This is a genomic window from Streptococcus sp. HMSC056C01 (assembly GCF_001811305.1).
GTDB lineage: Bacteria > Bacillota > Bacilli > Lactobacillales > Streptococcaceae > Streptococcus.
Window position 1 is genome coordinate 1 of sequence record NZ_KV804207.1, and the last position, 115343, is coordinate 115343.

General features: G+C 40.3%; 110 protein-coding genes, 1 other RNA gene and 2 riboswitches (1 of these 113 running past the window's edge). Of the genes, 36 read left to right on the forward strand and 75 right to left on the reverse strand.

The window, feature by feature from the left end:
• The 5 genes from HMPREF2795_RS05990 to HMPREF2795_RS06010 form a co-directional block, all read right to left on the reverse strand.
• On the reverse strand, nt 1-901 hold a 901-nt coding region (locus HMPREF2795_RS05990), incomplete at its 3' end, for a PspC-like choline-binding domain-containing protein (protein ID WP_075228444.1).
• 118 nt (nt 902-1019) lie between these two features.
• Entirely contained in the window at nt 1020-2627 is a 1608-nt protein-coding gene (locus tag HMPREF2795_RS05995) for a CTP synthase (RefSeq protein ID WP_075228445.1), read from the reverse strand.
• A 318-nt stretch (nt 2628-2945) separates the two neighbouring features.
• A complete protein-coding gene (rpoE, locus tag HMPREF2795_RS06000) occupies nt 2946-3521 on the reverse strand; it encodes a DNA-directed RNA polymerase subunit delta (protein WP_049502915.1) in 576 nt (191 codons plus the stop codon).
• Between the two features lie 292 nt (nt 3522-3813).
• Nucleotides 3814-5013, reverse strand: a complete 1200-nt coding sequence (locus HMPREF2795_RS06005; RefSeq protein WP_075228446.1) for an ABC transporter permease — start codon at nt 5011-5013, stop codon at nt 3814-3816.
• Nucleotides 5010-5903, reverse strand: coding sequence for an ABC transporter ATP-binding protein (locus tag HMPREF2795_RS06010; protein ID WP_075228528.1), 894 nt, complete (start codon nt 5901-5903; stop codon nt 5010-5012). Before HMPREF2795_RS06010 ends, HMPREF2795_RS06005 begins: the two co-directional genes overlap by 4 nt.
• A 327-nt stretch (nt 5904-6230) precedes the next feature.
• Here HMPREF2795_RS06010 and HMPREF2795_RS06015 point away from each other — a divergent pair, with 327 nt between their 5' ends.
• Nucleotides 6231-7136 carry an alpha/beta fold hydrolase gene (locus HMPREF2795_RS06015; protein ID WP_083303347.1) on the forward strand — a complete coding sequence of 302 codons (906 nt, stop codon included), beginning with the start codon at nt 6231-6233 and terminating at the stop codon, nt 7134-7136.
• A 115-nt stretch (nt 7137-7251) separates the two neighbouring features.
• Here the strand turns inward: HMPREF2795_RS06015 and pheT are convergent, their stop codons facing one another.
• The 5 genes from pheT to HMPREF2795_RS06040 form a co-directional block, all read right to left on the reverse strand.
• The gene (pheT, locus tag HMPREF2795_RS06020) at nt 7252-9657 is read right to left on the reverse strand and encodes a phenylalanine--tRNA ligase subunit beta (protein ID WP_075228447.1); all 2406 of its coding nucleotides are present in this window, start codon (nt 9655-9657) and stop codon (nt 7252-7254) included.
• Nucleotides 9658-9787: 130 nt separating this feature from the next.
• Nucleotides 9788-10834, reverse strand: a complete 1047-nt coding sequence (gene pheS / locus HMPREF2795_RS06025) for a phenylalanine--tRNA ligase subunit alpha (protein WP_000103748.1) — start codon at nt 10832-10834, stop codon at nt 9788-9790.
• A gap of 276 nt (nt 10835-11110) precedes the next feature.
• Complete coding sequence (ldcB, locus tag HMPREF2795_RS06030; protein ID WP_000747750.1) at nt 11111-11827, reverse strand: LD-carboxypeptidase LdcB/DacB; 717 nt, start codon at nt 11825-11827, stop codon at nt 11111-11113.
• Nucleotides 11828-11838: 11 nt separating this feature from the next.
• Nucleotides 11839-12300: an HIT family protein gene (locus tag HMPREF2795_RS06035; protein WP_000335582.1), complete on the reverse strand. Its 462-nt coding sequence runs from the start codon at nt 12298-12300 to the stop codon at nt 11839-11841.
• 1 nt (nt 12301) lies between these two features.
• On the reverse strand, nt 12302-13339 hold the full coding sequence (locus tag HMPREF2795_RS06040; protein ID WP_001077253.1) for a M42 family metallopeptidase: 1038 nt from the start codon (nt 13337-13339) through the stop codon (nt 12302-12304).
• Nucleotides 13340-13473: 134 nt separating this feature from the next.
• On the opposite strand from HMPREF2795_RS06040, the gene HMPREF2795_RS06045 reads away from it, so the two are divergent.
• The gene (locus HMPREF2795_RS06045; protein WP_001045999.1) at nt 13474-14010 is read left to right on the forward strand and encodes a DUF1307 domain-containing protein; all 537 of its coding nucleotides are present in this window, start codon (nt 13474-13476) and stop codon (nt 14008-14010) included.
• Between the two features lie 46 nt (nt 14011-14056).
• On the opposite strand, the gene brnQ is transcribed toward HMPREF2795_RS06045, so the two are convergent.
• From brnQ to HMPREF2795_RS06070, 5 genes are all read right to left on the reverse strand, one after another.
• Nucleotides 14057-15382 carry a branched-chain amino acid transport system II carrier protein gene (gene brnQ, locus HMPREF2795_RS06050; protein WP_001074604.1) on the reverse strand — a complete coding sequence of 442 codons (1326 nt, stop codon included), beginning with the start codon at nt 15380-15382 and terminating at the stop codon, nt 14057-14059.
• 164 nt (nt 15383-15546) lie between these two features.
• On the reverse strand, nt 15547-15828 hold the full coding sequence (locus HMPREF2795_RS06055; protein WP_000659171.1) for a rhodanese-like domain-containing protein: 282 nt from the start codon (nt 15826-15828) through the stop codon (nt 15547-15549).
• Complete coding sequence (locus HMPREF2795_RS06060) at nt 15825-16415, reverse strand: uracil-DNA glycosylase family protein (protein WP_000078102.1); 591 nt, start codon at nt 16413-16415, stop codon at nt 15825-15827. Before HMPREF2795_RS06060 ends, HMPREF2795_RS06055 begins: the two co-directional genes overlap by 4 nt.
• A 52-nt stretch (nt 16416-16467) precedes the next feature.
• A complete protein-coding gene (pepV, locus tag HMPREF2795_RS06065; RefSeq protein ID WP_075228448.1) occupies nt 16468-17868 on the reverse strand; it encodes a dipeptidase PepV in 1401 nt (466 codons plus the stop codon).
• Nucleotides 17869-17877: 9 nt separating this feature from the next.
• Entirely contained in the window at nt 17878-18483 is a 606-nt protein-coding gene (locus HMPREF2795_RS06070; protein ID WP_000670142.1) for a nitroreductase family protein, read from the reverse strand.
• A 230-nt stretch (nt 18484-18713) separates the two neighbouring features.
• Between HMPREF2795_RS06070 and HMPREF2795_RS06075 the strand changes: the two genes are divergently transcribed.
• Entirely contained in the window at nt 18714-19523 is an 810-nt protein-coding gene (locus HMPREF2795_RS06075) for an amino acid ABC transporter substrate-binding protein (protein ID WP_075228449.1), read from the forward strand.
• Between the two features lie 64 nt (nt 19524-19587).
• On the opposite strand, the gene HMPREF2795_RS06080 is transcribed toward HMPREF2795_RS06075, so the two are convergent.
• Nucleotides 19588-20421, reverse strand: a complete 834-nt coding sequence (locus tag HMPREF2795_RS06080; protein WP_075228450.1) for a metallophosphoesterase family protein — start codon at nt 20419-20421, stop codon at nt 19588-19590.
• 208 nt (nt 20422-20629) lie between these two features.
• On the opposite strand from HMPREF2795_RS06080, the gene HMPREF2795_RS06085 reads away from it, so the two are divergent.
• The 4 genes from HMPREF2795_RS06085 to HMPREF2795_RS06100 are packed head-to-tail and all read left to right on the forward strand — an operon-like array spanning nt 20630 to nt 22285.
• Complete coding sequence (locus HMPREF2795_RS06085; RefSeq protein WP_001082470.1) at nt 20630-20824, forward strand: helix-turn-helix transcriptional regulator; 195 nt, start codon at nt 20630-20632, stop codon at nt 20822-20824.
• A 14-nt stretch (nt 20825-20838) separates the two neighbouring features.
• On the forward strand, nt 20839-21381 hold the full coding sequence (locus tag HMPREF2795_RS06090; protein ID WP_075228451.1) for a DUF3278 domain-containing protein: 543 nt from the start codon (nt 20839-20841) through the stop codon (nt 21379-21381).
• A 10-nt stretch (nt 21382-21391) separates the two neighbouring features.
• Entirely contained in the window at nt 21392-21733 is a 342-nt protein-coding gene (locus tag HMPREF2795_RS06095) for a hypothetical protein (RefSeq protein ID WP_075228452.1), read from the forward strand.
• A gap of 12 nt (nt 21734-21745) precedes the next feature.
• Complete coding sequence (locus tag HMPREF2795_RS06100) at nt 21746-22285, forward strand: DUF3278 domain-containing protein (RefSeq protein ID WP_075228453.1); 540 nt, start codon at nt 21746-21748, stop codon at nt 22283-22285.
• Between the two features lie 84 nt (nt 22286-22369).
• On the opposite strand, the gene HMPREF2795_RS06105 is transcribed toward HMPREF2795_RS06100, so the two are convergent.
• The 7 genes from HMPREF2795_RS06105 to zapA form a co-directional block, all read right to left on the reverse strand.
• Nucleotides 22370-23266 carry a TDT family transporter gene (locus HMPREF2795_RS06105; RefSeq protein ID WP_075228454.1) on the reverse strand — a complete coding sequence of 299 codons (897 nt, stop codon included), beginning with the start codon at nt 23264-23266 and terminating at the stop codon, nt 22370-22372.
• A 108-nt stretch (nt 23267-23374) separates the two neighbouring features.
• Nucleotides 23375-24439, reverse strand: a complete 1065-nt coding sequence (locus tag HMPREF2795_RS06110; protein WP_075228455.1) for an acyl-CoA dehydrogenase family protein — start codon at nt 24437-24439, stop codon at nt 23375-23377.
• Nucleotides 24440-24453: 14 nt separating this feature from the next.
• Entirely contained in the window at nt 24454-25002 is a 549-nt protein-coding gene (locus tag HMPREF2795_RS06115; RefSeq protein ID WP_045763587.1) for a carboxymuconolactone decarboxylase family protein, read from the reverse strand.
• A 221-nt stretch (nt 25003-25223) separates the two neighbouring features.
• Nucleotides 25224-26546: an alanine/glycine:cation symporter family protein gene (locus HMPREF2795_RS06120; protein ID WP_075228456.1), complete on the reverse strand. Its 1323-nt coding sequence runs from the start codon at nt 26544-26546 to the stop codon at nt 25224-25226.
• A gap of 90 nt (nt 26547-26636) precedes the next feature.
• A riboswitch (glycine riboswitch) is annotated at nt 26637-26725 on the reverse strand.
• Between the two features lie 146 nt (nt 26726-26871).
• Complete coding sequence (locus HMPREF2795_RS06125; RefSeq protein ID WP_075228457.1) at nt 26872-29208, reverse strand: endonuclease MutS2; 2337 nt, start codon at nt 29206-29208, stop codon at nt 26872-26874.
• Nucleotides 29209-29424: 216 nt separating this feature from the next.
• The gene (locus tag HMPREF2795_RS06130) at nt 29425-29973 is read right to left on the reverse strand and encodes a CvpA family protein (RefSeq protein ID WP_075228458.1); all 549 of its coding nucleotides are present in this window, start codon (nt 29971-29973) and stop codon (nt 29425-29427) included.
• Nucleotides 29970-30272 carry a cell division protein ZapA gene (zapA, locus tag HMPREF2795_RS06135; RefSeq protein WP_049503020.1) on the reverse strand — a complete coding sequence of 101 codons (303 nt, stop codon included), beginning with the start codon at nt 30270-30272 and terminating at the stop codon, nt 29970-29972. Before zapA ends, HMPREF2795_RS06130 begins: the two co-directional genes overlap by 4 nt.
• 86 nt (nt 30273-30358) lie before the next feature.
• Between zapA and rnhC the strand changes: the two genes are divergently transcribed.
• The 3 genes from rnhC to HMPREF2795_RS06150 all read left to right on the forward strand — a co-directional run bounded on the left by rnhC (nt 30359) and on the right by HMPREF2795_RS06150 (nt 34325).
• Complete coding sequence (gene rnhC / locus HMPREF2795_RS06140; protein WP_075228459.1) at nt 30359-31240, forward strand: ribonuclease HIII; 882 nt, start codon at nt 30359-30361, stop codon at nt 31238-31240.
• A gap of 3 nt (nt 31241-31243) precedes the next feature.
• Nucleotides 31244-31858 carry a signal peptidase I gene (gene lepB / locus HMPREF2795_RS06145; RefSeq protein ID WP_000876252.1) on the forward strand — a complete coding sequence of 205 codons (615 nt, stop codon included), beginning with the start codon at nt 31244-31246 and terminating at the stop codon, nt 31856-31858.
• Nucleotides 31859-31958: 100 nt separating this feature from the next.
• Nucleotides 31959-34325, forward strand: coding sequence for an SF1B family DNA helicase RecD2 (locus HMPREF2795_RS06150; protein ID WP_075228460.1), 2367 nt, complete (start codon nt 31959-31961; stop codon nt 34323-34325).
• A gap of 47 nt (nt 34326-34372) precedes the next feature.
• Here the strand turns inward: HMPREF2795_RS06150 and tig are convergent, their stop codons facing one another.
• The 16 genes from tig to HMPREF2795_RS06230 form a co-directional block, all read right to left on the reverse strand.
• On the reverse strand, nt 34373-35656 hold the full coding sequence (tig, locus tag HMPREF2795_RS06155; protein WP_060955375.1) for a trigger factor: 1284 nt from the start codon (nt 35654-35656) through the stop codon (nt 34373-34375).
• Between the two features lie 230 nt (nt 35657-35886).
• Nucleotides 35887-36519, reverse strand: a complete 633-nt coding sequence (locus HMPREF2795_RS06160; protein WP_049531079.1) for a response regulator transcription factor — start codon at nt 36517-36519, stop codon at nt 35887-35889.
• An 18-nt stretch (nt 36520-36537) separates the two neighbouring features.
• On the reverse strand, nt 36538-37527 hold the full coding sequence (locus tag HMPREF2795_RS06165; RefSeq protein WP_075228461.1) for an envelope stress sensor histidine kinase LiaS: 990 nt from the start codon (nt 37525-37527) through the stop codon (nt 36538-36540).
• Nucleotides 37524-38222, reverse strand: coding sequence for a cell wall-active antibiotics response protein LiaF (gene liaF, locus HMPREF2795_RS06170; RefSeq protein WP_075228462.1), 699 nt, complete (start codon nt 38220-38222; stop codon nt 37524-37526). Before liaF ends, HMPREF2795_RS06165 begins: the two co-directional genes overlap by 4 nt.
• 94 nt (nt 38223-38316) lie before the next feature.
• Nucleotides 38317-39318 (reverse strand): type 2 isopentenyl-diphosphate Delta-isomerase, encoded by a 1002-nt coding sequence (gene fni / locus HMPREF2795_RS06175; protein ID WP_075228463.1) that lies wholly within the window; start codon nt 39316-39318, stop codon nt 38317-38319.
• Nucleotides 39296-40309 carry a phosphomevalonate kinase gene (locus tag HMPREF2795_RS06180; protein ID WP_000156998.1) on the reverse strand — a complete coding sequence of 338 codons (1014 nt, stop codon included), beginning with the start codon at nt 40307-40309 and terminating at the stop codon, nt 39296-39298. The genes fni and HMPREF2795_RS06180 overlap by 23 nt, the downstream gene beginning before the upstream one ends.
• Complete coding sequence (mvaD, locus tag HMPREF2795_RS06185; protein ID WP_000375362.1) at nt 40296-41249, reverse strand: diphosphomevalonate decarboxylase; 954 nt, start codon at nt 41247-41249, stop codon at nt 40296-40298. Before mvaD ends, HMPREF2795_RS06180 begins: the two co-directional genes overlap by 14 nt.
• Nucleotides 41231-42109 carry a mevalonate kinase gene (gene mvk, locus HMPREF2795_RS06190; RefSeq protein WP_000159876.1) on the reverse strand — a complete coding sequence of 293 codons (879 nt, stop codon included), beginning with the start codon at nt 42107-42109 and terminating at the stop codon, nt 41231-41233. Before mvk ends, mvaD begins: the two co-directional genes overlap by 19 nt.
• Nucleotides 42110-42232: 123 nt before the next feature.
• The gene (locus HMPREF2795_RS06195; RefSeq protein WP_000670355.1) at nt 42233-43150 is read right to left on the reverse strand and encodes a PspC-like choline-binding domain-containing protein; all 918 of its coding nucleotides are present in this window, start codon (nt 43148-43150) and stop codon (nt 42233-42235) included.
• A gap of 228 nt (nt 43151-43378) precedes the next feature.
• Entirely contained in the window at nt 43379-44068 is a 690-nt protein-coding gene (locus HMPREF2795_RS06200; protein ID WP_000518023.1) for a response regulator transcription factor, read from the reverse strand.
• Between the two features lie 11 nt (nt 44069-44079).
• A complete protein-coding gene (gene gndA / locus HMPREF2795_RS06205) occupies nt 44080-45504 on the reverse strand; it encodes an NADP-dependent phosphogluconate dehydrogenase (RefSeq protein ID WP_000158757.1) in 1425 nt (474 codons plus the stop codon).
• A gap of 76 nt (nt 45505-45580) precedes the next feature.
• Nucleotides 45581-47044: a cell division site-positioning protein MapZ gene (locus HMPREF2795_RS06210; protein WP_000372146.1), complete on the reverse strand. Its 1464-nt coding sequence runs from the start codon at nt 47042-47044 to the stop codon at nt 45581-45583.
• Nucleotides 47045-47056: 12 nt separating this feature from the next.
• On the reverse strand, nt 47057-48214 hold the full coding sequence (locus HMPREF2795_RS06215) for a THUMP domain-containing class I SAM-dependent RNA methyltransferase (RefSeq protein WP_075228464.1): 1158 nt from the start codon (nt 48212-48214) through the stop codon (nt 47057-47059).
• A gap of 81 nt (nt 48215-48295) precedes the next feature.
• Nucleotides 48296-48676, reverse strand: an RNA gene (gene rnpB, locus HMPREF2795_RS06220) — RNase P RNA component class B.
• Between the two features lie 18 nt (nt 48677-48694).
• Nucleotides 48695-49024, reverse strand: a complete 330-nt coding sequence (gene gpsB, locus HMPREF2795_RS06225) for a cell division regulator GpsB (RefSeq protein ID WP_000146538.1) — start codon at nt 49022-49024, stop codon at nt 48695-48697.
• A gap of 69 nt (nt 49025-49093) precedes the next feature.
• Nucleotides 49094-49621 carry an SLOG family protein gene (locus HMPREF2795_RS06230; protein ID WP_075228465.1) on the reverse strand — a complete coding sequence of 176 codons (528 nt, stop codon included), beginning with the start codon at nt 49619-49621 and terminating at the stop codon, nt 49094-49096.
• Between the two features lie 67 nt (nt 49622-49688).
• On the opposite strand from HMPREF2795_RS06230, the gene recU reads away from it, so the two are divergent.
• Nucleotides 49689-50285 (forward strand): Holliday junction resolvase RecU, encoded by a 597-nt coding sequence (recU, locus tag HMPREF2795_RS06235; protein WP_075228466.1) that lies wholly within the window; start codon nt 49689-49691, stop codon nt 50283-50285.
• Complete coding sequence (gene pbp1a / locus HMPREF2795_RS06240; RefSeq protein WP_075228467.1) at nt 50282-52444, forward strand: penicillin-binding protein PBP1A; 2163 nt, start codon at nt 50282-50284, stop codon at nt 52442-52444. The genes recU and pbp1a overlap by 4 nt, the downstream gene beginning before the upstream one ends.
• Before the next feature lie 352 nt (nt 52445-52796).
• Here the strand turns inward: pbp1a and HMPREF2795_RS06245 are convergent, their stop codons facing one another.
• The gene (locus HMPREF2795_RS06245) at nt 52797-54779 is read right to left on the reverse strand and encodes a peptide ABC transporter substrate-binding protein (RefSeq protein ID WP_075228468.1); all 1983 of its coding nucleotides are present in this window, start codon (nt 54777-54779) and stop codon (nt 52797-52799) included.
• A 223-nt stretch (nt 54780-55002) separates the two neighbouring features.
• Between HMPREF2795_RS06245 and HMPREF2795_RS06250 the strand changes: the two genes are divergently transcribed.
• Complete coding sequence (locus HMPREF2795_RS06250) at nt 55003-55485, forward strand: S-ribosylhomocysteine lyase (RefSeq protein WP_075228469.1); 483 nt, start codon at nt 55003-55005, stop codon at nt 55483-55485.
• Nucleotides 55486-55541: 56 nt separating this feature from the next.
• Here the strand turns inward: HMPREF2795_RS06250 and HMPREF2795_RS06255 are convergent, their stop codons facing one another.
• Nucleotides 55542-57644: an AAA family ATPase gene (locus tag HMPREF2795_RS06255; RefSeq protein WP_075228470.1), complete on the reverse strand. Its 2103-nt coding sequence runs from the start codon at nt 57642-57644 to the stop codon at nt 55542-55544.
• Nucleotides 57645-58046: 402 nt separating this feature from the next.
• Complete coding sequence (gene pflB, locus HMPREF2795_RS06260) at nt 58047-60362, reverse strand: formate C-acetyltransferase (RefSeq protein ID WP_000260625.1); 2316 nt, start codon at nt 60360-60362, stop codon at nt 58047-58049.
• 237 nt (nt 60363-60599) lie between these two features.
• Between pflB and dinB the strand changes: the two genes are divergently transcribed.
• Nucleotides 60600-61661, forward strand: coding sequence for a DNA polymerase IV (dinB, locus tag HMPREF2795_RS06265; protein WP_000904608.1), 1062 nt, complete (start codon nt 60600-60602; stop codon nt 61659-61661).
• A 34-nt stretch (nt 61662-61695) separates the two neighbouring features.
• Here dinB and HMPREF2795_RS06270 read toward each other — a convergent pair whose 3' ends face one another.
• Together HMPREF2795_RS06270 and HMPREF2795_RS06275 are read right to left on the reverse strand one after the other, a co-directional pair.
• Nucleotides 61696-62541: an undecaprenyl-diphosphate phosphatase gene (locus HMPREF2795_RS06270; protein ID WP_000273482.1), complete on the reverse strand. Its 846-nt coding sequence runs from the start codon at nt 62539-62541 to the stop codon at nt 61696-61698.
• 61 nt (nt 62542-62602) lie between these two features.
• Nucleotides 62603-64498: a DUF2207 domain-containing protein gene (locus tag HMPREF2795_RS06275; RefSeq protein ID WP_000747700.1), complete on the reverse strand. Its 1896-nt coding sequence runs from the start codon at nt 64496-64498 to the stop codon at nt 62603-62605.
• A 130-nt stretch (nt 64499-64628) separates the two neighbouring features.
• On the opposite strand from HMPREF2795_RS06275, the gene HMPREF2795_RS06280 reads away from it, so the two are divergent.
• Together HMPREF2795_RS06280 and HMPREF2795_RS06285 are read left to right on the forward strand one after the other, a co-directional pair.
• A complete protein-coding gene (locus HMPREF2795_RS06280) occupies nt 64629-66194 on the forward strand; it encodes an ABC transporter substrate-binding protein/permease (RefSeq protein WP_075228471.1) in 1566 nt (521 codons plus the stop codon).
• Complete coding sequence (locus HMPREF2795_RS06285; RefSeq protein WP_000081949.1) at nt 66194-66934, forward strand: amino acid ABC transporter ATP-binding protein; 741 nt, start codon at nt 66194-66196, stop codon at nt 66932-66934. The genes HMPREF2795_RS06280 and HMPREF2795_RS06285 overlap by 1 nt, the downstream gene beginning before the upstream one ends.
• 458 nt (nt 66935-67392) lie before the next feature.
• Here the strand turns inward: HMPREF2795_RS06285 and HMPREF2795_RS06290 are convergent, their stop codons facing one another.
• The 13 genes from HMPREF2795_RS06290 to HMPREF2795_RS06350 form a co-directional block, all read right to left on the reverse strand.
• Entirely contained in the window at nt 67393-67608 is a 216-nt protein-coding gene (locus HMPREF2795_RS06290) for a capsule biosynthesis transcriptional regulator (RefSeq protein ID WP_001140700.1), read from the reverse strand.
• Between the two features lie 105 nt (nt 67609-67713).
• On the reverse strand, nt 67714-68610 hold the full coding sequence (locus HMPREF2795_RS06295) for an SPFH domain-containing protein (protein WP_000243418.1): 897 nt from the start codon (nt 68608-68610) through the stop codon (nt 67714-67716).
• 82 nt (nt 68611-68692) lie between these two features.
• Nucleotides 68693-69943: a threonine ammonia-lyase IlvA gene (ilvA, locus tag HMPREF2795_RS06300; RefSeq protein WP_075228472.1), complete on the reverse strand. Its 1251-nt coding sequence runs from the start codon at nt 69941-69943 to the stop codon at nt 68693-68695.
• An 80-nt stretch (nt 69944-70023) separates the two neighbouring features.
• Nucleotides 70024-71046, reverse strand: a complete 1023-nt coding sequence (gene ilvC, locus HMPREF2795_RS06305) for a ketol-acid reductoisomerase (RefSeq protein ID WP_045763621.1) — start codon at nt 71044-71046, stop codon at nt 70024-70026.
• A 65-nt stretch (nt 71047-71111) separates the two neighbouring features.
• On the reverse strand, nt 71112-71588 hold the full coding sequence (ilvN, locus tag HMPREF2795_RS06310) for an acetolactate synthase small subunit (protein ID WP_001253809.1): 477 nt from the start codon (nt 71586-71588) through the stop codon (nt 71112-71114).
• Nucleotides 71581-73281 (reverse strand): acetolactate synthase large subunit, encoded by a 1701-nt coding sequence (locus HMPREF2795_RS06315; RefSeq protein ID WP_075228473.1) that lies wholly within the window; start codon nt 73279-73281, stop codon nt 71581-71583. The genes ilvN and HMPREF2795_RS06315 overlap by 8 nt, the downstream gene beginning before the upstream one ends.
• 213 nt (nt 73282-73494) lie before the next feature.
• A complete protein-coding gene (gene rplA / locus HMPREF2795_RS06320; RefSeq protein ID WP_001085672.1) occupies nt 73495-74184 on the reverse strand; it encodes a 50S ribosomal protein L1 in 690 nt (229 codons plus the stop codon).
• 96 nt (nt 74185-74280) lie between these two features.
• Nucleotides 74281-74706 (reverse strand): 50S ribosomal protein L11, encoded by a 426-nt coding sequence (gene rplK, locus HMPREF2795_RS06325; protein ID WP_001085808.1) that lies wholly within the window; start codon nt 74704-74706, stop codon nt 74281-74283.
• 194 nt (nt 74707-74900) lie between these two features.
• Nucleotides 74901-75383 carry a GNAT family N-acetyltransferase gene (locus tag HMPREF2795_RS06330; RefSeq protein ID WP_075228530.1) on the reverse strand — a complete coding sequence of 161 codons (483 nt, stop codon included), beginning with the start codon at nt 75381-75383 and terminating at the stop codon, nt 74901-74903.
• Entirely contained in the window at nt 75358-75777 is a 420-nt protein-coding gene (locus HMPREF2795_RS06335; RefSeq protein ID WP_075228474.1) for a ParB/RepB/Spo0J family partition protein, read from the reverse strand. Before HMPREF2795_RS06335 ends, HMPREF2795_RS06330 begins: the two co-directional genes overlap by 26 nt.
• Before the next feature lie 26 nt (nt 75778-75803).
• Nucleotides 75804-76454, reverse strand: a complete 651-nt coding sequence (locus tag HMPREF2795_RS06340) for a phosphatase PAP2 family protein (RefSeq protein ID WP_075228475.1) — start codon at nt 76452-76454, stop codon at nt 75804-75806.
• Nucleotides 76444-77007: an ECF transporter S component gene (locus HMPREF2795_RS06345; protein WP_075228476.1), complete on the reverse strand. Its 564-nt coding sequence runs from the start codon at nt 77005-77007 to the stop codon at nt 76444-76446. Before HMPREF2795_RS06345 ends, HMPREF2795_RS06340 begins: the two co-directional genes overlap by 11 nt.
• 157 nt (nt 77008-77164) lie before the next feature.
• Nucleotides 77165-77399, reverse strand: a riboswitch (FMN riboswitch).
• 48 nt (nt 77400-77447) lie between these two features.
• Nucleotides 77448-77951 (reverse strand): tRNA (cytidine(34)-2'-O)-methyltransferase, encoded by a 504-nt coding sequence (locus tag HMPREF2795_RS06350; protein ID WP_049549008.1) that lies wholly within the window; start codon nt 77949-77951, stop codon nt 77448-77450.
• Nucleotides 77952-78344: 393 nt separating this feature from the next.
• On the opposite strand from HMPREF2795_RS06350, the gene trkA reads away from it, so the two are divergent.
• The 9 genes from trkA (at nt 78345) to HMPREF2795_RS06395 (ending at nt 89506) form a co-directional block, all read left to right on the forward strand.
• Complete coding sequence (trkA, locus tag HMPREF2795_RS06355) at nt 78345-79694, forward strand: Trk system potassium transporter TrkA (protein ID WP_000691699.1); 1350 nt, start codon at nt 78345-78347, stop codon at nt 79692-79694.
• A 3-nt stretch (nt 79695-79697) separates the two neighbouring features.
• On the forward strand, nt 79698-81137 hold the full coding sequence (locus tag HMPREF2795_RS06360; protein WP_075228477.1) for a TrkH family potassium uptake protein: 1440 nt from the start codon (nt 79698-79700) through the stop codon (nt 81135-81137).
• A gap of 163 nt (nt 81138-81300) precedes the next feature.
• On the forward strand, nt 81301-81933 hold the full coding sequence (locus HMPREF2795_RS06365; protein ID WP_083303349.1) for a hypothetical protein: 633 nt from the start codon (nt 81301-81303) through the stop codon (nt 81931-81933).
• Between the two features lie 58 nt (nt 81934-81991).
• On the forward strand, nt 81992-82684 hold the full coding sequence (locus HMPREF2795_RS06370) for a CPBP family intramembrane glutamic endopeptidase (protein WP_075228478.1): 693 nt from the start codon (nt 81992-81994) through the stop codon (nt 82682-82684).
• A 357-nt stretch (nt 82685-83041) separates the two neighbouring features.
• A complete protein-coding gene (gene arcA, locus HMPREF2795_RS06375) occupies nt 83042-84271 on the forward strand; it encodes an arginine deiminase (protein WP_075228479.1) in 1230 nt (409 codons plus the stop codon).
• A 67-nt stretch (nt 84272-84338) separates the two neighbouring features.
• Nucleotides 84339-85352, forward strand: coding sequence for an ornithine carbamoyltransferase (gene argF / locus HMPREF2795_RS06380; RefSeq protein ID WP_186822903.1), 1014 nt, complete (start codon nt 84339-84341; stop codon nt 85350-85352).
• Nucleotides 85353-85609: 257 nt separating this feature from the next.
• Entirely contained in the window at nt 85610-86560 is a 951-nt protein-coding gene (gene arcC / locus HMPREF2795_RS06385; protein WP_075228481.1) for a carbamate kinase, read from the forward strand.
• Nucleotides 86561-86650: 90 nt separating this feature from the next.
• A complete protein-coding gene (locus HMPREF2795_RS06390; RefSeq protein ID WP_075228482.1) occupies nt 86651-88159 on the forward strand; it encodes a YfcC family protein in 1509 nt (502 codons plus the stop codon).
• Nucleotides 88160-88177: 18 nt separating this feature from the next.
• Nucleotides 88178-89506 carry a dipeptidase gene (locus tag HMPREF2795_RS06395; RefSeq protein WP_075228483.1) on the forward strand — a complete coding sequence of 443 codons (1329 nt, stop codon included), beginning with the start codon at nt 88178-88180 and terminating at the stop codon, nt 89504-89506.
• A gap of 596 nt (nt 89507-90102) precedes the next feature.
• On the opposite strand, the gene HMPREF2795_RS06400 is transcribed toward HMPREF2795_RS06395, so the two are convergent.
• From HMPREF2795_RS06400 to HMPREF2795_RS06410, 3 genes are all read right to left on the reverse strand, one after another.
• Nucleotides 90103-91647, reverse strand: coding sequence for a peptide chain release factor 3 (locus HMPREF2795_RS06400; protein WP_075228484.1), 1545 nt, complete (start codon nt 91645-91647; stop codon nt 90103-90105).
• A 209-nt stretch (nt 91648-91856) separates the two neighbouring features.
• A complete protein-coding gene (locus HMPREF2795_RS06405; protein ID WP_075228485.1) occupies nt 91857-92549 on the reverse strand; it encodes a YwaF family protein in 693 nt (230 codons plus the stop codon).
• Nucleotides 92550-92583: 34 nt separating this feature from the next.
• Nucleotides 92584-93258, reverse strand: coding sequence for a YwaF family protein (locus HMPREF2795_RS06410; RefSeq protein ID WP_075227588.1), 675 nt, complete (start codon nt 93256-93258; stop codon nt 92584-92586).
• A gap of 212 nt (nt 93259-93470) precedes the next feature.
• Here HMPREF2795_RS06410 and gatC point away from each other — a divergent pair, with 212 nt between their 5' ends.
• The 8 genes from gatC to nusB all read left to right on the forward strand — a co-directional run bounded on the left by gatC (nt 93471) and on the right by nusB (nt 100337).
• Nucleotides 93471-93773: an Asp-tRNA(Asn)/Glu-tRNA(Gln) amidotransferase subunit GatC gene (gatC, locus tag HMPREF2795_RS06415; RefSeq protein ID WP_060955336.1), complete on the forward strand. Its 303-nt coding sequence runs from the start codon at nt 93471-93473 to the stop codon at nt 93771-93773.
• Nucleotides 93773-95239, forward strand: coding sequence for an Asp-tRNA(Asn)/Glu-tRNA(Gln) amidotransferase subunit GatA (gatA, locus tag HMPREF2795_RS06420; RefSeq protein WP_075228486.1), 1467 nt, complete (start codon nt 93773-93775; stop codon nt 95237-95239). Before gatC ends, gatA begins: the two co-directional genes overlap by 1 nt.
• Nucleotides 95239-96684, forward strand: a complete 1446-nt coding sequence (gatB, locus tag HMPREF2795_RS06425) for an Asp-tRNA(Asn)/Glu-tRNA(Gln) amidotransferase subunit GatB (protein ID WP_075228487.1) — start codon at nt 95239-95241, stop codon at nt 96682-96684. The genes gatA and gatB overlap by 1 nt, the downstream gene beginning before the upstream one ends.
• 85 nt (nt 96685-96769) lie before the next feature.
• The gene (locus tag HMPREF2795_RS06430) at nt 96770-97726 is read left to right on the forward strand and encodes a zinc-ribbon domain-containing transport protein (RefSeq protein ID WP_075228488.1); all 957 of its coding nucleotides are present in this window, start codon (nt 96770-96772) and stop codon (nt 97724-97726) included.
• Between the two features lie 9 nt (nt 97727-97735).
• Nucleotides 97736-98863 carry an SPFH domain-containing protein gene (locus HMPREF2795_RS06435; protein WP_045763690.1) on the forward strand — a complete coding sequence of 376 codons (1128 nt, stop codon included), beginning with the start codon at nt 97736-97738 and terminating at the stop codon, nt 98861-98863.
• 80 nt (nt 98864-98943) lie between these two features.
• Nucleotides 98944-99504: an elongation factor P gene (gene efp / locus HMPREF2795_RS06440; RefSeq protein ID WP_000568646.1), complete on the forward strand. Its 561-nt coding sequence runs from the start codon at nt 98944-98946 to the stop codon at nt 99502-99504.
• A 28-nt stretch (nt 99505-99532) separates the two neighbouring features.
• The gene (locus HMPREF2795_RS06445; protein WP_049503061.1) at nt 99533-99922 is read left to right on the forward strand and encodes an Asp23/Gls24 family envelope stress response protein; all 390 of its coding nucleotides are present in this window, start codon (nt 99533-99535) and stop codon (nt 99920-99922) included.
• A complete protein-coding gene (gene nusB, locus HMPREF2795_RS06450) occupies nt 99915-100337 on the forward strand; it encodes a transcription antitermination factor NusB (protein WP_049503062.1) in 423 nt (140 codons plus the stop codon). The genes HMPREF2795_RS06445 and nusB overlap by 8 nt, the downstream gene beginning before the upstream one ends.
• A gap of 60 nt (nt 100338-100397) precedes the next feature.
• Here nusB and HMPREF2795_RS06455 read toward each other — a convergent pair whose 3' ends face one another.
• The 15 genes from HMPREF2795_RS06455 to HMPREF2795_RS06525 all read right to left on the reverse strand — a co-directional run bounded on the left by HMPREF2795_RS06455 (nt 100398) and on the right by HMPREF2795_RS06525 (nt 112758).
• On the reverse strand, nt 100398-101123 hold the full coding sequence (locus HMPREF2795_RS06455) for a CPBP family intramembrane glutamic endopeptidase (protein ID WP_075228489.1): 726 nt from the start codon (nt 101121-101123) through the stop codon (nt 100398-100400).
• A gap of 269 nt (nt 101124-101392) precedes the next feature.
• Nucleotides 101393-102160, reverse strand: a complete 768-nt coding sequence (locus HMPREF2795_RS06460) for an acetyl-CoA carboxylase carboxyl transferase subunit alpha (RefSeq protein WP_075228490.1) — start codon at nt 102158-102160, stop codon at nt 101393-101395.
• Nucleotides 102160-103023, reverse strand: coding sequence for an acetyl-CoA carboxylase, carboxyltransferase subunit beta (gene accD / locus HMPREF2795_RS06465; protein WP_049503080.1), 864 nt, complete (start codon nt 103021-103023; stop codon nt 102160-102162). The genes HMPREF2795_RS06460 and accD overlap by 1 nt, the downstream gene beginning before the upstream one ends.
• 185 nt (nt 103024-103208) lie before the next feature.
• Entirely contained in the window at nt 103209-104576 is a 1368-nt protein-coding gene (gene accC, locus HMPREF2795_RS06470; RefSeq protein WP_075228491.1) for an acetyl-CoA carboxylase biotin carboxylase subunit, read from the reverse strand.
• An 11-nt stretch (nt 104577-104587) separates the two neighbouring features.
• The gene (gene fabZ / locus HMPREF2795_RS06475) at nt 104588-105010 is read right to left on the reverse strand and encodes a 3-hydroxyacyl-ACP dehydratase FabZ (RefSeq protein ID WP_000565515.1); all 423 of its coding nucleotides are present in this window, start codon (nt 105008-105010) and stop codon (nt 104588-104590) included.
• The gene (accB, locus tag HMPREF2795_RS06480) at nt 105007-105489 is read right to left on the reverse strand and encodes an acetyl-CoA carboxylase biotin carboxyl carrier protein (protein ID WP_075228492.1); all 483 of its coding nucleotides are present in this window, start codon (nt 105487-105489) and stop codon (nt 105007-105009) included. Before accB ends, fabZ begins: the two co-directional genes overlap by 4 nt.
• 2 nt (nt 105490-105491) lie before the next feature.
• On the reverse strand, nt 105492-106727 hold the full coding sequence (gene fabF, locus HMPREF2795_RS06485; RefSeq protein ID WP_070460154.1) for a beta-ketoacyl-ACP synthase II: 1236 nt from the start codon (nt 106725-106727) through the stop codon (nt 105492-105494).
• Between the two features lie 22 nt (nt 106728-106749).
• Nucleotides 106750-107484: a 3-oxoacyl-[acyl-carrier-protein] reductase gene (gene fabG, locus HMPREF2795_RS06490; protein ID WP_049527070.1), complete on the reverse strand. Its 735-nt coding sequence runs from the start codon at nt 107482-107484 to the stop codon at nt 106750-106752.
• A 32-nt stretch (nt 107485-107516) separates the two neighbouring features.
• Nucleotides 107517-108437 (reverse strand): ACP S-malonyltransferase, encoded by a 921-nt coding sequence (gene fabD, locus HMPREF2795_RS06495; RefSeq protein WP_075228493.1) that lies wholly within the window; start codon nt 108435-108437, stop codon nt 107517-107519.
• Nucleotides 108430-109404: an enoyl-[acyl-carrier-protein] reductase FabK gene (fabK, locus tag HMPREF2795_RS06500; RefSeq protein ID WP_045763680.1), complete on the reverse strand. Its 975-nt coding sequence runs from the start codon at nt 109402-109404 to the stop codon at nt 108430-108432. Before fabK ends, fabD begins: the two co-directional genes overlap by 8 nt.
• Nucleotides 109405-109520: 116 nt before the next feature.
• Nucleotides 109521-109745: an acyl carrier protein gene (locus tag HMPREF2795_RS06505; protein WP_000257840.1), complete on the reverse strand. Its 225-nt coding sequence runs from the start codon at nt 109743-109745 to the stop codon at nt 109521-109523.
• A gap of 56 nt (nt 109746-109801) precedes the next feature.
• Nucleotides 109802-110776, reverse strand: a complete 975-nt coding sequence (locus HMPREF2795_RS06510) for a beta-ketoacyl-ACP synthase III (RefSeq protein ID WP_075228494.1) — start codon at nt 110774-110776, stop codon at nt 109802-109804.
• On the reverse strand, nt 110776-111210 hold the full coding sequence (locus HMPREF2795_RS06515; RefSeq protein ID WP_075228495.1) for a fatty acid biosynthesis transcriptional regulator FabT: 435 nt from the start codon (nt 111208-111210) through the stop codon (nt 110776-110778). The genes HMPREF2795_RS06510 and HMPREF2795_RS06515 overlap by 1 nt, the downstream gene beginning before the upstream one ends.
• A 91-nt stretch (nt 111211-111301) precedes the next feature.
• On the reverse strand, nt 111302-112087 hold the full coding sequence (locus HMPREF2795_RS06520) for an enoyl-CoA hydratase (RefSeq protein WP_075228496.1): 786 nt from the start codon (nt 112085-112087) through the stop codon (nt 111302-111304).
• Nucleotides 112088-112197: 110 nt separating this feature from the next.
• On the reverse strand, nt 112198-112758 hold the full coding sequence (locus tag HMPREF2795_RS06525; RefSeq protein ID WP_075228497.1) for a hypothetical protein: 561 nt from the start codon (nt 112756-112758) through the stop codon (nt 112198-112200).
• Nucleotides 112759-112917: 159 nt separating this feature from the next.
• Between HMPREF2795_RS06525 and HMPREF2795_RS06530 the strand changes: the two genes are divergently transcribed.
• From HMPREF2795_RS06530 to serS, 3 genes are all read left to right on the forward strand, one after another.
• Nucleotides 112918-114282 (forward strand): aspartate kinase, encoded by a 1365-nt coding sequence (locus HMPREF2795_RS06530; protein WP_075228498.1) that lies wholly within the window; start codon nt 112918-112920, stop codon nt 114280-114282.
• 2 nt (nt 114283-114284) lie between these two features.
• The gene (locus HMPREF2795_RS06535) at nt 114285-114656 is read left to right on the forward strand and encodes a DUF956 family protein (RefSeq protein WP_075228499.1); all 372 of its coding nucleotides are present in this window, start codon (nt 114285-114287) and stop codon (nt 114654-114656) included.
• 213 nt (nt 114657-114869) lie between these two features.
• Nucleotides 114870-115343 carry the 5' end (the start) of a serine--tRNA ligase gene (serS, locus tag HMPREF2795_RS06540; RefSeq protein WP_075228500.1) on the forward strand. 801 nt of this gene lie beyond the right edge of the window, so 474 of the gene's 1275 nt are visible here — the first part of the coding sequence; it begins with the start codon at nt 114870-114872; its stop codon lies off the right edge, out of view.

A 115343-nucleotide genomic window follows, 5' to 3' on the forward strand; every position in this document is an offset into this window, starting at 1 on the left:
GCCAGCCTGTCGCCATTGAACCTGAGTCTTTTAGGTAATACCAAGAGCCGTTATCATATAACCAATCAGCTGAAATCATAGCTCCTGATGATTTAAAGGCATACCAGCTACCACCTTGGTATAGCCATGTTTGATTAAACATAACCCCTTCATCATCCATAAAGTACCATGTTCCCTGATCCTTAATCCAAGCATCTTTAACTAGTTGTCCTTGTTTTTGATAGTACCAGTTTTGTTTAGATTTTAGCCAGCTTTCTGCTTTTACAATCGGATAAAGTATTTTGAAGGCTCCTGCTCCCCTGTAGGAATGACTAATAACTCCTGGTTTTTGAAGTTTCAATTCTTCATAGTCGTCTGCCCAAGCAAATACTTTTTGACCATTGACAGTCTCTGGTAAGGTAGCAGTGTAGGTCTTGGTTTGATAGTCCCATTTTGCATCAAGGTAGGTGTGTTGATCATTTGATTCGTCAATACGGAAGTAACCACTCTTTCCACCGTCATTATATACATCATCAACTACTTTAGTGGACCAGGTCTTTGTTTCATTTCCACTCTTGGCTTCTACTTTGATATCTCCTCTGTAGCCATAAGGTACGTAGAAATTCAGGTAACGCCCCTCTGTACCGACCATAGACTTGTCCTTTTCTTGACCTAGAAAATTGACAGTCTGATCTTGACCATTTAAAGTGACTTTCCATTCAATTTTTTCGTTTTTGGGCAAATCTAAGACTTTGATATCTACTTCATGTCCATTTTCAAATCGAAGAATTTTGCCATCTTGATATTGAACACCACCCTTAATGACCCACTCTTCTTCAAGCTCGAAGGCCTTTCCTGAATGAGGAAAAGCTAGTAAAGCTAAACCTGCTAAAGACAAACTAAATAGTGTGATTTTTTTCATGAGATTCCCTCCTGTTTTTATCCATGTTAATTATATCACTATGTTATTTTTTTGCAAGAGATATCCTAAATGTATATAGGAAGAACCTCTGAGATGACTCTCAAAGGTTTAATCATGACTATTTACTATTTTCGACAGCTGCTGTTACAAAAGCAGTGTAGAGTTCTTCTGGGCGGTTTGGACGACTTGAAAGCTCTGGGTGGTACTGACAAGCCACAAAGAATTTGTTTTCTGGAATTTCAACAATTTCGACCAAGCGATTGTCTGGTGAAACGCCTGAAAAGACAAAACCTGCTCCTTCAAACTGTTCACGGAAGGCATTGTTAAACTCATAACGGTGACGGTGACGGCGTTGCACCACCTCTTTGTTATGATAAGCTGCCGCTGCCTTAGAACCACGTTTTAGCTTAGAAGGATAAAGTCCCAAACGAAGGGTACCACCCATGTCCTCAACATCAATCTGATCACGCATGATATCGATGATAGGGTATTTGGTATCAGGATTTAGCTCTGCTGAATTAGCTCCTTCAAGACCTAAGACATTACGGGCAAATTCGATACAGGTCAACTGCATACCCAAGCAGACTCCCAGCATTGGTACATCATTTTCACGCGCATAGCGAATCGCTTCAATCTTGCCTTCTGTTCCACGTTGACCAAAACCACCTGGCACGATGATTCCGTCAGCATCAGATAGGAGTTCTGCCAGATTGTCAGCTGTCACATCGTTAGCATTGACCCAATCAATCTTGACTTCTGCATCATTGGCATAACCAGAGTGTTTCAAAGCTTCAACAACTGAGATGTAGGCATCTTGCAACTCAACATACTTACCAACAAGTGCAATCTTGACTTGTTTTTTGAGGTTCATAACCTTATCAACCATAGCTGACCACTCTGTCATATCTGCTGCAGGTGCATCTATTTTCAAATGGTCACAGACGATTTGATCCATGCCTTGAGCTTGCAGATTAAGTGGGATTTGGTAAAGATGATCCACATCCAAGGACTCAATAACTGCTTCTGGCGCCACATCACAGAACTGGGCTAATTTATTTTTAATCCCTTGTCCTGCTGGTTTTTCTGTACGAATGACCAACATATTTGGCTGGATTCCCAGACCACGTAATTCTTTGACAGAGTGTTGAGTTGGTTTGGTTTTCATTTCACCAGCTGCCTTGAGGTAAGGAAGCAAGGTCGTATGGATATACATGACATTATCTGCACCCACATCTGCCTTCATCTGACGAAGAGCTTCTAAGAATGGAAGGGACTCGATATCGCCGACTGTTCCACCAACCTCTGTAATAATAACGTCAGAGTCAGTCGTTAGGGCAGCACGCTTGATTTTTTCTTTCAAAGCATCTGTAATATGAGGAATAACTTGGACAGTTGCACCCAAATACTCTCCACGGCGTTCCTTACGAAGAACTTCGCTGTAGATTTTACCAGTTGTCACGTTTGAGTATTTGTTGAGGTTGATATCTATAAAACGTTCATAGTGACCCAAGTCCAAATCTGTCTCAGCCCCATCATCAGTTACAAAGACTTCCCCGTGCTGGTAAGGGCTCATGGTTCCTGGGTCGATATTGATATAAGGGTCAAATTTTTGAATGGTCACCTTCAAACCACGGTTTTTTAAAAGACGTCCAAGACTCGCTGCAACGATCCCTTTTCCAATAGACGACACCACACCACCAGTGACAAAAATATATTTCGTAGACATAGATTCCTCTTTCTAAAATGCTCAAGGTCTTGTTCACTAACAGGGGATTGAGAAAACAAGACCTTCATCAATAACTACACCCCAAGAAGCAAAGCTTCCTGGAAAAACAAAAATAGCTCCCTAATAACTAGGGAGCTCCGACCTCTAAAAGAGGTGCCCGAACAATATATTACCTCAAAATGAACCATTTGTCAAATAGAACAAATCGTTGACTTGGCGCATTCCAGCTTACAAAACTAACTCAGACTAATACAAAAAAAGCTGGACTAGGAAATCGAGACTTGATAGACCGATTCCAGCTCCAACTCCTTTTTATTTTTATTCTTCCTCTTCTTCAGAGTCTTCGTCGTCTTCTTCATTAAGATCGACTTCTTCATCTAGATCATCTGGGGCGATTTCATTGATTTCAGCATCGTAGGCTTCCACTTCATTCTTCTCATCATCTGGATTTTCATCATCATAAGAAAGAGCTGGATCTTCTTCGTAGGCGTCTTCATCCTCTGGATCATCTGCACTGTAATCAATAGCATCTGTATCACCATCCATAAAGGCGTTGACACGTTTTTTCTTAGCCTTAGGTGCTACTTCTTCATCATCACTTTCTTCAAGAGCAATGATTTCCTCATCGATTTCATCCACTCCATACCAGGAACGAAGGCCCCATTTGTTATCTCCAAGAGAGATAAAGCTACCGTCAAAGTTCAATTCTGTATAGAACAAAGGCAAAGCTTCACGAATATCGCTATTAGAGGTACCGAGATAGTTTTGGATTTCATTAACCAAATCACTAAAATGCATTTCGTGATCACGACCACGGAGTTCCAAGATGGCACGAGCCACCTCAATCATAGATAGTTCACTTTTTTCTTGCCCAGCAAATACTTCTAATTCCAAAGCGTTTCTCCTCATTTTTTACTACTAACGTCAGAGTGGATAAACTCTGATCTCATTTTATCATGTACTCTTTATTGTACGATAATTTTGCCTAATAGTCAAAGGTTTAGGAGAAATAAATGTGAAATATTTCAGCTAATTAATACTCAATGAAAATCAAAGAGCAAACTAGGAAACTAGCCGCAGGTTGCTCAAAACACTGTTTTGAGGTTGCAGATGGATGCTGACGTGGTTTGAAGAGATTTTCGAAGAGTATAAAAGACCTGGGAGATACACTCACAGGTCCGATACTTTATTTATAACTTAAAGCTCGTTTAAAGGTTTTCCAGATCCCCAAATCATCTGTTTGAAGGACCAAACTAGCATACATGCGTCCGATAAAGATGGTTGCAGTCACCGCAAAAGCAATCGTAATCATAAGTGAAATCCAAGCTTCCAAACCATTTGCATAGCCATTGATAGCTCTAAAAGGCATAAAGAAGGTCGAAATGAAAGGAATATAAGAACCGATTTTCAAAATCAAATTGTCTCCTGCAGCTCCTAGTGCAGTAACGCCAACAAAACCAGCTATTATTAAAATCATCAACGGAGACAAGGCCTTTCCTGCATCTTCGGGACGAGAAACCATGGAACCTAAGAAGGCTGCCAAGACTACATACATGAAGAGACTGACTAAGATAAATAATAAGGTGTTAAGCGAGAAGGCCTCTCCCAAGTGATTTAGAATACCTGAATTAGCCAAGATAGGCATATCCTTAAAGAATAAGATAGCTCCAAGACCACCAACGACATAAATACCAATATGAGTCAAAATCACAAGAAGTAAGGCAATCATGCGTGCGTAGAAATAATGGCTAGCACGAATGCTTGAGAAGACCACTTCCATGATTTTGGTTCCTTTCTCGCTGGCTACTTCTTGAGCAGTGACACTAGCGTAAGTAATCAAAATCATATAGAGGAAGAAACCCAGTCCTGCAGCCGCAAAGGTTTGAACCAACTTTTTATTTTCCTTGGCTTCATCAATCTGTTCTGTAAATTGAACCGTTTGAGCCAAGCGTTTTTCCTGTTCCTGAGACAAATTTGCTTCTGAACGGTTGAGTTGGGATTGGAGTTCATTCAACTTAGCGGTCACTGCTAACTTAATGCCACTCTCTAGTGAAGTTTCACCATGATAGACTGCCTTGAGGACACTGTTCTCCTGGTCAATAGTTAGATAGCCTTTTATTTTTTCATCCTTGATGGCTTCTTGGGCACTCGCTTCATCCTTATAGTCAAAGTTAAGACCATTGGTCGATTTAAGTTCTTCTGTAACAAGAGGAACAGAACTAACTACTGCTACCTTACTATTTTGAGCCAAGGAAGAACCTTGGAGAACACCAATTCCTCCAGATAGACCTAAAAAGAGGAAAGGCGAAACCACCATAAAGAAGAAACTCCACGACTTGACATGTCTTAGATAGGTTTCTTTGATTACAACCCACATATTTCTCATACTTCCACCCCTGATTCTAATTTAAAGATTTCATCGATTGTTGGAGCTTGTTGATCAAAAGTCGCGATATATTGACCTTGAGTCAAGATTGGGAAGAGTTCTCTACCTGCACTTTCATCATCCAAGATCAACTTCCAGCTACCTTGCTTAGTCAAGCTAACCTGTTTAACATGAGGAAGATTTTCCAGTTCTTCCTTGCTTCGGTCACTTGAAACAAAAAGTCGTGTTTTGCCGTATTGATTGCGAACCTCTTGAACCGGTCCATGCAAGACCACACGCCCATCACGAATCATGAGGATATCATCACAAAGTTCTTCGACATTGGTCATGACATGGTCAGAAAAGATAATGGTTGCTCCACGCTCTTTTTCTTTCAAGATAACCTGCTTAAGAAGCTCGGTATTGACTGGATCCAAGCCACTAAAAGGTTCATCTAGGATAATCAAGTCGGGTTCATGAATCAGAGTAATAATCAATTGAATCTTCTGTTGATTTCCTTTTGAGAGACTCTTGATCTTATCCGTCAATTTTCCCTTGACTTCCAATTTTTCCATCCATTGAGGGAGTTTTTCTTTGATTTCCTTGGTGTCCATGCCTTTTAGGGTCGCCAAGTAACGAACTTGTTCAAGGACTGTCAATTTAGGCATAAGACTACGTTCTTCAGGGAGATAACCAATGCGAGCATAAGTCTCCTGACGAATATCTTGACCATCAAGCTCAATCTCCCCTTGATAGTCTAAAAATTTCAAAAGACTGTGAAAAATAGTTGTTTTCCCAGCTCCATTTTTCCCAACCAGCCCCAAAATACGCCCTGGTCGTGCTTGAAAGTCAACACCAAACAAAACTTGCTTAGGCCCAAAACTTTTCTCTAGATTTCTTACTTCGAGCATCATCCACCTCCGAAATTTATTGAACTCATTATACTCCTTTTTGATAGCCTTTACAATGATTTATGTACATTTTTAAATCTTGATTTCAAGAAGGATAGTTTCTGGATAGGAACTTTATTAGCTTATCACCAAGCATTTTAGTCCTCCAGGTTTTAAGTGATAAATTTATTATACTCATTTCTTGATAAATCCGTTGGCTATGTCCTCAAATGTTCATTTTCAGTCCTGAATTGTTACTAGCAATCTTCATCATTCTGCCTAGCTTATCGTGCTATTTTATGGTATATTTTTGATAGACTATAGATTATCATAAGCAAGGAATCTGATATGAAAAAAAGACTTAAACTCGAACCAAACAACAATAACTTAATCATTTGGGAAGCTGAACAACCAAAAGCCATTCTTCAGATTGTACATGGCATGGTAGAATACGTAGAACGATATGAAGAATTTGCTCTAGCCATGAATAACGAAGGCTTTACTGTTATCGGCCATGATCATCTCGGCCACGGTTATACTGCTCAAAATCCAAGTCAACTCGGAGTCTTTCCTGAATCTCCCGAGGAACTCATCGATGATATTGAAAGAGTGACCTCTTTAATTCAAGAAAGCTATCCAGAACTTCCAATCGTCCTTCTAGGGCATTCTATGGGTTCTCTTATGTGTCGCTATTATGTAGCTAAACGAAAACCACCTATCAATGCCTTGATTATCATGGCTACTGGTCAACAACCTCAGTTTCTAACTCGATTTGCTCTCATCCTAACAGAATGCATCCGACTTATAAAAGGGAATAAGCACCGTAGTAAAATCCTGACCTATCTATCAACTGATAGTTTTAATCGAAGTATTAAGAATTCGAAAACATCTGTAGATTGGCTCTCGAAAAATGAAGAATCTAACCAAGCTTATCTGAAGGATCCATTCTGTCAATTCATCCCTACTATTCCCATGTACAGATCCATTTTTTACTTCTCTAATCAAGTAGCTAGTAAGCAGGTAATCGATGAGATTCCAGCTCAACTCCCCATTCTCGTTATTTCAGGACAAGAAGACCCTCTGGGAGAAAATGGTAAAGGTATAGAAAGATTTGTAAAACTCCTAAAGGCTTCACATTCGAAAGTAAGCGTCCGAGTAGTTGAAGAGGCTCGTCACGAAATTCTGAACGAAATCAATCGACAAGATACTTACCACTTCTTAGCTGATTGGATGACCAAAAATATGGATGGCTAACCTAGATATAGCAGTATTACATAGAACTTATTCCCCAAGTTGATTACATCATCAGGCTAAAGCTTGATGATTTTTTGTACTAAAAAATCCATCCTTAGGGATGGATTATAGACTGTTAACGCACCTCTGCATTCACTTTTTCTTCAAGTGATGCTTGAATTTTTTCCATGTAGCGTGCGACTTCTTCATCAGTCAAGCTATCTTCTGGATTTTGGAAGGTCAAGCTATAAGCCATTGACTTCATACCAAGTCCTAGTTTTTCACCTGAGAAGACATCAAAGAGTTTGATAGCTGTCAAACGTTTCACGCCTGCAGATTTGATGGCATCAACCACATCTTGGTGAGTCACTTCTGCTTTGAGGAGAAGGGCGATATCACGGCTGACTGCTGGGAATTTAGTAATTTCCACAAATGGAGCTACTGGTTGAAGAGCTTTCTCGATAGCTGAAAGGTTGAGCTCTGCTACATAAGTTTCTGGAATATCGTAAGCCTTAGCTGTAACAGGATGTACTTGACCGAGGAAACCAAGGACTTGGTCACCGAGTGAAATCAAGGCTGTACGTCCTGGGTGAAGGCTAGCGATTTCAGAGGTTGCTGTATAAGTCACTTCAAGACCCAAGCGAGCAAAGAGGGCTTCCATAATTCCCTTGGCATAGAAGAAGTCAACAGGAACTGCTGCTGTTTGGAAGTCTTTTTCAGCAACCAAGCCTGTCAAGGCAAAGGCAAAGCTATTGATTTCATTTGGCAATTCTTCTTTTGGATTACCGATTTGCTCGAAAACTTTTCCAATCTCATAAAGAGCCAAGTTTTTATTCTTACGTGCTACGTTGTAGGCAACTGTATCCAAAATACCTGAAACCATATTTTGACGGAGAACTGAACGGTCCACAGTCATTGGCCACATCAATTCTGTCAAATGACTTGGCTGAATCGTAAACTCGACTGCTTTTTCAGGAGTTGTTAGAGCATAGGTGATAATTTCTGTCAAACCTGCTCCCTCAGCGATAGTACGAACTTGACGGCGGAGTTTTTGTGTCGCAGTCAATTCACCAGCTGTTCCATCATCTTTTGGAAGACTAGTTGGCAAGCGGTCATAACCATAGATACGAGCGATTTCTTCAAAAAGATCCGCTTCGATAGTGATGTCCCAGCGACGACGTGGTACGCTTACTGTGAAGCTATCTGCATTTCCAGAAAGGCCAAATCCAAGACGACGGAAGACATCTTCTACATCTGCGTAGGAAAGCTCTGTACCGAGGACACGGTTGACGTCTGCAAGAGTAGAAGAAACTTCTACATCAGATGTATCCAACTGCCCTGCTGAAACGATGCCCTTCCGCACTGTCGCACCAGCCAATTCCGCAATCATGCTTGCTGCCGCATCAAGGGCTTCATTAACGGTTGCCACGTTGATACCTTTTTCAAAACGTGAAGATGATTCTGAGCGAAGATTGAGGCGACCACTTGTCTTACGGATAGATTTGCCATTGAAAACAGCAGCTTCAAGAACGACACGACTAGACTTTTCAGAGATTTCTGTAGCTTGTCCACCCATGACACCTGCAAGAGCTACTGGCTTGTCTGCTACAGTGATGACTAAGTCATTTGTTTCCAACTCACGTTCTTCACCGTCCAAGGTTACCAATGTTTCACCAGCACGAGCCTCACGCACACGAATCTCGCTTCCATCAAAGGTATCCAAGTCAAATGCATGCATTGGTTGACCAAAATAAAGCAAGATATAGTTGGTCACGTCGACGACATTGTTAATCGGACGGATGCCTTCATTCATGAGGAGGTTTTGTAACCATTGTGGACTTGGTGCAATGGTCACATTGTCCAAGATACGTGCAGCATAGTAAGGCGCCTTGTCTGTATCAATGCTGACAGAAAGAGCGTCTGCTGCAACTTGGTCTGTTTCTGTTAAAGTAAATTCTTTAAAATTGACTGCCTTGTCATAGATAGCGGCTACTTCGTGCGCTACCCCACGCATAGAAAGAGCATCTGCACGGTTTGGCGTGATAGAAAGTTCGATGATTTCATCATCCAAGTCTAGATAGGAGAAGACTTCCTCACCTGGAATAGCATTTTCTGGCAAGATTTGGATGCCATCTGCAAATTCTTTCGGTACAACGGAGTCAGAAATGCCCAATTCACCAAGTGAACAGATCATCCCGAGTGACTCTAAGCCACGGATTTTCCCTTTTTTAATCTTGTAGTTATCAGCAATGCGAGCACCTGGAAGAGCCACCATAACCTTGATACCTGCACGCACATTTGGTGCTCCACAGACGATTTGACGGGCTTCTTCTTCACCCACATTGACTTGGCAGACATGCAAGTGTGTTTCTGGCACATCTTCGCAAGACAAGACTTCTCCGACGACAATTTTTGAGAGACCAGCAGCTGGAGATTCCACACCTTCTACTTCGATCCCTGTAGTTGACATTTTCTCAGCCAACTCTTGTGATGGCACATCAATGTCCACCAATTCTTTTAACCATTTGTATGATACTAACATAATTCTGATCGTAAGATCTCATCAATCGAGACCTTTTCAATTCCTTTCTTTTTCTTCGAGTAAGCTCTTGCCATTTCTCACCGAGAGGAAATGACTAGAACTGTATAGGATTGTGTTTCATGTTTCAATCTTATTTAAACTGTTCTGAGAAGCGGACATCGCCTTGGTAGAATCCACGGATATCGTTGATTCCGTAGCGAAGCATGGCTACACGCTCTTGACCAAGACCAAAGGCAAAGCCAGAGTAAACAGTCGCATCGATACCACTCATCTCAAGGACACGTGGGTGAACCATACCGGCACCCATAATCTCGATCCAACCAGTTTTCTTACATACGTTACAGCCGTCTCCGCCGCACTTGAAGCATGAAACGTCAACCTCAACAGAAGGCTCTGTGAATGGGAAGTAAGATGGGCGCAAACGGATTTGGCGCTCTTCACCAAACATTTTTTGCACAATCAACTGAAGAGTTCCTTGAAGGTCAGCCATAGAGATGTTTTTCCCAACAACCAAGCCTTCGATTTGATGGAATTGGTGACTGTGGGTCGCATCGTCAGTATCACGACGGAATACACGTCCTGGTGAGATCATCTTCAAAGGACCTTTAGAAAAATCATGGGCATCCATCGCACGCGCCTGAACTGGAGACGTGTGGGTACGGAGCAAGATTTCTTCTGTGATGTAGAAAGTGTCCTGCATATCACGGGCTGGGTGGTCTTTTGGAAGGTTCATACGTTCGAAGTTGTAGTAGTCTTGCTCAACTTCAAATCCATCCACAACTTGGTAACCCATACCAATGAAAATATCTTCAATTTCTTCACTAGTTTGTGTAAGAACGTGACGGTGACCAGTCGCAACTGGACGTCCTGGAAGTGTCACATCAATGCTTTCACTTGCTAGTTGAGCTTCCACTTTCTTTTCTTCCAAGAGCTTAGCTGTTTCTTCAAAGGCAGCTGTTAGGACATCACGAGCCTCATTGACGTGTTTTCCGATAACAGGGCGCATTTCAGCAGAAACGTCTTTCATCCCTTTAAGGATTTCAGTCAGTGACCCTTTTTTACCAAGGACTGAGACACGCAATTCTTGCATCTCTTTTTCATTTTCAGCAGTAATCTGCTTCAAGCTAGCTAGCGTTTCTTCACGAAGCGCTTTTAATTGTTCTTCAATAGTTGACATAATTCCTCCATCAGTCTCTCGTAAGATAAAAAGAAAACCACATGCCAAAAACTCCACTCGGAGCGTTGACACGCGGTACCATCCGTTTTCATCTGACAAGTCAGACCTTTATTCTGAATCCATAGGCAAGTGAATTCACCCAGCTTTCATATAGAGAGCTTTCAGTCACGGCTCTCCTCCCTGAGATACTTCCCCTGAGATACTAGTCTTGCAGATTCCTATTTAATTATTATTCATTTTATCAAATTTTAAGTAATCTTGCAAGATGTTTTGCGACTAATCAACATAGTCTCCACCTTCAAAACCGTAATACTCTTCCAAACTGAGGCCACTTGCTGCAATTTCTTTGGCTTCTTTGCCAACATAGCGAAGGTGCCATTCCTCAGCCATATATCCTGTTTCTTTTTCCTTACCTTTAAGGTAACGAACGACAAAGCCATAGTCTGCGGCGTGGTCTAAAAGCCATTGGGCTGCCTTTTCTTCAGTGACTAGTTCTCCATTTGTTCGAATCAGATCAAAAGCTAAGCCAGTTTGGTGTTCACTATAACCAGGTCTTGCAGAATAGCGGTCAGCTTCAGCCTTGCCATCTTTATTTACATAGTTCTGATAAAGCTGAGTTTGAGTTTCATAACTTCTAAACCCACTATAGTGATCACTAATTGGGAAACCTGCTTGCTGCATAGCTGCAATGAGTTTTAACAGTTCTGCCTTTGCGGTAGGATTTTCTCCAGGATTGTAATCTTTTGACATAGGATAATGCTTATTAGCCACAACAATCTCATCGTACTTGCCTTGAATGCTGTAGTGATCTCCTTTGTTAACCACTTCTGCTTTCTTTTGACTAGCTTCCTGAGACTTACTTCCCGCGGTTCCTTCTTGTACAGTTGCTTGCTCTGCAGAAGACTTAGCCTCTGTAGTTGATGATTTTTCTTGTGAACAAGCTGCCAATGTCAAGGCTAATAATCCTGATAAGATAAGGTATCTTTTTTTCATCTGTTATCCTTTCATTTAATCATCTGGTTTAAAGTCTCAGATAATCTTGCAATCAAGTCTTCTAATTTGCTTCCCTTAACCTGATATTCTTCAGCAATCATTTCTTCCCATGGAACCCACCAGACTGGACCACGTCCATTAAGACCGTGTCCCTTCATATCACCCTCTCGTCTCGGGAAAATATGCCAGTGGACATGGGCATCTCCATTTCCAAGCAACTCTACATTCATCTTTTCAGCAGAAAAAGCTTTAGAAACAGCTTCCTGCACCAGACTCATTTCCTCTAAAAATTGAAGTCTGACACTTGGACCTAGATGATGTAGTTCTGTGACATGTTCCTTGGCTAAGAATAGAGTGTAACCTTCAAAATACTGGTGATCTCCGATGACAACATATCCTGTTTCTAACTCCTTGACAAAGTAGGGATTGTCACCAGACTTGATGAGTTCAATTCGATCACAAATCAAGCACATCTCAGTCCACCAACTCACTCTTGAGATAAGCATCCACCATACGCTCAGTAGCCACTACAGAATCAATATGAGTACGCTCATAAGAATGGCTTGATTCAATACCTGCTCCTAGAAGAGCGTGCTTAACCTCTGCTCCAGCTGACATCGCTGCCGAAGCATCCGAACCGTAAAATGGATAGATATCTAGCTTAAATGGAATGTCTTGCTCTTTTGCGAGAGCTACCAAATGTTGACGGAATTCATAGTGGTAAGGACCTGAAGCATCCTTAACACAGATAGAGACTGTGTACTCATCCGTCTGCTGATCATCTCCCATTGCTCCCATATCCACAGCTAGATATTCGACAACTTGACTAGGGATACTTGAGTTAGCACCGTGCCCCACTTCTTCAAAGACTGAAAAAGCAAAATGCGTAGTGACAGGAAGTTCAATTCCTTCTTCTTTGTAGACTTTGAGGAGATTAAGGAGAATAGCTGCGCTGACCTTGTCATCCAAATGACGAGACTTGATAAAGCCTGTCTCAGTCACGACAGTTCGTGGGTCAAAGCTGATAAAATCACCAACCTCGATACCGAGTGCGCGTGTTTCTTTTTCATTGGTCACTTTTTCATCCAAACGAACTTCCATATTGTCCTGTGTACGTTCCGCAGTTCCAGCATCTTTGTAAACGTGACAAGAAGTTTGGTGGATCAAAATCGTACCTGATACGGTTTTACCTGTGCTAGCTACATGGACCGTGCAGTTTTCGCCTTCAATCATGTTCCAAGGATAGCCACCGATACGGTCCATCTTGAGACGACCATCTGATTTAACAGCACGAACAATGGCACCCAAGGTATCTACATGGGCAGTTACATAGCGTTGTTTGTCATCATTTTTACCTTTAACAGTAACGTTGACACCACCTTTAGCAGTACGGATTGGTTGATAACCTAGTTTTTCAAGCGTCTCAACTAAATAATTCGTAATTTCACGCGTAAAACCTGTTGGTGACGCAATAGCAGTTAGTTCTTTGATATATTCTACAGTTTGATTCATTTTTTCACCTCTTGTTACCATTATATCACTTTTCCCATCGTAGTATGTGCAAAAAAGAAAAACTTAAAATACTTTGATTTTAAAATTAATCTATGGTAAAATGAAGTAAAGTATTATGATGAAAGGAATACAAAATGAACAAATATTTCAAAACGACACTTTTCTTAGCCTTGCCTTTGGCATTCTTGTTGGGATGTTCAAAACAATCCTCAACCACTTCTTCTAGCTCTTCTACACCAGAAACGACTGAAGTAAAAACTTCTGAATCTAGCACTACTGAAAAGAAATCCGAATTAAAAACTGCGACCTTTGTGAACGATTCTCAGCCTGGTGTCGTATCAACCTTAACTTATACAGTTGACGGTGATAATGTTGTCAAACAAACTGCTCATAATGTCGCTGATCCTGAAGTCCTCAATAATACTGCAGATGCTGTAAAAAGTATTCTTGAAGAAACCTACAAAGGCTATAAGGGACTTAAAGGGGTAACTTTCTCAATCGAAGTTAAAGATGGTAAAGTCGTACAAGATCTTGAGATTGACCTTTCAGTTGCAAGCATTGACGAACTTAGAAAAGCTTTACCAGAAGAATACTCAGGCGTTGGAAAAAACGTAAGTTTTAAAGCCTCTAAAAAAATGTTAACAGACCTTGGTTATACAGAAAAAAACTAAGTAACTAAAACTAAATAGAAAAAACTTGGCCGATGCCAAGTTTTTTCTATTCCATTTCAAAAGCTTCACTTTCTTGTTTATTTGGAAGAACAAGAGAAAGTAGAATTCCGATAATAGCTGGTACCAACCATGGCAGAGAAGCCTCCGCAAATGGTAGAGCGTTCACGATATTTGCAAGGACCTCGACTTTAAAAGTAGATCCTAAAACACTTGCAATAGCAATGGCTGTGACAATACCAACAGTTAATTGCATTCCTGGTTTTGAAAGAGCGACAAACTTATTCACAATCACAATCATGACAATGGCAATCGTAATTGGGTACAAAATAACGAGAACTGGTACAGAGTACTTAATAATAGCACTCAAACCAAGATTTGCAATGGCAAAACCAATCAAGGTAAAGACAGTCGCATAAACCTTGTAGCTGATTTGTGGGAAACGTCCGTTAAAGAACTCGGCAGTTGATACAATCAACCCTACAGTCGTTGTAAAGCAAGTAACGGTTACCATAGCCGCAAGGAAAAGCTGAGCAGTAGAACCAAAGATTTCTTGAGTCGCTTGAGACAAGATATAAACTCCCGGAGTTCCACTCTTCATTGCTTCTTCTGTTACTGGGAAATGATTGCCCAAGAAACCTAGCCCGATGTAGAGAGCACTAAATCCGAGTGCTACAACGATTCCAACCACCCAAATGGTTGAAATGTACTCTTTCTTACTTGAAAAACCAAGTTGTTTCAAGGTTTGAACTGCAATCACACTAAAGGCAACAGAAGCAAGCGCGTCAAGTGTATTGTATCCTTCAAGGAAACCTGCACCAAAGGCTGAAGCTTGATAAGCGCCTGAAGCTGCTTGTGGTGCATTCCCACCATACTTGAAAGCTCCAAGGATAACCAGAATAACAATTAAGATGGCAAAAACTGGAGTCAAGATTCGACCGATACGATCCAAGATTTTTGAAGGATTCAACGAGATTAGGTAGGCAGCTACAAAGTAGAGAATGGTGAAGACAATCAAACCTAAACCTTTATCTGCTTGATCCAAGAGTGGACTAATACCAACTTCAAACGATGTCGTTGCTGTACGAGGGATGGCAAAGAATGGGCCAATCGACAAGTACAAAACTGCAAGATAAATCGTCGCAAACCATGGAGAAATTTTCTTAGAAATTTCATAGATATACCCCTTAGGATTAAGGGTCCCAATAATCAAAGTTAGGACGGCAATCCCAACACCTGAAAATACAAATCCTGCAATGGCAGGAAGGAAGTTTTCTCCAGACTGTGCGCCTAGAGTTGGAGGGAAAATCAAGTTACCTGCTCCAAAAAATATTCCAAACAGGAGTAATCCTGTTAAAGCACCTTTTTTAGCCATAAACTCTCCTTATTAAAAATAAAATACTTTCTTAGTATAACATGATTAAAGGCCAGAAAAGGCTGTCACGAAATAATTCTAAAATGTTTTCAATTTTCCGAATTTTAATGCAAAAAAATTCCCTTCGAGACCTTTTTTATTTTCAGTCTCAAAGGGAGTTTGTCTTATTCTAAAGCATCCATGCCACCTTTGACATTGATAACTTCATAGCCTTGTTCTGCTAAAAATTGGCAGGCACGTGCGGAACGGATACCTGATTTACAGATCACATAGTAAGGCTGGGTTTTATCTAGTTGCTCATAAGTATCTGCCAGTTGACTAAGAGGGAAATTACGAGCATCTTCTAAATGAAGAGCCTCAAATTCCTCTACTTCTCTCACATCCAATACAGAAAGCGCCTCTTTCTGATAAAGCTGGTAAAAATTGTTAAAAGTAATTTCTTTCATTTTTCTTCTCCGAGAATTTTTTGGATTCTATCTTTCAAGTCAGGCACAACTTCTGCCTCAAACCAAGGATTTTTTTTCATCCAGATTTGATTGCGGGGTGAAGGATGCACCAGTGGGAAATAATCAGGCAAATAATCCTTGAACCGATGCACACGGTCTGTCACCTTACCACTAACTTTCTCATGCAGGTAGTAGGCTTGGGCATACTGACCAATCAAGAGTGTTAATTGAATATCTGGCAATTCCTTCAAGAGTTCTGGATGCCATTTTTCTGCAAAACCTGGACGAGGTGGTAGGTCACCCGATTTCCCATGACCTGGAAAGTAGAAATCCATGGGCATGACTGCAAAGTAACCTGAATTGTAAAAGGTGTCTTCATCCACACCCAACCATTCTCGCAAGCGGTCCCCACTTTTATCCTTCCAGTATAGCCCTGCTTCTTGGGTTTTGAGACCAGGTGCCTGGCCAATGATATTGATACGAGCTGTTTTTGGTGCTGCAAAGAGTGGCTCGATGCCTTGCTCAGTATAGCCGGCATTTTGGGGATCCTCTATGATAGCTTGCTTGATTTTTTCGATTTGAGACATCTGTTTCCCTCCAAAAAGAAGTCCAAGCATAAAATCTCAGACTTCTAGATCATTATTTGATCAATTCATAAATAGCTTCAGCGTAGATTGCTGCTGCACGGAAAAGATCATCCAAGGCGATAAATTCGTTGGCTTGGTGCATAGTATCGATAGAATCTGGGAACATAGCACCGTAGGCTACACCACGCTCTAAGAGACGACCAAACGTTCCACCACCGATAACTTGTTCGTGACCTTTAAGACCTGTTTGTTTTTCATAAACATTCAACAAAGTTTGAACGAGTGGATCTTCCATTGGTACGTAGTGAGGAGTATGCCCATGTTCAGAAAGGCTAACTGAAGCAACTGGCAAGGTTTCAAGAACTGACTTGATTTGCTCTGGGCTTGTTCCTTTTGGATAACGGAAGTTGAGGGCAATAGTATTGTCAGCACTTGATTCGTCGAAGCGGAAAACACCCGCATTCATAGAAAGGGCACCCATCTTTTCGTCCACATGAGCTACTTTCAAGTTCTTCCCTTCGTGGTCATTCAAGAGAATCTTACCAGCAATATCGAGGTAGTCTTTTGCAGGTCCTTCAAAGGCAAATTGGCTGAGGAAGAGAGCAAGGTAAGTCGCACCATTGACACCTGAAGCAGGCATAGCACCGTGGGCAGATTTACCGATAATCGTAACCTTGTACTTACCATTCTCTTTTTGAATGTCTCCTCTAAGCTTATGCTCTGTAACAAAGGCATCTAGTTTCGCTTGCAAATCAGCCAAATCCCCTGAAACCACTGCTGTCGCTGATTCAGGAACCATGTTTTCACGTAAACCGCCTGTGAAACTGTGAAGACGAGCTGCACCCTTGTTTTCACCAGCAAAGTGGAGGTATTCTGTGATATTTCCTTTTTCACCATTAATAATAGGGAATTCAGCATCTGGAGAGAAACCAAAGTCTGGCTTCGCAAGTCCTACATGCTCAAAGTAGTAGTCCATATCTGCCCAGCCTGATTCTTCATCAGTTCCGACGATAAAGCGAACTTTTTTAGAAGTTGGAAGTCCCAATTCTTTGATGATTTTCAAACCATAGTAGCAAGCAGTTGTAGGTCCCTTATCATCTGAAGCACCACGCGCATAGAGACGACCATCTTTGATAGTTGGAGTATAAGGATCAGTATCCCAACCGCTACCTGCTGGCACCACGTCCATGTGGGCAAAGATTCCGAGAACTTCTTCCCCTTCACCAAACTCAAAATGTCCTGCATAGTTGTCGACATTTTTTGTTGGGTAGCCATCACGGTCTGCGATTTCAAGGAATTTCTCCAAAGCTTTCACCGGACCAGGTCCAAAAGGATGTTGCGCATCTGCCTTACTGTCATCGCGTTCTGAGTTGATTTCCAAAAGGCTAAACAAGTCAGCCAAGAGGGCTTCTTTACGTTTTTCTACTTCTGCTGTAAAATCAATAACTGTCATTTTTTCTTCCTATCTTTTTTCGATAATTTCATCTACTGGCAAGCGGTAACTTGGTTCCAACTTCTCATCTGTGTATCCCACTGTAATCAAGAGCTCTGGACGGAAGCGTTCTTCGATTTCCAAGACTTCATTGACTTTTGATTTGTCAAAACCAAGGATAATGTTTGATCCGATTCCTTGGTCAGTCAAAGCAAGGACCAAGTTCATAGCTACAAGCCCAGCATTAAGAGCCAAGTAGTCACTGACTTGTTGTTCGTTGTAACGCGCAAACTCAGCTGGAAGATTTTTCAAGAAGTATTGCAGTTGCTCTTCTGAGAAATTGTTGGCACCACCAGTACGGGCAATCTTGCGAGCACGTTTAGCTAAGTCTGTATCTGTAAACAAGGCAATGGTTACAGGTGCAGATGCTACTTGCTCAAAGTTTGAACCGTAAGCCAATTTTGCTAGTTCAGCATTTCTTTCACGAACCACGACGAATTTCCAAGGCTGACTGTTGTGAGCGCTTGGTGCCAAGGTTGCGATTTCGATAGCTGTACGAACATCCTTCGGATCGACAGGTTTATCAATAAAATGCTTGGTCGCATGACGTTTTTTATTTAACTCAAGAAATTTCATAATTGATTTCCTTTTCTATTTCTATTGCTTCCATTTTACCACATTCTGAAAGAGCTTGCAGAGATTTTTCATTAGTGAAAGAAATTATCTTTTTCTTATCTGGTTTGAATTTTAATTATAGACTCAAACTGGAAATTATAATAATTCTCTATCACGTCCATAAAAAATATATATTGGATATCTGATTGATTGTCTGGTAAGCTAGATACCATTAAGTAAAGGAGACTCTTATGAAAAAATTATTCTTATTATTAGCTATTAGTCCCTTGTTGGTTGCCTGTGGACAATCTAAACAGGATAGTGCTTCTACTTCCACTGCTAGTCCTAAAACCATTGTCGTAGCAACTGCTGGAGACATCCCCCCTTTTGATTTTGAAAAAGATGGAAACCTAACTGGATATGATGTTGAAGTTTTAAAAGCAGTCGATGAAAAACTAGACCAATACAAGATTGAATTTCAAAAAACAGCTTGGGAAAGTATCTTCCCTGGAGTGGATGCTGGCCGTTACCAAGCTGCTGCCAATAACCTAAGCTACACCAAAGAGAGAGCAGACAAATACCTCTACTCCCTACCTATCGCTAAAAATCCTTTAGTTCTCGTGAGCAGAAAAGACAAGACTCTTACTTCTCTGCAAGACATCGCTGGTAAAACAACCCAGGATGATACAGGAACTTCTACTGCCAAAGTCGTTACCGACTGGAATCAAAGCCACTCTGACAATCCTGCCACCATCCAATACTCTGGTGAGGATGTCGCTAAACGTCTGACTGATCTTTCAAATGGCGAGTTTGATTTCCTAATCTTTGATAAAATCTCTGTTCAAAAAATTATTCAAGACCGAGGTTTAGACTTGAACGTAGTCGACTTGGAGAGCAATGATAATCCAAACAACTACATCATCTTCTCAAGTGACCAAAAAGAATTTAAAGACCAATTTGACAAGGTCCTCAAAGAACTCTACCAAGATGGAACCCTTGAAAAACTCAGCAAAACCTATCTCGGTGGTTCTTACCTACCAGATCAATCTCAATTACAATAAGATATATTAAAAACGATTGGGTAGTCCAATCGTTTTATTTAGTATTTGTAAGTTAAAGCAACTCTTACAAAAAATCAAAATAATTCTTCACATCCTCCACATAGCCATGCTTTTCATTTAGGCTAGCAAGTAATTCCCTATTATGTCCTTGATAGTTGTCCTCACGTCGTAATTCTTCATACATTTCGATAAAAGGAAGGCCTTTGGTCTTGGCTGATTCTAGCTCTGCTTCATAATCATAAGCAACTTTTCGAAATTGGATATTGACCAATTCACCATTTTCAACCTCAAGCAAGGCATACTGGGCTCGGTGATTTTTTAGCCCTTCCCAATCAAAATAAGGCATACCAATCGAACCTGGGTTGATGATTTGTTGGCCTTGACTACCATAACGTAGAAGTTGTTTATGGACATGCCCATAGACGGCTACATCAGTAGTTTCATCAAGTAGCTGGTCAAATTTTTCAGTATTATTTTCAACCAGTAAATCTCTACCATAGTTTTTCTCAGGCAAATTATGTGAAAGAGAAAAGCGCAAGCCTTCGACTTCTTTCTTTTCTAACAAAGGCAAGCTTCGTAGCCAGGTAATCGTTGCAGGATCCATTCGCTCCATTAAAAACTGGGTCAATCGCATGAGCTGGATTTCTTGGGGATCCTCTAAACCATATTGCCCATCTAAAACCTCTAACACACAATCATCCCAGTTCCCTCGAACGGATACTGTAATGGGAAGGTCTTTCAAAAGATCCACCAAGTCATTTGCTCCCGGACCAGGAAGAAAAATATCTCCCAAAAGCCAATATTCAGTCGCTCCCAAATTTTTAGCGTCCTCGAGCACTCCAGCTAAAGCCGTCGTGTTGCCATGAATGTCTGATAAAATTGCAATCTTATGGTTCATTTTCTGCTCTTTCTTTATTGGATAGCATTCAGGATATCCAAATCACTCTTATTTTTCTTCATTATAGCATAAAATCGCTAGAAGATTTTTACATAGAAATATTATCACCAAGATTCTTTTAAAAATATGTCAAAAATAGTTGACATTATGTTCTTAAAAGAATATACTATAGTCAAATATATGTGACATAAACTAAAAAGGAGGAAGCATGAATCGCGTAAAAGAATTCCGCAAGGAACTGGGCATATCCCAGCTTGAGCTCGCCAAGGATATCGGTGTCTCTAGGCAAACTATCAACATGATTGAGAACGACAAGTACAATCCTACCCTGGAACTTTGTCTCAATCTCGCTCGAAGCCTCCAAACTGACCTCAACAGTCTCTTTTGGGAGGACGATTTTTAAAAAGGAGAAGAAAAATGAAAAAAGAACCCCTCAATGAAAAACTGATCAAACGCATCTATGGCATTTCAGGCCCCCTTGATGAACACAAACGGCGCGAAGCTGAGCACATCGGAAATAAAATCTTTATGATTCTCTTTTACCTCATGACTTTAGGCAATCTTATTCCCTTTGTCCTTGCTTTTAGATATCCCCAAGTAGTCGCTTTTGGATATCCAATCATTATTTTTCTGGTTTCCTTGGTTTGTGCTCTCTATGTCACTACTCAAACTAAAAAAACTGGTATTGCTGCTATCGATCCTGATATGTTGAGCCAGAAGGAAAAGAAACAGTTACGTAATCCCGGACTTAAAGCTGGTCTGATCTATGGAATAGCCATGTTGTTTGGAATGCCACTTCTCGATATCCTAATGGATGATAGCAAGAGCTATCTTACCTCTCTTCTGAATACCAGAAGTATCTTGTCGACCATCGTTGCAGCCTTCTTTTTCGGATTAACAGTGCATATTGTCGTCACTCTTCGTATTCAAAAAGCTAGAGAAGATCAAGACGACGATTAGGAGGAAACTTATGAAATCACTACAAACTTTAATTCTCAGTCATATTTTGGTCAGTATCTTTATGACAGTTTTCCTAGTTTATGGCCAAATTACGCGTCCTTTTCTGATCATCTTCCTCTTAGCCCTTCCTGTCTTGAACAAAGGACAAAGATTTCAGAAAATCACATCAAAAAAAATACGCCTCTTAAACGCATCTCTCTGCTTTATCCTCGTATCTTTCCCACAACTGTTAACGAATTCTATGGATTGGAGATATCTCTTATTTCTAACCATCTGTATCGTTTTTAGTCTAGTCTACTTCTATACTCTCTATCAACTCTTTAAAGAAGTTAATCAAAAACAAGGTTATTAAGAGGTCACTACCATGAAAAAAGAAGACTTAACCACTCGCTTAGTTCGAAATTTCTTTCATATCCAAGGACCCTTTGATGAATGCCGTCAAGAGGTCATCTACAAGGCTTGCGCCCGTTCCATGGTCCAAATCTTTTACTCTTCCTTCTTTCTCTTCCTGTTCTATATTTTGTTCGGACGCTTTATAGAAATTGTTCGAAATGTTATGCCCTACATCTATTTTGGACTCATTTGGTTCATGGGTATAAAAGCTCAAAGAGCCGTCCAAGAGCTTCATCTTGAGAAGGATGACAAATCAGAAATCATCTACAAAACCTACAGCAAACACCAAATCAAAGTTCGTAGTTGGTTGGTATTTATAAGTATTGAGATTGGCCTATTTGCCCTGTTGCTCTTTCATAAACTCTTCGTTCAGCAGATACCTCTATCAATTTTCTTGGAAAAAATCATCCAAACAGAGATAATGGTCCCCTTACTTGTCTTTGGTCTTAGTATTGGAGCAATCTTTGGGACTATGGTCTACAGCTTTCTATCACTACATAAGGAAAAGTAAGAAACTGCTTGGATTGTTGGTTATAATAGCTATCAACCTAACAGAAAGAACATCCCCTAACACTTCTCAGTGCTAGGGGCTTTTTTAGTTCCTTAAATACCGCATATATTCTACTAATACATAGATAAGGATTGTTAAACAAATGATAGTTTCCAGCCAAACGAGGAGGTTAAGGACTGGAATCTGCAGAATGCCTTGGGCCATTTTCAATGAAGTTGCTGTGATGATAGTTGGGAAGGTTAGGGCTGAAAAAGCTGGTTGAAATCCCTGTTTTAAAATCCTTGGCAAACGACTGAGGACAAAGAAAAAGAAAGCCTGCGATGCAAGTATCATGACTAGCAAAATCCAGCCATGAAGAGCTGAACCTCCGATTCGAACGAGTGCTGCTAACAGTAGAGAAAAGGGAGCACAATAAATTCCTTCTTGCCCCAGTAAAGCCCGTGGCAATGGATTACTTTTCAAATCTTGATAAATCAGAGGATAAAGGTAAAGGGTTAAGGTAAAGCCAAAAATCCAAGCGCCATAGGCAATCTCGACTATACCCACCACTGTGTAGGTCAAGCTTGCTACTGCTATCCCCACATAAAGAACTGTCCAACTTGGCGTTGCGTTCGTTCTTGGTTTAGTCTGCACATAATTTTTAGTGAAGTAGATGATTAACCCTACATCCAGTAGAAAGGCAAACCACCACAGAGCTTGCGCTATGATACTCATACTCGTGGGTAAGATTCGCAGTAAATAGGTTGATAAAATCATCCCTGCCATGGGAAAGGTCGCCATTCCCGATAATAGAGGAGCTTTCTTAAGTTCTTGCTGGCTCTCTTGCCAATCACTAAGATGACTGTATAAAAAATAAAACCATAAAATCAAGCCTGACAAACTAAAGACGTGCGATAATAGTGGAAAAATATCCAGGATGAGATTGCCTGCTCCAGCCAATCCCAATAAGCACCCTGAAAAGGCCAAGGGGAGTTTTTTCATGTGAACCTCCAATAGTCATGTTATTATCAGTATAGCATAAAAGCGCTTAAATGAAGTATTAAAAAACGAAGTTTAAAAAGATAAACCTCGTTTTTATTTTCTTTATTGTTAGTTTGTCGCTAGAATATGTCGCAATTGCACTGCACTAGGAGAAACAATTGGCAAAAAGGCGCCTTCATTCCAACGACGTATGAAACCGGATGTCGATTTACTAAAATATCCTCTACCGCCACCAGCTTGTAGTTCTAACAAGAGACTTTGAGCAACAACATCAACAATATCAATTCGTAACTGGAATAGCTCACGCGGATTTCTAACGAAATAGGACTCTTCAGATAGTCCTTGATAGAGAGAATGTCGAATATCATCTAACTGTTCGACCTGATGCTGCCATTCTTCCTTCAAGACACCTCTTTTCCCCAATTCTTTTTCGACTTCTGAGAGTGAGCGCTCAGCCAAACCAAAGGCTAAACCAAATTGGTAGCCTAAAAAGGCTGGACGATTTTGCGCTAAAAATTGATGAGCATCCCTCGATAGAATCCACTCTTCCTTTAAAGATACCTTGTTAAAAGTCAGAGCTGCTGTATTTCCTCCTTGGAGAGAAACAAATTCCAAATCTTCGGAACGACTAAAGTTTTCTGCGTCCGATGGTACGGCTACTACGTAACTTTGGCTCGGGTCATCTGCAAATCCTGCTACAAAAATAGTGAGGAAGCGATTCCTACGAGCATTGGTCACCCAAGGAAGTCGGCCTTTTAGGTAATAATTCCCATTTTCTTCAAGGATTCGAACATTTAGTTCTTCTAAGTCAGATAGATACTTGACTGCATTAGATAAGGCCGTAGCACCTGCATATTCTCCTGATAAGAGTTTTTCCAAGTAAACTTCTTTGAAATAAGCATTATCAGTATGAAGAATATTGTCTATTAAAGTTCGTTGCCCCCATGAAATAAAGGAGGCTGTTAAGGAATGTTGAGCGAGTTCAGCAAGGATATCGATAACATCTTGATCATTTCCACCTAGCCCTCCAAGAACTTTGGGAACCCCTACACGAAAGGCCCCTTCTGCAGCAATTTTCTCAATCAGTTCTTCTCCAGCTTGACATGATTTTTTGTCAATTTCATCAGCGTGCTGGTCTAACCAGCTTAAAAATTCTTCTGAAAAAAATCCCATACTTTGTCCTCCTCTTATGCATAAGGTTGTAATTCTGGATTAATCGGTGTGTTAGCTAGGTTGTTAGCATAGTTACAAAGACTTGCTAGACTGACACCGAGAACAACATCTAAGGCATTTTCTTGCGTATAGCCTGCTTCAAGGAATTCTCCAAGAGCTTCGTCTCCTACGCGCCCTTTGGTATTGATAACTGCCAAGGTAAACTTAGCTAGGGTATCCAGCTTAGGATCGCTTTCGATTGGGGTACGATTGCGAAGGGCTTGAAGTAGGTCATCGTTCATCTGGATTTGCTTGATAGAAAAGGCTGTGTGACCAGCGACGCAAAAGGCGCAACCATTAGTTACGGCTGCAGTGATTTGCACCACTTCGCGCTCTACAGGTGTTAGACTATTGCGACGGTTAATAGCTCCAACAGTTCGGTAAGCTTCTAGGGCTGTAGGGGCATTGGCCAAAAGACCGATAAGATTTGGGATATAGCCATTGTTGTCCTTTTGTACCGTTTCAAGAACTTCTTTCACTTCTGCTGGCGCTGATTCTACTGTATGGATAGTAAATGTTGTCATAAGGGGACCTCTTTTCATTTTGTAATTAAATAGTTTCTGCGAAAATCTTACGAAATCTCATCAGCCTACTGAACAAATCCTTGCCTTGATTGATGACTCATTAGCTTTTCGTTGACAATAAGTCTAACACAGAATCTATACCTTGCATAATATATATTTTAAATTGCACTGATAAAAAATTTTTATGAAAACAAAAAAATCACACCAGATGTGTGATTAGCTTATTTATCAAAATACTTCTTCGTCTCAGCGATAACGACTGGTGATAAGGCTAAGAGTGCAATCAAGTTTGGTAGAGCCATGAGGGCATTAACAATATCCGCAATGACCCAGACCATATCCAGCTCGATAAATCCTCCCAGCAAGACCATGAGTACAAAGACCACACGATAAAGCCAGATAAAGCGAACGCCAAAGAGAAATTCAAAACAACGCTCTCCGTAATAGTTCCATCCCAAAATCGTAGTAAAGGCAAAGAGTACCAAGAAGATTGTTAGAAGAGCAGGTCCAAAGAAAGAAAATACTGTAGAAAAAGCTGACTGAGTAAGGGCAACCCCGTCTAAATTACCATTCCAAATCCCAGTCACCAAGATTGTCAAACCAGTCAGGGTACAGATGATCAAGGTATCAATAAAGGTTCCTGTCATGGAAATCAAACCTTGCTCCACCGGTTCATTGGTCTTAGCTGCCGCAGCCGCAATGGGAGCTGAACCCAGTCCCGACTCGTTTGAGAAGACACCACGCGCCACACCATTTTGAATAGCCATCCGAACACTAGCTCCTGCAAATCCTCCCACTGCAGCTATGGGACTAAAAGCTGATGTGAGAACCAGTGAAAGTGTTGCCGGTACTTTATCGATATTAAAGAAAATGACTGTCAAGGTTCCCAAGATATAGATAATAGCCATAAAGGGAACAACTGTAGTTGATACCTTAGAAATGGACTTGAGTCCACCAAAGACCGCAATCCCTACAAAAATAGATAAAACAATCGCAGTAATTGTCGGATCAATACTAGCCGTATTTTGCACGGATTCTGTAATGGAATTCACTTGGGTAAAAGTACCGATTCCCAAAAGTGCAACTAGTACTCCAGCTACAGCAAAGAAGATTGCAAGAGGGCGCCATTTTTCGCCCATCCCTAGAAGGATATAATGCATCGGTCCTCCTGCTACCGCACCATGATCATCCTTGGTTCGATATTTGATAGCAAGTAGTCCTTCTGCATACTTGGTTGCCATTCCAAAGAAAGCAGCCACCCACATCCAAAAAAGAGCACCTGGTCCACCAACCTTGATAGCCGTTGCAACCCCGATAATATTTCCTGTACCAACAGTTGCTGCGAGGGCTGTACACAAGGCAGCAAAGCTCGATACATCTCCATGCCCCTTATCCTTGGTAAAAATAAGCTGGAAGGCCTTAGGGAGACGCAGGATTTGTAAAAGTTCTAAACGAAGAGTCAAGTAAATCCCTGTACCAACCAATAAAATTAAAAGGGGTGGTCCCCATACTAGAGCATCTAGCTCTTTTAGCAAATTTAACATACCATTCTCCTATCTATTCAACCCCAAAAGAAAGAGCACATGTTAAAAACATGTACTCTGGAATGCATCGATAAATGCCAAAAAGCGCTCTATCATTGCTCTGTCCTTTTACCTGAGAGTTTGAGCAGTTGCCTGCCTTGCCCCTTCGGTGCCTTTACGGTCTCTCCAGAGTTCCGTCCATTTACAGTCATGAAAAATCAAAGGACTTTCCACTTCTATTAAACTTCATTCGGTGTTGTATTTAATTTTTTCTTATTTTACAAGAAAATTTAGCTCTTGTCAATTATTTTCAGAAAATCTTATTATAATTTTCATTCGTTTCGCTTTATCCCTTAAAGGTTACAATGGTTGCGCCAGATCCGCCTGCATTTTGTGGTGCATAGCCAAAGCTCTTGACCTGTTTATTTCTTTGTAGGTACTTAGTTACCCCTTCACGGATGACTCCTGTACCGATACCATGGATGATGTCGACTTGGGCCATATTGTTGAGTAGGGCTTGGTCTATAAAGGCATCCAAGGCTTCCATAGCCTCCTCGTAGCGTTTGCCACGAAGGTCTAGTCGAGCTTGTGGACCTTTTCCTGCTGCACGTTTAACGACGTTAACTTGTTTCTTCTTGACTGGCGCTTCTTTCTGGGCTTGAACCAAGTCAAACTCTTTTTCTTCAAGCGTCATCTTAATCAAGCCAATCTGTGCTTCCCAACGACCATCCTTGAGTTGATTGGTCAAGGTACCACGTTGACCATAGCTTAAAACGATAATATCATCTCCAACTTTTGGAGCTCGTTTTTTCTTAGCCTTTTGGAGAACCTTATTTTTAGAAAGGTCTACTTTTTCAGGGGCTAATTTTTTGAGCTTAGCCTTGGCTTCGATAATCTCGTGCGGTTTCAGTTGAGATTTACTGTGAAGATTTTTTAAAATATCGTCACTTTCAGCCAGAGCCAAGTCAACAATCTCAGCAGCTTGCTCACGCGCCTTATTGAGTTCTGTTTCCTTCTCACGATTGAGCTCGTTATAAAGTTTTTTAAGGGCACGATTCATCTTGAGGTTTTCTTGCTCGACTTGACGAATATTTTCAAGACGTTTTCGGCTTTCAAGTGTCTGCTCTTCCAATTGTTCAATGATACGATTAACATCGTTGTCTTGGTCAATTTGCTTACTAGCGTCACCTACAATAACATCTGACAAACCTAGACGTTTAGCAATCTCAAAGGCATTGCTTCGACCTGGAACTCCCTGCATAAAGCGATAGGTTGGGCGCAGGCTAGCTGTATCAAATTCCATACTTGCATTTTGAACATAGGTCGTTTCAATACCATAGGCCTTGAGTTCAGGATAGTGAGTGGTTGCCATAGTCTTGACCTGACGCAAGCGCAAGTCTTCTAGGATTGACATGGCAAGGGCTGCACCTTCTTGGGGATCTGTTCCTGCTCCAAGCTCATCAAGAAGCAAGAGCGAGTTTTGATTGACCTTACCAAGAATATCTACGATATTAGTCATGTGACTAGAGAAGGTTGACAGACTTTGCTCAATGGATTGTTCGTCTCCGATATCTGCGAAAATCTCCTCGAAAATCCCTACTCGACTGCCCTTATCGGCTAGAATTGGCAGACCAGACTGGGCCATCAACTGCGTCAAACCTAAAGTCTTCAGCATGATGGTCTTACCACCAGTATTGGGACCAGTGATGACAATAGCTGTTAGATCCTGACCAAAATGCACATCATTGGCAACAGCATTCTTCACCAAGGGATGACGAACGTGAAGAAGTTGAATCTCCTGTCCCTCAGATACTTGAGGTACTACTGCCTCCGTATCTTGGATAAAGCGGACCTTAGCACGAATGAGATCCAAATGTCCAATAATCCAAGCATCATTGGCGATTTCAGCTGCATGAGGTCTTACTCTTTCAGAGAGTTCTTGGAGGATGCGCATCATCTCATAGCGTTCATCTGCACGAAGACTTGCGATTTCTTCACTTAGCTTGACTACTTCACGTGGTTCGATATAGACAGTATTACCACTAGCAGAGATATCATGAACGACCCCAGCAATCTTGTTACGATAGGTATTTTTTACAGGAAGAACTTGGCGACCATTTCTACTTGCGATGATACCTTCAGTCAACATCTGTGACTTTTGCTTGAGAAGGTCTTGCAAGACATCTCTGACTTGACTTTCACTATCATGGATTTTTCGACGGATTCGTGCCAAGTCCTCACTAGCAAAGTTCTCAATAAATCCAGCTTCGTTGATGGCTTGTAAATTTCCTTGTAAATGTGGAAAATCATGAAGTTTCTCAAACCAACTTGCCAGGTGATCCAAACGTACATTTTCAAGATTGTCATAGAAATTCTTCAACTCACGACTGGCAAATATGACACGCTTTAGAAGGAGGAATTCCTCGATGTTGAGATCTGCTCCCATTTCTAAACGTTTGCAGGTTGCAGCAATATCTTTTGTTCCCGAAATGCTAAAGTGAGGATGTTCGACAAAGAGCTCTTGCATTTCTTCCATCTCTGCAAAAGCTTGCTTAATCTTGTCTCCTTTATCAGTCGGAGCAAGTTCTTTCAACTGCACTAGTCCTTGCTCGGTCAAAAGATGAGGTTCAAATAAAGCCTTAACCTTATTAAATTCTAATGTTTCTAGTATCTTTTTATTCATTTTCTTTTCCTTCGTAATGAGCGAATAATTTTTAAAATTCTCACTCTTTTCAAAAAGGCTCCTAAACTATTGATACTCAATGAAAATCAGAGAGCAAACTAGGAAGCGACCCGAAGGCTGTACTTGAGTACGGCAAGGCGAAGCTGACGTGGTTTGAATTTGATTTCCGAAGAGTAGGAAATTGTAAACAAAAGGCTAGGAATTGTTCCCGCCCTTTTATCCGATTATTTTGGTTACCCAAAGTTGTTTAATCACATGACTAGTGATGGGAACACTCTGGATGATATGTTTAGCTACAAAACTGTTTTCAAGTGAATTTTGAACAATTTGTAAAGGAACAGTCGCAAGAATGGTCAGTATCATCTGGAGGACAAATAAGGTCACGGCCACTGATAAAACTCCTGCACCTATACGGAAATATTGGCCCTCTAGCTTTTTAGTCGGTAGAAGATTAAGAAAGAGACCCACCAAACGACCAATGCAATAAAATATAGTAAAGGCTAAGAGGTAACCAATCCCTGCATAAAAGACCTTGTCCAGTTGGAAAAGTTGATCGGATGGGAAAAAGAAGGTTCCCTGCCCTTCCTGTGGACTTGCATATGGAATCAACAAATCAAATTGTTTCCCTAAAGATTGATAAAAATTTCCTGCAAGAAGAGCTGAAATCACAGTTGCTACAAAATAGTAAATCTGTAGAACCAAACCTCTACGATAACCGATATAAAAGCTCCATGCAAGAACCAATAAGAGAAGGACGGAAATCATAGGGAATCCTCAATCTTGCTCTGTTCTTGTTTAGTCGCTACAACTTGATGACGGAGGGCGTCTAATTCTTGTTCCTTATCATCAAATTCAATCTCACGACTGAGTTGAGTTGACAAGCTATTAACTGCTAATAAAATAGCGATTGTCTCATCATCCGCCCCAGGCATTTGCTCTTTAATTGCTTCATATTTTTCTGTTGCGACCTTGGCAATTTCCTCCATAAAGAGATTGTCATGCTCAGTTGTAAGGGTCAATGTTTTTTTTCCGAATGTAAACTTGTATCGATTTAAATTTGCCATAAAATTCACCTCACGATATTATACCAAATTTCACTTAGTTTGTCAGTTTTTACCAATTCTACGGCTTTTATGGTACAATAAGAGTTATGGCAAGTATTACATTAACTCCGAGCGAAAAGGAAATCCAAGCCTTTGTTCAAAAGCATGAAAAAAACCTCGCTCCAAGTAAAAACCCATATATTCGCTACTTTTTCAAGCTTCCGCAGGCAAGTGTTTCCATCTATACATCTGGGAAAGTCCTCTTGCAGGGAGAAGCTGCTGAACGTTACGCCAGCTTTTTTGGTTATCAGATCAGCCCAGTAGCTAGTGGACAAAACTTTCCGATGATTGGAACTGACGAAGTAGGAAATGGTTCCTACTTTGGTGGTCTGGCTGTAGTAGCATCCTTTGTGACTCCTGACCAGCATGACTTTCTGCGAAAATTAGGTGTAGGGGATTCTAAGACTCTGACAGACCAAAAGATTCGTCAGCTTGCTCCTCTGCTTAAGGAAAAAATTCAGCACCAAGCTCTACTGCTTTCTCCAAGCAAGTATAATGAAGTCATCGGTGAGCGCTACAATGCCGTTTCCGTAAAAGTAGCTCTGCATAATCAAGCGATTTTTCTCCTCCTCCAAAAGGGAGTCCAGCCAGAAAAGATTGTGATCGATGCCTTTACTAGTCCTCAAAACTATGAGAAGTACTTAAAAAATGAAGCTAATCACTTTTCTAATCCAGTCAGTCTGGAGGAAAAAGCTGAAGGCAAATACTTGGCTGTCGCAGTAAGTTCTATCATTGCACGTGATCTCTTTCTAGAAAATCTCGAAAATCTGGGTAGAGAACTTGGTTATCAACTTCCAAGTGGGGCTGGAACGGCTTCTGATAAGGTAGCTAGCCAAATCCTTCGTGCCTATGGTATGCAGGGACTCAACTTCTGCGCCAAACTACACTTTAAAAATACTGAAAAAGCAAAAAAAATGCTAGAAAGGTAAATTATGAAATATTTAAAATCATTTTTAAAAGAGTGGGGAGTTATCTTCCTACTTATTACACTAGTAGGTCTTAGCCGTCTCTTTCTCTGGAGCAATGTCCGCGTAGAAGGACATTCTATGGATCCTACCCTGGCAGATGGAGAAATCCTCTTTGTAGTTAAACATCTCCCAATCAATCGTTTTGATATTGTGGTTGCTCATGAAGACGATGGGAACAAGGATATCGTTAAACGGGTCATTGGTATGCCAGGAGATACTATCCGTTACGAAAGCGACAAGCTCTATATCAATGGTCAAGAAACTGATGAGCCCTATTTAGCAGAATACCTTAAGCGTTTCAAGGAAGATAAACTCCAAAGCACTTATACTGGAACTGGTTGGGACGGCAAAAAGGGAGAATACTTTAGAACTTTAGCTCAAAAGGCTCAGGCCTTTACCCTAGATGTTAATTACAACACTAGCTTTACCTTTACTGTTCCAGAAGGAGAATACCTCCTACTGGGTGATGACCGTCTGGTATCTAGCGACAGTCGACATGTTGGTACCTTTAAGGCAAAAGATATCACTGGTGAAGCCAAATTCCGCTTCTGGCCACTCAAGCGTATCGGAACATTTTAAAAACTAGGAAGAGGCCGAGAATTTCCCATCTCAGCCTCTTCTCATTCTATTTTGACTAAATCTGGGATACATTTTCTCAGAAATTATTGTAAGGAATTTTATGGAAGTTTATTTTTCAGGCACCATTGAACGCATTATTTTTGAAAATGTCAGCAATTTTTTCCGTATTTTGCTCCTAGATATTGATGATACCAATGCTGAAGACTTTGATGATTATGAAATCATTGTCACAGGTACCATGGCTGATATCATTGAAGGAGAGGAATACACTTTTTGGGGACAAATCGTCCAACACTCCAAATATGGTGAACAACTACAAATGACTCGCTATGAAAGAGCCAAGCCGACTAGTAAGGGCTTGGTCAAGTATTTCTCCAGCAGTCATTTCAAGGGAATTGGACTCAAAACAGCCCAGAAAATTGTGGATATTTACGGAGATAACACTATTGACAAAATCTTAGAAAATCCAGACAAACTCCAGTCTATCTCTGGCCTCTCTGCTAAAAATCGTGAAGCCTTTGTCTCAACCCTTCGTCTTAATTACGGAACAGAGATGGTCTTAGCCAAACTAGCTAATTACGGCATCCCAAATAAGCTAGCCTTTCAGATCCAAGACTTTTACAAGGAAGAAACGCTAGAGATTGTCGAGAACTATCCCTATCAACTGGTCGAGGATATCAAGGGTTTGGGATTTACCATCGCTGACCAATTGGCCCAAGAACTGGGAATTGAAAGCCAAGCTCCTGAGCGCTTCCGTGCGGGTCTTGTCCATAGTCTCTTTCAAGGTTGCATGGAGACAGGAGATACCTATCTGGAAGCTAGGGACTTGTTGGAGCAAACCCTCAACCTTCTGGAATCCTCCCGTCCAGTCGAACTAGATCCGAGTCAAGTTGCCCAAGAGCTTGCTTATCTGATTGAAGAAGATAAGGTCCAGCAGATTGATACCAAAATCTTTGATAATAGCCTCTTTTTTGCAGAAGAAGGGATTCGTAGTCATCTCATCAGAATCCTCGAAAAAGGTCAAAGTAAAAAACAGGATCTAGAGACTATTCAAGACCATATCACAACTGTTGAGGAAGAACTGGGGATTAAGTATGATAGTATTCAAAAACAGGCCATCTGCGATGCTATCCAAAACAAGGTCTTTATACTTACAGGTGGACCTGGTACTGGTAAGACCACTGTTATCAATGGCATTATCGCTGTCTATGCTCTTTTAGAAGGACTGGATCTCAAGAAAAAGAGCAATCTACCCATTCTCCTAGCTGCTCCTACTGGTCGCGCAGCCCGTCGCATGAATGAGCTGACAGGCTTACCTAGTGCTACCATTCACCGCCACCTGGGTATGACTGGAGATGACGACACTAGCCATCTGGAAGATTATCTGGATGCTGACTTTATCATTGTTGACGAGTTTTCGATGGTAGATACTTGGCTGGCCAACCAGCTCTTCTCCAACATCTCTTCAAACAGTAAAATTCTCATCGTGGGTGATAGCGACCAGCTGCCTTCTGTCAGTCCTGGACAAGTCCTAGCAGATTTACTCCAGATACCAACCATCCCTCAAACACGTTTGGAAAGAATCTACCGTCAGAGCGAAGAATCTACCATCGTCACTCTTGCAAGTCAGATTCGCCAGGGAATATTACCTGCAGATTTTACCCAGAAAAAAGCAGACCGCTCCTACTTTGAAATCGCTAGTATCCATATCCCTGCTAGCATTGAAAAAATCCTAGGTGCTGCTATCAGAAGTGGCATCCCTGCTCGCGACATTCAGGTTCTTGCCCCTATGTACCGTGGAACTGCAGGTATTGATGCCATCAACCAGCTCATGCAAGACCTCCTTAATCCTCCACAAAAAGACCAGCTTAGCTTTGAAGCTCCTCAGTGTCACTATCGAACAGGAGATAAGGTTATTCACCTAGTCAACGATGCAGAGGTCAATGTCTTTAACGGAGACTTAGGCTATATCACAGACTTGATTCCAGGAAAATACACCGAATCCAAGCAGGATGAGATTGTCATCGATTTTGATGGTAACGAGGTTTCCTATCCTCGAAATGAATGGTACAAGATCCGCTTAGCCTATGCCATGAGTATCCACAAGTCTCAGGGTAGCGAGTTTCCCGTCGTTATTCTACCTATCACCAGTGCAAGCAAGCGCATGTTAGAGCGTAATCTCATCTACACTGCTATCACTCGGGCCAAAAGCAAGCTGATCCTACTAGGCGAAATACAGGCCTTTGACTATGCAACTCAACATATCGGAACAGCTCGTAAGACCTATCTGATTGAACGTTTCGCTGACCTAATGCAGAACCCCGAGGAAACAAACCAACTTGCTACCGATACTGCCATCTCAACAGACACTGAACAATCCTATATTCTAACCGAAGACAACTGGTCTAATATTCCAGCCATGATTGGGATTAGCCAAGAAGACCTGCAGGAATTTTTCGGAAAATAAAGTACAAGAAAACCCACCGAATCCGGTGGGCTTTTATCTTGTAAAGATTATTTTACTGTTGCAGTGCTTGTGATCAATTCAACAGCTTTTTTCACTGCGATATCGTGTTTCAACATTTCAGCTGAAAGCAAGCTTTGTACTTGTGCAACTTCCATGTTGTAGTCTGCAGCCAACTGCTCGATTTCTTTTTGGATTTCTTCTTCTGAAGCGTCAAATCCTTCAGCTTTCGCAACTGCTTCGATAACAAGGTTAGTCTTCGTACGTGACTCAGCTTCTGCTTCGTATTGTTTGTGAAGGTCTTCTTGAGTAGTTCCAGTGATTTGGAAGTACATGTCAGGGTTGATACCTTGACGTTGCAAGTTTCCAAGGAATTCATTTACTGAACGGTGAACTTCTTCGTGAATCATTTCTTCTGGAAGTTCTACGATTTCAGCATTTTCAACTGCTTTATCGATCGCTGCACCTTCAACTGCATCCTTGTATGCTTCTTCTTTAGCAGCAGCCAATTCGTTGCGGTATTTTTCTTTCAATTCACCAAGTGTTTCAACTTCTTCATCAATATCTTTTGCAAGCTCATCGTCAAGAGCTGGAACTTCTTTAGCTTTTACTTCATGGATAGTTGTCACGAATTTAGCTTCTTTACCAGCAAGGTCTTCTGCTTGATAATCTTCTGGGAATGTTACGATAACGTCTACAGTTTCACCAGCTGAGTGTCCAACCAATTGATCTTCGAAACCAGGGATAAATTGACCTGAACCAAGTCCAAGTGAGAAGTTTTCACCTTTTCCACCGTCAAATTCAACACCGTCGATAGAACCAACGAAGTCGATCACAACAGTGTCGCCGTTTTCAGCAGCACCTTCTTTGATCACCAATTCAGCCAAGTTGTTGCGTTCACGTTCGATACGCTCTTCAACGTCAGCATCTGTTACTTCTTTTTCTACATCAACTGATACTTCAAGGTTTTTGTAGTCACCCAATTTAACTTCTGGTTTTGTAACAACTTCAGCAGTGATAACCCAATCTTGACCTTTTTCCATTGAAGTTACATCAATTTTTGGTTGTGCAACTACTTCAAGACCAGCTTCTTTTACAGCTGCTTCATAAGCGTTTGGCAAAAGAGCGTTCATAACGTCTTGGTAAAGTGACTCTTCACCAAATTTTTGGTCGAAGATAGGACGTGGAAGATGACCTTTACGGAAACCAGGAACATTAAGAGATTTCTTTACTGAGTTAAATACACGATCCAATTCTGGTTTGATTTGGTCTTGAGAGATAGTGAAAGTCAAGACACCACGGTTTGTTTCTTTGTTTTCAAATGATACAGACATTCTGTCATTTCTCCTTAAAATTTTTTAAATACAGTCTATTATATCATATACTAGTAACTTTTTTCAAGTCAGAACCGAGTTTTCAGTACTGCTTGAGATACTTGCTAATTCTAAATCACTGTTTTATGGCTAAATGTATCCAATTTACCAAGAAAAAGTATTAAAAACTTATTTCAAAGAAAAAATTACCTTTGGAACAGAGAATTATGATTTCACTCCAAAAGATTCCTCTAGAAATCCTCATGCCCTACTAAGTGATGCTGAAAGGCATATACTGCTGCCTGGGTGCGGTCACTAACCTGAAGTTTGGCAAGAATATTAGAAACATGAGTTTTCACTGTCTTAAGGGAAATGAACAATTCATCTGCAATCCGCTGATTTTCATAGCCCTTAGCGATTAGTTGAAGGACATCTCGTTCACGAGCTGTCAGATCTTCATGTAGTTCAATATGATTGCGGTTATACTCTACCTTCTTACTTACCTCTTGTTCAATGGCTAGCTCTCCAACCGCCACCTTACGAACAGCGTGTAACAATTCATCTGCACTGGACGTCTTGAGCATATAACCTCTAGCTCCAGCATTCAAGACCGGCATGATTTTTTCATTGTCTAGGTAAGAGGTCACGATTAATATTTTAGCTTCTGGCCATTCTTTGAGAATAGCTAGTGTTGCATCAATCCCATTGACTTCAGGCATGACAATATCCATGACAATCACATCTGGACGAAGCTCCAAGGCCATAGAAATTCCTTCCGCACCATTGGTTGCTTCTCCTACAACCTCTACATCATCTTGTAATTCAAAATAACTTTTTAAACCCAGACGCACCATTTGGTGGTCATCTACTAATAATAGTTTCATTTCATTTCCTTTTGTTAGTCACTCAAGCAAGGGAATGCGGATATCCACTGCCAAACCCTGCTTAGGAGCCGTCATCAATTGTACTGTCCCAGCCATATCTTCCACTCGTTCTTTGACATTGCGTAGACCATAGCTTAGTTCATCAACATCATCTAGCTGAAAACCGCGACCATTGTCTGCAACCTTCAACTGCAAACCTGTTTCCGTTTGATAAAGGTAAACATCTAGACATGAAGCTTGGGCATGACGAAGTGTATTACTAATCAATTCTTGGACAATACGGAAGACATGCTCTTCAATCTTTTTAGGTAGTGCAGTTACCTGATATTTAAAGCTTACCTTCAGCTCACTTTTTTCTTCTAGCTCTTTGAGGAGTAGCTGAATCCCCTCCACCAAGCTTTTTTGTTCCAGTTCAATTGGTCGTAAATGCAAAAGAAGAATGCGCAAGTCTCTTTGAGCTGTCTCTAAAATGGCAGTCACACTTTGGAGTTGTGTTTGCATCTTCTCTCGGTCTAATTTGGAAGCTTGTTGACTGAGTCCCGATAAAATCATATGGGCAGCAAAAATTTCTTGGCTGACCGTATCATGCAAGTCACGTGCGATTCGCTTGCGCTCCTTTTCAACAATTTCTTCTTCTTTGACCAAGGCCTGATTGTCTGCTTTTTGAATAGCTTCTGTCAACAAACCAAGCTTTCCTGACAAGTTTCTAAAACTTGCGTCTAAGTCAGCATCTCCTAGACTTTCAATATCTTTGCCAGCTAGCAGACGTTTAAGATTTGCTTGGATTCTTCTTCTTGAAATTTCATCAACAATTGTCCAGAATAGGACTAATAAAAATGCCAAGGCAGCACTAAACATTAAAGCCAGAAATAGGACTTTTTCTGTCTTTTCTAAATCTTGAAAGAGAGAAGTCCACTCTAAATCCAGAACTTTAAAAATGCTTCGAAATAGAAAAGCAACAAAGAGAAACGAGGTGAGACCTATTAAAATATAAGGTTGTTTTTTCATCCTCGCACCACCTCAACATCTCCAACCATGGTTGTCAAAAGAATCTTAACACTCTTTGGACTTTTGAGATAATCCCTGGTTTCTTGATGGAATTGTTCATTGCGCAAAGCTCGCTTAGGCTGATCAAAGAAGGTTAAATCTCCGTACAGAGAATTAACACTAAGGCTGACTTCTACATCCACTGGTACGATAATTCTAGTCGTACCGACCAGTTTTCTCAAAATGATGACATTATCATGATTGCTCAAAATTACATGTTCTAGATGAATGGTATCCTTCCCCATGAGACGAAAAAGATTGATATCATCAAAACGGCAAGTCTGGTAGCTTGAGAAGTGATGAAGATTCCCAAACCAGCGATTTTTCTCCCTCTTCACCGTCACTACCTCTTCAAAAATCAAATTGGTATCTTCTCTTTCCTGGTTCATCATAGGATAAAGTAAGAACAGGCTATATATCAAGGCCACAAAGATAGCCATAATGACAAAGGGATTGAGCATGATGATAAAGAAAAATAGGATGCTCACTGCCACTAATATGAGGTTATTTCCCTGTCTTCCAGTATAGTATCGAATCAGCAGTAAAAACAAGAGCAAGATCAGCAGAAAACGGGAAAAATGCTCTGATACCATCATAATCAGAGCTCCTGTTAATAAACAAGCTTCAATAAATAGAAAAATTTGAAATTTTCGCATGTATCCGTCCTCTCTATTTTATTGTATCACAAAACCAAAAAGTCACATCAGTCTGAGGAATGATAAAAAGATCGGGATAAAAATCCCGACCTCCTCACATTTGGTCTTTTGCTTCTTTTAATTTTCCGTAAAGGAGATAGTCGACCTCTTGCAAATCCTCGATTCTTTTACAATTAAGGGCACACATGATTAGACGTAGGTCTTCCTTCCAGCTTTCAACAATAGTAATAACGACATCCACTGGGTAGTTTTCAACTAACTCTAACATGGTGCGTGAAAGCCCAACTGCTTTGGCTCCAAAGACCAGGCATTTGATAATATCTAGTGGATTGCGCACCCCTCCACTTACCAAAAGGTCCATCTTGTCTTTCCAGTCTTGGGCATTTAGAAGGGTTTGCATGGTCGATTGCCCCCAATCATTGAGGTAGTCCCGTTGACCGCTACGACGATTTTCGATATAGGCAAAGCTAGTTCCCCCACGACCAGACAAATCAACTGTACGTATTCCTATCTCGTATGCCTTAGCAATAGTCTTAACATCCATACCAAAGCCGACTTCTTTTAAAACAAGAGGAACTGAGATTTGATCAGCATAATCTTTCAGATTACTTTGCCATAATCTAAATTGACGCTCACCTTCTGGCATGAGCAATTCCTGCATAACATTAACATGGACTTGCAAGAGAAGGGGATTCATCTCTTGGACCGTTTGTAGCCCCAGTTCAACAGGTTTATCCAAGCCAATATTGGTTCCAAGAAGGAGGTCAGGATGATTTGACTTCACGGAAAAAGAATCATCTGATGGATCCTTAAGTGCAGCGCTGTAAGAACCTGTCACAAATAAAATCCCACAAGCCTCTGCCACCTGAGCCAATTTTTGATTGATTTCTCTGCCCTTGTCACTACCGCCTGTCATGGCATTTATATAAAAAGGAAAGTCCCATTTGCGCCCTGCAAATTCTGTCGAAAGATCAATCTCATCGATGTCGTATAAGGGTAGTGAGGAGTGGATTAACTCCACCTCATCAAAACTATTATAAGTACTTTTTTGTTCAAGGGCATAGCGGATGTGTTCATCCTTCCGATTTGTCGTCATGTCCTATCCTTTCTTGATACAAGAGCTCAATCCCAAGATCAGCCCAGCGTTTTTTCAGTAATGTGGTCGAATCTTGGACAAAACTGAGGGCTATCCCACAGTCTCCACCACCAGCACCACTACTTTTAGCAACAGCTTTTAAGTTTCTGCTGGCATCTTTTAATTGTCTGAGAGAAGGTGTGTAAATATCTGAACTCAAGCCTTCTAAAAGTTGGCTGGCTTGTTCTAACAAGGCAATAATGGTTTCTTCTTGACCTGTCTGCAAAGCCTTTACCAAGTTAGCTACAGTTTCTTTTGAAGCCTGCAAAAAGCTAGCGTTCATATTATTCTTGATTTGCTTGACCATATGACTAGACACAGCTACTTCCTTGGTCCAACCCACCAGAAAATCAAATTTCAAGGCTGGTTCAACATTCCTAATAGAAAAGCCCCAATCATGTGCCAATACACTTGGCAAGTCTTCCTTTTCTAACCATTGTGCAACTGTTTCTCGATTAAAAGACTGATAGAGGACTAGGTCTTCTGAAACGATACAGGCGATGTCTCCCATAGAGCCATTGTCTCCACGTTTGAGAAGAACTGCACTCGCCAGTTTAAACAAGAGGTCTCTTTCAGCTGTTCTTTCATAGAAAACAAGCATAGCCTTGATAACCAAAACAACGACACTACCACTAGAACCTAGGCCAAACTTCTTACCTTCACGTTCCATTTTCCCACGAATCTCTAAGGAAAATGGCTGCAAGTCAACCCCTTGATTAGTCAGATACTCCTCCACCAAAGCAACTGTTTCTTGAATCAAGGCATAGGAAGAATCCGGTCGCATGTCCACACCATAGGTAAACATATCTGAGTAGAGTCGATAAGTATCAGATGCTGTAATCTCAGCCGTCATATAGATGGGTATAGCCTTTATTAGTGCCAACTGTCCTGGTTCTAAGATGGCATACTCACCAGCCCAATAGAGCTTCCCACAAGTTTTAACAATCGTCATCTTGGCTCAAATCCTTTGTCTTTGAAACGATTAAGCGATAGCGTTGACCTAAGAGTTCTGATAGATGTTCCAAGTCTTTTTCTAAACAAAGAACCTTTACATTAGGCCCCGCATCCATAGTAAAGTAGCAAGATTCACCTTGTTCTCTAAGCTGACGAACAAAATCCATAGCCTCATAACTCGCATCCGTCAGGTAAGAGAAGGATGGAGTTGCAGTTTTTGTAGTAGCATGCATTGCGAGAGCGTTCTTCTCTGTCAATTCTCCAACTTTTTTAAAGTCATTTTCCTTGAGGTAGACCAACATATCCTTGTAGTCTTGTTCAGACTGACGAATCCACTCATCAAATGTTGTCGAAGTTTCCACACAGAGTTTCATACCATCCCGACTAGAGATTGGTTTTTTCTGGTCTTCCAAGACCAACATGATCATAGCTAGTTTCAAGTCAGTCTCGACTGGATAAATCTCTCCACTATCCTTGTCCCAAGCTGCTAAGGGGCCATAAAAACTACGAGATGAAGAACCCGATGCAAATTTAGCTTCTAAGGCCAACTCTTTACGATCTAATCCTAATTGGAAGTAAGCATTGCAGGCTTTGACCAGGGCAGATAAGCCACTGGAACTTGAAGAAAGACCTGCCGCTGTTGGCATATTGTTCTTGGTATCGATACGAACAAAACCTGCTCCTTCAGGACGGTAGCTGTCAATGATTTTACTCATTTTGACATGCTCAGCTTCGTTTTGCAACTGACCATTGATGTAAAACTCATCTGACCTAGCATCTGCTGGCAAAGGTGAAAGTGTCGTCTCCGTATACATATTTTCTAAGGTTAGAGAGATACTGCTAGTCGCAGGAACCATCTCTTTTTCTGCTTTCTTACCCCAATATTTGATAATAGCAATATTGGCATAGGAACGTACTGTTACAGGCTTTCGATCCATGTCTGAACAGCTCCTTTCTCTTCTAATCTTTCTGCGAGTTCTTGTGCTTGACTGACATTAGCAGCCAAGGCAATGATACAGCCACCTAGACCACCACCACTCATCTTGGCACCTAGAGCACCATGTTCAAGGGCAGTTTCAACCAAGGCATCTGCCTCAGGGCTACTAACTCCGATTTCTTTTAGATTTCCATGAGCTTTGGTTAGAATTTCTCCCAGCTTCACGGCATCTTTTGTTTTTATCGCTTCTTCTGCTTCTTGGGTCAACTCTCCTAGCGCATGCAAGAAAGGTAAGGCATTCTTGCCCTTGCTCTCAACAACTTGGATAGCTTCACGAGTATGTCCATAAACTCCAGTATCTGCAATAACCAGATAAGCTGACAAATCCATGGTTAATTCTTCAAAACCAACATTCTTGATAAAACGAATAGGCTGGTCACTAAGACAAGTCTTGGCATCTAAACCACTAGGATTCATATGGGCAATCATCTCCGCCCGATTAACCAAAATTTCTAATACATCATGCGGAAGTTCCGCTTGGTAATAATCAAATACTGCTCGAATGGCTGCAATGCTAATGGCTGCTGAAGACCCCATTCCCCGCTTTTCCGGAATAGCCGAGTCAATTTGACAACGGATGCAAGCATCTTTGATATTTAGATACTCGAGAGAAGCATACACAGCCATAGACAAGGTGTCCTCTTCAAAAAGACGCCATGGTGTCGCTGCTGGAACCACCCGACAAGTCACTTCAACCTCTAAAAGAGGCAAAGAAATGGCTGGGTAGCCATAAACCACTGCATGCTCTCCGATTAAGATAATTTTACTATGTGCCTGACCGACACCAACTTCTTTTGTCATTTAATCCTACTATCAGACGAAAAGCGTCTTTTTCTAGATAAAATTTTAGAACTTTATTCCTTTCTATTTTATTATATTTTCACAAAAAAAGCGATTGTTTCCTTTCACAATCGCTTGTTTTCATTATTGTACCCACTCGCCATTATAATTAACGTAGTAGCCACCTACTGTAGTATTCACAGCTAAGGCACCTGAACTATAGGCATAGTACCATTTACCATTAACTTGGAACCAGCCTGTCACCATAGCTCCTGACGACCGAAGATAATACCAAGTATTACCGACATAAATCCAGCCAGTTTTCATATCACCGTTTTGAGCATCTAAATAATACCAAGTTGAACCATCTAGATACCAACCTGTCGCCATAGCACCTGATGAACGGAGATAATACCACTTATTACCAAGATATTGCCAACCAGTTTGCATTGCAGCAGTTGTTGGATCAAGATAGTACCAAGTTGAATTGTCGTTAATCCAGCCAGCACGTCTTTCTCCACCAAGGTAGTCTTTTCCTGAAGAACCTGTTTTTGCTAGGTAATACCAGTTAGACTGATCATAAAGCCAACCTGTTTTTAATGAGTGATCTTGATCAAAGTAGTAGTTTGCTAATTTAAGAACTTCTGGGCCTTCAAAGCCTTCACCATGCTTTTTGCCAACAGTTAACGAATACTTAGCCTCTAATTGTTGCCAGCCAACAAACTCTTGTAGTACGCCATCTTTATCAAAATAGTACCACTTGTGTTGAAGACCGATTTCATTAACTGGTTGGCTATCTAATAAATCATCACGATAACCTGTTCCAGGAATTTCTATATATTGCCAGCCAACTACCATTTCTCCTTTATCACCAAAATAGTAAGTTTTACCGTCTATTTTATGCCAATAGATTGCTTTATGGTCATCTTTTATATAATATTTTCTATTGTCCTTATCGACAAACTGTCCACCTGTAGTGTCCGCAAATACTGTACTAGTTGCTAACAGACTAAAGAAGAAGACTGCTAGACCGACTTGCATCATTTTTTTCAAAAATTTCATTCTTTTATCCTCCAAAATGATTATAGCAAATGTCTTTGCTTTCGTCAATATATTAAGTTTAAACCAACAAGAATCTACTCAAAGTTTGCTTTGAACTTGAAGTTAAGACTGATCAATTTGTTTAAAAAATAAACTGATAGACAGCACAGCCAAGCCTCATGAAATTTTCGATAAAGATGTTCGTTTATTTAAAGATCAAAAAAGCAGTTACACAACTGCAACTGCTTTCTATTCCTGCATGGTATAACCAACACCACGCACTGTTTTGATGTAGCTCTTTTGACCTTTGACATCAATCTTGCTCCGTAGATATCGGATATAGACATCTACGATATTGGTCTCTGTAGCACTTTCATACTTCCAGACGCTCTCTAGCAATTGTTCACGAGTTAAGACTTTCTTACTGCCCATGAGTGTAGCTAAGAGGTCATATTCACGACGAGTGAGAGCAATCATTTCATCGCCACGATAGACTGTATGGTGTTCAACATCCATACGCAGATTACGATAAGCTGTCGGAACTTTCATCTGACTACAGTGTTGGTCGATGAAATCTCGACCTCGGAAGATAGCTGAAATACGACTGACCAAATCATCAATAATGATTGGTTTATAGATGTATGAAACAGCGAAACGCTGGATTGTTTCAAGTTGGTCTTGCAATTCTTCTCGATGGTCCAAGATCATGATCACCGCAGCTGGCTTGGTTCGACTCAACTTATCTGCAAAATCCTGGGCTGTCATATCCCCTAGATGAGCATTCAGTAAAATCAAGTCATAGTCTGTCTGAAGAGCCATGGAGAGGGCTTTTTGTCCCTCTTCTACCTGATCAACTCGGTATTGCTCTTTTTGGAGTTCCAGACTTAAAAAATGAGCTAGATTTCTTTCTTTCTCAAGTAATAAAATCCGTTTCCCCATGGCTGACCTACTTATTTTTCGTCATACCAAGAGTAGTGGAAGGTTCCTTCTTTGTCTTTACGTTGGTAAGTGTGGGCACCAAAGTAGTCACGTTGCGCTTGGATCAAATTAGCTGGAAGATCAGCTGAACGGTAGCTATCAAAGTAAGTAATAGCTGCTGAGAATGTTGGTACTGGTACTCCAGCTTGAACAGCAAGAGCTACAATATCACGAACAGATTGTTGGTACTTAGCAGTTACGTCCAAGAAGTACTCATCCAAAAGAAGGTTAGCAAGATCTGCATCACGGTTGTATGCATCTGTGATCTTTTGCAAGAAACGTGAACGGATGATACATCCATCACGCCAGATAGAAGCGATATCTGCAAATGGCAAGTTCCAGTTGTTTTCTTTAGAAGCTACACGCAATTGAGCAAAACCTTGTGCGTATGAGATGATTTTTGAGAAGTAAAGGGCTTGGCGGATTTTTTCAATCAACTCAGCCTTATCTCCTTCAAATTTGAAAGCAGCTGGTTTTGGAAGCACCTTGCTAGCATGTACACGCTCTTCTTTGTAAGTAGAGATGTAACGAGCAAATACTGACTCAGTAATGAGTGACAATGGCACACCAAGGTCAAGCGCTGATTGGCTAGTCCATTTACCAGTTCCTTTGTTACCTGCAGCATCAAGAATGTAGTCTACGATTGGTCCATTTTGACCTTCATCGTCTTTGCGTCCAAGGATATCAGCTGTAATTTCAATCAAGTAGCTGTCCAATTCACCCTTGTTCCACTCAGTAAAGATTTCAGCCATATCTTCTGCAGAAAGACCAAGCAAGTGTTGCATAAGATCGTAGCTTTCTGCGATCAATTGCATATCACCGTACTCGATACCATTGTGGACCATTTTCACATAGTGACCAGCTCCATCAGGACCGATGTAGGTCACACATGGTTTTCCATCTTCTGGTGCTTTAGCTGAGATTTCTTCAAGAACATCAGCCACCAAGTCGTAAGCTTCTTTTTGTCCACCAGGCATGATAGAAGGACCTTCAAGGGCACCTTTTTCACCACCAGATACACCAGTACCGATAAAGTTGATACCTGAGTTCGCCAATTCTTCATTACGACGGATGGTATCTTTATAGAAAGTGTTTCCTCCGTCGATCAAAATATCACCTTTATCCAAGTGTGGAAGAAGGGCTTGAATCGTCGCATCTGTACCAGGTCCTGCTTGAACCATAAGCATGATACGACGTGGTTTTTCAATTGAATTTACGAAGCTTTCGATATCATAGCTTGGCACGAAGTTTTTATCAGGATGGCAAGCAATCACATCTTCAGTTTTTTCTTTACTACGGTTATAAATAGCAACTGTATAACCACGGGATTCAATATTAAGGGCAAGGTTACGACCCATTACGGCCATACCAACAACACCAAAGTTAGCTTTTGTCATGTGACACTCCTCTTGTTTAATATGTTTTATTTTATCATGTTTATCTGTGAAAAGAAAGAATTTTGTAACAATTTGACTAGTAGTCTAAATCATCCGCATGTCCAGAACCATTCCCTACAAAGTAACCTGTCTTACAATTAATGGTAAAGAGATAGGTACCATCTGGTTTATAAAGATTATAGTAGCCATTACCATTAACAATATTCACAGGTTCCAAAATATATTGGTTGCCTATAATGTAGCCACGCGCACGCGAAGTCTCAAGAATTCGTTCAAGGACACCATCTGCAAAAGTCCAAGCAGGATTACTACTATCACTAACAGCAGCTTGATTGTACGGTACTCGACTGACACTTCTTTGTAGGTTCACACCATTGCTTGCTAGTCCACTATTAAGGATATTATTTGCTGAGGCTGTTTCACCCGCTGAAGTTGATGCATTAGCAGAACTACTAGCATTGCTTTCAGTTGCTGAGTTTGACTCTGTTTGACTTGATGAACTTGATTGACTACTGCTAGAGCTTGTAGAACTTGAAAGTTGACTCTTACCGAGACTAATAGCCTTATCTAGCAGTTTATCAATTTCAGTATTCCCAGTCTTAACTTCGGTAAATTTAGCATCTGCCTTTACTTTAGCATTTGTATCTAGAACACCATCTGTAATCGCTGGTGTTTCAAATTGAGCATTTACATCTTGTACTGCCTTGATTTGTGTTTCAAGGCTATCATATTTTGATTTGGCAAGAGTATGTTCTTTAGCACCCTCAAGTTTATCTAATAGCTCTTTGAGCTGACTCAATTGACTAAACTGACTATTTTTTAGGGCAGTTTTATTCTCATCAGTATAAAAAGTGTCATAGAGACTGTTAAATTGATCGAGTATTGCTTGATTGCTTACCAAACCAGCATCAGATGACTGAGACTGAATTTCTTGAGAAGAACGAGTAATTTGACGATAAACGTAGTAGCTACCCCCAATAATCAAGACAACAATCGCTAAAAGAGCTGACAAGATGACCCACAGTTTTTTGCGTTGTGGCTCATCCTCTTCTTGAAGAGAGCGAGCTAGAATTGGGGTTTCTTCCTGTGAAGTTTCCTCATTTTCTACCTGTTCTGGTTCAAATACTTCCTCTACAAGATTTTTATCCATAACTAAAGTTTCTTCTAGTGGCGAAAGGAAAACTTCTTCAGTTGCTACTCCCTCTTCTTCAGCAAACTTTTCTGATTCAGAGACTTCTTCTACCGGTTCCACCTCTTCTTCAATCGTTTCTTTGGCGTCTTGGATCAAATCATCGAGACTTTGAAGTTCCTCTTTCTTTGCCTGAATGTTTGTAAATTTGTCAGCTTCGATTTCTTCACGGTGTTGTTTGATGTATTTGTCCAAAATCGTATCATCAGGAGTTACTCCCGCTTCAATTTCTTCATTTTTTCGAATAACTTGTCCAACTGTCAGATCCTTAGCTTCCTCAAAATCAAACTGAGGTTCTTGGGAGGTTTTCTCAGGTTCTAACAATTCTTCTTTTTTATCCTTCTGATCCATGGCAGCTCCTTTCTAATCTGTCAAATTTCTTTTGACACGTTGACCAAAATATTGATATAGATCAACTTTCAAAGTACCGTTGTAGAGTTTTCGTTTTTTGTCCGCCTGACTACCATATTTGCTTTCAAAGGCTTCATCACTTGTCAGGATAAACTTACTCCAAGTTTTGAGAGGTTCAAAAACCTCACCCATTTCAGCATAAAGTTTAGTTACTCCTGCATCATCTGACAGACGTTCACCATATGGTGGATTAGAGATAATGACTCCATTAATCTTATCCGTACGCAAATCCTGTACGCGCATCTGTTTAAAGAGAATATCTCCAGATACTCCTGCTGCCTGGGCATTGGCTTTGGCAATTTCCACCATACGACCATCGATATCACAACCCATAATATCCAGTTCAATCTCTCGATCTATCTGCTTGCTTGCCTCAGTTCTGACTTCTTGAATCAATCGATCACTGACCCAGTTCCATTCTTCAAAGGCAAAGGAACGACGCAAACCTGGTGCCATCTTACGCGCAATCATAGCCGCCTCAATACAGAATGTTCCCGAACCACAGGTTGGATCAATCAAAGGCTTATCAGGGTACCAGTTAGAAAGTTGCAAAATCGCAGCTGCCATATTCTCCTTGATTGGAGCACCACCTTTTTCAGTACGATAACCACGTTTAAAGAGACTTGAGCCAGTTGTATCAATCATAACAGTCGCTATATCTTTCAAAATAGAAACTTCAATCTTGAACTCTGGACCATTCTCCATCAGGGGAACACCTTCTGGTCGTGCATAGTGTTTTTGTAGTTTCTTAACAACTGCCTTTTTAGAAATTGCCTGCACACTTGGTTCATTGTGTAATTTTGACTTAACACACTTAGCCTTGGCAATTGGGAAACGTGCTCCAAGTGGGAGATAGTTCTCCCAATCTAGAGCAAAAACTCCTTGGAAGAGTTCTTCAAATGTTTTTGCAGGAAAAGTTCCCACAACGATTTTGATTCTATCTGCAGCTCTTAGCCACAGGTTGGTTTGGATAATCGCTTTAATATCACCTTGAAAACGAACACGCCCATTTTCAACTTGACAATCATAACCCAAATCTCTTACTTCACGTCCAACTACAGCTTCCAAACCCGCAGCAGCAGTCGCAATTAAATTAAATGTTGTTTTCATTTCAGTCTTTTATAGACCTTTCTTTATTCACTTTAAAAAATGAGGTTGAGAATATCTCTCAGCCCCAACCTATATGCAATTTTCTATAAGCCATGTTTTGTTCCAGAAGTGACTAGGACCACTTCCTTCGATAATCATCTGTCTACCACTAGCAGCTCTAGCTGATAGCAGTCAGAGTACTACGTTCGTTTCCGCGCACTCCATGCCCCGACCAAAATTTGGGTTGCTAGCTTGAGGGGTTTACCGCGTTCCACTCTCTCTGTTTCCAGAGAGACTCCGTCACTGTGGCACTTTCAAGTCTACTCTGACATATCCTAAGACTTAGCCATTTCAACTGCCGTAACGATTTCTCGTCCCTAGGCTTATGGTTTCGCCTAGCACAAACACTACAGGCATCACAGCCTGTGCTAGCATGGACTTTCCTCATGAAAAGAAGCTCTCTTCACGCGATTATCCAAAAATTGCACAACAGAAGTATTCTTAGAAATCAGAATTATCCATGATTTGTTTGCCAAATACTTCTTTTTCAAGACGATTCAAACGTTTCAAAATATCAAAGTTTGTCATAGAAGTTGTACTTCCAAGCTCTGCTGGTTCAGAAGCTACTGGAGTCACTTGAGGTTTTTTCGCCAATTCCTCTTTCAACTCTGCAATTTCTAAACGGAGTGACTTTACTAATGCTGCATAAGTTTCATAATCCTTGATGACATCATCCAAGAATTCATCAACCTCTGCTTTACTATATCCACGTACTTCTCTTCCAAAATCCTGCTCAAAAATATCTTTTGCTGTAAAAATAATACTTGCCATGTCTCTCTCCATTCTCAGTTGCTAGTATTATTATATAAAAAAAGGCAAACAAAAAGCAAGGTCAAAGGCTCAATTTTCGGAAAAATTTTCAGCTACTTCATTCAATTCCTCAAATGTTAATCTTTTTGTAATATAGTTGTCTTTCTTTTTCATCAGTTCGTAAAAATACTTCAGTTTTGTTTCATTTTCTTCATCATAAAAAAGATAAGCTCCATCTGTATTTTCAAGTAAGAAAAGTTGATAATCTCGTAATTGACCCTTGTGTTCATAGTTCGGATAGGCGTATTTTACAAAATCAACTTTTTTAAATTCACTAAGTTTGACCTGATTTCCCTCATTCCAGTTTTCCCCATGAGTCTCAAAATCAAAGATAGTTACAAGTTGGAAACCAAAGTCATCTTTCATATCTCTGGCCACCTCTAAAACCCAGTGTTCAAAGCCCAAAGTTCCCGTAAATACCAACCATTTCAATCCTTCGTCTGCCATTTTTTCCAGATCTCTACGAATGGCTTTTTTAATAATTTTTAAACGAATATCTTTTTCATTAAACAATCCTAAATCAAAGCTAGAATAGCCTAAAACCAAGGCTGTATGCATTTTTTCACCCTTTCTGTGCACCTTTATGGTATAATAGAGTGATGTTATTGTACCAATAAGGAGAATTATGGTCAACTATCCTCATAAACTTTCATCGAAAAAAAGGCGAGAAGTCACCTCACAAACTAAAAATTTCGCAAATCGTGGGATGACCTTTGAAAAGATGATCAATGCTACAAACGATTATTATCTGACACACGGTTTGGCTGTTATCCATAAAAAACCAACTCCTGTTCAGATTGTCCGCGTAGACTATCCTCAGCGTAGTCGTGCTAAGATTGTTGAAGCTTATTTTAGACAAGCATCAACTACCGATTATTCTGGAGTTTATGAAGGGTTTTACATCGATTTCGAAGCCAAGGAAACCAAGCAAAAACATGCCATTCCGATGAAGAACTTCCATCCTCATCAGATTCGGCATATGGAACAAGTCCTTGATCAAAAAGGGATTTGCTTTGTCCTTCTTCATTTTTCTTCTTATCAAGAAACGTATTTATTGCCGGCACTTGACCTCATCCGTTTTTATCATCAGGATATGGGGAAAAAGTCAATGCCGCTTGACTATATCAAAGAATTCGGTTATGTGATTGAGCAGTCTGCTTTTCCACAAATTCCTTACCTTGATACAGTCAAACAACATTTACTAGGTGGTAAAACAATATGAACAAACAAACTATCTTACGCATCGCTAAATACCTTGGCATTGGTGTGATTAGCTTATTTATCGCAGCTTTCCTACTTGGTGGTGGTGTATTTCTTTACTATGCAAACAAAGCTCCTGAACTTTCCGAGAGTAAACTTGTTGCAACTACATCAAGTAAAATTTATGATAGCAAAAATGAACTAATCGCAGATTTAGGTTCGGAACGTCGTGTTAATGCTCAAAGTAGCGACATTCCTACTGATCTTGTCAATGCGATTATCTCTATCGAGGATCACCGTTTCTTTAACCACAGAGGAATTGATAGCATTCGTATAGCAGGAGCATTCCTTCGTAACCTTCGAAGCAATAGTGGTCTTCAAGGTGGATCAACTTTGACTCAGCAGTTAATTAAATTAACTTACTTTTCAACATCAACAGCTGATCAAACTCTATCCCGTAAAGTTCAAGAGGCTTGGTTAGCTATCCAGCTAGAACGAACTGCGACTAAGCAAGAGATCTTAACCTATTACATTAATAAGGTCTACATGTCAAACGGTAACTATGGTATGCAGACAGCTGCGGAAAACTATTATGGTAAGGACCTCAAAGACTTATCCATTCCTCAGCTAGCACTCTTAGCAGGTATGCCACAGGCTCCAAATCAATATGATCCTTATTCTAACCCTGAAGCAGCCCTTGAAAGACGGAACCTCGTTTTGTCAGAAATGCAAAAACAAGGTTACCTTACAGCCGAACAATATGAAACAGCCATCAATACTCCAATCACAGATGGACTTCAAAGTCTAAAATCTATTAATAGCTATCCACAGTACATGGATAACTATCTTAAAGAGGTTATTGATCAAGTGGAGCAAGAAACAGGTTATAATCTATTAACAACAGGTATGGAAGTCTATACCAACGTTGATCAAGAGGTACAAAAACACCTTTGGGACGTCTATAATACTGATCAATACGTAAACTATCCTGATGATGATATCCAAGCAGCCTCTACTATCATTGATGTATCAAATGGTAAAGTTATTGCCCAACTCGGGTCTCGTCACCAAGCTAGCAATGTATCCTTTGGTACTAACCAAGCAGTGGAAACAAACCGTGACTGGGGTTCAACTATGAAACCAATTACGGACTATGCACCTGCACTTGAGTACGATATCTATGACTCAACTGCTTATATGCTTAAGGATGTACCCTATAACTTCCCAGGTACTAGCACTCCAGTCTACAACTGGGATCGTGGCTATTATGGTAACATCACCCTTCAAACTGCTATCCAACAATCTCGTAACGTACCAGCAGTTGAAACTCTTGATAGAGTTGGACTCGATAAAGCCAAAAAATTCTTAAACGGACTTGGCATTGATTATCCAACCATGGTGTATGCAAACGCAATTTCAAGTAACACGACTGAATCAGGTAAACAGTACGGTGCAAGTAGTGAAAAAATGGCTGCTGCTTATGCTGCATTTGCTAACGGTGGTATCTATCACAAACCAATGTATATCAACAAAGTTGTCTTTAGTGACGGTAGTTCAAAAGAGTTTTCTGATCAAGGTACTCGTGCTATGAAAGAAACAACCGCCTATATGATGACAGAAATGATGAAAACAGTATTATACTCTGGTACAGGTCGAGACGCTTACATTTCATGGCTTCCACAAGCAGGTAAAACTGGTACATCAAACTACACTGATGAAGAGATTGAAAACCACATTAAAACAAGTCAATTTGTTGCTCCAGACGAAATGTTTGTTGGTTATACCCGTAAATATTCAATGGCGGTCTGGACTGGTTACTCAAACCGCCTTACTCCAATCGTTGGTGATGGCTTTACTGTTGCCACTAGTATCTATCGTTCTATGATGCAGTATCTAGCAGAGGACGATCACCCTGGTGATTGGACAATGCCAGAAGGACTTCATAGAAGTGGTGATTACATCTTCAAGAATGGGGCACGTAGCAACTGGATTCCACAGTCAACTCAAGAAAGTTCGACTACAGAGAGCTCTAGCTCAAGTTCAACTTCAACAACTGAAAGCGAAAGCTCTTCAAATGAAAATACAAATGGCACTACCAATCCAAATGCAACGCAACCAAACTCATCTGCAAATTCTCAACAACAAAATCAACCCCAACAAAATCCACGAAGACAACAATAAAATATATAAAAAACTGAGGATTTATTCTCAGTTTTTTATATGCAGTTTTTTATGGTGGAATCTTAATTTTTATAAAGCCAAACTTTTAAAATTAGGAAGAGAAACAACTTAACAGACTAAAAAACTGTCAAAGCTATCTCAATCGCAACCTTATCCCAAACACAAGTTAAATAGTCGGGAAAACTGTTTAAAAGATACCTTGTGTTTATGTAGTTTATCTATGAACTGGGACGTGACTTAAAAAGCCTGTTCTACTACTTCAATGCAGTGCTTGAACCAATAACCAAAATGTCAAACTGATGTCTCAGGAATGATATCAAAAGGCCAGACTTTTTGTCCGGCCTCTTTTTTCTTATTTGACATGATTTGCAAGATTTTCTTGCGCTTTTTTATTAGATTCTTCTTTTTCTTTCTTCCATTTATCTTGAGCTTTTTGATATTCATCAGCAGTTACTGGTTTATCTTGAAGTTCAAGGTATTTGTACAAGAGAGGTTCAGTTGTTCCCTTGTTACCTGAGTAAGCAAATGGAAGTGTAAATGGTACCATCTTAGACAACATTGGACGTCCAGTTTGAGAAGATGTTGGAATAATCAAAGCGCTATCTGTCAACCAAGCTTGAGCTGCAGCATATTTGTCATAACGTTTTGAAACGTCAGTGTTTTCATTTCCAGCTTCAACAACCATCTTTTCGTAGTCTTCCAAACCAACTTGTTTGGCAGCAGCATTATTTGTTCCTGCATCAAATCCTAGGTAAGTTTTAGTGTTTTCACCGACTGATGGTTTGATGATATCAAGGTAAGTAGATGGGTCTGCAAAGTCTGGAGTCCAACCAACATTATCTGAAAGGTCCCAATCTTCCCCAGCAGCTGATTCTGCAAAGTAAGTGACATTGAGAACTTCATCTTTTGGAAGTTGTTGGATATCAACGACTACGTTATCAGTTCCTAATGTTGCTTCAAGTGATTGTTTCAATGATTGAACACGTTGTACTTTTGTAGTACTTGTTTGGTCAACCGGCATATCCAAGTGAATTGGGAATTGAATACCTTCTGCTTGGAGAGCTGTCTTAGCTTTAGCAAATTCTGCTTTTGCTTTTTCTGGACTGTAAAGACCGTCTTGAGCATCGTCTAGGTTAACATCTTTCCACTCGTCACCATAGGTCACCAATTTTTCCTTAACTAAGTCACCAAAGTTTTTACCATCTGCTTGAACAAATGTTGGTGGTACGAACAAGTTACGAAGGAGTTTGCTTGCTCCACTTTCTCCATTGATTTGAGAAGTATAAGCTGTTCTATCAATACCGAAGGCAATCGCTTGACGGAAGTCTTTGTTAAGAAGAGCTTTCTTAGTTGAAGTTTTTTGCTCATCTGTAGTCTTAGAAGTATATTTATAAGACTGACGATCAATATTAGTACCAATTAAGTAAGTTGAAGAATCTTGTGGTGTATAAACGATATTGTCTTTAAACTCTTTTTCAGTTTCAGGATAACTTGCACTTGTTGGGAAGAGACGAGCCGTTGAGAAACCACCAGCCTTAAAGGTTTCTGCAGGTTTGTTTGTATCTTGACCATCCCAGAATGATAGTTTTACTTTATCAATATGAACATTGTCCTTATCCCAGTAATTTGGATTCTTTTCAAATTCTACTGAAGATTTTGCTACTAATGATTTCAACAAGAAAGGACCATTATAAAGGATACTGCTTGGATCTGTTGCTTTAGCAAAGTCACTACCTTTAGAAGTAAGGAACTCTTCATTGACAGGTGCAAGAACCCCCATAGTTGTTTTAGAGTTCCAGAAACTTTCTGGTTTGTTCAAAGTGTATTGAACTGTTTGATCATCTACAGCCTTGATTCCAACTTCAGAAAAGTCCTTTACTTCACCTTTCACATAAGCATCTAGCCCCTTAATAGAATCTTGAACAAGATAAAGGGCTTCTGACTTATTATCAGCTGCATACTTAAGACCTGTTACAAAGTCTTGAGCTTTCACAGCAGCATACTCTTCACCTTCAGAAGTGTACCACTTAGCATCTTTACGGATTGTGTAAGTGTAAGTCAAACCGTCTTGAGATACTGACCAATTCTCTGCCATTGATGGTACAAAGTTTCCGTAGCGGTCATTTTCCATCAAACCATCGATGACATTACTAGTGATATTAGCAGTTGCAGCTTTACCAGTTGTCAAATAGTTTAGGTTATCTGGGTCGGTTTCATACGTGTAAGAAAAAGTTTTCTCACCTTTTGCACTAGAGCCTGAACCTGAACAAGCTGCCAAAACACCTGACGCTAACAGAGTCACTCCTGCTAGGGCCATTACTTTTGAAAATTTCATAATAAACTCCTTTTTGACTTTTTATACATTATAGCCCCTTTTCAGCCAAGTGTCAATACAATTTTCAGAATTTTTCAAATTGAATTGAAAACAATTGCCATTTTAAAATTATTTTTTACAGTCAGTCGCTTTTTTGGCATTCATATTTGAAAAATCTCTTTGTTAGCAGTTTTCAAGTAAATCTTTATGATATAATGAAAGGAGAAAATTGAAAGGAAATACCATGTCAAAAGAAGTTATTGTTGAAAGTTTTGAGCTTGACCACACCATTGTTAAAGCACCTTATGTCCGTTTAATCGGAGAAGAGACAGGTCCAAAAGGAGATATCATTTCTAACTTTGATATTCGCTTGGTTCAACCAAACGAAGACTCAATCCCTACTGCTGGTCTTCATACAATCGAGCACCTCTTAGCCAAACTCATCCGTACTCGCATTGACGGGATGATTGATTGTTCACCATTTGGGTGTCGTACAGGTTTCCATATGATTATGTGGGGACGTCATACTAGCACAGAAATCGCTGCTGTCATCAAGGATTCACTAAAGGAAATCGCTGAGACTACAACTTGGGAAGATGTCCCAGGAACAACCATTGAGTCTTGTGGTAACTACAAGGATCATAGCCTTTTCTCTGCTAAGGAGTGGGCAAAATTGATTCTTGAACAAGGAATTTCAGACGATGCCTTTGAGCGTCATGTCATTTAACACAAAAGAACCAGTTTTTTCAACTGGTTCCTTTTTTTGATTCTCAAAACTTTGATTTAGGCTTTTTCACGAATGACCAAGACACCATCTTCCATGTCGGCTTCAAGGTGTTTAGCATCCAAATTATCTAAGTGGAAGTCTGTTACTTTGTCACGAATTTGTTGTTCAACTACTCGACGGAGTGGACGAACACCCATTACTTCATCATAACCTTCTTCAGTCATGTATTCTTTAGCTGCATCGCTCACTGCCAAGTCGATCTCTTTCTTGGCAAGTGTCTTATTGACATCAACCAACATCAAATCAACAATCTTAGAAAGGTCTTCCTTGCTCAAATGTGAGAATTCGATAACAGCATTGAAACGGTTGAGGAACTCTGGACGGAAGTAAGGTTTCAAACGATCCATCAATTCTGGTTTATCCGCATCTTCTGTCAAGTTCGCTTCATAACCAAAGCCAGCATTTGAAGTTGCGATAATCACTGTATTCTTGAAGTTTACTGTGTTACCTTGACCATCTGTTAAACGACCATCATCCAATACTTGAAGAAGAAGAGTAATCACTTGAGGGTCTGCCTTTTCAATCTCATCAAGAAGGACAATTGAGTATGGATTACGACGAACACGTTCAGTCAATGTATTGTTGTTGTCATCGTAACCAACATAACCTGCAGTAGTACCAATCAATTTAGAAACGGCTGTACGGTCGCTGTATTCAGACATATCCAAACGAATGATGGCGTCTTTAGTACCAAACATATCAAGTGCTAATTGTTTAGCCAATTCTGTTTTACCAACACCAGTAGGTCCTACAAAGAGGAAGCTACCGATTGGGCGATTTCCTTCATCAAAACCTGCACGGTTCCGACGAATCGCTTTGGCAACGGCTTCAACAGCCTTGTCTTGACCGATAACCTTAGTTTGCAAACGGTGGCCCATATCTTTCAAACGTTCAATATCAGTTGCACCCATTTGTGAAACAGGAATACCTGTCATACGTTCTACAGACTCAGCTACGTCATTTACAGTCGCTGTAACCTTGTGATCTTCTGTATGGTTAGCAATTTGCTTTTCAAGTTCTTCGATACGAACTTTTGCATTTAAAGCTGCTTCATAATCTTCTTTAGCAGCTGCAGCTTCTTGTTTAGCTTTTTCTTCTTCAATTTCATGTTCCACAGCATGCACATCTGTTACTGGATGTTGTGCAGCCAAGTGAGCAGCTGTCACATCGACAAGGTCGATAGCCTTATCTGGCAAGCTACGTTGTGGAATATATTGAACAGAGTAATCAACAGCAGCTTTCAAAACTTCATCTGGCAAGATAACATTGTGGTGTTGTTGATAAAGATCACGGATCCCTTGGAGAATCTTGAAAGTATCTTCAGCAGATGGTGCATTAACTTTTACTTCGTTGAAACGACGAGCAAGAGCAGCATTTTTCAAAATAGTGTTGCGATATTCATCTTGAGTTGTTGCACCAATCACTGTCAATTCACCACGTGAAAGAGCAGGCTTCAAGATATCCGCAAGACCTTTAGATCCTTGACCATCCCCTGTGCTACCAGCACCAAGGATTTGATGAATTTCGTCAAAGAAAAGGATAATATTTCCAGCTTCTTTAACTTCTTTTACCAAGTTTTGAATGTTTTCTTCAAAGCTACCACGGTATTGTGTACCAGCTTCAAGTCCAGAAATATCAATTGAAATGATTTCTTTGTTCTTGATTGCTGCTGGAACATCACCATTCACGATAGCTTGGGCAAGACCTTCTACTACTGCCGTTTTACCAACACCAGCATCACCGACTAGAACTGGGTTATTCTTTGTACGACGAGAAAGGATTTCAGATGTTTCTTGAATCTCCTTATTACGTCCAATAACCGGATCTAACTTCCCTTCACGAGCTTCAGCAGTTAAGTTACGTCCAAGTTTTGCAAGAATACCATCTTGTTTCATAGCTTTACCTTGAACATACTGAGCTTGGTCACTTCCTTCACTTGGAAGTTGCCCTGTTTGACGATAAATAGCGAATTCTTCAGGTGTTACTTCACGACCGTTAATCAAGTAACGACGGTTTTCTGAACTGTATCCACGCATACCGCCCATTAATTGGTTAAATAAATCATCCATGTTGTTAAAGTTATTAAAGTTGTTGTTCATATTTCATACCTCGTTTGTTTTCAAAATTAGTTAGTCAAATTAATTTGACTTTATCTGACCTTTGTTTTAAAAAATTTAGACTAGCTATTTGCTACTCTACGTATAATTTCAGGTTTTTCTTTATCCAATACAGGTTTTGTAATTGGACTTCTAAAAATACTAATGTTCATCATAGGTTGTACCTCTTTTCTAGGTTTTACCCATACTTTGACCTTAAGATAAATTACACAATCACCTTAAAATCAAGGTTTTCTAAGGATTCCCTTATCCTTATGTTCTTAGTATATCACTTTGGTCAGTATTAGTCAAGAGATTTGACCAATTTTGACCAATTTTTTTAAATATTTTTTTATAGCAAAAAACCAGTCAAAATGACTGGTTTTTATTTACTATTTATGAATCTTAGCTCAATGCGTCATCCATTGAAAGAACTTCGTGGAAGACACGTTGTGTCAATTCAGTTTTTTGTTCTGGAGTGAGGTATTTAGTGTTTACACAGTATCCAGAGATACGTACGATTACGTCTTCACCTGACATGATCTTTTCGTAAACATCGTTCAAGTCCATAACGTTCAAGTTAACGTGTTGTCCACCGTTTTCGAAGTAACCATCAAGGATTGTTACCAAGTTATCAACTTGTTCGTCACGAGTTTTACCAAGAGCACGTGGTGATACTTGAGTTGTCAATGAGATACCATCAGCTGCGTAACCAAAGTCAAGGCTAGCAAGTGAGTTCAAGTTTTGCAACCATCCACCTTTAGCTTTGTTAGATGGGTTAGCACCTGGTGAGAAGAATTCAAGTTTAGACAAGTTCACTGAACCATCTTCGTTGAGGTATACACCTTTGTGGACTGGTGAGTTACCAGTTTGTTTAGAGTAAGCAACGTTAGATGTGATTGTCAAAAGTGAAACTGTAGCTTCTGCATTCTTGTAAAGTTTGTGGCTACGTAGACGAGTTGTATAAGCTTCAATCAACCATTCTGCCAATTCGTTTGAACGTGGGTCATCTTCACCCCAACGTGGGTATTCACCGATTGTTTCGTAATCGTAGATGTAGCCATTTTCATCACGGATTGGTTTAACTGTAGCGTATTTGATAGCTGACAATGTATCAACAGTGTTGGCAAATCCACAGATACCGAATCCCATGTTAGCACGTTGTTTAGTTGGCAAGAAGGCCATTTGAACAGCTTCGTAGTTGTACTTGTCAGTCATGTAGTGGATGATGTTCAAAGCATCTACGTAAGTGTCAGTCAACCAGTCAAGAGATTTTTCAAAGTTAGCTTTAACTGATTCGAATTCAAGAACTTCGTCGCGGATTGGTTCGATGTCAAATACTTTGTAGTCTTTATGAACATCGTCGTAACCACCGTTCAAACCAGTAAGAAGAGCTTTAAGAACGTTAACGCGAGCACCGAAGTACTGGATGTTGTGACGTTGTTCTTCGTTTTCTGGATCAAGTGGAGATACACAACATGAGATACAGCTCATTTCACCATATCCATCTTTAGCCATTGTTGTTACACCTTCGTATTGGATTGAAGAGTGTTTGTGGCTCATGTGCATACAGTAGCGACGGAAGTTGTATGGCAATTTGTCAGTCCAAAGAACTGTCAAGTTTGGTTCTGGAGAGTTACCAATGTTGTCAAGAGTGTTCAAGAAACGGTAGTCCATCTTAGTAACACGGTGACGACCGTCGTTACCCATACCAGCCATTGAAGTTGTGATGAAGGTTGGGTCACCTGAATACAATTGGTCGTAAGCTTTTGTACGAGCAAATTTAACTGTACGAAGTTTCATAACGAAATCATCAACAAATTCTTGGATTTCTGATTCAGTAAATGTACCACGAGCAAGGTCACGTTCTGCAAAGATATCCAATACGATTGGCACACGTCCAAGAGATGTAGCCGCACCGTTGATCACACGGCAGACAGACATAAAGGCAATGTTAACCCATTGGATAGCTTCTTTAACGTTCATCGCTGGTTTGCGAACATCAACTCCGTAAAGATCACCCAAGCGAACAACTTGTTGCAATGCTTGATATTGAAGGTTGATCTCTTCACGAAGACGGATTGTTTCTTCATCAATTTCTTCGATTGAGTTCCAGTCGTTAACTTTTTCTTGCATCAAGTAGTCTGCACCGTAAAGAGCAAGACGTGCATAAACACCGATGATACGTCCACGTGAGTATGCATCTGGAAGACCAGTTACAGTGTGAGCGTGACGAGCACGACGGATGTTTGAAGTGTAAGCACGGAAGATACCATCGTTAACAGTTGTTACGTATTTAGTGAAAATTTCGTGAACAGCTGGATCTGGTTCGTATCCATTTTCTTTCAAAGTAGTTTCAGCCATACGGATACCACCTTTTGGCATGAAGTTCAATTTGAAGAGTTCATCGTTTTGGATACCATAAATCAATTCGTTTTCTTTGTCGATAAATCCAGCAGGAATATCAGCAATAGAAGTTGGACGAGTGTCCATTGGGAAACGAGTTTCTTCGTAGTGTGCTTTAGTTTCTTCTACGATTTTTTTGATGTGGAGTGAACGTTCTGTTGGTCCTGCAAGGAAGCTTTCGTCTCCATCGTAAGGTGTGTAGTTAGCTTGTACAAAGCGTGATACACTTGCTTTTTCTTTCCAGTCAACACCTTTAAAGCCTTCCCAGGCTTTGTCAAAAATATCTTGTGCTTCAACAACTGTCTTAACAACCATGTTAATGTCCTCTTTTTTCTTTCTAGTAACAGTCATCTGTTACATTCATGTATTCAGTATACCACACAGTAAACGATTTCAACAACTAAAAACTCACTTTTTTAACACTTTCTTTTCTAATACAGTTCGAAATATGCTGCAAACTGTATTATATTTTTGAAAGAGATTATTTGATTTTCATTTTTTCAGAAAAAGAGTATAATAAAATTAAACAAACTAGCACTGAGAGGTTTCTCCATGTTGATTTTTCCACTAATGAATGATTTATCTCGTAAAATCATCCATATTGACATGGATGCCTTTTTTGCTGCTGTTGAAATTCGAGACAATCCCAAACTTAAAGGGAAGCCAGTTGTGATTGGTAGTGATCCTAGAAAAACTGGTGGTCGAGGAGTTGTTTCTACCTGTAGCTATGAAGCGCGAGCATTTGGCATCCACTCAGCTATGAGTTCTAAAGAAGCCTATGAACGTTGCCCTCAAGCCGTTTTCATTTCTGGAAACTACGAAAAATATACTGCTGTCGGTCAACAGATTCGAGCTATTTTTAAACGTTATACGGATAATATCGAGCCTATGAGTATCGATGAAGCTTATCTAGACGTGACTGAAAACAAACTCGGCATCAAGTCCGCTGTTAAAATCGCTCGACTAATTCAACAAGATATTTGGAATGAACTTCATTTGACCGCTTCTGCTGGTGTGTCTTACAATAAATTCTTAGCTAAAATCGCTAGCGATTACCAAAAACCTCGAGGCCTGACAGTTATTCTTCCTGATGAAGCTGAAGATTTTCTTAGACAAATGGATATCGCTAAATTCCACGGTGTAGGTAAGAAAACAGTTGAAAAATTGCATCAAATGGGCGTATTCACAGGAGCTGATCTTTTAGAAATTTCTGAAATTAGTCTCATTGACCGTTTTGGTAGACTCGGTTTTGACCTGTATCGCAAGGCTCGTGGCATTGATAATTCTCCCGTCAAATCCAATCGCATTCGTAAATCTATCGGAAAAGAAAAAACTTATAGTAAAATTCTCAATCTAGAAGAGGATATCAAAAAAGAGCTAACCCTACTTTCGGAAAGAGTTGCCCTTAGTCTTCAAAAACATGAAAAATCTGGAATGATTGTTATTTTAAAAATCCGCTATGCTGACTTTTCTACAATGACTAAGCGGAAAAGCTTATCTCAAAAGATCCAAGATGCTGAAACGATTTCACAAATGGCTATCCAACTTTACGAATCTCTGGCAGATAAAGATAAAGACGTTCGCTTATTGGGTGTCACTGTGACTGGATTTTAAAACCTTGAAGGAAGCTTCCCTCAAGGTTTTTTTCTTATACAAATAATCGAATAAAGCTATAAAGTAGCAAGACACTACCAAGGACAATACGGTATTTACCAAACATCGTAAAGTCGTGTTTTTTAACATAGCTAGTCAAGAAACGAATGGCAACCATGCTGACTGCAAAAGCTACTACCATGGCTACTAAGAGCAAGAAGAATTGACCAAAACTCAAAACTTCTCCTGCCTTGATGAATTTAAAAATCTTCAAAGCGCTGGCTCCAAACATAACTGGAATTCCTAGGTAGAAGGTAAACTCAGTTACCACCGAACGACTGGTTCCGTTTAACAAACCACCGACGATAGTCGCACCTGAACGACTAGTCCCTGGTAAAAGAGCCAAGACTTGGAAAAGTCCGATATAGAGGGCTGTTTTATAAGGCAACTTGTCTAGCTCTGTGACTGTTGGCTCAATTGCTTGCGCTTTGTTGCGTTTTTCAAGATAAATAAAGGCAACCCCATAAACAATCAACATAATGGCTACTGAAACCATATTATGGAAGTGAGTATCAAACCAATCATCAAACTTAAAGACTAAAAGAAGAGGGAGGGTCGCAACAAATACTTTGGACCATAATTGCCAAGTTCTACGAACTTCGACTTTATCCTTGCCTGGTTTAAAAGGATTCAGTTTGTTAAAGTAGATAACCATAACGGCTAGGATAGCACCCAGTTGAATGACTACGTTAAACATAGACATAAAAGCTTCATTTTGATCTTTATACTGGATAAACTCTTCTGCCAAAATCAAGTGACCAGTACTTGAAATCGGCAACCATTCCGTAATTCCTTCAACAATCCCAAAAAAGATTGATTTTAAAATTTCAAAAAAATACATAGATTACTCCTTTTTCTACCCTCCATTATATCATACTTTTAAAGACTGTGTTGAGTTTTCTTTAGAAAGCGCCGATACTTCCACCACCGCCACCGCCTGAGAAACCTCCACCAGAGCTACCGCTTCCAGATGATACAGAGAAGGTACTTGCTGTATTTGCGACCGAAGTGTATTGATTAATGTGAGCAGCAGATATATGAAACTGTTTATCCCATCCACAAGATACATAAAGATTCATAGTTTCGTTTTCAAGTTGAATATTGTGGAGCTTCATGATCTTATTCACTTTCTTTGCGTATCCATACAGAGTTGCATAAACCAAAAGACGATTCCAAAGTACAATGCTCTCTAGTTCAGCCTTATCAAGATGAGTAATATCACGAAGCATATTTTCAAAACTTGTCCAAAGGTAATAGGCTTCTGCCCCTTCTTCGTTTAAGACTCCATCACGAGATGGACCTCGAGTCACAAAATAAACTAAGGCACTGGCAAGTAAGCCTATTAAACCTAGGGAAAGTAAAGGAAGTGAAAAATAACCACGTGTTCGCAGACTATAATAAAAGACAAGAAGGCCTATTAAACCTGTTATAGCTGAACAGACTTTCATACCATTCACAAGACTACTTTCTTTATCAGTCAAAGGACGATAATAGCTTGGAAGACGTAGAATTTTTACCTTGTCTCGAACACAACTTTGCAAACGTTGAAGTCGTCTCTCGAAGGAACGCTTGAGATGCAAACCGAATTCGCGAATATGCTGCTCATCAGCTTCCTTAGCTCCATGGAATAGTCCTGAAGAAACTTGATACTCTGGAAAAAGGTCTGAAAGAGCCAGTTCTTTATTAGTTGAGAGAGTCATCCGCAAGCATTCTTTTTCAAAATTCGACAAGCCTTTTTCACTATTGATTTTTATCCACGGTTCTTCTTCACCCTGAAAAATAGATAAATGCCCTCGATCAACTAAGTCTAGCAAGGTCGCCTGAATCAATCGTTCAAAAGAGAATTTGCCAAACTTCTTCTTATTCAAGGGACTGATTTCCTCCAAGGAGGTAGAGTAAATAGCCTCCGCCAAAACCATTGGAGGTAGATCCATTGGGGGTTCGTAGAGTCGATGATCCTTGGGATATACCTTTTTGAGGGCCGTATGTTTACGAAATGCTCGATAATACATGATGGTCATCATCAATAACACGATAAAGATTATTGGAAAAATCCACTTTATCATGAGACTAGCTTGCACTTTGCTAGCTTTTATTTCTATTTCAATTTTTTTAAAATCTCTTAAACGCTCTTCTTCCAGCCCTTGGCTTGGAGCTAACGAGAAAGCCTCTCTGGGCCAATAGGCATGTAGCTCAACTTGACGTTTTCTAGGAAGATTTTTCATCTTCACTCGATAAATATCATTTACTTTTTCGACACTACCCTCATTGAGGAGTTTTCCAGTATGAAAAAAGACTTTCTCTGCCGGACTATATGAAGTTACTCGGAATTCTAAGTCTTTGATGTCTCCTGAACTATCTGTCAGTGGTTGCCAATTCAGCTCAGCAATATCCTGATATAAGAAAAGAAGATTTTTCAATTGCCAGGTAATGGTTACACGTACAGTATCTCCAGCTTTTCCTGGATTTAAAATTATTACTTGATAGCCTTTCCCATTTTCCTTTGTGTAGGAAAGGGCATCTTCTATAATTTCCCCATTCTTTGATACTAGAACAGTGGGATCATCATCAATCTCAAAGCCTTCTGGCATTTTCCCTGCTTTTCCTAGTCCAACCGATTGACCATTAAAATCATCTTTAAAACGATAGGTGATTGTTTGTTGGAAAACTGCTGTATTATCTGCATGAATATTCAAATCTCCCTTATAAGATAGAATATCAAAGTCTACAGCAAAAACCAGGCGTGGTATCAATAGCAAACAGGCAAACACCAAAGTAAATAGCCATCTTTTTTTCATCGTATACTCCCTTTCAAGTTTTTTCACTATTATATCATTTTTCACAAGTAAGGGTTTACTAAGATTGAAAAAGTTCCGCTTTTTCGATACAATAGAGAGAAGCAATTTTAGACTAGAAATAGGAGAAAACATGAAAAAATTATGCTTAACTATCCTTGCTAGCCTGGCCCTTACTCTAGGACTAGTTAGCCAGGTCCAAGCCGATGAATATTTACGCATCGGTATGGAGGCAGCCTACGCACCCTTTAACTGGACTCAAGATGACGACAGTAACGGCGCTGTCAAAATCGATGGAACCAACCAATATGCTAATGGTTACGACGTTCAAATAGCTAAAAAGATTGCTAAGGACCTAGGAAAAGAGCCCTTGGTTGTTAAAACCAAGTGGGAAGGACTTGTTCCAGCCCTTACTTCTGGTAAGATTGATATGATCATTGCAGGTATGAGCCCAACTGCTGAACGCAAACAAGAAATTGCATTTTCAAGCAGCTACTACACTAGCGAACCTGTACTATTGGTCAAAAAGGATTCTGCCTATGCAAACGCCAAATCACTAGAGGACTTTAGCGGAGCAAAAATCACTTCTCAACAAGGTGTTTACCTTTATGATTTGATTTCACAAATCTCAGGCGCTCAGAAGGAAACTGCCATGGGAGATTTCGCCCAAATGCGTCAAGCTCTTGAAGCTGGTGTCATTGATGCCTATGTTTCTGAACGACCAGAAGCTCTCACCGCCGAATCAGCAAACGCTAAGTTCAAAATGATTCAGCCTGAACCTGGTTTTAAAACTGGTGAAGAAGATACATCTATCGCTATTGGACTTCGTAAAGATGATGACCGTATTAGCCAAATCAACGCCAGTATTGAAACCATTTCTAAAGATGAACAAGTTGCACTCATGGATCGTATGATTAAAGAGCAACCAGCAGAATCTACTACGACAGAAGAAAGCAACAGTAATTTCTTTGGTCAAGTCGCTAAAATTCTGACTGAAAACTGGCAACAACTCTTGCGTGGTGCTGGTATTACCCTTCTCATTTCAATTATCGGTACCATCGTTGGTCTCGCTATCGGTCTTGCTATCGGTGTCTTCCGTACAGCACCTCTATCTGAAAACCAATTTATCTTTGGTATCCAAAAACTAATCGGTTGGATTCTCAATATCTATATCGAAATTTTCCGTGGAACACCTATGATTGTACAATCTATGGTTATCTACTATGGAACTGCTCAAGCTTTCGGGATCAACCTAGACCGTACGCTAGCTGCTATCTTTATCGTTTCAATCAACACTGGTGCTTACATGACTGAAATTGTTCGTGGTGGTATCCTAGCTGTTGATAAGGGACAATTTGAAGCAGCGACTGCACTTGGTATGACCCACAATCAAACCATGCGTAAGGTTGTCCTACCACAGGTCGTTCGCAACATTTTACCTGCGACTGGTAATGAATTTGTCATCAACATCAAGGATACTTCTGTATTGAACGTTATCTCGGTTGTAGAGCTTTACTTCTCAGGAAATACGGTAGCAACACAAACCTACCAGTACTTCCAAACCTTTACCATCATCGCAGTTATCTACTTTGTCCTCACCTTCACAGTAACGCGTATCCTACGCTTCATCGAAAAACGTATGGATATGGATACCTACACGACAGGTGCTAACCAAATGCAAACGGAGGATTTGAAATAATGAGTCAACCAATCCTTGAAATCAAACACCTCAAAAAATCCTACGGGCAAAACGAGGTCCTAAAAGACATCTCTCTCACTATTCATAAAGGAGAAGTGATTTCTATCATCGGTAGTTCCGGTAGTGGTAAATCAACCTTCCTACGTTCTATCAACCTTCTCGAAACACCAACTGAAGGTGAAATCCTTTATCACGGTGAAAACGTACTTGAAAAAGGGTATAACCTCACTCACTATCGTGAAAAACTAGGCATGGTTTTCCAATCCTTTAACCTCTTTGAAAATCTCAACGTTCTTGAAAATACGATTGTTGCACAGACAACTGTCCTCAAACGTGAACGATCAGAAGCAGAGAAAATTGCTAAAGAAAACCTTGAAAAAGTTGGCATGGGAGAGCGCTACTGGCAAGCTAAACCAAAACAACTTTCTGGTGGTCAAAAGCAACGTGTAGCCATTGCTCGCGCGCTTTCTATGAATCCTGATGCCATTCTCTTTGACGAGCCTACTTCAGCCCTCGACCCTGAAATGGTCGGTGAAGTTCTAAAAATCATGCAAGAACTAGCTCAAGAAGGCTTGACAATGATCGTTGTAACCCACGAAATGGAATTTGCTCGTGACGTATCACACCGTGTCATCTTTATGGACAAAGGTGTGATTGCAGAAGAAGGCAAACCTGAAGATTTATTTACAAATCCTAAAGAGGAACGTACAAGAGAATTTTTACAACGCTATTTAGGATAAGATAAAAGCGATTGGATAAACCTCTTAAACCAAGAGTTGTTTTCCTATTCAAACCCCAATCAATATTGAGTCAAAGGCTCATGAACATAAAAATCAAGGTCGGAGTTTTTTATCCCGACCTCTTTTTATATACTTTAAAAATCAGCTTTATCCCTTCTTCTGTTTCCTGAGCAAGTATTGCTTGTAGCTATATTCCTAATCTTTTATTTGATTTTCATGAGTGATACCCAATGAAAATCAAAGAGCAAACTAGGAAGCGAGCCGCAGGCTGTACTTGAGTACGGCAAGGCGAAGCTGACGTGGTTTGAATTTGATTTTCGAAGAGTATGAGATCACTCAGCTCCCTGTCAACCTAGTTCATCCTGACAAATAGATTTGTTGAGTAGGTCATATCATGGCTATTTCTCCATTCCATAAATAAAAGCAGACCCTAATTAGAGTCTGCTTGTATCCAAAGATTAATCTTCAAATTTTTCATGATTTTTTTCGTAGAAATCAATTAATCCAAGGGCTGTTTCAAAGGAAATATTTTTAACTTTTGCACGTCCTTGAGCTAGAGCAATGATAGACATTTCACGTGCATTCGTTTCTTTAGAAATACGATAACCAGTGATCTTCTTATCACGAACCCAGCTAACAACTGATTCTACTTTTTCAAAGTTAGTCTTAGCCATGTTTTTCTCCTATTTTATTCTTTACGATATTTAATTGTATACGTTTTTATGGCATTTGTCAATAACAAAACATATATCCAATCAAATAAGACGTTAAGATTTGGTTTACTTGGCTTTTAAAGCCGATAATATATGGGTTCGTATATCTTCAACTCCGTTAGGATTTGCTGGTAAGAAAATTGTATTATTACCTTGTTTTTCTGCAAAATTATTCAATGTATCTAAATACTGGTTAGTTAACAAGATTGACATGATTTGCTCTTCAGTTAATTCAACATTGGCTCCTTTTAACTCTTTAATAGAATCAGCAAGTCCATCAACAATTGCTTTTCGTTGCTCTGCGATCCCCACACCATGTAGGCGATCCTTTTCTGCCTCTGCTTCGGCCGCTGTTACGATCTTAATTTTATCTGCTTCGGCCAATTCTTGTGCTGCTACTCTCTTACGTTGAGCAGCATTGATTTCATTCATCGATTGCTTGACTTCCGCATCCGGCTCTACTTTGGTAATGAGCGTTTTGACGATAATGTACCCATACGTTGACATTTCTTCCGCTACTTGTTTTTGAACTTCTAATGCAATTTCATCCTTTTTCTCAAACAATTCATCCAAAGTTAACTTAGGAACTGATGAGCGCAATGCGTCTTCAATATAAGATTTGATTTGAGCCTCAGGTCTCATTAGTTTATAGTAAGCATCTGTAACATTTTGTTCATTTACTCGGTACTGTGTCGCAACATTCATCGTCACAAATACGTTATCTTGAGTCTTGGTTTCCACAACGATTTCACTTTGCAAGAGACGCAGTTGTACACGAGCTGCAATTTTATCAATCCCAAATGGTGCTCTTAGGTGAATACCACTATTGCTCAACTTTTGATACTTACCAAATCGTTCAATGATAGCTACTGATTGTTGTCGAACAACATAGATTGAGCTCATTAATATAGCTCCTACAATAAGCATTAGAATAATTAGAACAAGTATAACTTTTAAAACCATGGGAATCTCCCCCTTTCTTCACTTACATTATAGCACTAGTAAATAGGTTAGGCAAATAATATGATAAAAATTTCATAGCATATTAAACAAGCATATTATATAGGGTCTCATTCCCATTCAAGTTAATATAAGATGGGTCAAATTTTTCCATCCGGTGAATCAAGCCCGCATAATCATGTTTATCAGCAAGTGCGACCCCTATTAGTACTGGACCAGTTCCCTTGCTAGCTCGTTTGATATATTCAAAACGAGTAATATCATCATGAGGTCCTAAGATATCATTTACAAACTCTCGAAGTGCTCCCGGACGTTGTGGGAAATTCACTACAAAGTAATGCTTGATACCATCATAAATCAAGGCACGTTCTTCCATCTCTGGCATACGGTTGATGTCATTATTCCCTCCAGAAATGATACAACAAATGGTCTTGCCCTTAATATAATCGGATAATACTTCCAAGGCTGCAACACTAGCAGCACCCGCAGGTTCAGCTACAATCCCTTGTTTAGAATAAAGATCAATTAAGGTCTCAGAAATCAAGCCTTCATCTACACCGATAAGAGTTTCAACATTTTTTCGTGTTGCTTCATAGGTCAACTGTCCTACTTTTTGCACTGCAATCCCATCCGCAAATTTATCAATTTCTTTAAGTTTAACCGGTCCCCCAGCTTCAAAGGCAGCCTTCATAGAACGAGCACCTTCAGCCTCGACTCCAATGACCTCAATTTGAGGATTTGTTTCTTTAATATAAGTAGAAACACCTGAAATGAGGCCTCCACCTCCAACAGGTACCAAGACAGTATCAAAATCAATAGATTCTTTACGAGCTTCTTCTAAAATTTCATAGGCTACCGTCCCCTGACCAGCTTGAACATAGGGATCATCAAAGGGATCAATAAAAGTACGATTTTCAGCTACAGTAAAGTCTTGAGCAGCCTTGGCTGAAGCATCAAAAGTATCCCCTACTAATTTGATCGTCACAAAATCTCCTCCAAAGAAACGGACCTGACCAATTTTCTGTTGAGGTGTCGTAATTGGCATAAAGATTGTTGCAGGGATCTTCATCTCATTACATGTGTAGGCAACTCCTTGAGCGTGATTTCCCGCCGAAGCACACACTACACCACGTTCACGTTCCTCTTTTGTCAATTGCGAGATAGCATAATAAGCTCCACGAATTTTAAAAGAACGGACACGTTGAGCATTTTCCTTCTTAAGATAAATTTTCGCTCCGTATTTTTCGGATAAATAATGATCGTAGTCAAGTGGAGTATTGGCTACTACACCACTCAAAACCTTGTGGGCTTTCACCACATCTTTTGCACTTAGCATAATCTCCTCCTAGATGAGTTTTCAAGATAAAAAGCGAGTTAGGTTCCCCCCAACTCGCCTTCTGTTTATATTCTTAAAAATTAGTTGTAGATTTTGAATGCATCATCGTCGTTTTTACCGACAAATGGCATTGCTTTACGCAATTCTGCACCAACTTTTTCAATTTCAAGGTTAGCTGCTTGTTCACGGTAGGCAGTCAATTTTGGACGTCCAGCTTTGTAGTCATTTACAAAGTCGTTGGCAAATTTACCATTTTGGATATCCGCAAGAACTGCTTTCATATTTTCTTTGACTTGTTCAGTGATTACACGTGGACCTGAAACATAGTCACCATATTCAGCAGTGTTTGAAATTGATTGACGCATTTTCTTGAATCCACCTTCATAGATCAAGTCAACGATCAATTTCATTTCGTGAAGAACTTCAAAGTAAGCCAATTCTGGAGCATAACCAGCTTCTGTCAAGACTTCAAAACCAGCTTCGATAAGGGCAGTCAAACCACCACAAAGTACTGCTTGTTCACCAAACAAATCTTCTTCAGTTTCTTCTTTGTAAGTTGTTTCAAGAAGACCTACACGAGCTGCGCCAACACCTTTACACCAGTCCATAGCGATGTCTTTAGCATTTCCTGTTGCATCTTGGTAGACAGCGTAAAGTGCTGGAACACCAAATCCTTCTTCGTAAGTACGACGCACCAAGTGTCCTGGCCCTTTAGGAGCACACATGAAAACATCAACATCTGCAGGAACTTTGATGAATTCGAAGTGGATGTTGAAACCATGTGCAAATCCAACAGCATTTCCAGCTTCCAAGTTTGGAGCAATTTCTGCTTCGTACAATTCTTGTTGGATTTCGTCTGGTGCCAAGATCATGATAACATCAGCTAATTTAGTAGCTTCTGCTACTGTGTATGTATCAAATCCATCTTCTTTTGCTTTGTCAAAAGATTTACCTGGGCGTACACCGATAATCACATCACGACCTGAATCACGCAAGTTTTGAGCGTGAGCATGGCCTTGTGAACCATAACCGATAACGGCGATTTTTTTACCGTCAAGTGCTGCTACTTTTACATCTTTTTCGTATTCCATTTGAACTGCCATAGTTTTTTCTCTCTTTTCTATTTTTATTGCCTATTAGGCTAGTTTAACAAATTGAGGTTGGATTTTTAGTCGCGGGTAAATCCAGTTGCACCCGTACGAGCGATATTCTTAATACCATATGGTCGAATCACTCGAATTAAGGCTTCACTCTTTTCTGCATTCCCAGTCATCTGAATGGTAATGGAACTTGGAGCTACATCGACTACTGTTGCACGGAAAGGTTGGATAATAGCCAAAATTTCTGCACGTTTTTCAGCAGGTGCTGAAACCTTTATAAGAATTACTTCTCGTTCTAAGTGGGGTTGATCCGTGATATCACGAATGCGAATCACATCAATCTGACGATTAAGTTGTTTGATGATTTGCTCAACTTCATCATGAGAGGCAACATCGATGATAATGGTAATTCGTGATACATTAGGATTTTCCGTTGCGCCCACAGAAATGCTTTCAATATTGACTTGACGTCTCGATAAGACTCCTGTGAAGCGATTGAGAACACCTGAACGGTTTTGAAGTTTGGCTGTTAACATTCTACGCATTAAACTTCACCCCCAACATCTCATGATTACTCTTACCAGCTGGTACCATCGGTAAAACATGTTCTTTACGAGAAATGTCTACTTCGATGAACATTGGTACATCTTCCATGATGACTTCCAAATCCTTCTCAAGAGTTTCAGGATTATCAAACTTATAATTCTTAATCCCATAGGCTTGAGCCATCAATTGGAAATCTGGAAGGCTATCAAAGACTGATTCAGACGTTCGACCATCATAGAAGGCTTCTTGCCACTGGCGAACCATTCCAAGTGAGTGGTTGTTAAGCATGATGACCTTGATTGGAATCTTGTAAATGTTTAAGATTGCTAATTCCTGATTGGTCATCTGGAAACCACCATCACCGACAAAGAGAACAACTTCTTTATCTGGATTGGCAATCTTAGCACCAATAGCTGCTGGGACTCCGAAGCCCATAGTTCCTAGACCACCTGATGTTACCAATTGACGCTCGTTTTGGTAAGGATAGTATTGAGCCGTCCACATTTGGTGTTGTCCAACATCTGTTACGACAATGGCATCACCCTTGGTCAACTCACCAATACGTTCAATAACTGCTTGAGGTTGAACCACACGTTCTTTCTTATCATAAGATCGAACACGGTTCTTATCTTTGGTAACTTTTTCAATCCATTTTTCAGTATTGTTACGAACAATTGGTTCTGCAAGCAATTGTTGCAAGGCCTTTTTCGCATCTCCAACAACCGGAATATCAACTGCGATAATCTTACCAATCTCTGCAGGATCGATATCAATATGCGCTACTTTTGCATTCTTAGCAAAGGTCTTAGGATTTCCAGTCAAACGGTCATCAAAACGACAACCAATAGAAATCATAAAGTCAGCCTCAGTCATGGCAATATTGGCTGCAAAGGAACCGTGCATTCCACCCATTCCCAAAAACAGTGGATGGCTAGTTGCGATTGTTCCCTGTCCCAAAAGACTGGTAACAACAGGAATTTGATAACGCTCTGCAAATTCATTTAACTCTGCTGCAGCCTCAGCGTAACTAATCCCACCACCAGCTAGCAAGACTGGCTTTTTAGCCTTAGACAATTGCTTCAAGATTTTCTTGATTTGCATATCATTTGGCTCAAGTGTTGGCTGATAACTTGGTAAATCTATCTCTGGAGAGTAAACGAAGTCTGTCTCAAGCGCAGAAACATCTTTTGGAAGATCAATGACGACTGGCCCTGGACGACCTGTGGTCGCAATATGTACCGCCTCTGTAATAATACGTGGAATATCTGCAGTTTCTCGAACCTGATAATTATACTTAGTGATTGGCATGGTGATACCAACGATATCAGCTTCTTGAAAAGCATCTTTCCCAATTCCAGCACGTGCCACTTGGCCAGTAAAGACTAAAAGGGGAACACTATCGCTCATAGCATCTGCGATCCCTGTAATGGCATTTGTAGCTCCTGGTCCGCTTGTGACGACTGCTACACCCAGTTTTCCTGTTGACTTAGCATAACCTTCAGCTTCGTGAAGACAGCCCTGCTCATGGCGACCTAGAATATGGCGGATTCCCTTAAAATTATAAATAGCATCATATAAAGGAAGTACCGCTCCACCAGGATAACCAAAAATCGTATCGATTCCTAAGTCACGAAGTGTTTCCAAAACAAGATCCGATCCCGACTTAGGTGAGTCTAAAATGATTTTCTCCATCGTTCCCCTTTCTCTTCTCTTAAAAATAGCTTGTTACTATGATACCATTTTTTCAAAAATTTTCAAGGGAAAAGAGCAAATTTTCTGAATTTTCTATCTAGATACTTTACAATATCAAATAGATTAGAAAGTTTATACGTATTTTTATTTTTTTAATAGAAAAAAGGTTGAAGACAGATCTGTCTTCAACCTTTCATATTAAATCATTACTAATTAAAGTGAGTTAACGTCAACCTTGATACCAACACCTTGAGTAGTTGTGATTGTCAAGCTTGTTACGTAAGTTCCTTTAGCAGTAGCTGGTTTAGCTTTTTGAATTGTTTCGTTAAATGCTTTGAAGTTTTCAACCAACTTGTCAGCTTCAAATGAAACTTTACCGATGATCGCTTGTACGATACCTGCACGGTCTGCACGGTAAGTGATTTTACCACCTTTAGATTCCTCAACTGCTTTAGCAACATCCATTGTTACAGTACCAGTTTTAGGGTTTGGCATCAAGTTACGAGGTCCAAGGACACGTCCAAGACGTCCAACAAGAGCCATCATGTCAGGTGTAGCGATAACTACGTCAAAGTCCAACCAACCGTCGTTGATTTTAGCAACAAGGTCATCTTCACCAACGAAGTCTGCACCAGCAGCTTTTGCTTCTTCAGCTTTTGCACCACGTGCAAATACAAGAACGCGAGCTGTTTTACCAGTACCGTTTGGCAATACCATTGCTCCACGGATTTGTTGGTCAGCTTTTTTAACGTCAATGTTCAAGTTGTAAGCAACTTCTACAGTTGCGTCAAATTTTGCAAAGTTAGTTTCTTTTGCAAGAGCTACAGCTTCTTCTACGCTGTATGCTTTTGTGCTGTCGATCTTCTCAAGAGCAGCACGAAGTTGTTTGCTTTTTTTAGCCATTTTCTATTCTCCTTGTAAGTGGTTCAATCGATTTTCATCTCCCACGTCACTTCTCGAAATGATGAAGTCTTGCGGGTTATATAGGGATGTTATTGATTAGTCAACAACAGTGAATCCCATAGAACGAGCAGTACCTTCGATCATACGCATTGCAGACTCAATGTTTGCAGCGTTCAAATCTGGCATTTTAGTTTCTGCAATTTCTTGTACTTGTGCACGAGTAACTGTAGCAACCTTAGTTTTGTTAGGTGTACCTGATCCTTTTTCAACACCTGCAGCTTTTTTCAAAAGAACAGCAGCTGGTGGTGTTTTTGTAACGAAAGTAAATGATTTGTCTTCGTATACTGAGATAACAACTGGAATAATCATACCAGCTTGGTCAGCAGTACGAGCGTTGAACTCTTTTGTGAATCCCATGATGTTGATACCAGCTTGACCAAGAGCAGGTCCAACCGGTGGAGCTGGTGTAGCTTTACCAGCAGGGATTTGCAATTTTACAAGTTTTTCGACTTTTTTAGCCATTTTTAAATCCTCCTTTGTGGTTTTGGCGGTAATTTAGAGATTTTTACCTCCCACAAGTATGCTTTACGCATACCCATCTATTATACACTATTTTAAAAAAATTGCAAGAGAAATTTTTATTTTTGATATTTCTTTATGTTACACCTTTTTTGGTGCAATTAATCTTCAAAATCTTCTACCATGATGGAAAGAATTCATTCGCTCAAAGTCAGTACAAAACTCAAGCCCTTTTCAGTAGCACCGCTTTCCACAAAACCAAGAGACTCAAAACATCTTATAGAGATACGATTGAAAGTGTAGATTTCTTGAACTTTCAATTGTTTCCAATCCTTTTGCCGAGCTAGATCAATCAAAATCTTCAAAACCTTGCGTCCAAGACCTTGATATCGATAAGTTGGATTGCCAATCACAATAGGAAGATTCTCTTGAGATAAGGTTACATCCCCAATTGGAAGCCACTCTCCCTTTTCTCGAAACTCAATCCAGAACAAATGCCCGTGACTCTCTAAATAGGAATACATAGCATTTAATTTTTCTGAACTATAAGGTATTCTAATACCGTCTACAAGTTCCACCAAATCCACATCTTGATACCAGGGCAAAGCTGCATCCTGATGATCTGCTAAAAAATAGGGAACTAAACGTAAGGAATCATCTATCTGAATGATTTTTGTCATCATTTTCTACTCCTAATACTAGCTCCACTGCTTGATTAAAACCATCACACCAGTTATACCATTTTGCTTCATACTCATCTTGAGGTAAGATATGATTTTTTAAATCAAGAACAGAGTATATCTTTCTTTTCTTACAAGCTTGCGCATAGAGATGATATAGTTCATCACCTCCATCTCTATCAAACTCAGCAGAAATTGTATCCTGGCCTACCAACAAAGCCTGATAAGCCCTGTGATGGCCATCTGTAATCAAGAAGCAATTTCCAAATGCAAGAACGATAATTGGATTGATATTGGGCTTTTCTTTCGACTGATAAAGCATCTGGATATCTTGTAACTTCTTTTCTGATAAGTATAGTTGAGTTGGATGAAGATCTTTTATGTTGACTTCCATTTTATCTCCTCAAGAAGGGGCAATTCCTACTTCTGCTTTCCTTTGAAGCGCCATTGAAAACGCAGTTTATCGTAGAAAGGAAACTCCATAAACAAAACTCCTAGGCCTACACAAAGGCTGGCAATCACATCTGATGGGTAGTGAACTCCCAGATAAATTCTTGATACCAATACACTGACTAAGTAAATGCCAAGTCCGATTTGCACTACTTTTCTCCAGGCTGAATTCTTAATCCTTTGGCTCAAAATCACAATCAAAGTTCCAACCATAATCGTTACTGCCAGAGAATGTCCACTAGGAAAAGAAAAACCTTTTTCCTCTACTAGATGTACTATTTCTGGTCTAGGTCGTTGGTAGATATTTTTAAAGGTTACGATTAAGATTCCAGCTAAAGTCAAATTCCCCAGCATGAGATAACTTTCCAGTTTCCATTGCTTACGGTAAAAAATAAAAGCTACAATGAGAACCCAAGTGATAATGACTGGGATATCAATTAAATGTGTGATTGTTCTGAAAAGGAAGGTCAAGGAAGCAGGTAAGTCACCTCGAATAGCAGTCTGGATTGGTTGATCAAAGCCAATCAGCATATTAGGGTAAAACTTGACAATATAACCTAAAATTACAAAAAGCAAAAGGGCAAAAGAGCCCTTCATCAAATATGTTTGTTTATCTTTCATGGTATTTTAAAGTTGGTTTCAAAAGGACAAATAACAACCAGAAAGAGATGGCAAAGATAATACCTTCAATCAGATTAAAAGGCAAGACCATAGTCATCAGGTAGTTGCTCAATCCTAAGATTTTCTCAATATCAAAATTAGCAAACTTAGCGTACAAAGGAACAGCATAGACGTAGTTCAGAACTAGCATAGCTAGAGTCAAACCAAGCGTACCAGCTAGTGAAGCTAGGACGAAACGCATGGTTGTTCGCTCTTTTTTCCAAATCAAACCAAAAGCAAGCACAAAGACTCCCAAGGCAACAATATTCATCGGTAAACCAATGTAGGTACTAACTCCTTGATTGTTCAAAAGGATTTTCAACAAGGACCGAAGGAATAGTACTCCTAAAGCAGCTGGTAAATCCAAGACTACCAAACCTACAAGAACTGGTAAGATACTGAACTCAATCCTCAAAAAGGATGCCGCTGGCAAAAGCGGAAAGTCAAAGTACATCAACACAAATGAAAGCGCTGATAGAATTGCAATGGTCGAAAGTCGACGTGTGTTTGTCATAACAGGTTCCTCCAATTTTCTATAAAATCAGAAGAAGTTGGAAAGGATTCCTCTATCTACCCTCTATTTTTATATTCCAAAAGTTTCCCCTCACTCTGTTTAAGCAAGCGGTTGCAATTTACCTATAAAAAATCAATTAGAATAGACAAAGCCATTCTTTCGTCTTCTCCCATCCAGACTATACTGTCGGTTGTGGAATCTCACCACATCAGCTTGCGCTCGCGGACTTCTTTTAGAGTAAGGAAATGGAGATTTTTCTTTTAGACTAGGCGACAAGCTGTAGGCATAACTTTTGGTTAGGCAAAGCTTGGCAACAAAGTATAAAAGGAAAAGAACATTTCCGAGTAAAAGTCACCGCCGGTCGGGAATTACACCCAGCCCTGAAGACCCCTTTATGATAACAAAAAAAGCTTGCAAGCGCAAGCATTTTATCTAAGTGTTTATTTCAATTTATCTGTTTCATAAGTGTGAACCAGTTCGAGGCCCACAAAGTTTTGTTGTCGGAGAGCCTCATAGACAATCATACATACTGTATTAGATACATTCAGGCTACGAACATGTTCATCATTCATCGGAATTCTGAGAGCCTTTTCTGGATGCTCACGCATAAATTCCTCAGGCAAGCCCTTATCTTCACGTCCAAAGAGAAAATAGTGATCTCCTTCTGTCGTGAAATCTGCATCTGAATAGACTTTTTCTGCAAACTTGGAAATCAGGTAGAGCTGACCATCCATTTTTCCCATAAAATCAGCCAAGCTATCATAAAAATGAATCTCAAGCTTGTCCCAATAATCTAGACCTGCCCGCTTCATCTTACGATCATCAATAGGAAAACCCATCGGTTTGATAATATGAAGGGGGGCATTCGTTGCTGCGCAAGTACGAGCAATATTACCCGTATTTTGTGGAATCTGGGGTTCAAATAATACAATATGATTTGCCATGCCTTGTTTCCTCTCACTAGTGCAAAAAAATAGCCACACTGCCCGGAGTCAAGCTCAGCAAACAGCGTGGTTAAGGCGTCGTTAACTTACCTCACAACAGGTTTGAAGTAAATCAGCGAAACTACTGTTTTAGTATATCACTTTCAGCTTGATTGTCAATAGAAATGACTTGATTTTTTCAATTTTTTTACAAACATATTTACATTAGCTAAAAATGCTTATGTATTCATTAGAATTACACGAAAATAGCTGATTTATATCTTAAATTTTTAACAAGTAAGATTATCAGTGGGACAATTTTCTACCCTAATAATGAAAAGAGTCGGTTGCCGAGTGCATTTTATTCTAAAAAAGAGTATGATAGATACATATTGAAAAAGTAGGTTATTTAATATGAAGATTATTCTTGTCGGAGGGGGGAAAGTTGGTTCTGCCCTTTGTCGTTCACTTGTCGCTGACAATCATGATGTTGTCTTAATTGAACAGAACGAAACGGTTCTTAATTACATGACAAGCCGTTTTGATATTATTGGAATTGCTGGTAATGGGGCTGACTTTGCCATGCTAGAAGCTGCCAATGTTCAAGACTGCGATATTTTCATCGCTATGACTCAGTATGATGAGGTCAATATGGTCTCTGCTGTCTTAGCTAAAAAGATGGGGGCTAAAGAAACCATCGTCCGTGTCCGCAATCCTGAGTATTCCAACCCTTACTTTAAAGAAAAAAATATTCTCGGATTTTCTCTTATTGTCAATCCAGAACTCCTTGCAGCTCGTGCTATCGCTAATATCATCGATTTCCCAAACGCTCTTTCTGTTGAGCGTTTTGCAGGTGGTTTGGTTAGTTTGATGGAATTCAAGGTTCGAATTGATAGTAATATTTGTCAGATGTCTATTGCTGATTTCCGTAAAAAGTTTGGTAATGTTATCGTTTGTGCCATTGAGCGCGATCATAAGCTCATGATTCCAAGTGGGGATATGGTCCTCCAAGATAAGGATCGGATCTTTGTTACAGGTAACCGTGTAGACATGATGCTTTTTCATAACTATGTCAAATCTCGTGTCGTTAAAAGTTTACTCATTATTGGAGCTGGAAAAATCGCTTACTACCTTGTTGGTATTTTGAAAGATAGCCGTATTGATACCAAGGTCATTGAGCTTAATCCAGATCGTGCAGCATTTTTCAGTCAAAAATATCCAAAACTCTATATTGTGCAAGGTGATGGAACCGCAAAAGATATCCTCCTAGAAGAAAGCGCCCAACACTACGATGCTGTCGCAACTCTAACTGGCGTTGACGAAGAAAACATTATTACATCTATGTTCTTAGATAGTGTTGGTGTTCAGAAAAACATCACCAAGGTCAATCGAACTAGCCTTTTAGAGATTATCCATGCACCTGAGTTTTCTAGTATTATCACACCAAAAACCATCGCTGTAGATACTATCATGCACTTTATCCACGGTCGTGCCAATGCCCAATATTCAGATCTTCAAGCGATGCACCACCTTGCAAATGGACATATTGAGACTCTACAATTTCTCATCAAGGAAGCCAATAAAATGACTGGCAAACCCTTGTCTCAATTGAAACTCAAAAAAGATATTTTAATTGCTGCTATTATCCGCAACGGAAAAACCATCTTCCCAACAGGTGAAGATAGCCTTCAAGTCGGTGATAAATTAGTTGTCATCACACTACTATCAAATATCACCAAGATTTATGATCTGTTAGAGAGGTAAGCTATGAATAGAAGTATGGTACGATTTCTTCTTGCAAAGCTACTCTTGATCGAGGCTGGTCTACTTTTAGTTCCAGTTAGCATTGCTCTTTATTATCGAGAATCGAGTCAAGTTTTTACAGCTCTTTTCTCTACCATCGGAATCCTTGTTGTTCTAGGTATTTTCGGCATCATCAGCAAGCCTAAAAAACAGCGAATCTATGCAAAAGAAGGGGTCTTAATTGTAGCCCTCTGTTGGATCCTCTGGTCATTCTTTGGTGCCCTTCCCTTTGTCTTTTCAGGGCAAATTCCCAATATGATAGATGCCTTCTTTGAGATTAGTTCTGGCTTCACAACAACGGGAGCAACCATTTTAAATGATGTTTCTGTCTTAAGTCGTTCTCTTCTATTTTGGAGGAGTTTTACCCACCTCATCGGAGGGATGGGGGTACTGGTTTTTGCCTTAGCTATTATGGATAATGCTAAAAATAGTCACCTAGAAGTTATGAAGGCTGAGGTCCCAGGACCAGTATTTGGCAAGGTTGTATCTAAGCTAAAAAATACAGCCCAAATCCTTTACATCCTCTACCTGGCTATGTTTGCCCTCTTTGTGGTTATTTATTACCTTGCTGGGATGCCACTCTATGATAGTTTTGTTATCGCTATGGGTACTGCTGGTACTGGTGGATTTACTGTTTATAATGACGGAATTGCCCACTATCACAGTTCTCTCATCACCTATCTGACAAGTGTCGGGGTTTTGATGTTTGGTGTCAATTTCAATCTCTACTACTACCTCATGCTCCGTCGTATCAAGGAATTCTTTTTTGATGAAGAACTCCGAGCATATCTCTTGATTGTAGCCATATCTACTGGTCTAATCACACTCAACACGCTTCACCTCTATAGCGGAGTTTCTCAAAGCTTTGAGATGGCCTTCTTCCAAGTATCTAACATCATTACCACTACCGGTTTTGGATATGGAGATATCACGAACTGGCCTTTGTTCTCTCAATACATCTTGCTAATGCTGATGGCAATCGGTGGTTCTGCTGGTTCTACCGCTGGTGGTCTCAAGGTCATCCGTGGAGTCATCCTATCTAAAATTGCTAAAAATCAAGTCTTGTCTACCATATCACCTCACCGTGTGTTAACCCTTCAGGTTAATCAAACGGTTATTGACAAGGATACCCAGCACAAGATCCTGAAGTATTTTGTGGTTTATATCATGATTCTACTCAGTTTGATTTTCATCGTCAGTTTAGATACCAATAATTTAATGGTTGTCACGAGTGCTGTTTTCAGTTGTTTTAACAATATCGGTCCTATTTTAGGAACAACTGCAAGTTTCTCAATTTTTAGTCCATTTTCAAAACTTCTACTATCTTTTGCAATGATTGCAGGACGTCTTGAAATCTATCCAATCATACTGCTCTTTATGAAGCGAACTTGGTCTAAACGTTAGAACAATCAACTTTACACCCTATCTCCCCTCTTCAAGGAACCCTTGAAGGGGGATTTTTTAGTTTCAAAAGACAAGACAGCTCTAAAAATCGACAATTGGGAATTTAAGGATTTTTCTCTCCTATCTTTTAGCTATAATAAGAAAAAAATATAGGGGATACTTTATGGAAAAAGTCATAAAATCAATTCGACTACTCTTGTTCTTTGCCTTAATCCAACTGGCATTTTGTAGTTGTATCTTTTGGTCTGGAACCTCTCTGGCCCTCAAACAATCCTGTTTTTATTTTCTACTGGCTTTATTGGGCTTATCTGGGTCTTGTGCCTTTATGCATTATTTATCTAGTCAAAACCTGAAAAGAGATAGACTGATTGATAGGAGTCGCTTTATCTTTTTATTTTATAGTATGATGATTGTGGCCAACCTCTGCGGGGTTGGGCTGGTTCTATCAGATACTATCGTTACTGTCAACTTACTTCAAAAAGAAGCTGCAGAACTCATCCTCCCCTCCTTCTTTTTTCTCTTTGGAGTTGATCTTATTACCTTTCTCCCCTTGAAAAAATGGAGAAGGTTGCAAAAAAATTCCAGTAGCAAGGAAGTGAGATTTTCCATCATTATCATTTCCATTTTAATCTTCCTACGTAATCCAATCACCATTTTATCCATCGCTTTTTATATTGGCCTTGGCGCTTTATTTCTCAGTTTTTTATTTCCAAAAAACTTAAGAGAAGAGGTGTCATTCTACAGTCATTTGATTCGGGATATTCTATTTGTCGTCTGTACCTTCCTCTTATGGTAACAAATAGAATCCTTGCAATAATTATGTTATAATTAAAAAAATTTTAGGAGATACATCAATGAACTTTTTTAAAGATTTTCGTAAGCGACTCACTTGGTTTGGGATTTTGTTAGTAGCTATCTTTCTATCTCAGACTCCTATGCTAACTCTAGCTATACTAACTAAAATTCAGTTTAATCCATTCTGGTCAACAATTCTTGTGTCCCTTATTTCGATTCTTGTACTTGCTATCTTTTTATACGGAGCCCATAAGAGTAAGTTGCTGGATTTAAAATCTAAACTTCTCACCATTAACGATCTTCCTCGCATTGTCTTAAGCTATCTAGTTATTTATGTTGGAAATCTTGTGGGTGGAATCTGGTTACAACTCGTGAAGCAAACAACAACTTCTAATCAACAAGTAATTAACAATCTTGTTTCTGAAAACTCTCTGATTAGCAGTTTCTTCCTCATCGTTTTAATCGCACCTATTTGTGAAGAAATCATTTGTCGCGGGATTATTCCTACCAAACTCTTCCAAGGTTACGAAAAGTTTGGCTATGTCATTGGTTGGCTAATCTTCCTCCTTGCACATATGCCTTCTAATCTCCCTTCCTTCTTGATTTATGGTTGGATGTCAGCCGTCCTCACTTGGACTGCTTATCGTACCAGACGTTTGGAAATGTCTATCTCGGTCCATATGCTACTTAATAGTATAAGCTTCATCTTACTGGCACTCTTCACAATTTTTATGAAAAATTTCGGTATCTAATACCCAACTATCCATTCCTTTAGGCTGGATCAATCGTCCTGGTCTAAGGGATTTTTTTGTTTCAAGCAGCACTTTATCTCGGAAAAATTCATTTTTTCTACCATCTTAAAAAAATTTTTAAAAAAATTTTAAAAATATTTTTATGCATAAATTTTATAGAATATAAAAATAAGTTAATTCAGCATGTATATTTGTGAATATTCTTATAAAAAAAATGTAAGAAATCCTTTAAAATAGGCATTTTTAAGCATTTTAGGCCTTATCATATCTCTTGTAATGCATATTAATTTGTGATACTATTAACTTGTAAGCGATACCAATATAATTTGGTACACACGAGAAAAAAGGAGGATTCACATGTCTTCACATCCAATTCATGTTTTCTCAGAAATTGGAAAACTGAAAAAAGTTATGTTGCACCGTCCGGGTCAAGAATTAGAAAACTTGATGCCAGATCACCTTGAGAGGTTGCTCTTTGATAACATCCCATTCTTAGCAGATGCCCAAAGTGAACACGACGCCTTTGCTCAGGCACTCCGTGACGAAGGAATCGAAGTGCTCTATCTTGAACAATTGGCTGCTGAATCATTAACTTCTCCTGAAATACGTGGCCAGTTCATCGAAGAATATCTCAACGAAGCAAATATTCGTGGTCGACAAACTAAAAATGCCATCCGAAAACTACTTCATGATATTGACGACAACCTTGAACTGATTAAGAAAACAATGTCAGGTGTTCAAAAAGTTGAATTACCTGACATCCCTGAAGAAGGCAAAGGATTAACTGACTTGGTTGAATCTAACTATCCGTTTGCCATCGATCCAATGCCAAATCTTTACTTCACTCGCGACCCATTTGCGACTATCGGGAATGCAGTATCACTCAATCACATGTACGCCGATACACGCAATCGCGAAACACTTTATGGTAAGTACATCTTCAAGCATCACCCAATCTATGGTGGTAAGGTAGAGCTCATCTATAATCGTGAAGAAACCACTCGTATCGAAGGTGGAGATGAACTTGTTCTTTCAAAAGATGTCCTAGCAGTTGGGATTTCTCAACGGACCGATGCCGCTTCTATCGAAAAACTCTTGGTTAATATCTTCAAAAAAAATGTTGGCTTCAAGAAAGTTTTGGCTTTTGAATTTTCAAACAGCCGTAAGTTCATGCACTTGGATACCGTCTTCACCATGGTAGACTATGACAAATTTACAATCCACCCTGAAATCCAAGGCAACCTTCGTGTTTATTCCGTTACTTACGAAAATGAAGAACTCAAGATTGTTGAAGAAAAAGGAGATTTGGCAGAACTCCTTGCTCAAAACCTTGGTTTAGAAAAAGTTACACTCATTCCTTGTGGTGATGGGAATATCGTTGCAGCTGCTCGTGAACAATGGAATGATGGCTCTAACACACTCGCTATTGCACCAGGTGTCGTAGTCGTTTATGAACGCAACACTGTGACAAATAAGAAACTTGAAGAATATGGACTTCGTCTCATTAAGATTCGCGGACGGGAATTGGTACGTGGACGTGGTGGACCTCGTTGTATGTCAATGCCGTTTGAACGCGAAGACATTTAGATTCTTCCTATTTCTGCCTAGCATCTGCTAGCAGAATCATGCTTGTTAGAAAAGGATATATAGAATGATACATTCAGTATTTCAAGGAAGAAGTTTTCTAGCTGAAAAAGATTTTACCCGTGCAGAGCTCGAATATTTGATTGGACTTTCAGCTCACTTGAAGGATCTTAAAAAACGAAACATCGAACACCGCTATCTAGCTGGTAAAAATATTGCTCTTTTATTTGAAAAAACTTCTACACGTACACGCGCAGCCTTCACTACTGCAGCAATTGATCTTGGTGCACATCCAGAATACCTAGGGGCCAACGATATTCAACTAGGTAAAAAAGAAACTACTGAAGATACCGCAAAAGTTTTGGGACGTATGTTTGATGGTATTGAATTCCGTGGTTTTAGTCAAGATAGGGTTGAGGAATTAGCTAAATTCTCTGGTGTTCCTGTTTGGAATGGCTTGACGGATAAATGGCACCCAACTCAAATGCTTGCAGACTATTTGACAGTACTAGAAAATTTCGGACATCTTGAAGGTTTGACTTTGGTTTACTGTGGTGACGGCCGTAATAATGTTGCCAATAGCCTTCTAGTAACAGGAGCCATCCTTGGGGTGAACGTTCATGTCTTTTCACCAAAAGAACTTTTCCCAGATCAAGCAGTTGTTGCTCTGGCTGAGGGATATGCCAAAGAAAGTGGGGCTCACATTCTCATCACAGAAGATGCTGACGAAGCTGTAAAAGGGGCTGATGTCCTTTACACTGATGTTTGGGTATCTATGGGCGAAGAAGATAAGTTTGCAGAACGCGTCGCTTTGCTAAAACCTTACCAAGTCAATATGGATCTTGTTAAGAAAGCAGGCAATGAAAACTTAATCTTCCTCCACTGCTTACCAGCCTTTCATGATACAAACACAATCTATGGCAGACAAGTAGCTGAGAAATTTGGCGTTAAAGAAATGGAAGTAACTGATGAGGTCTTCCATAGCAAATATGCTCGTCAGTTTGATCAAGCAGAAAATCGTATGCACACCATTAAAGCCGTTATGGCTGCTACACTAGGAAATCTCTACATTCCTAAAGTGTGATACAAACTATAAGAAACAGCTTAGGGACTGAGACTAGTGTTTTAGTCCGGTCCCTTTTTGTAGTAGTAACGAGCTCTGAGTTGGAGTTTGCTGATAGTCACCATTCAAGCAAAAACCTCATAATAATAACAATTAACTGTCTTCCAGTTATTCGCAATTTCAACTCAACTCGTCTGTCAAAAGTCTTTCTTCTCAATTTCCAAATCCAAGCTTTTAACCAAAATTGGCTTTTGTTCATCCAAAAGAAAGGAGCGCTCATGTCTCATCGTAAAATCGTTGTCGCTCTTGGAGGAAATGCCATTCTTTCCACAGATCCATCTGCTCAAGCTCAAGAAGCCGCTCTGGCAGAAACAGCACGCCATCTGGTGAAACTCATCCAAAATGGCGATGAATTGATTATCACCCATGGCAATGGACCGCAAGTCGGTAACCTCCTCCTCCAAAACCTAGCAGCGAATTCCGAAAAAAACCCTGCCTTTCCTCTCGATTCACTTGTTGCTATGACAGAGGGTAGCATCGGTTTTTGGCTCCAGAATGCTCTGGAAAATGCTTTACAGGATATTCATCTTGATAAAACTGTCGTTTCTGTTGTCACACAAGTTGTCGTGGACAAGAATGATCCTGCCTTTCTCAATCCAAGTAAACCCATTGGTCCATTCTACTCAGAAGAAGAGGCTAAAGCAGAAAGCGAAAAAACTGGGGCTAACTTTAAAGAAGATGCAGGTCGTGGTTGGCGTAAGGTAGTGGCTTCTCCAAAACCTGTTTATATCAAAGAAATCGATAGTATACGCACACTCTTGGACAAGGGACAAATTGTCATCGCAGCAGGCGGTGGAGGTATTCCTATCACCAAAAATGAAAACGGTTACTTCTCAGGAGTAGAAGCTGTCATCGATAAGGATTTTGCATCGCAATGCTTGGCAGAGCTAGTCGAAGCAGATCTCTTCATCATTTTAACTGGCGTCGATTATGCCTATATCAACTATAACAAACCAAATCAAGAAAAGTTGGAACGGGTAACTGTAAGTCAACTTCAAAAATACATTCAAGAGGGACAATTTGCTCCTGGTAGTATGCTACCAAAAATCCAAGCTGCCATTGATTTTGTGACTAATCGTCCAGCAGGAAAAGCAGTTATCACTTCTCTTATCAATCTAGGAGCTTTGATTGAATCTGAAAGTGGAACAATCATCGTGAAAGATGAATAGTTTAGTCATACCTTTCAAGAAAGTTTAGTCAGCACTCTTGCCACATCATTCGTTTTTATACTGTGTGACATAGTTTAGGAGGAAAAACAAATGAGTGAAAATAAAAAAAGGTTTCAAATGCCTTCAGCATACACTGTTTTGATTATCATCATTACCATCATGGCAGTTTTAACCTGGATCATTCCAGCAGGTAAGTATGATACCAATGAAGCAGGTAACCTCATCGCAGGTACCTATCAAACTGTTGACTCAAATCCTCAAGGGATTTACGATGTCCTCATGGCACCAATTCGTGCCATGCTCGGTCACAAACCAACCAGCGCAGCTATCGACGTTGCCTTCTTTATCCTTATGGTCGGAGGTTTCCTTGGTGTCGTAAATGCTACTGGTACACTCGATGTAGGAATTGCCTCCATCGTTAAAAAATATAAGGGCCACGAAAAAATGTTGATTCTCATCCTCATGCCCCTCTTCGCACTTGGAGGAACTACTTATGGTATGGGAGAAGAAACTATGGCCTTCTATCCCCTTCTTATTCCTGTGATGATGGCAGTTGGTTTTGATAGTATTACTGCCGTAGCCATCATCTTACTAGGTTCTCAAGTTGGTTGTTTGGCATCTACATTGAATCCATTTGCTACTGTTATTGCTTCTGATACTGCAGGCATTTCATCCATGGATGGTGTTATTCTCCGTGTTATCTTCTGGTTTGTAATGACTGGACTCAGCACCTACTTCGTCTATCGTTATGCAGAAAAGATTCAGAAAGATCCGACTAAATCACTCGTTTACGCTCAACGCGAAGAAGATATTAAACACTTCAATGTTTCTGACAATGAGGATACACCGTCTACCTTGAGCAAGAAACAAAAACATGTTCTCGCTTTATTTGTAGTAACCTTTATCATTATGATTGCAAGTTTCATCCCTTGGGTTGATTTGCATGTTACTGTCTTTGAAGATTTCAAAAATTGGTTAATCGGCCTTCCTGTAATCGGAGGCATCATCGGTTCATCTGCTCAACCATTTGGTAGCTGGTACTTCCCAGAAGGCGCTATGCTCTTTGCCGTTATGGGGATTTTGATCGGTGTTGTCTATGGTCTCAAAGAAAGCAAGATTGTCTCAACCTTCTTAACTGGTGCTGCCGATTTGCTTTCAGTAGCCTTGATTTGTGCGGTTGCTCGTGGTATCCAAGTTATTATGAACGATGGTATGATTACTGCAACCATCCTACACTGGGGTGAAGTTGGCCTTCAAGGTCTCTCTCCTCAAGTTTTCATCGTATTGACCTATATCTTCTACCTACCTATGTCCTTCCTCATTCCTTCTTCATCTGGCCTTGCCAGTGCAACCATGGGTATCATGGCTCCTCTTGGAGAATTCGTCAATGTCAAAGCCAGCCTTATCGTTACTGCCTACCAATCTGCATCTGGTGTCCTTAATCTTGTCACCCCTACTTCAGGTATTGTCATGGGAGCTCTTGCTCTTGGTCGTGTCAGTCTTGGAACTTGGTGGAAGTTTGTTGGAAAACTTGTCATCTCAATTGTCATTGCAAGTATTCTACTTCTTATCTTGGGCACCCTAGTGCCATTCTTATAGAAACAAAGGGAGATACGGATGAAATCCTATATTACAGAATCAATCAAAGAGGATTTTCTTCAAAGTTTGAAAACCATCATCTCCTATCCATCTGTTCTCAAGGAAGGTGAAAATGGTACTCCTTTTGGTCAAGCCATCCAAGATGTCCTGAAAAAAATGCTGGACTTGTGTCAAGATCTTGGTTTTAAAACCTATCTGGATCCTCAAGGATATTATGGGTATGCAGAAGTTGGTGAAGGTGATCTCCTTGCCATCCTCTGCCACCTAGATGTCGTTCCTGCAGGCGATTTGACAGACTGGGAAACTCCTCCATTTGAAGCTAGTATCAGAGATGGACGGATTTATGGTCGGGGTGCGCAGGATGATAAAGGACCTTCTCTTGCAGCCCTTTACGCAGTCAAAAGCTTGCTTGACCAAGGAATTCCATTCAAAAAACGGGTTCGTTTCATATTTGGTACTGATGAGGAAACCCTTTGGCGTTGTATGGCAAGATATAATACCATTGAAGAACAGGCCAGCATGGGATTTGCTCCTGACTCCTCATTCCCATTAACCTATGCAGAAAAAGGACTTCTTCAGGTCAAACTTCATGGACCTGGATCAGATCAACTCGCCTTAGATATAGGTGGAGCCTTTAATGTAGTACCTGATAAGGCAACTTATCAAGGACCACTTATGGAACAACTCCAAGAAGGGCTAATATCTGCTGGTTACGATTATCAACAAAATGATCAGTCCCTTACTGTTCTAGGACTATCTAAACATGCTAAGGATGCCAGTCAAGGGATTAATGCAGTCATTCGATTAGCCACCGTCCTTGATTCCATTCAATCCCATCCTGCACTTACATTTCTTGCCAAAGAAGTTGGTCAAGATGGTCAAGGAAAAGGAATCTTTGGTGATATCAGCGACCAGCCTTCTGGACATTTATCCTTTAATGTGGCCGCCTTAACTATTACTCCCGAAAGTTCTGAGATTCGAATTGATATCCGAATCCCAGTCCTTGCAGACAAGGATGCCCTTGTTCATCAGCTGATAGAGTGTGCAAAAACTTACCAACTTAGCTACCAAGAATTTGACTACCTAGCACCACTTTATGTGGCAAGAGATAGCCTGCTCGTCACTACTCTCATGCAGGTTTATAAAGAAAAAACTGGCGATAACAGCCCCGCTCTATCATCTGGCGGTGCAACCTTTGCACGTACCATGCCAAACTGTGTCGCTTTTGGCGCCCTCTTCCCAGGAAGAGAGCAAACAGAACACCAAGCAAATGAATATGCTATCTTAGATGATCTCTATCATGCTATGGATATCTATGCTGAAGCTGTTTACCGATTAGCGACCTAAAAGACCTCCTAAACTCCGTCCCACATTGGGGCGGAGTTTTAGGAAAATTTTGAATAGCAAGCTACAAGAAAAGCCAAGAAAAATATCTTCTTGGCTTTTTTACAATAAATTTAAGGTAAGTGACCACCTAAAGTACTCATTTTCCGCTACAACACACAATTAGTATGGCAATAGCAGGCAGCTAGACTACTTTCTAACTGTTACGACGTAAAGTTTTACTAGTGGAGCGCCTAGCCAAGTCCATAAAAACTTGGCGTTAGTTACTTAGATTGTTATACAACCACATAAATTTACTGAACTACGACACGGAGTTTGGCAAATCGATTTTATTTGCCAAACGCAGTTAGTAAGGCAGTTAGCTAGTCCGCTTCCTTTCTGTTACGACGGTAAAACCCACGAATCGATACCATTCGTGGGTTTTGCCTAGTGAAGCGTTTAGGTAAACCGCCATAGCGGTTACCTATTATTAGATTACGACACTGAATTTTACAAATCGATTCCATTTGTAAAACTAAGTTAGTGAGGCAGGTAGGCAAGTCTTATAGGACTTGCCGTAGTCTACTTAGATTGCTTTGCAATCAAGTAGACTTACTGAATCACATCTTTTCCTCTAACTCCACGTCTGGGTACTTGTCTGCAAACCAACGGAGGGCAAAGTCGTTTTCAAAGAGGAAAACAGGCTGGTCAAAGCGGTCTTTGGCAAGGATGTTTCGGCTTGAAGACATACGCTCATCCAGATCTTCAGGTTTGATCCAGCGAACCGTCTTTTTACCCATTGGGCTCATAACCACTTCTGCATTGTACTCATTTTCCATACGGTGTTTGAAGACTTCAAACTGCAATTGACCAACGGCACCCAACATATATTCACCTGTTTGGTAGTTGGTATAAAGCTGAATAGCTCCTTCTTGCACCAATTGCTCAATTCCCTTGTGGAAAGATTTTTGTTTCATGACGTTCTTAGCAGAAACTTTCATAAAAATCTCAGGTGTAAAGGTTGGCAATGGTTCAAATTCAAATTTGTTTTTCCCAACTGTTAAAGTATCTCCCACCTGATAAGTACCAGTATCGTAAACCCCGATAATATCTCCCGCTACAGCATTAGTGACATTCTCACGACTTTCAGCCATAAACTGAGTAACATTTGACAGCTTAGCTCCCTTACCAGTACGAGGGAGATTGACACTCATACCACGCTCGAATTCACCCGATACGATTCGAACAAAGGCGATACGGTCACGGTGACGAGGGTCCATGTTGGCTTGGATTTTAAAGACAAATCCTGAGAAGTCCTTATCATAAGGATCAACAATTTCTCCGTCTGTTTTCTTGTGTCCATGAGGTTCTGGAGCAAACTTGAGGAAGGTTTCAAGGAAGGTCTGCACCCCAAAATTAGTCAAGGCCGAACCAAAGAAGACTGGTGTCAAATCACCTGCAAGAATGGCTTCCTCTGAGAATTCATTTCCTGCTTCATTCAAGAGTTCGATATCCTCTTTCACTTGTTCGTAGAATGGGTTGCTAGCAAAGAGTTTATCGCCATCTTCTAGGCTGGCAAAACGTTCATCCCCTTTGTAGAGTTCCAAACGTTGGTTATAGAGGTCGTAGAGCCCCTCAAAGGCCTTCCCCATCCCGATTGGCCAGTTCATTGGATAACTTGCAATACCCAAGACTTCTTCCAATTCTTGCAAGAGATCTAGTGGTTCACGACCGTCACGGTCTAGCTTGTTCATGAAGGTAAAGACTGGAATCCCACGGTGTTTGACAACCTCAAATAACTTTTTGGTTTGGGCCTCGATACCCTTGGCAGAGTCCACAACCATGACAGCCGCATCCACCGCCATCAATGTACGATAGGTATCTTCTGAGAAATCCTCGTGCCCTGGAGTATCTAGGATGTTCACGCGTTTGCCATCGTAGTCAAATTGCATAACAGATGACGTTACCGAAATCCCACGTTGTTTCTCGATATCCATCCAGTCAGATTTGGCAAAGTTACCTGTTTTCTTCCCTTTGACAGTACCTGCCTCACGAATCTCTCCCCCAAAGTAGAGCAACTGCTCTGTAATCGTCGTTTTACCAGCATCCGGGTGGGAGATAATGGCAAAGGTACGGCGTTTTTTAATTTCTTCTTGAATGTTCATAAGTTCTCTTTCTTTCTACTTTTTTAATTATTTCAATTTATAATCACTCTTTATTACATCGGACCCTAACATTCCTTTCAACACTCCATTATATCGGATTTTAGGGAGTTTTTCAATTGCTTACACAAGAAAAAGCAGGTCAAGATAGTAGACCTGCTCTTCAGATTCTTTTGTTCAATACTTATTTTGTATCGCTAGTTACAATCTCTTCAAAATTTAATTTTTTCTAGAGCAATTTTCTTTTGCCAACGTTTCTTAAACAAGATATCAAAGAGTACTAGAGCTGCAGATAGAATGATTGAAACCAGAAGATACTTTATCCATATAGGGGCATCTGTGATAAAAGGCGTGGTATTTAAAAGCCCGTAATTTCCACCTGTGACTTGATTAACTCCAACTAGGAAAAGGTTGAGAACAAAAGTGTAGGCGATAATACGATACTTTTTAAGTAAGGTCTTATCGTAGTGGTTCATGAGATAGACCAAGGAATTGACCAAGAGAGCATAATGCCCAATCAGGAATGAAAAACTGGTAATATGCGGGAAATCATATGGATCAAAAACCGGATAGCCCAAAGCAAATACTGCCCCACTAGCTCCCATAAGGGCAAAATACTGCTTGGTTTTCCATTTATCTGGCAAGAAAACTACTGCAAACATGGCCAAACGGCAATGGTAAAGAGGCAGACTATTTGAAAATGGAATGCTAAAACCAATATACCAAGTGTAAAGAGCTAGCAGTTGCGCTATTTGAATCCACTTAAATAATCGAACAAATTTGAGATTTTTGTAGTAAGTAAGAGAAGCATAAATAGACAAGGCAAGAAGGCCTATCATGACACCGTACCAAAAAATCGGAATAGGCGGTGGTGTGGTTTGGGTTCTTGTAATAAAATGATGCATAAAATCTCCTTAGAATAATTAATTCATTTGTTCGCTAACTATTCTTATGTTTATATTTAACGAGTTGATTGATAAGGATGAGAATACCTGTCATCAAACTAGTCACTATCAAATAGTTAAGCAAACTACCATGATCCCCAATCACAGGGGGCTTGCTCATAAAGCCATAATTCCCTCCTGTTGCAAGATTAGCTAGAAAGATAATAGCATTGACGCCAAAGGTCATCTGGCATATTTTCCAAGTATCCCCTTTTTCAACTTTATAATATCTAACAAGATAAATCAAGCAGTTAGCTAAGAGGGCCCAGTGGCCGAAAACATTGTTAACCGAGGAAACATGAGGAAAAGGAAAAGGATGGAAGACTGGATAAACTAAAGCCATAATAGAACCAAATACTCCAACCAGGGCAAAATATTGTTTAAAAAAGGTCTTGTTAGGAGCAAAAAGAATCATCCACATAGCCATACGACTATGGTAAAAAGGGAGAGCCTCAGATAAGGGCAGGCGTGCCGAAATATACCAAGCGTTGATGATCAGTAATTGAATCAATTGACCCCAATACCAAAAGTTTCTGTAACCTTTAGATGATGCGAAACGAATCGATAAAACAGCTATGATTACCAAAGAAGTGGGTAATAAGAAGTACCACGTCCCCAAATGAGGAGGGACTGTTTTTTTACTGGTAAAAAGTAAATCCCAAATTTTCATATGTCCTCCTTAACTTGTTCGAATCGGTCAATGTATGCATCTTGTTTGCCGACTAAAAACCAATGCTGTTCTTGCTTCTAATTTCAACCATTATATCGAATTAAAAACCATTTTTCAATTTCTATTTCTTTTTAGCTTAGCTCACCTTATTTATAGGAAAATATGGTAAAATAGAACAGATAAATAATCATCATTTCACGAAAGGATACCAGATGAAAATTACGCAAGAAGAGGTAACTCACGTTGCCAATCTTTCAAAATTAAAATTCTCAGAAGAAGAAACTGCTGAGTTTGCGACAACCTTGTCTAAGATTGTTGATATGGTCGAATTGCTCGGTGAAGTCGACACTACTGGTGTTGAACCAACGACTACCATGGCAGATCGTAAGACCGTTCTTCGCCCAGACATAGCCGAAGAAGGAACTGACCGTGATCGCTTATTTAAAAATGTACCTGAAAAAGATAACTACTATATCAAGGTACCAGCTATCCTGGATGATGGAGGAGATGCCTAATGACTTTTAACAATAAAACGATTGAAGAGTTGCACAATCTCCTTGTATCTAAGGAAATTTCTGCAACCGAACTAACGCAAGCAACCATTGAAGATATCAAGGCGCGTGAAGAGGCTATCAATGCCTTTGTCACTATCGCTGAAGATCAAGCTCTTGCTCAAGCTAAAGTTATTGACGAAACTGGAATTGACGCTGACAATGTCCTTTCAGGAATTCCGCTAGCTGTTAAGGATAACATCTCTACAGACGGTATCCTAACAACTGCAGCCTCAAAAATGCTCTACAACTACGAGCCAATCTTTGATGCGACAGCTGTTGCCAATGCAAAATCTAAGGGCATGATCGTTGTTGGAAAAACTAACATGGACGAGTTTGCCATGGGTGGATCAGGTGAGACTTCTTACTACGGTGCTACTAAAAATGCTTGGGACCACAGCAAGGTTCCTGGTGGATCATCAAGTGGTTCAGCTGCAGCTGTAGCTTCTGGACAAGTCCGTTTATCACTTGGTTCTGATACTGGTGGTTCTATCCGCCAACCTGCTGCCTTTAACGGGATTGTTGGTCTCAAACCAACTTACGGAACAGTTTCACGTTTCGGTCTCATTGCCTTTGGTAGCTCATTAGACCAAATTGGTCCTTTTGCACCAACTGTTAAGGAAAATGCCCTCTTACTAAACACTATTGCCAGCGAAGATGCAAAAGACTCTACTTCTGCTCCAGTCCGAATTGCTGACTTTACTTCAAAAATCGGTCAAGACATTAAGGGCATGAAAATTGCTTTGCCTAAGGAATACCTTGGCGAAGGGATTGACCCAGAAGTTAAGGAAACTATCCTCAACGCCGCTAAGCACTTTGAAAAACTTGGTGCTATCGTTGAAGAAGTGAGCCTTCCTCACTCTAAATACGGTGTGGCAGTCTACTACATCATCGCTTCATCAGAAGCTTCATCAAACTTACAACGTTTTGACGGTATCCGCTATGGTTTCCGTGCTGAAGACGCTAAAAACTTGGACGAGATTTACGTTAATACTCGCAGCCAAGGATTTGGTGATGAAGTGAAACGTCGTATCATGCTTGGAACTTTCAGCCTTTCATCAGGTTATTACGATGCTTACTACAAGAAGGCTGGTCAAGTTCGTACCCTCATCATCCAAGATTTTGAAAAAGTCTTTGCAGATTACGATCTCATCCTTGGTCCAACAGCTCCAAGCGTGGCCTTTGATTTGGATTCACTCAACCACGATCCAGTTGCCATGTACTTGGCTGACCTCTTGACCATCCCAGTCAACTTGGCTGGACTTCCAGGAATTTCAATTCCTGCAGGATTTGCCCAAGGTTTACCTGTCGGGCTCCAATTGATTGGTCCTAAATACTCAGAAGAGACTATCTACCAAGCTGCTGCTGCTTTTGAAGCAACAACAGACTACCACAAGCAACAACCCGTGATTTTTGGAGGTGATAACTAATGAACTTTGAAACAGTCATTGGACTTGAAGTCCACGTAGAGCTTAACACCAATTCAAAAATCTTCTCACCTACTTCTGCCCACTTCGGAAATGACCAAAATGCCAATACTAACGTGATTGACTGGTCTTTCCCTGGCGTACTGCCAGTTCTCAATAAAGGTGTTGTCGATGCTGGTATCAAGGCTGCACTCGCTCTTAACATGGACATCCATAAGAAGATGCACTTTGATCGCAAAAACTACTTCTATCCTGATAATCCCAAAGCCTATCAAATTTCTCAATTTGATGAGCCAATTGGTTACAATGGATGGATTGAAGTGGAACTAGAAGACGGAACAACTAAGAAAATCGGTATCGAGCGTGCTCACCTAGAGGAAGACGCTGGTAAGAACACCCACGGTACAGATGGTTTCTCTTATGTCGACCTTAATCGTCAAGGCGTGCCATTGATTGAGATTGTATCTGAAGCCGACATGCGCTCACCAGAAGAAGCCTACGCTTATCTAACAGCCCTCAAGGAAGTTATCCAGTATGCTGGTATTTCTGACGTTAAGATGGAAGAAGGTTCCATGCGTGTGGATGCCAACATCTCGCTTCGTCCTTATGGTCAAGAGAAATTTGGTACCAAAACTGAGTTGAAAAACCTCAACTCCTTCTCAAACGTTCGTAAAGGTCTTGAGTACGAAGTGCAACGTCAGGCTGAAATCCTTCGTTCAGGTGGTCAAATCCGCCAAGAAACACGCCGTTATGACGAAGCGAACAAGGCAACTATCCTCATGCGTGTCAAGGAAGGGGCTGCAGACTACCGCTACTTCCCAGAGCCAGACCTACCACTCTTTGAAATCTCTGATGAGTGGATTGAGGAAATGCGTACTGAATTGCCAGAGTTTCCAAAAGAACGCCGTGCTCGCTACGTATCTCAACTTGGTCTATCAGACTACGATGCTATCCAGCTGACTGCCAATAAAGTCACTTCTGATTTCTTTGAAAAAGCTGTCGCCCTCGGTGGTGATGCTAAACAAGTTTCTAACTGGCTCCAAGGTGAAGTCGCTCAATTCTTGAACGCCGAAGGTAAGACACTGGAACAAATCGAATTGACACCTGAAAACTTGGTTGAAATGATTGCTATCATCGAAGACGGTACTATCTCGTCTAAGATTGCCAAGAAAGTCTTTGTTCACCTAGCTAAAAATGGTGGTGGAGCGCGTGAATACGTTGAAAAAGCAGGTTTAGTTCAAATCTCAGATCCCGATGTCTTGATTCCAATCATCCACCAAGTCTTTGCGGATAACGAAGCCGCTGTTGCCGACTTCAAGTCAGGAAAACGTAACGCTGACAAGGCCTTCACAGGATTCCTCATGAAAGCAACCAAGGGTCAAGCCAACCCACAAGTAGCCCTTAAACTACTTGCCCAAGAATTGGCTAAGTTGAAAAACGATCAATAATCAATCTCAATATAACTGTCACAAGTTGATGAAATCAGTCATTGCTTGATGCCTTGCACTTTGTACTCACATAGTTAGGAGACATATGAAAAAGTTATATACTCTTCTCGCAACTTGTTTATTGTTGTTCTTCTTCACACCATTTAACTCAATTGATGCTGGCGTTGGCCATTCGCGAAGTGGTAGCTCTAGCCGAAGTAGTTCAAGAAGTAGCAGCCGCAGTAGCTCAAGTCGTAGCTCCTCTTATAGAAGTAGCAATCGCTCTGGAAGCAGCTCCTCTAGTTCAGGTGGCTCTTTAGGTACTGGTATGAACATGCTTATCATGTTTGGTGTCGGAGGATTCTTACTCTACATGTTCATCAAATATCTAAACGACCTGAATTCATCTTCTGGCAAGTCTTACGGTAGTTCAACTGGATATAATCCACCTAGCCATCGCCGAGTAGAACACAACACACTAGCTGTTAGTCGTATCAAATATGGTGATCCAAACTTTGATGCTGATGCCTTCGCTTCATGGGTTAAAGAAGTCTATATTCAGTTACAGGCAGCCTGGACTAAAAAGGATTGGAATTTGGTTCGTTCTCTCGAAAGTACTAGTCTCTATTCCCAACATAGTACTCAACTCGAAGATCATATTCGGGCAAAAACAACCAATGTTTTAGAAAAAGTCTATGTTGAAAATATCCGCATCAAAGATTTCTATGAAAATCCTGATGGTAACGATACCCTTGTTGTTATCTTGTCATCTACACTCAGAGACTATGTTATCGATGATGAGACTCGTAAGGTTATCGAAGGAGACCCTCAACAAGATCTATTTACAGTTTATCAAATGAACTTTATCCGCAAACATGGTAGCCAAACCGAAAACAATGTTCAAGATGAGGCTGTTAGCGACCACTGTCCAAACTGTGGCGCTCCACTTAAAATCTCAGCTATTAGCCAATGTGAATACTGCGGAGCTGATCTCACACGTAGTCCAAACCAATGGGTACTCGATACCTACGATGTTGTGGATGAAGACGAACTTTATAATTAGGAGGAAATTATGGGATTTATTCGTGCCGCCCTATCTTCAGGGCTTAATAGTTTCAACGATAGCAAATTTAAAGAAGCTATCGTACTTCCAAACAACCTAACAGCCGATGCTTTGGCCATTAAAGGCCAACTTCTTTCAAAAGATCCAGATGGTAAATCTAGACAAAGCAATCAAAACACTGGACTACTAACAGATGGTAGTGTCGTTATTGTTCCTCAAGGCTATGTCGCTATTCTAGTGAACAACGGTACCTTCCTTGGAGATGTCTTAGAAGCTGGTAGCCACGAATGGCGTTCAGGAGATAATGCCTGGCTTCTTGAAAAAGGTGGCCTAAAGGGTACTTGGGAAAACTTCAAAAACCGCTTCTCTTTTGGTGGTCAAGTCATTACCCAACAAGAAATCATCTTTATTCGTATGCAACCCGTTGCCGGAAATAAATTCGGTACGCAGAATGCTGTAGAATATTTCAGTGAACGTTATCAACAACTGCTCAACATCCGTTTCTATGGCTTGTTTGATATCAAAGTTGCTGATCCAGTCCTATTCTATGTTAGCTCCATCAGTCAACAAATTGAAGACCATAAAGCCTTTACATTACAAAATGTAGCTCAAGGAACACTCCGACAAAATATCGCACCAAAGATTGCCATTGCAATTGCTAAATTTACCAATGAAAACAAGGTAGATATCTATAGCCTTAATGCCAATCAAGATACTTTCAATGAGCTAGCTAAACAAGAAGTTAACAAGGTATGGGCTGGACTTTATGGGATTGAAACAACTAATATCCTACTTGAAGATTTAAGCTATGATCAAGAAAGCTTAGATATTGTCCGTAAACTCGATAGCGAGCTTGTCGCTATGAAGTACAATACGATTGAGATTGAAGAACGTCGTGCTCGTAATGAAGCTCTCATCGCTGCTGCTAACAATGAAGGCAATGGCAATGGTATGAACATGATTATGGGAATGAACCTAGGACAAACACTTGGTGGTCAACTCAACCAACAAGCCCAAACTCAAGCCCCTGTTCAAAATAACGGGCAAACTGCAAGCAAGAACTTTTACATCGAGGTAGACGGTAAGTATGTTCTCGTAACCAAAGATGAAGAAGGAAATATCGTACCAGTCAACTAATTCAAGCTCATCTGATATTTGAGAATTATTGCATTTTATGGTACAATAAAGAGTAAACTATTTATTAAAGAGGTAAAATCATGATTGAAGCAAGTAAACTAAAGGCTGGTATGACTTTTGAAACAGCTGAAGGAAAATTGATCCGTGTTTTGGAAGCTAGCCACCACAAACCAGGTAAAGGAAACACTATCATGCGTATGAAATTGCGTGATGTCCGCACTGGTTCAACTTTTGAAACAAGCTACCGCCCAGAAGAAAAATTTGAGCAAGCGATCATCGAAACAGTTCCAGCTCAATACTTGTACAAAATGGACGACACAGCTTACTTCATGAACACAGAAACTTATGACCAATACGAAATTCCTGTTGTGAATGTTGAAAACGAATTGCTTTACATCCTTGAAAACTCAGATGTAAAAATCCAATTCTACGGAACTGAAGTAATCGGTGTGACTGTACCAACTACTGTTGAATTGACAGTTGCTGAAACACAACCATCTATCAAAGGTGCTACTGTTACAGGTTCTGGTAAACCAGCAACAATGGAAACTGGTCTTGTCGTAAACGTTCCAGACTTCATCGAAGCAGGTCAAAAATTGATTATCAACACTGCAGAAGGAACTTACGTTTCTCGCGCCTAATCTCTAGAAACTAGAAAGAGGTCATTCTATGGGAATTGAAGAACAACTTGGCGAAATCGTCATCGCCCCACGTGTACTTGAAAAAATCATTGCTATTGCAACTGCGAAAGTTGAAGGCGTACACTCTTTTTCAAACAAATCAGTATCTGACACCCTTTCAAAACTTTCTCTTGGTCGTGGCGTATATCTAAAAGAAGCAAACGATGAGCTCACAGCTGATATCTACCTCTACCTAGAGTACGGTGTCAAAGTTCCTAAGGTTGCTATGGCTATCCAGAAAGCTGTTAAGGATGCTGTCCGTAACATGGCTGATGTTGAAATCTCTGCTGTCAACATTCACGTTGCAGGTATCGTTCCAGATAAAACACCAAAACCAGAATTGAAAGACTTATTCGACGAGGACTTCCTCAATGACTAGTCCATTATTAGAATCTAGACGTGAACTACGTAAGTGTGCCTTCCAAGCCTTGATGAGTCTTGAATTTGGTTCAGATCTAGAAACTGCTTGTCGCTTCGCCTACACACATGATCGCGAAGATACAGACGTACAACTTCCTAACTTCCTTGTAGAGCTCGTTTCTGGTGTCCAAGCTAAAAAGGATGATCTGGACAAACAAATCACACAACATTTGAAAACTGGTTGGACCATCGATCGTCTGACTTTGGTAGAAAAGAATTTACTACGCCTAGGAGTTTTTGAAATCACTTCATTTGATACTCCTCAACTCGTAGCTGTTAACGAAGCTATTGAACTTGCTAAGAGCTTTTCAGATCAAAAGTCAGCCCGTTTCATCAATGGACTCCTCAGTCAATTTGTGACAGAAGAAGATTAAATAATATAGAAAAAGTGTTTGACTCAAATCAAACACTTTTTTACTTTCTACTTACTAACACTATCTAAAAAAACGATAATAGACATAATTATAAACAAAAATCCAGATGGGCTTGGCATAAGGGAGAAAGTTGAAAAAACTATGGCAAAGGATTGTGATTTTTAGATTCTTAGTCCAACGGTAGACAAGGGCAAAGAAGAGACCGCCTAAACTATAAATGATCAAACTGATGGGATCGCGATGGGAAAATACCAAATGACTGATTCCAAAGATAAGGGCTGATAAGATAACATCCAGATAATACTTGGAGTTTGGAAAGAAGGTATTCATGAAATACCCTCTAAAAACTATCTCCTCCAATATAGGTGCGACGACTACTATTAAACTAAACTTAAGAATAGTTGATAGAAAAGTTGGTTGTCCATTGGAGTATAGGACCGAAAGAAGGTCTTGAAAGATATACTTATTGTCAGTTAAGTGGTGAAATCGTAAGTCAAAAGCATCCACCAACTGACGAAGACAATAAATAGCTACTAGACTGATTACAAGGAAAAAGAGAGTTGACCAACTCCAAGCATTTTTTTCAAAAATGTATAGCATCTTTTTCTTTTTGAGCCAATAGATAAATAATCCTAAAAGAGCTAGTTGCTTTACTGCTAAAATAATAGAATAGCCATCTATCCCCCATCCTAAAAACTTAGTCAGATGCACAACTCCTAACTCTGGTAGATAAACTGATAAAAATACCAGTAAGATAAAGACTCCCAAATGCCCTAGTTTTTTCATACTCACTCCTAAAAAATTACCTTGATGGAGGAAAAGAATAACAACCCCCTATTCACTTTATCAGTTATATACTGACCAAGCACAGCATAAAATCTATAAAAGCTTAGTCTATTTCCTGTAGCACTTATAGATTATCATTCCTTATTATATAATATACATCTTTTTTTATGACTCTCAGTTCCATTTCCTCAACTGTCAATTTTTAATCCTGAAATGAATTTTTGAGAGAAACCAAAAAGCTAGAACCTTTTTTAGCTCTAGCTGTCTTTTTAATATTTTCTAAAGCGTTGATAACGCTCTTCCAAAAGTTTCTCCGACGGTAATTGTTTTAATTGTTCAATTTCTGTTTGAAGTTCATTTTTCACACGAGCTAGTAGCTCTTTGGCAGAGAGACCTCTCTCTGAAATAACCTTATCAACGACTTCCATCTCCAAAAGTTCATGGGAAGTGATTTTCATCAACTCAGCTGCTTCCATGGCACGCGTGCCATCTTTCCACAAGATAGAAGCAAAGCCTTCAGGACTAAGAACTGCATAGATAGAGTTTTCTAGCATCCAAACACGGTCAGCCACTGCTAGAGCTAGAGCTCCACCAGAGCCACCTTCTCCTATAATAATGGCGATAATGGGCACCTTAAGATCGCTCATCTCCATGAGGTTACGAGCAATAGCTTCACCTTGACCACGCTCCTCTGCTCCGACACCAGGATAGGCACCAGCCGTGTTGATAAAGGTTACAACAGGACGACCAAACTTTTCTGCTTGCTTCATCAAACGAAGGGCTTTTCGGTAACCTTCAGGATGAGGTTGACCAAAGTTACGGTTAAGATTATCTTGTAAACTTTTACCTTTTTGGATTCCAACAACAGTCACTGCTTGGTCTCCCAACCAACCGATACCACCAATAATAGCACCATCATCACGGAAGGAGCGGTCCCCATGCAGTTCAATAAAATCATCAAAAATTCCTGTTGCGAAGTCCAAGGCTGTTAGGCGAGTTTGTTCACGAGCTTCTCTAACGATTTTCGCAATATTCATCAACTCTCCCTCCTATGTAGTCTTACCAATCGAGCAATCGTATCTGGCAATTCTCGCCGTTTAATAATTGCATCTACAAAACCATGTTCCAGTAAAAACTCTGCTTTCTGGAAGTCTTCTGGTAGGTCTTCTCTTACTGTATTTTCAATCACACGGCGTCCAGCAAAACCTACCAAACTTTGGGGTTCTGCCAAGATGATATCCCCTTCCATAGCGAAGGAAGCTGTTACTCCTCCAGTCGTCGGGTCTGTAAGGATTGTCAGATAAAAGAGACCTGCATTGGAATGACGTTTGACTGCGGCAGAGATTTTGGCCATCTGCATCAAGCTCATGATTCCTTCCTGCATGCGTGCTCCGCCAGAAGCTGTAAACAATACGACAGGTAATTTTTCAGCGGTCGCATATTCGAACAAGCGAGTGATTTTCTCACCAACAACTGTCCCCATTGACGCCATAATAAAGTTAGAATCCATGATGCCAAGGGCAACCTTCTCTCCCTTAATCAAAGCTGTTCCTGTTACAACAGCCTCATCAAGACCTGTCTTTTCACGCATCAAAGTCAATTTTTTACGATAGCCTGGAAAATTCAAAGGATCCTGAGTCTCAATCCCTTTAAACATTTCCAAAAACGTACCCATATCAATGGTTAAAGCTAAACGCTCTTGAGCTGAAATACGGAAGGTATAGCCACAGTGAGGGCATATACGCTCACTCCCCAAGTCCTTTTGGTAAATCGTATATTTACAACCTGGACATTGGGAGAAGAGCTCATCTGGAACCTCTGGCTTGATCTGAGGTTGATTTACAGTCGAACGATTGGGATTGATTCGAATATATTTATCTTTTTTACTAAATAGAGCCATACATCCCCCTTTTCAGTCTTATACTATTTTTATACTCAATGAAAATCAAAGAGCAAACTAGGAAGCTAGCCGCAGGTTGCTCAAAGCACTGCTTTGAGGTTGTAGATAAGACTGACGAAGTCAGTCACATATATAATCCAAGGCGAAGCTGACGCAGTTTGAAGAGATTTTCGAAGAGTATTACATTATTGTTTTTCTTGATAGTGTGGTAAGAAAGTTTCCATCAAGAATGAAGTATCGTAGTCCCCTGCTATCACGCGACGATCTGAAATCAAATCGAGTTGGAAATCAGCATTGGTGACAACCCCTTCAATTTCGAGTTCATAAAGAGCTCGTTGCATTTTCATGAGAGCATCAAAACGATTTTCGCCATGAACAATAATTTTAGCAATCATACTATCATAGTATGGCGGAATAGTATACCCTGGATAAACTGCAGAGTCAACACGCAATCCAACACCTCCACTTGGTAAATAGAGATTGGTAATCTTACCAGGACTTGGTGCAAATTTAAAGGCTGGGTTTTCTGCGTTGATACGGCACTCAATGGCATGTCCTTTTAGAACAATATCTTCTTGTTTCAAGGCCAATGGTTGACCTGCTGCAATACGGATTTGTTCCTTGACAATATCCACACCAGATACAAATTCGGTTACTGGGTGTTCCACTTGGACACGCGTATTCATCTCCATAAAGTAGAATTTCCCACTTGCTTCATCTAGTAGGAATTCAATAGTACCAGCATTTTCGTAGCCTACAGACTCCGCTGCACGAACAGCTGCAGCACCAATTTCATTACGAAGTGTTTTCCCGATAGCAATTGAAGGACTTTCTTCTAAAACTTTTTGGTTATTCCGTTGAAGCGAACAGTCACGCTCACCTAGGTGAATAACATGACCCATCTGGTCAGCAAGAATCTGTACTTCAATATGTCGAGCAGGATAAATCACACGCTCTAGGTACATAGCTCCATTACCAAAGTTGGCTTTAGCTTCACTAGAGGCTGTTTCAAAGGCTGAAACAAGATCTTCTGCTTTTTCAACCTTACGAATCCCTTTACCACCACCTCCAGCTGAAGCTTTCAGCATAACTGGATAACCAATTTTTTCGGCGATAGCGAGGGCCTCTTCTGCAGTATGGACTTCTCCATCTGAACCTGGAATGACGGGAACATTAGCCTTAATCATTTGAGCACGGGCGTTAATTTTATCCCCCATGATATCCATAACACGAGCTGATGGTCCGATAAATTTGATACCGACTTCTTCACACATGGTTGCAAATTTGGAATTTTCACTTAAAAAACCAAATCCAGGGTGAATGGCTTCAGCTTCAGTCAAGACCGCAGCTGAAAGGATAGCATTGATGTTCAGATAAGATTCTGTAGCCTTTCCAGGGCCGATACAGATAGCCTCATCAGCCAAAAGCGTGTGGAGAGCTTCCTTGTCAGCAGTTGAATAAACAGCAACTGTGGCAATTCCTAATTCTCGTGCCGCACGAATAATACGAACAGCAATTTCACCACGATTGGCAATTAAAATCTTACGAAACATGGAAAACCTCCCTAGTTTCCAATAGCAAAGGTCAGAGTCCCGCTTGCTGCAAGCTTACCATCTACTTCTGCCTTCGCTTCTACTACGGCGATTGTGCCACGACGTTTGACAAAAGTTGCTGTCATGACAAGCTGATCACCAGGAACAACTTGTTTCTTAAACTTAACCTTATCCATACCAGCATAGAAGACAAGTTTCCCTTTGTTTTCAGGTTTAGACAATTCCAAAACACCTGCTGTCTGAGCCAAGGCTTCCATAATGAGGACTCCAGGCATAACTGGGTATTGAGGAAAATGACCATTGAAGAAAGGTTCGTTAATCGTTACATTTTTAATAGCAACGATTGTATCTTCGCTGACTTCCAAAACACGATCCACTAAGAGCATGGGATAGCGGTGAGGCAAAGCTTCTTTAATTCCTTGAATATCAATCATTTGATACGTACCAAGCCTTTCCCAAACTCAACCATTTTTTCATTTTCAACAAGAATTTCTGTTACGACACCGTCTTTAGGTGCTGGAATTTCGTTCATAACCTTCATAGCTTCAATGATGACCAAGGTTTGGCCTTTTTTAACAGTATCACCGACTGAAACAAAATTAGGTTTGTCTGGTCCCGCAGCCAAGTAAGCAACTCCGACAAGTGGGCTCTCTACTAGATCTCCTTCAGCTACAGATTCAGTAGCGCTTGTTTCTGAAACTACTTCTACAGCTGGTGTTGAAGTTAGAGCTTGAGGTGCTACTGTAGGTGCAGGTGCTGAAACAACTGGTTGAGGTGCTGGACTTGTTTCTGCAACAAGTTTTGCTTCATTCTTGCTGAAGAGTAACTCATCCGTTCCATTTTTATAAGAAAATTCTCTCAAGCTTGACTGGTCAAATTGTGCCATCAAGTCTTTGATTTCATTTAAATTCATCTTTACTTATTCTCCCAACGTTTGAAAGCAAGAACTGCATTATGCCCACCAAAACCAAAAGTGTTTGAGATAGCATAAGGAATTTCACGTTCCACGCCTTGTCCATAAATAACATTTGCTTCAATGTAGTCTGATAATTCTGTTGTTCCGGCTGTCATTGGTACATAGTTGTTACGGATTGCTTCAATTGTTGCAATGGCTTCAACTGCACCAGCTGCACCAAGCAAGTGTCCAGTAAATGACTTGGTTGAAGATACAGGTACTTCCTTACCAAGAACTGCTACGATAGCACCACTCTCCCCTTTTTCATTAGCAGGAGTTGATGTGCCATGAGCATTGACATAGGCTACTTGGTCTGGTGTAATCTCAGCTTCGTCCAAGGCAAGTTTGATAGCTTTAATAGCACCTTGGCCTTCTGGATGTGGTGAAGTCATATGGTAAGCGTCACAAGTGTTCCCGTAACCAACAACTTCAGCTAGGATAGTTGCTCCGCGTTTTTCAGCATGTTCTAAGCTCTCAAGAACCAACATCCCTGATCCTTCACCCATGACAAATCCATTACGATCCTTATCAAATGGAATAGAAGCACGAGTTGGGTCCTCTGTTGTTGAAAGAGCTGTTAAGGCTTGGAAACCAGCAATGGCAAATGGAGTAATAGAAGATTCTGATCCACCAACTAGCATGATGTCTTGGAAACCAAATTTGATAGAACGGAAGGCATCTCCGATAGCATCATTTGATGAAGCACAAGCTGTATTGATAGATTTACAAATCCCATTTGCCCCAAAGCGCATAGCAACATTCCCTGCAGCCATATTTGGCAAGGCTTTTGGAAGTGTCAATGGTTTTACACGTTTTGGTCCCTTATCATGAAGTCGAAGCACTTGGTCTTCGATTTCTTTAATTCCACCGATACCTGATGCCACAATGACACCAAAGCGGTCTTTATCAAGTGCTTCAAGGTCAAGATTTGCATTGTTCACTGCTTCTTGAGCTGCATACAAGGCATACAAAGAATAGTCATCAAAACGGTTGGTATCTTTTTTAACAAAATATTTGTCAAAAGGAAAATCCTGAATTTCTGCCGCATTATGAACATCAAAAGCACTATGATCAAACTTAGTGATTTCACCGATTCCAATCTTTCCATTTTTAAGACTATTCCAAAATTCCTCTGGTGTGTTCCCAATCGGAGATGTTAATCCATAACCTGTTACTACTACTCGATTTAGTTTCATTTTTATACCTCTATTTTAACTCTTATTGCATGGTAAGTCCACCATCAATTGCAATGACTTGTCCCGTTAGATAATCTTGGCTTGCAAGAAAGGCTGTGACCTCTGCCACTTGCTCAGCTTGACCAAATTGTTTCATCGGAATTTGTGCTAGCATGGCATCTTTTACCTTATCAGATAGGACTGCAGTCATATCTGATTCGATCATTCCTGGTGCAATGGCATTGACACGTACATTACGGTTGGCTACCTCACGTGCTACTGATTTGGTAAATCCAATCAAACCGGCCTTGGAAGCAGCGTAATTTGCTTGACCGATATTTCCCATCAAACCAACGACACTAGACATATTGATGATAGCACCTTCGCGAGCTTTTATCATCGGTTTTAAGACTGATTGTGTCATATTGAAGGCACCTGTCAAATTGACTTTTAAAACCTTCTCAAAATCTTCTTCTGTCATCTTAAGCATGAGAGTGTCTTGAGTAATCCCAGCATTATTAACGAGGACATCAACTGAACCCAGCTCTTCAATGGCTTGGTCCACCATACGCTTTGCGTCCGCAAAATCAGAAACGTCACCAGAAATAGCAAGGACCTTCACTCCGTATGGTTTAAATTCGGCTAGAAGCTCCTCGGAGATTTCACCACGACTATTCAAGACAACATTGGCTCCCAAGCTGGCAAATTTATGAGCAATGGCAAGACCAATTCCTCGACTTGAGCCTGTAATAAAGACATTTTTCTGTTCTAGTTTCATTTTTCTCCTTTCAGAACTTCTACCAGTTTGGTCTAATTTTCTAAGAGTGCTTGTAAACTTGCTTGATCTTCCACATGAGCAAGTTGAGCTGTTTTATCAATCTTTTTGACGAATCCTGACAAAACTTTACCAGGTCCAATCTCGATAAAACGAGTGACACCCGCTTCTTGCATGACTGCAATACTTTCATAAAAACGAACGGGTTCCTTAACTTGACGAGTCAGGAGTTCAGCAATTCGTTCTTTTTCCACGACCTTTGCTTCTGTATTGCCAACAAGTGGACAAGCAAAGTCACTAAACTCAACATCTTCTAGGGCTTGAGATAATTTTTGACTAGCAGGTTCCAATAAAGCTGTATGGAAAGGACCAGAAACATTGAGCGGAATCAAGCGTTTTGCTCCTGCCTCTTGCAAAAGTTCAACTGCACGATCTACCGCCACTACCTCACCACCAATAACAATTTGACTCGGCGTATTGTAGTTAGCTGGAGTTACAACACCAAGTTTAGAGGCTTCTTGACAAGCTTTTTCAATTACTTCAACCGGTGTATTAAGCACAGCTACCATTTTCCCTGATCCTGCTGGTGCCGCTTCTTCCATATAAGCTCCACGTTTAGCAACTAGAGCCACTGCATCTTCAAAATCCAAGGCACCACTAGCTACCAGGGCAGAATATTCTCCAAGAGACAAACCTGCCACCATATCAGGCTGATAACCTTTCTCCTTTAGTAGTCGGTAAATAGCAACGGACGTAGCTAAAATAGCTGGTTGCGTGTAACGAGTCTGATTTAGCTTTGTTTCATCATTATCAATCAAGTCACGAAGGTCATACCCCAAGACTTGGCTAGCTTGGTCGATTGTTTCCTTGACGATAGCATATTGGTCGTATAGCTCACGTCCCATTCCTAGGTACTGGGCTCCTTGACCTGCAAATAGAAAGGCTGTTTTAGTCATTTCTTGTAACTCCTGCCCAACGAGCAGCTTCTGCTTGAATCTTTTCAGCTGCACCGTAGTAAATATCTTTTAAGATTTCTTCAACAGTTTCTTCTTTCGAAACTAGACCTGCAATCTGACCAGCCATCACTGAACCGCCATCCACATCACCATGGACAACAGCCTTAGCTAAGGCTCCTGCGCCCATTTGTTCAAAGATTTCTAAATCTGGATTTTCTTGTTTGAAGGCGTCTTTTTCAGCTTGCTCGAAATCACGAGTCAATTTGTTTTTAATGGCACGAACTGCGTGTCCAAAATGTTGTGCTGAGATCGTTGTGTCGATATCACGAGCTTTTAAAATTTTAGCTTTATAGTTTGGATGAGCATTTGATTCTTTAGCAACTACAAAACGAGTTCCAACCTGAACAGCCTCTGCACCAAGCATAAATCCAGCTGCAGCACCTTCACCATCAGCAATCCCTCCTGCAGCAATAACAGGAATAGATACAGCCGCAGCAACCTGGCGCACCAAGGTCATGGTTGTTAATTTCCCGATGTGTCCACCAGCTTCCATACCTTCAGCAATGACGGCATCCGCTCCAATTTTTTCCATGCGTTTAGCCAAAGCCACGCTAGGTACTACAGGAATAACGGTGATTCCTGCTTCATGGAATCGTTCCATATATTTACTTGGATTCCCTGCACCAGTTGTGACTACCTTAACTCCTTCTTCAATCACAAGGTCCACAATATCATCAACAAATGGAGACAGAAGCATAATGTTGACACCAAAAGGTTTGTCTGTTAATGATTTAATCTTATCAATATTAGCCTTAACCACTTCTTTAGGAGCATTTCCTCCACCAATGATACCGAGACCACCTGCTTTTGAAACAGCTCCAGCAAGGTCACCATCTGCAACCCAGGCCATTCCACCTTGGAAGATCGGATATTTAATATTCAATAATTCTGTAATACGTGTTTTCATAGTGCCTCCGTATGTCTTGCTTACGTAATAGTTCGACTACATTATAATTTGACAGTCAAACTATTACCTAAACAAGAGGGAGCGGGTTCCCCCTACTCCTTCTTCATTTATTTTAATTATTTTGTTTGCTCTTCAACGTAAGCAACCAAGTCACCAACTGTTTTCAAGTTGTCTTCAGCTTCGATTTGGATATCAAAAGCATCTTCAATTTCTGAGATCACTTGGAACAAGTCCAATGAATCTGCATCCAAATCATCAAAAGTAGATTCAAGTGTTACTTCTGATGCATCTTTTCCAAGTTCTTCAACGATAATTTCTTGTACTTTTTCAAATACTGCCATGATAGACTCCTTTAAAATAAATAGTTTTTATAACAATGTGTTCACCACATGATTACCTAAATTGTAACAATAAGCGTGCCCCATGTCAAACCTCCACCGAAGCCTGACAAGAGAATATTTTGGCTACCATCCAAACGAATGAGCCCTTCCTCTACACACTCTGAAAGTAGGATCGGAATACTTGCCGCACTGGTATTTCCATACCTAGTCATATTGGCAGGAAGCTTGTCTCGATCTACACCGATCTTTCTAGCCATCTTATCTAGAATGCGGATATTAGCTTGATGAAGCAAGAGATAATCTAGTTCATCTGCCGACAGAGGACTCTCTTCTATAGTATTTTTTATAGACTTAGCAACATCTCGAATCGCAAAATCAAAAACTGCTCGACCATCCATTCTCAAGAAAGCATCGGGCTTTTCTTGATTTGAAAATGGCGAAGTTAAACCAGTCTGCCCATATGTCAAACACTCACTTCGCGAACCATCGCTATTGAGACTCTCCGCTAGAAAATGTGGCTCTTCGCTTGCTTCTAACAAGATGCCCCCAGCTCCATCTCCAAATAGGACAGCAGTTGAGCGATCTGACCAGTCTAAAGCTTTTGACATGGTTTCACTTCCGATGACCAGACCCTTACGATAAACTCCTGAAGAGATGAACTTCTCTGCAGTTGATAGAGCAAAGATAAATCCACTACAGGCAGCTGTTAAGTCATAGGCAAAAGCCTTGTGAGCACCGATTTTAGCCTGAACACGAGCGGCTGTTGAAGGCATCATCGAGTCAGGTGTCATCGTAGCTAGAATGATAAAATCTAACTCTTCAGCAGAAATCCCTGACTTCTCTAGGAGTTGTTTTGCAACTGCCGTTGCCAAATCTCCTGTTGATTCTGTCTTAGAAATGCGACGTTCCTTAATCCCAGTTCGACTTGAGATCCATTCATCACTCGTATCCATGACCTGAGCCAAGTCTTCGTTAGTGATAATCTGCTCTGGAGCATAATGAGCGACCTGGCTTATTTTTGCAAAAGCCATTACTTCAAATCCTCCAAAAAGTGATAAAGATTAGTCAACCCTTTTCCCATAACTTCAATCTCTTCAGGACTCATGCCCTCGATAATTCTTTCGACCATGGCCTTGTGGAAACGTTTATGAAGACGATGTATGAGTCGACCTTTCTTGGTCAAATGCAGATGTACTACACGACGATCTTGATCTGAACGGATACGTTCGATGTATCCTTTTCTCTCCAAATTGTTTAAACTCGTTGTCACAGTCCCTAGAGTTACCATCAACTCTTTGGAAACTTGACTCGGAGTCACTTCTGGATACTTACCGATAACATCAATCGTGTGCATTTCTTTGATAGAGATATCCTTGAAACGACTACCTCGCAAACTTACTTCCTCGATTACTAGGACGTTGTTAAAAATTGATGTTAAATAGTCATTGACTTGTTGGTAGTCCATTTCTCTTCCCTCCTTTATCAAAAAAGTTTAACTATCAAAACATTTGACAAAAAAAGTATATCAAACTTCAAAGAATTATGCAAGTATTTTTTTATTTTCCGATAAATTTTGGACGTCGTCTTTCAGAATGTGCACGAACACCTTCTTTAAAATCTTCCGTATAAGATAGAGATTTTTGCAATTCCAGTTCTAGCTGTGCATACTCGTGCCACTGCTTAAACTCGCTTTCCCAGACTAACTTCTTAATAGCAGCATAAGAGTTAGAGGAGCCTCTTCTCAACTTCTTCAACAGTTGTTCTCTTGTCTTTTCCAGCTGATCACTAGCACACAGACGATAGACAGCTCCAGCTTCCAGTGCTTTTTCTGCTGTGAAAGCTTCTCCAATCATAGCTAATTGCGTTGCCCGAGTCGCACCTAGTGATCGTGTCAGCAAGAATAAGCCACCCGCATCAGGAGCTAAGCCCACACCTACAAATGCCTGGATGAATTTAGCTTTGTCAGAAGCAATACAGAAATCAACTGCTAAGGCCATATTGGCCGCAGCTCCAGCAACTGCTCCATCCACCTCCATAATGACTGGTTTAGGAATTTGTTTAATCTTATAGGAAATCGTATTTACCAACTCCGCAATTTGGGTAAGGGAGGCAATATCATCCTCATCGACTGCACGTTTCATTTCTACTAAATCCCCTCCAACGGAGAAGACTTTGCCAGCAGCATTGATGAGAATAAACGAAACCGAAGCATCTTTTTCAGCCAATTCCAATGCTTCTAGAATTTCTTGACACATAGGAATATGAAAACCATTGGCCACCTCAGGACGATTTAAAGTTAGTATAGCTAAATCGTCTTGAACTTGATAGAGAATATGATTCATAGGCACTCCTTTTAATTTACAACGAAGAATAAATTATTTTATTTTCAAATTATATCTTTTTCTGACTTTTTAAACAAGAGAAAAATCGACCGAAAGTGTCTCGGCCGATTTTAAAATCTTAGTTTGGCCTCTAAAAATACAGGAAAACCAGTACTTGTATTATCCATGAAATCATAAATCACTTCAAGCATTCGTCCTCCTTCTCTCTGATAAAGCTGTTCTTTGTTGGAGCCTTTATAGTAGAATTCTCCTGAAATCATGTAAAAAATACGATTTGGATCTTCTAGGTAGGCAAAAAGATTTCCTGTAAAAGGAGCTTCCTTATCCCCGTCCTTGGTGACCAGACTTGTAGCTAAGAGTTTCGTGACTCCTCTAAATTGTCCACTTTCATCTGTTCGACAATAAAACTTGACTCTAGCTTCATAGTCAGGGTTGACGATAATCTTTTCAGAGAGAATTCGATAGGTCCTTGCCTTACTATCTGACAAGCCGATAGATAAGATAATTTTAGCCCTCTCAACTGAAATCTGACCTTCCTGAGCATATTCCATTGCTAATTCTTCTCCGGTCAAACGACCACTGGGAAGAGGTTGAGAACTTGCTCCGATATTTGTAGGAATCATCACGAAGGTAAGGACTAGTAAGATTAAACAAACTACTCTTTTAATCATCTTCCCCCAACTCCTTTCATTAGAAGAGTCTTTCCTCCTACACCTTTATTATAAGCTTTCCTGATGAGACTTTCAAACAAGTATATAGGTAATTTTCCAGATTGAAAAAAGCCCCTCTTTCTGCTATAATCGTATAAAATACTTACTTTAGGAGTTCTTATGAAGGTTGTTAAATTTGGTGGAAGCTCGCTTGCCTCTGCTAGTCAGTTAGAAAAAGTTTTAAATATTGTCAAAAGTGATCCAGAACGTCGTTTTGTGGTTGTATCTGCACCTGGTAAGCGCAATTCTGAAGATACTAAGGTTACAGATGCCTTGATTAAATACTACCGCGACTATGTAGCTGGAAATGACATTAGCAAAAGCCAAAACTGGATTATTGATCGCTATGCTGCTATGGTTAGCGAATTAGGTCTTAAACCAGCTGTTTTAGACAAAATTTCAAAAAGCATTCGCTCCCTAGCTACTCTTCCAATTGAAGATAATAAGTTCCTCTATGATACCTTCCTAGCAGCTGGAGAAAATAATAATGCCAAGTTGATTGCAGCCTACTTCAACCAAAATGGCTTGGAGGCGCGTTATGTTCATCCTAGAGAAGCTGGTATCGTCGTTACGAGCGAACCTGGAAATGCGCGAATCATCCCATCAAGTTATGATAAAATCGAGGAATTGACAAATTCAACTGAAGTTCTTGTTATCCCTGGTTTCTTCGGTGTTACGAAAGAAGATCAAATTTGTACCTTCTCACGTGGGGGTTCAGACATTACTGGTTCCATCATCGCTGCTGGTGTCAAGGCTGACCTCTATGAAAACTTTACTGATGTAGATGGAATCTTTGCAGCTCACCCTGGTATTATCCATAAGCCACACTCTATCCCTGAATTGACCTACCGTGAAATGCGTGAATTGGCCTATGCTGGATTCTCTGTACTACACGATGAAGCACTTCTACCTGCCTACCGTGGGAAAATTCCTCTTGTCATTAAAAATACCAACAATCCAGACCACCCAGGTACTCGCATCGTTCTGAAACACAGCAGTGATGAATTCCCAGTAGTGGGGATTGCTGGGGATTCTGGCTTTGTCAGCATTAATATGTCTAAATATTTGATGAACCGCGAAATCGGTTTTGGTCGTAAAGTTCTTCAGATTCTTGAGGACCTTAATATTGGTTGGGAACATATGCCAACTGGTATCGATGACCTGTCTATCATTTTACGTTCACGAGAATTGACTCCGATCAAGGAAGAAGAAATCCTTCGTCAGTTAGTCCAAAAAGCAGAGGTAGACCACGCTGAAATCGAACACGATCTCTCTATCATTATGATTGTTGGGGAAAAAATGAAGCGTCATATCGGGGTAACTGCTACAGCCACTCGTGCCTTATCTGAGAACAACATCAACATCCAAATGATGTCACAAGGTTCTAGTGAAGTTTCTATCATGTTTGTTGTCCATAAAGACCAAGAAAAAGCCGCTCTTAAAGCTCTCTATCAAGCATTTTTCGGTGAAAATAAGGAAGACTAAACATGGCACAATCCCTCAACAAGGTCGTCGACTTGCAAACAACTGGAATTTCCTATCTCTCCATTACAGGAAAGGTTGGAAAATTTCTGGTAGGAGACCATGCGCTAGAATTTTACGCAGACCGTAATGTCGAGGACTATATTCAAATTCCATGGTCCAGCGTTAACCAAATTGGAGCCAATGTTTCAGGTCGCAAGGTTAGTCGGCATTTTGAAGTCTTTACAGATCAAGGAAAATTTCTCTTTGCCTCAAAAGACTCTGGAAAAATCCTTAAGATTGCTCGTGAAAAATTGGGAAATGACAAGGTAGTCAAACTTCCTACCTTAGTCCAAATCATCGGTCGTAAAATCAAAAATCTATTTGCAAAAAAATAGAAAGTTTAGTATAATCATAGAAACGGATAAGTAGGTTACTTCCTTCTTTCAGAAAGTCTGCGGATGCTGCGAGCAGATAGAAGATTTAATTGAAATTCTACCGTTGTTTTAAATCAAATACAGAATCAAGTGCACACCTGTGAAGTTGGATGGAACCGTGGCCCTGCCACTCCAACGCTTTGTCAGGTGTGCTTTTTTCATAAAGGAGTTTATATGTTAGATATCAAACGTATTCGTACAGACTTTGATGCTGTCGCAGAAAAACTAGCTACACGTGGTGTAGATGCTACTATCTTGAACGAGATGAAAGAAATCGATGCCAAACGACGTGACATCTTGGTTAAGGTTGAAACCCTCAAGGCTGAACGTAACACAGTTTCTGCTGAGATTGCCCAAGCTAAACGTAACAAGGAAAATGCAGACGACAAGATTGCAGCTATGCAAACCCTCTCTGCCGAGGTAAAAGCTCTTGATGCTGAATTGGCAGAAATCGATGCGAAATTGACTGAATTTACTACTACACTTCCAAATATCCCAGCTGATAGCGTGCCTATCGGTGCAGACGAAGATGATAACGTAGAAGTTCGCCGTTGGGGAACTCCTCGCAAGTTCGACTTTGAACCAAAAGCTCACTGGGATCTAGGTGAAGATCTTGGTATTCTTGACTGGGAACGTGGTGGAAAGGTA

What these genes read in the sequence shown, in the direction of transcription:
- trkA (WP_000691699.1), top strand. Translation starts at nt 78,345, where the DNA reads ATGAAGATTATTCTTGTCGGAGGGGGGAAAGTTGGTTCTGCCCTTTGT.
- HMPREF2795_RS06215 (WP_075228464.1), bottom strand. Translation starts at nt 48,214, where the DNA reads ATGAAAACAACATTTAATTTAATTGCGACTGCTGCTGCGGGTTTGGAA.
- pbp1a (WP_075228467.1), top strand. Translation starts at nt 50,282, where the DNA reads ATGAACAAACAAACTATCTTACGCATCGCTAAATACCTTGGCATTGGT.
- HMPREF2795_RS06230 (WP_075228465.1), bottom strand. Translation starts at nt 49,621, where the DNA reads ATGCATACAGCCTTGGTTTTAGGCTATTCTAGCTTTGATTTAGGATTG.
- fabG (WP_049527070.1), bottom strand. Translation starts at nt 107,484, where the DNA reads ATGAAACTAGAACAGAAAAATGTCTTTATTACAGGCTCAAGTCGAGGA.
- arcA (WP_075228479.1), top strand. Translation starts at nt 83,042, where the DNA reads ATGTCTTCACATCCAATTCATGTTTTCTCAGAAATTGGAAAACTGAAA.
- ldcB (WP_000747750.1), bottom strand. Translation starts at nt 11,827, where the DNA reads ATGAAAAAAAGATACCTTATCTTATCAGGATTATTAGCCTTGACATTG.
- HMPREF2795_RS06365 (WP_083303349.1), top strand. Translation starts at nt 81,301, where the DNA reads ATGGAAAAAGTCATAAAATCAATTCGACTACTCTTGTTCTTTGCCTTA.
- HMPREF2795_RS06520 (WP_075228496.1), bottom strand. Translation starts at nt 112,087, where the DNA reads ATGAATCATATTCTCTATCAAGTTCAAGACGATTTAGCTATACTAACT.
- HMPREF2795_RS06515 (WP_075228495.1), bottom strand. Translation starts at nt 111,210, where the DNA reads ATGGACTACCAACAAGTCAATGACTATTTAACATCAATTTTTAACAAC.
- gndA (WP_000158757.1), bottom strand. Translation starts at nt 45,504, where the DNA reads ATGACAAAAGCTAACTTTGGTGTTGTTGGTATGGCCGTAATGGGTCGT.
- fabZ (WP_000565515.1), bottom strand. Translation starts at nt 105,010, where the DNA reads ATGATTGATATTCAAGGAATTAAAGAAGCTTTGCCTCACCGCTATCCC.
- HMPREF2795_RS06100 (WP_075228453.1), top strand. Translation starts at nt 21,746, where the DNA reads ATGAAAAAAGAAGACTTAACCACTCGCTTAGTTCGAAATTTCTTTCAT.
- HMPREF2795_RS06335 (WP_075228474.1), bottom strand. Translation starts at nt 75,777, where the DNA reads ATGGAAGTCAACATAAAAGATCTTCATCCAACTCAACTATACTTATCA.
- HMPREF2795_RS06245 (WP_075228468.1), bottom strand. Translation starts at nt 54,779, where the DNA reads ATGAAATTTTCAAAAGTAATGGCCCTAGCAGGAGTGACTCTGTTAGCG.
- HMPREF2795_RS06270 (WP_000273482.1), bottom strand. Translation starts at nt 62,541, where the DNA reads ATGTATTTTTTTGAAATTTTAAAATCAATCTTTTTTGGGATTGTTGAA.
- ilvC (WP_045763621.1), bottom strand. Translation starts at nt 71,046, where the DNA reads ATGGCAGTTCAAATGGAATACGAAAAAGATGTAAAAGTAGCAGCACTT.
- HMPREF2795_RS06125 (WP_075228457.1), bottom strand. Translation starts at nt 29,208, where the DNA reads ATGAATAAAAAGATACTAGAAACATTAGAATTTAATAAGGTTAAGGCT.
- pheT (WP_075228447.1), bottom strand. Translation starts at nt 9,657, where the DNA reads ATGTTAGTATCATACAAATGGTTAAAAGAATTGGTGGACATTGATGTG.
- HMPREF2795_RS06055 (WP_000659171.1), bottom strand. Translation starts at nt 15,828, where the DNA reads ATGAAAGAAATTACTTTTAACAATTTTTACCAGCTTTATCAGAAAGAG.
- HMPREF2795_RS06040 (WP_001077253.1), bottom strand. Translation starts at nt 13,339, where the DNA reads ATGAATCAAACTGTAGAATATATCAAAGAACTAACTGCTATTGCGTCA.
- HMPREF2795_RS06525 (WP_075228497.1), bottom strand. Translation starts at nt 112,758, where the DNA reads ATGATTAAAAGAGTAGTTTGTTTAATCTTACTAGTCCTTACCTTCGTG.
- HMPREF2795_RS06340 (WP_075228475.1), bottom strand. Translation starts at nt 76,454, where the DNA reads ATGAAAGATAAACAAACATATTTGATGAAGGGCTCTTTTGCCCTTTTG.
- brnQ (WP_001074604.1), bottom strand. Translation starts at nt 15,382, where the DNA reads ATGGCTAAAAAAGGTGCTTTAACAGGATTACTCCTGTTTGGAATATTT.
- HMPREF2795_RS06290 (WP_001140700.1), bottom strand. Translation starts at nt 67,608, where the DNA reads ATGGCTAAGACTAACTTTGAAAAAGTAGAATCAGTTGTTAGCTGGGTT.
- HMPREF2795_RS06400 (WP_075228484.1), bottom strand. Translation starts at nt 91,647, where the DNA reads ATGAACATTCAAGAAGAAATTAAAAAACGCCGTACCTTTGCCATTATC.
- HMPREF2795_RS06390 (WP_075228482.1), top strand. Translation starts at nt 86,651, where the DNA reads ATGAGTGAAAATAAAAAAAGGTTTCAAATGCCTTCAGCATACACTGTT.
- HMPREF2795_RS06530 (WP_075228498.1), top strand. Translation starts at nt 112,918, where the DNA reads ATGAAGGTTGTTAAATTTGGTGGAAGCTCGCTTGCCTCTGCTAGTCAG.
- HMPREF2795_RS06210 (WP_000372146.1), bottom strand. Translation starts at nt 47,044, where the DNA reads ATGGATCAGAAGGATAAAAAAGAAGAATTGTTAGAACCTGAGAAAACC.
- fabK (WP_045763680.1), bottom strand. Translation starts at nt 109,404, where the DNA reads ATGAAAACACGTATTACAGAATTATTGAATATTAAATATCCGATCTTC.
- HMPREF2795_RS06410 (WP_075227588.1), bottom strand. Translation starts at nt 93,258, where the DNA reads ATGAAAATTTGGGATTTACTTTTTACCAGTAAAAAAACAGTCCCTCCT.
- HMPREF2795_RS06455 (WP_075228489.1), bottom strand. Translation starts at nt 101,123, where the DNA reads ATGAAAAAACTAGGGCATTTGGGAGTCTTTATCTTACTGGTATTTTTA.
- gatA (WP_075228486.1), top strand. Translation starts at nt 93,773, where the DNA reads ATGACTTTTAACAATAAAACGATTGAAGAGTTGCACAATCTCCTTGTA.
- HMPREF2795_RS05995 (WP_075228445.1), bottom strand. Translation starts at nt 2,627, where the DNA reads ATGTCTACGAAATATATTTTTGTCACTGGTGGTGTGGTGTCGTCTATT.
- HMPREF2795_RS06005 (WP_075228446.1), bottom strand. Translation starts at nt 5,013, where the DNA reads ATGAGAAATATGTGGGTTGTAATCAAAGAAACCTATCTAAGACATGTC.
- HMPREF2795_RS06430 (WP_075228488.1), top strand. Translation starts at nt 96,770, where the DNA reads ATGAAAAAGTTATATACTCTTCTCGCAACTTGTTTATTGTTGTTCTTC.
- HMPREF2795_RS06085 (WP_001082470.1), top strand. Translation starts at nt 20,630, where the DNA reads ATGAATCGCGTAAAAGAATTCCGCAAGGAACTGGGCATATCCCAGCTT.
- HMPREF2795_RS06010 (WP_075228528.1), bottom strand. Translation starts at nt 5,903, where the DNA reads ATGCTCGAAGTAAGAAATCTAGAGAAAAGTTTTGGGCCTAAGCAAGTT.
- HMPREF2795_RS06295 (WP_000243418.1), bottom strand. Translation starts at nt 68,610, where the DNA reads ATGGTTTTAAAAGTTATACTTGTTCTAATTATTCTAATGCTTATTGTA.
- HMPREF2795_RS06370 (WP_075228478.1), top strand. Translation starts at nt 81,992, where the DNA reads ATGAACTTTTTTAAAGATTTTCGTAAGCGACTCACTTGGTTTGGGATT.
- pflB (WP_000260625.1), bottom strand. Translation starts at nt 60,362, where the DNA reads ATGGTTGTTAAGACAGTTGTTGAAGCACAAGATATTTTTGACAAAGCC.
- HMPREF2795_RS06280 (WP_075228471.1), top strand. Translation starts at nt 64,629, where the DNA reads ATGAAAAAATTATGCTTAACTATCCTTGCTAGCCTGGCCCTTACTCTA.
- accB (WP_075228492.1), bottom strand. Translation starts at nt 105,489, where the DNA reads ATGAATTTAAATGAAATCAAAGACTTGATGGCACAATTTGACCAGTCA.
- HMPREF2795_RS06255 (WP_075228470.1), bottom strand. Translation starts at nt 57,644, where the DNA reads ATGAACAACAACTTTAATAACTTTAACAACATGGATGATTTATTTAAC.
- gatC (WP_060955336.1), top strand. Translation starts at nt 93,471, where the DNA reads ATGAAAATTACGCAAGAAGAGGTAACTCACGTTGCCAATCTTTCAAAA.
- HMPREF2795_RS06405 (WP_075228485.1), bottom strand. Translation starts at nt 92,549, where the DNA reads ATGCATCATTTTATTACAAGAACCCAAACCACACCACCGCCTATTCCG.
- rnhC (WP_075228459.1), top strand. Translation starts at nt 30,359, where the DNA reads ATGGCAAGTATTACATTAACTCCGAGCGAAAAGGAAATCCAAGCCTTT.
- liaF (WP_075228462.1), bottom strand. Translation starts at nt 38,222, where the DNA reads ATGCGAAAATTTCAAATTTTTCTATTTATTGAAGCTTGTTTATTAACA.
- HMPREF2795_RS06250 (WP_075228469.1), top strand. Translation starts at nt 55,003, where the DNA reads ATGTCAAAAGAAGTTATTGTTGAAAGTTTTGAGCTTGACCACACCATT.
- HMPREF2795_RS06070 (WP_000670142.1), bottom strand. Translation starts at nt 18,483, where the DNA reads ATGAAATTTCTTGAGTTAAATAAAAAACGTCATGCGACCAAGCATTTT.
- HMPREF2795_RS06110 (WP_075228455.1), bottom strand. Translation starts at nt 24,439, where the DNA reads ATGGGATTTTTTTCAGAAGAATTTTTAAGCTGGTTAGACCAGCACGCT.
- HMPREF2795_RS06285 (WP_000081949.1), top strand. Translation starts at nt 66,194, where the DNA reads ATGAGTCAACCAATCCTTGAAATCAAACACCTCAAAAAATCCTACGGG.
- fabF (WP_070460154.1), bottom strand. Translation starts at nt 106,727, where the DNA reads ATGAAACTAAATCGAGTAGTAGTAACAGGTTATGGATTAACATCTCCG.
- pepV (WP_075228448.1), bottom strand. Translation starts at nt 17,868, where the DNA reads ATGACAGTTATTGATTTTACAGCAGAAGTAGAAAAACGTAAAGAAGCC.
- HMPREF2795_RS06090 (WP_075228451.1), top strand. Translation starts at nt 20,839, where the DNA reads ATGAAAAAAGAACCCCTCAATGAAAAACTGATCAAACGCATCTATGGC.
- HMPREF2795_RS06435 (WP_045763690.1), top strand. Translation starts at nt 97,736, where the DNA reads ATGGGATTTATTCGTGCCGCCCTATCTTCAGGGCTTAATAGTTTCAAC.
- HMPREF2795_RS06160 (WP_049531079.1), bottom strand. Translation starts at nt 36,519, where the DNA reads ATGAAACTATTATTAGTAGATGACCACCAAATGGTGCGTCTGGGTTTA.
- accC (WP_075228491.1), bottom strand. Translation starts at nt 104,576, where the DNA reads ATGTTTCGTAAGATTTTAATTGCCAATCGTGGTGAAATTGCTGTTCGT.
- HMPREF2795_RS06180 (WP_000156998.1), bottom strand. Translation starts at nt 40,309, where the DNA reads ATGACGATTGTTAAAACTTGTGGGAAGCTCTATTGGGCTGGTGAGTAT.
- HMPREF2795_RS06075 (WP_075228449.1), top strand. Translation starts at nt 18,714, where the DNA reads ATGAAAAAATTATTCTTATTATTAGCTATTAGTCCCTTGTTGGTTGCC.
- arcC (WP_075228481.1), top strand. Translation starts at nt 85,610, where the DNA reads ATGTCTCATCGTAAAATCGTTGTCGCTCTTGGAGGAAATGCCATTCTT.
- HMPREF2795_RS06015 (WP_083303347.1), top strand. Translation starts at nt 6,231, where the DNA reads ATGAAAAAAAGACTTAAACTCGAACCAAACAACAATAACTTAATCATT.
- HMPREF2795_RS06195 (WP_000670355.1), bottom strand. Translation starts at nt 43,150, where the DNA reads ATGAAATTTTTGAAAAAAATGATGCAAGTCGGTCTAGCAGTCTTCTTC.
- tig (WP_060955375.1), bottom strand. Translation starts at nt 35,656, where the DNA reads ATGTCTGTATCATTTGAAAACAAAGAAACAAACCGTGGTGTCTTGACT.
- HMPREF2795_RS06445 (WP_049503061.1), top strand. Translation starts at nt 99,533, where the DNA reads ATGGGAATTGAAGAACAACTTGGCGAAATCGTCATCGCCCCACGTGTA.
- gpsB (WP_000146538.1), bottom strand. Translation starts at nt 49,024, where the DNA reads ATGGCAAGTATTATTTTTACAGCAAAAGATATTTTTGAGCAGGATTTT.
- HMPREF2795_RS06120 (WP_075228456.1), bottom strand. Translation starts at nt 26,546, where the DNA reads ATGTTAAATTTGCTAAAAGAGCTAGATGCTCTAGTATGGGGACCACCC.
- HMPREF2795_RS06330 (WP_075228530.1), bottom strand. Translation starts at nt 75,383, where the DNA reads ATGACAAAAATCATTCAGATAGATGATTCCTTACGTTTAGTTCCCTAT.
- rplA (WP_001085672.1), bottom strand. Translation starts at nt 74,184, where the DNA reads ATGGCTAAAAAAAGCAAACAACTTCGTGCTGCTCTTGAGAAGATCGAC.
- HMPREF2795_RS06510 (WP_075228494.1), bottom strand. Translation starts at nt 110,776, where the DNA reads ATGGCTTTTGCAAAAATAAGCCAGGTCGCTCATTATGCTCCAGAGCAG.
- HMPREF2795_RS06045 (WP_001045999.1), top strand. Translation starts at nt 13,474, where the DNA reads ATGAACAAATATTTCAAAACGACACTTTTCTTAGCCTTGCCTTTGGCA.
- HMPREF2795_RS06505 (WP_000257840.1), bottom strand. Translation starts at nt 109,745, where the DNA reads ATGGCAGTATTTGAAAAAGTACAAGAAATTATCGTTGAAGAACTTGGA.
- HMPREF2795_RS06535 (WP_075228499.1), top strand. Translation starts at nt 114,285, where the DNA reads ATGGCACAATCCCTCAACAAGGTCGTCGACTTGCAAACAACTGGAATT.
- HMPREF2795_RS06360 (WP_075228477.1), top strand. Translation starts at nt 79,698, where the DNA reads ATGAATAGAAGTATGGTACGATTTCTTCTTGCAAAGCTACTCTTGATC.
- HMPREF2795_RS06035 (WP_000335582.1), bottom strand. Translation starts at nt 12,300, where the DNA reads ATGTGCTTGATTTGTGATCGAATTGAACTCATCAAGTCTGGTGACAAT.
- HMPREF2795_RS06150 (WP_075228460.1), top strand. Translation starts at nt 31,959, where the DNA reads ATGGAAGTTTATTTTTCAGGCACCATTGAACGCATTATTTTTGAAAAT.
- fni (WP_075228463.1), bottom strand. Translation starts at nt 39,318, where the DNA reads ATGACGACAAATCGGAAGGATGAACACATCCGCTATGCCCTTGAACAA.
- nusB (WP_049503062.1), top strand. Translation starts at nt 99,915, where the DNA reads ATGACTAGTCCATTATTAGAATCTAGACGTGAACTACGTAAGTGTGCC.
- HMPREF2795_RS06060 (WP_000078102.1), bottom strand. Translation starts at nt 16,415, where the DNA reads ATGTCTCAAATCGAAAAAATCAAGCAAGCTATCATAGAGGATCCCCAA.
- lepB (WP_000876252.1), top strand. Translation starts at nt 31,244, where the DNA reads ATGAAATATTTAAAATCATTTTTAAAAGAGTGGGGAGTTATCTTCCTA.
- ilvA (WP_075228472.1), bottom strand. Translation starts at nt 69,943, where the DNA reads ATGCTAAGTGCAAAAGATGTGGTGAAAGCCCACAAGGTTTTGAGTGGT.
- zapA (WP_049503020.1), bottom strand. Translation starts at nt 30,272, where the DNA reads ATGGCAAATTTAAATCGATACAAGTTTACATTCGGAAAAAAAACATTG.
- mvk (WP_000159876.1), bottom strand. Translation starts at nt 42,109, where the DNA reads ATGACAAAAGAAGTTGGTGTCGGTCAGGCACATAGTAAAATTATCTTA.
- HMPREF2795_RS06080 (WP_075228450.1), bottom strand. Translation starts at nt 20,421, where the DNA reads ATGAACCATAAGATTGCAATTTTATCAGACATTCATGGCAACACGACG.
- HMPREF2795_RS06345 (WP_075228476.1), bottom strand. Translation starts at nt 77,007, where the DNA reads ATGACAAACACACGTCGACTTTCGACCATTGCAATTCTATCAGCGCTT.
- mvaD (WP_000375362.1), bottom strand. Translation starts at nt 41,249, where the DNA reads ATGGATCGAAAGCCTGTAACAGTACGTTCCTATGCCAATATTGCTATT.
- HMPREF2795_RS06275 (WP_000747700.1), bottom strand. Translation starts at nt 64,498, where the DNA reads ATGAAAAAAAGATGGCTATTTACTTTGGTGTTTGCCTGTTTGCTATTG.
- ilvN (WP_001253809.1), bottom strand. Translation starts at nt 71,588, where the DNA reads ATGCGTAGAATGTTAACAGCCAAACTTCAAAACCGTTCAGGTGTTCTC.
- HMPREF2795_RS06095 (WP_075228452.1), top strand. Translation starts at nt 21,392, where the DNA reads ATGAAATCACTACAAACTTTAATTCTCAGTCATATTTTGGTCAGTATC.
- HMPREF2795_RS06395 (WP_075228483.1), top strand. Translation starts at nt 88,178, where the DNA reads ATGAAATCCTATATTACAGAATCAATCAAAGAGGATTTTCTTCAAAGT.
- HMPREF2795_RS06200 (WP_000518023.1), bottom strand. Translation starts at nt 44,068, where the DNA reads ATGGGGAAACGGATTTTATTACTTGAGAAAGAAAGAAATCTAGCTCAT.
- pheS (WP_000103748.1), bottom strand. Translation starts at nt 10,834, where the DNA reads ATGTCAACTATTGAAGAACAATTAAAAGCGCTTCGTGAAGAAACGCTA.
- gatB (WP_075228487.1), top strand. Translation starts at nt 95,239, where the DNA reads ATGAACTTTGAAACAGTCATTGGACTTGAAGTCCACGTAGAGCTTAAC.
- recU (WP_075228466.1), top strand. Translation starts at nt 49,689, where the DNA reads ATGGTCAACTATCCTCATAAACTTTCATCGAAAAAAAGGCGAGAAGTC.
- HMPREF2795_RS06165 (WP_075228461.1), bottom strand. Translation starts at nt 37,527, where the DNA reads ATGAAAAAACAACCTTATATTTTAATAGGTCTCACCTCGTTTCTCTTT.
- HMPREF2795_RS06350 (WP_049549008.1), bottom strand. Translation starts at nt 77,951, where the DNA reads ATGGCAAATCATATTGTATTATTTGAACCCCAGATTCCACAAAATACG.
- accD (WP_049503080.1), bottom strand. Translation starts at nt 103,023, where the DNA reads ATGGCTCTATTTAGTAAAAAAGATAAATATATTCGAATCAATCCCAAT.
- HMPREF2795_RS06460 (WP_075228490.1), bottom strand. Translation starts at nt 102,160, where the DNA reads ATGAATATTGCGAAAATCGTTAGAGAAGCTCGTGAACAAACTCGCCTA.
- rplK (WP_001085808.1), bottom strand. Translation starts at nt 74,706, where the DNA reads ATGGCTAAAAAAGTCGAAAAACTTGTAAAATTGCAAATCCCTGCTGGT.
- efp (WP_000568646.1), top strand. Translation starts at nt 98,944, where the DNA reads ATGATTGAAGCAAGTAAACTAAAGGCTGGTATGACTTTTGAAACAGCT.
- HMPREF2795_RS06105 (WP_075228454.1), bottom strand. Translation starts at nt 23,266, where the DNA reads ATGAAAAAACTCCCCTTGGCCTTTTCAGGGTGCTTATTGGGATTGGCT.
- fabD (WP_075228493.1), bottom strand. Translation starts at nt 108,437, where the DNA reads ATGACTAAAACAGCCTTTCTATTTGCAGGTCAAGGAGCCCAGTACCTA.
- dinB (WP_000904608.1), top strand. Translation starts at nt 60,600, where the DNA reads ATGTTGATTTTTCCACTAATGAATGATTTATCTCGTAAAATCATCCAT.
- HMPREF2795_RS06315 (WP_075228473.1), bottom strand. Translation starts at nt 73,281, where the DNA reads ATGGAGAAAATCATTTTAGACTCACCTAAGTCGGGATCGGATCTTGTT.
- HMPREF2795_RS06115 (WP_045763587.1), bottom strand. Translation starts at nt 25,002, where the DNA reads ATGACAACATTTACTATCCATACAGTAGAATCAGCGCCAGCAGAAGTG.
- HMPREF2795_RS06130 (WP_075228458.1), bottom strand. Translation starts at nt 29,973, where the DNA reads ATGATTTCCGTCCTTCTCTTATTGGTTCTTGCATGGAGCTTTTATATC.